This window comes from Phycobacter sedimenti (assembly GCF_038148855.1).
Classification (GTDB): domain Bacteria; phylum Pseudomonadota; class Alphaproteobacteria; order Rhodobacterales; family Rhodobacteraceae; genus Phycobacter; species Phycobacter sedimenti.
The window spans coordinates 1-115,343 of record NZ_JBBVGR010000007.1; the positions used below are offsets into that span (position 1 = coordinate 1).

A 115,343-nucleotide genomic window follows, 5' to 3' on the forward strand; every position below is an offset into this window, starting at 1 on the left:
GTAAGGCTAAGGCTTGGTTGCAACATCCGACTTGATCGCGATCAATTTGGTTGTTGGGCCCAGCTTCTCGCTTTGCCGTGCCATCGACTTGTGCGGCAAGGCTTTCAGGTAACTCAGCAGCTATCGCGGTTTTCGGTGTTTCAACCCCGGCACGGCGATGGAAAATACGGGCTCAGACCGGACTTGCGGCGGTGCGGCAGCAGGGACGCAGCGAATCCGCACTTGGTCACCGCCGCCAGATGACGCCAGGCAGCCCAAAGACGACCTTCCAACTAGGCGCAGCGCAGGCTCGCTGCAGGCGCGAGAGGTTTCCCAAGAGCGGACCTTCGGGTCCAATCAGCTGACCAGGGCCATTCTGCGATTAGTGCAGACGTCAGCGAAGCGCAGATAGCGACATTTGCAAAGTCGGCAGATCCGGCGGCATGGCGAACGATCCATGCCGCAGGCGCACAGGGAAGAGCTGACCTTCGCCGCAGATGCAGCCGCCGACCACCTTCGAACGGCGGGGATGCGGACGAAGCGGGCTTTGGATTCCATCGGAGCAAGGTCCGCTTTCCAGCCACAGGTAGTAGTTTGACCCGCAATAAGGCCTTGCTTCTGCGCCACCGGTTATTGAGGATCGTTACATCTGGTAGCCGAAGGAATAGACATTGTTACTCAGACTACTTTTCTGCTTGATTGCTTTAGTGTTAACGGCCGTCCATCCCGACCGTCTGGAGGCTCGAGAAATATCTGGTCAAGCGCAGCCTGCCTTTACTGAAGCGGCACAACTGTGGTTGGACGGCAGCGACTTGGAGGCGTTGGAGGCTTTGTCGAGTTTAGCTAGGTCCGGGAACACAGCTGCTCAAATCCTATTGGCCCAAATCGCTTCAAGAGGTCATATGCATGTTCACGTAACCTCCGACCTTCCTCGTAAAGACAGAATTTCTCTTTTGCGTATCCCCAAAGGTCTGTCAGGAAAGTCTTGGCTTACTGAAGCTCAGAACATTGAACCTCTCGCGGCGGCTTTGCTGCAATCTGGGAAGATTGGAGAAAAGGCACCGGCGATTGCCGCGCTTATTGAATACGGAGAGCCTACTACAGCACTGCTTGCTGCTAAATCCATGATTTATCAAGGAGAGTCTACTGAGCTTTTGGAAGTATTGGAGGGCTTGGACGGAAAATTACCTGAAGAGGCCAGCGTCATATTGTTGTGGGCATTGTACCACAGCGAAAATTCCGACAGTGGACGTTATGTCGGGCTTGCCCGTGTTGGCAGGCTGGTTCTCAGCGAAGAATCGTTCCTAAAGTATGAACTTTCTTGGACAACAGTGAGCCCTCTTGCACTGGTAGAACGCTCTGATTTGCGGGCGAACGTCATTCGCTTATCTGATGACGTGAGATCATGGACACCCCTTAGAAACTTCTGTGAGGCGAACTGTCAGGATAGTCGACAAAGTTGCACAGCAGTCGGGGCGAGCGCCTTATCAGCCGCAGGGCCATTTTCCCTAAGAAGCCCCGCAGAAAGCTTGATTCCGAACGATGTGTATTGGTCAAGCGCAAGGGCTGAGGCAGATATGGTGAGGCAAATCCGCGACGTAAAGTCTTGGTACAATTGGACCGATTTCACAGAGATCAACTCATGCTTTTTCGAAAATGTGCAAGCAGCGCAAGCAAAACACGGGCACGCAAAATAAACGTTTCGCGTTCTTCGAAATGGATCGCATGGCGGTAGCTATGCACGCAGATCGCGACCGTCAAAGAGCAGACATTCGTAAGTCGTGCAGCATCGGTCTATATGGGCTGAGACCGCCCATTTGGCATCAATGGCGGAACTCGGCCAGGTCGCATCCTGAGCTTGGACAAGGAGACCCCAACTTTGCCAAGCGCATTGACGGGGCAGATCCAGGTCCTGGCACATACCTTGGGCCTGGATGAGCGCAAGTTCCGGATCATTGCCATCCAGGAATACTATCCCGGGGTTCAGGAGGTACTTGTAGAAACGCTGGGCTTTCCGCTGCCAGATTCTGAGCTCGGGATTGCTCTCATGTTCCGCATGGCCTCATTGAGGGGAAAAATCGAAACCGAGGTGCCCTTCCGGACCGCACTGGAAGCCTTGCTGGAGCTGACCGCAGGAAAGTGAGAGCGAACCCAGGCGGAATAGCCAACAAGATTCCGATAGGAGTGGCAGCCAGACAGCTAAAGAAAAACGCAACAAGAATCACGTCCTGCTCTGGCCCCCATTGGTCCATCACTGTCAAGCCTTGCTCTTGAATCGTCCACCATACATACTGGACTTGAGAACCATCAAGACAACAAAGCCTTCAGGGAGAATGTTAATGAATTCAATGTTTAGAGCTTTACGAAGCGTCAGAATGGGGCTCGCATTAGTGTCGATGATCGCGGCGCCTGCCGTGGCGCTTGCTCAGGACAAGTCACCCAACTTTCTGATCATCTGGGGAGATGATGTGGGCTGGATGAACGCCTCCGCCTACAACCGCGGGATGATGGGCTATAGAACGCCCAATATCGACCGGATCGCAGAGGAAGGCGCGCTGTTCACCGACTGGTATGCCCAGCAAAGCTGCACCGCCGGCCGTGCCGCCTTCATCACCGGGCAAAGCCCGTTCCGCACCGGTCTTCTGAAAGTTGGTCTGCCGGGCGCTCCCGAGGGGCTTTCGGAACTGGACCCCACCATTGCAGGCCTTCTGAAGGAAGAAGGCTACATGACCGGCCAGTACGGCAAGAACCACCTGGGCGACCGGGATGAGCACCTGCCGACGAACCACGGGTTCGATGAGTTTTTCGGAAACCTCTACCACCTCAATGCCGAGGAAGAGCCAGAGCACCCTGACTACCCGCAGATTCCCGGCTTTCGTGAACAGTTCGGCCCTCGCGGCGTGATCAAAGCCTCGGCTGATGGTCAGATCGAAGACACCGGCCCGCTGACCCGCAAGCGGATGGAAACCGTCGATGAGGAATTCCTTGCAGGCGCGATCGACTTCATGGAGCGCGCGGTTGAGGCCGACAAGCCCTTCTTCCTGTGGTTCGCGGCAACACGCATGCATGTGAACACCCACCTCAAGCCGGAATCCGAAGGCGTGACAGGGCTGGGCGTCTATGCCGATGGCATGGTGGAGCACGACGGCCACGTTGGCCAGCTTCTGGACAAGGTCGACGAGTTGGGCATCGCTGACAACACTGTGATCATGTATTCCTCGGACAATGGCGCCGAGGTCTTCAGCTGGCCCGATGGCGGCACAACCCCCTTCCGCAACGAGAAAAACTCGAACTGGGAAGGTGGCTACCGCGTTCCGACCCTGATCAAATGGCCCGGCGTGATCGATCCCGGTACCATCTACAACGACGTCTTCTCGCATGAGGACATGCTGCCGACCATCATGGCAGGCGCCGGCAAGCCGGACATCAAGGAACAGCTGCTGGACGGCTATTCCGCGATTGGCCGTGACTATCGCGTGCATCTGGATGGCTATAACCTGCTCCCCTACTTCTCGGGTGAGGCCGAAGAAGGTCCGCGCAAGGAGTTCTTCTACTGGACCGACGATGGCGATCTGGCCAACCTGCGCTATGGCCGCTGGAAAATGGTCTTCCTGGAGCAGCGCGGCCATGGGTTCGATGTCTGGCAAGAGCCGTTCTTCGAACTGCGTCTGCCCAAGCTCTTTGATCTGCTGGGCGATCCCTTCGAACGGGCGGATCATGAGTCAGCCAACTATGACATGTGGCGGTTTGACCGGGCCTTCATGATCCTTCCGGCTGTTGCCTACGTGTCCCAACACCTTGCAACTTACGCGGACTTCCCGCCGCGTCAGGAACCCGGGGCTTTCAATCTTGGCGATGCGCTGGAGAAGATCCGCCGCAATACAAGCTCCAACTAAGCCTTGTACCACAGACCGGCGGGCGCCTTGCCCGCCGGTTTTCCTTTTACATGTAACGGGTCATCACAGCACCCGGATTGACGGTTTCGCCGGGGGAAGATCATGACCAGCAACGCGCGCGCGGAAATCGAAACGCTGATTGCCCGCATGGGCGAAGCGATCATCGGGCAGAAAGACGTGATCGAACGGCTGGTGATCGGCCTTCTTGCCAACGGGAACCTTCTGGTCGAGGGCCTGCCCGGCCTTGCCAAGACACGCGCGATCAAGGCGCTGGCCAAGAACCTCGACACCGATTTCAGCCGCATCCAGTTCACGCCCGACCTCTTGCCCTCTGATGTGACCGGCACCGAAGTCTACCACCAGACCGATCAAGGCGCCGAGTTTCGTTTTGAGCCGGGACCGATCTTTGCCAATATCGTTCTGGCGGACGAGATCAACCGCGCCCCCGCCAAGGTCCAGGCGGCGCTTTTGGAAGCAATGGAAGAACGGCAGGTCACGGTTGCCGGCACCACCCACAAGATGCCTCCGTTGTTCATGGTGATGGCCACCCAGAACCCGATCGAACAGGAGGGAACATATCCCCTGCCAGAAGCACAGATGGACCGCTTCCTGATGCATGTGCTGATCACCTACCCGCCAGTCGAGGACGAGGTGAAGGTCATCCAGCTGGTGCGCGCCGAAGAGGCCGCCGCCAATACCCCCAAGACAAAGACCAAAAAAGCTGCCCCCACCCTGTCACAGGATGTGATTTTCGAGGCTCGGCAGGAAATTGTGAACATCCATGTCTCGGATGCGATGGAACGATATATGGCCGACCTTGTGAACGCGACCCGTGTGCCGCAGGAATTCGGGCCAGACCTTGGACGTTGGATCGAGATTGGCGCCAGCCCGCGTGCCTCGCTCGCGCTCGACAAATGTGGCCGCACCCACGCCTGGCTGCGCGGCCGCGACTACGTGGATCCCACCGATGTGCGCGCCATCGCCCCGAACGTGTTTCGCCACAGGCTTGGACTCAGCTACGAAGCGCAGGGGGAAGGCGTATCCCCCGACAGGGTGGTCGAGGAACTGATCTCCCAGGTCGCACTGACATAAAGACCGCCATGTTTGACCGGGCCGCGCGCATTCGAACAGGTACTTTCCCAATCGCCGCACCTGAGAGGACGGCGGAAGATCCGCGCGTATCGGTAGATCTTCAGCATCTGCGCAAACTGGAAGGGCGCGCCCGCGCGCTTCGGTTTCTACCACAGCAACCCGCGCGCAGCGCCCTGAACGGGCGCCATGCGTCCCGTCTGCGCGGTCGGGGCCTCAATTTCGAAGAGCTGCGCGACTACCTGCCGTCCGACGATATTCGCTCGATGGACTGGAAGGTGACCGCACGGACCGGCAAACCGCATGTACGGGTTTTCACAGAGGAACGCGACCGCCCTGCCCTGATCGTTCTTGACCAGCGCATGTCGATGTTCTTTGGCTCCGTGCTCAACATGAAATCGGTAACGGCTGCGGAATGCGCCGCCCTCTCTGCGTTCCGGATCCTCGATCAGGGAGACCGCGTCGGCGGCATCGTCTTTGGCGATGAAACCATCGCCGAAATCCGTCCGCAGCGCAGCCGCAAGGCGCTTGACAGTTTTCTGAAAGCCATCGCCGAAGCCAATGCCCTGCTGCGCGCGGATGCACCGAATGTCCCCCCGGTTGGGCTCAATCAGGTTCTGGCAGCCGTCAACCGGATCGCACCGCGCAATCACCTGATCCTCGTCTACTCCGATTTCGATGTGATCGATGCGCAAACCCGTCGACTGATCAGTGGCATATCGAAACACAACGATCTGATCCTTGGCCTTGTCACAGATCCCAGCGCCGATGATGCCCTGCCGGGCATGAAACTGGTGATCTCCGACGGGGAACTCCAGGCAGAGATCGACACCGCGGACAGCACGACATACCAGAGCCTGCGAAAGGTGTCCGAGGGACGGCTGGCCGAGGTTCTTGACTGGAAAAGAGCCCTTGGCGTTCCGGTTCTGCCCTTAAGCTCGGCCGAAGATAGCCTGACACAGATGCGCCGCCTGATGGGGCTGGGACCAAGATGAGTGGTGGCGCCGAAACCCGGCCGGACAATCTGGTTGATCTGATCGCGCGCCTGACGCCGCCGCAAGAGCCGCAGCCGATCTCGATGATGCCGCAGACAGTCGGCTGGGCCGTGATCGCGGGCCTCTTCGTTGTTGGCGGGGCCTATGCACTCTGGCGGTGGCGCACAGCCTATCTGGAAAATGCTTATCGAAGGGCCGCTCTCAGCGCCCTCAAGGAGGCAGGGCAAGACCCGACCGCAATTGCCGAAGTCTTGCGTCGCGCGGCACTGGCGGCTTTTCCCCGTCGCGACATTGCCAGTCTCAGCGGCGAAGACTGGCTAGCTTTCCTAGACCAGACCGGTGGATGCACGGACTTTAGACACGGTCCGGGGCGTGCCCTTGCCTTCGCCCCCTATCAATCACCCGGCCAGCAGCCCGAGGCGCTGCCGCGCATCGCTGCCCAATGGGTACGCAACCACCGCATGGGAGACGGGCGATGATCTCTCTTGCTGCGCCTTACGCTCTTCTTGCGCTTACCTTGCCCTGGTTGGTTTGGCGTCTGGTACCGCCTCGGATGGAACGCGTTTCGGCCCTGCGATTTCCGTTCTTCCGGCAAATCGTCGCAGCAGCAGATGTGAAGCCTGGCCCCGGCGCTGTGGTGCTGCAGCGGTCGCGCTTGCAGCTGTTGATCGCATGCCTTGTGTGGATTCTTCTGGTTCTGGCGCTGGCCCGCCCCGAACGTCTGGGCGCACCAATCGAGATCACCAAATCTGCCCGCGATGTGGTTCTGGCAATCGATATCTCCGGCTCAATGGACATTGTGGATTTCGCTCGTGAGGATGGCACACGGCTGCAACGTCTTGCTGCGGTCAAGGAGGTCGTGGAACAGTTCGTAGCGGAGCGTGACGGAGATCGGATCGGCCTGATTGTCTTTGGCACGCGAGCCTTCGTCCAGGCGCCTCTGACCGAGGATTTGGCGACTATCCTTGAACTGGTCAAACAGACCGAAGTGGGAATGGCAGGGCCGCACACCGCGATTGGCGATGCAATCGGACTTGCGATCCGCACCTTCGAAGTCAGCGACATAGACCAGCGCCTGCTCATTCTGCTGTCGGATGGGGCTGATACCGGCAGCCGCATGAGCCCCGTGAACGCAGCCGAAATCGCGGCGGCTAGGGGCGTTGAAATCCACACGATTGCGGTAGGTGATCCGCGCGCTGATGGCGAGAACCGGGTCGATACGCGCGCCCTAGCCGATATTGCCCAGCGCTCGGGCGGCAGCGCCTTCTTTGCGTCCGATTACACGGCGCTGGCCGAGGTCTATCAACGGATTGACGAAATGACGCCGCGTCTGGTTGAAGAACTCTCCTACCGCCCCCGCACGCCGCTGGCCTCAATCTGCCTCGGCCTGGCAGCCTTGATTGGCCTGCTCGGCCTGCTGCTTCTGACCCTGCGCGGGTATCGAAGAGGCGCAACATGAGCGGGGATCACTTTTCAGAACTGCGACTTTTTCTGGACGCTTTTCACTTCCTGCGGCCCTACTTTCTTTTACTGCTGCTGCCTCTGATCGCTGTCTGGTGGATGAACCGTCGCGCCGCGACACGGCAAGCAAACATTGCCGTTCGGATCGCACCGCACCTGCGCAAGGCCCTGAGCGTCGGAGATAACGCAAGAAAACGATACCTGCCAATCGACCACGTCACCCTGCTGCTTGCCCTAGCCACTGTCGGTGCCGCAGGCCCCAGCTGGACCCGGCAAGTCGATCCGTTCCTTGCCCAGACCGGCCCGCTTGTCATCGTGCTGGAAGTCACGCCCTCCATGCAAGCAGCTGACCTGCCCCCGAACCGGCTCGAGCGGGCCAAGTTCAAGATCCGCGACCTACTGGAACTCCGAGTCGGCGTACGCACGGCGCTAGTGGCCTACGCGGGCACGGCGCACCGCGTGCTGCCATTTACCGATGACCCGCGCGTCATGTTACCCTACCTTGAGGGGCTGCACCCCATGGTCATGCCAGTCGAGGGCACCGATGCCAGCGCCCCGCTTTGGATGGCCGAAGAGCTGCTGACAGCCGAAGACGGTGGAGGCATACTGTATGTTGCAGATGGCTTCACCCCTTCGGATGCGAGCACCTTGAATAGTCACAGTTCCGGCGGCATCGCGGTGCTCAGCATGCTCCCCGAAGGTCTTGGGGATCGCGGACTGGATCAGCTGGAAAATGTGCCTGTCGTGCAAAACACGCCAGACAACAGAGATATACAGCGGCTCGACCGCATCTTGAATGTGGAATATCGGCGCGCCCTCCTGCAGAACGCCTCTCAGCCTTGGGAAGATCGCGGCTGGTGGCTGGCCTGGCCTGCAGCGCTTTTGGCGCTGGTCTGGTTCAGAAAGGGCTGGACGATGCGCTGGTCTGCCTGGGTGCTTGGGGCATGCCTTGCGCTGGGACCGGCAAGCCAAGGACAGGCCCAGGGCCTGACAGACTGGTTGCTGACCCCCGACCAACAGGGTTTTCGGGCCTATAACAACAAAGAATACCGCATGGCTGCCGATCTCTTCACAGATCCCATGTGGAAGGGACATGCGCTTTATCGCGCGGGGCGATACGATGATGCCGTGCAAGTGTTGCGCGGGATCGAGACGGCACAGGCCGCATTCACCCAAGGTCTGGCGCATATCAGGAACCGCCAGTATCGCGATGGGGTGCGCGCTTTCGAGACCGCCCTGAAGCGCGATCCGAATTATCCGGGTGCTGCCGAGAATCTGGAAACCGCCCGGGTGATCGTGGACTATGTAGAGGCTGCAAGGGAAGCATCTGACACGAACGAGGAAACCGGAATCGGGGCAGATGACGTAGTCTTCGACAACGAAAGCGGGCGTGGCACCGACACCCAGAGCGAGGCACAGCCACGCGGCGCTGAGCGTATTCTGACGACCGAGCAATGGATGAACACTGTCGATACAAGCACCGGTGATTTCCTGCGCTACCGTTTTCAATTCGAAGCCGTGCGGGGACAATGACAATGCGTCGGTTGCTCTCAGCATTCTTTACCATGCTTTTTCTGTCCGTCATGGCGCTTGCCCAGTCACCGCCGGGACCGCGGGTAACGGTCGAACTTGAGGCCGACGAAACCATACCGGGACAATCCGTCGATCTTCTGATCACGGTTCTCGTACCCACATGGATGACCCGGCCAGTGGATTTTCCCAGTATGGAAGCCCCAAACATGATGGTTCGGCTTCCAGAACGCGCCACTCATCCAATTAGTCAGCGGATCGACCGGCAGAACTGGTCTGGCGTCACCCGACGATACCGGATCACCCCCATGATCCCCGGCAGTTTCATCATTCCCGAGCAGGAGTTGAGAGTGACCTGGGCCGACCCGGACACGAATGCCCCACGGGAAGACTGGCTGACACTGGACCGCGTCATTCTGACAGGCGTCATCCCTGATGGCGCAAAAGGGTTGGAGCCGTTCATCGCCGCGAACAAAATCCAGCTAACCCAGGAGCTTGTCGGTCCCGAGGCGCCGTTGAAACCCGGTGACAGCCTTACAAGGACCCTGACTGTTGAGATCTCCGGCACCTCGCCGATGTTCCTGCCGAACCTCCTGGATCTATCGCCCGTTCAAGGTATTGCCACCTACCCGTCTGAAACGACCATCGATGAAGCGATTGACGGGGCAACTCTGTCCGGCACACGCCGTGAGCAGGTGACCTACCTGGCCCAGAGCGGCGGTGACGGTATGGCGGCGGCGGTGTCGCTCGACTGGTACAACCTGTCCACGGGGGAAATCGAAACCGCCATGGCGTCCGGTTTCTCACTCAGGGTGGATGCTACCATCGCAAAGACCTCCAGCGAAATCCGGCCTGAAACCCTGTTCCTGATCGTCGGCGCGCTCAGCGCAGGCCTGATCGGACTTGTTCTTCTTGCCCGCCCTATGCGCCGCCGCTGGCAGGCATATCGGCAGGCACGCAGGGCGCGCTACCTTTCCTCGCCAGATCACGCCTACCGTCAGCTGCTGAAAGCGTCGCGTGCCCGTGATCTTGATGGTTGCCTTCGGGCACTTGATCTATGGGCCGCGCGCCTAAAACAGGGCGATCCGCGCCGGGATCCGGCCATTGCAAAATCGTTGACCCTGATAGGTGCTGCAAGATATGGCCGAGCCGCCGGAGCAGAGGCCGATGGCTGGTCACAGCTGCACGCCGCACTCAGCCGGTTTCCCTCCCACACCGAAAGCTCAGCGCGCATTCCCCATCTGCCCCCGCTGAACCCACGTTGAACACAGACTGGAGTCCTTATGTTTCGCCGCTTCACACTCTTCACGCTGCTCGGGCTTTGCCTTGCGTCGCAAGCTGTTGCCGAGAGCAAAGAAGCCGAGAGTGCGGATCTTCGATACATCGGCTCGAACGCCTGTGTCTCCTGCCACGCGGATGCAGCTGACGCCTGGAAAGGCTCCCATCACGCTCTCGCCTGGACACCGCCCTCTCCCGACAGCATCGTCGCCGACTTTGACGGAACCTCGTTTGAACATCAGGGAGTGCTTCATCAGTTTTCCCGCCAGGATGACACCTACAGGGTGACCATCACCGAAACCGACGGCAGCATCACTGGACACGACGTCCACTCCGTTGTGGGTATAGAGCCGCTGCAACAGTATCTGCTCGAAACCGAACCGGGCCGTCTGCAGAGCTTCGATGTGGTCTGGGATGTGGAGGCCGCCCGCTGGTATCATCTCTACCCGGATCAGGTCCTGCCCAAAGGGGACGGGCTTCACTGGAGTGGGCCGTACAAGAACTGGAATGCCCGATGCGCCGAATGCCATGCCACCGGGTTTGAAAAGAACTATGACGCACGTCAGGACAGCTACGCCTCACAGTCCGCCGAAATCGGGGTTGGGTGCGAGGCCTGCCACGGCCCGGGGTCAAGCCATGTGGCATGGGCTGAAACCGTAGCCAAAAGCCCGTCACCAGATATCATCGCGCCCGCCGGTTACGGCTTTTCGATGGATTTCGCCACCGCCGGAACCGAGGCCACGATCCAGCAATGCGCATCCTGTCATTCCCGCCGCGAACCGCTCGGTGACAGCAGCCCCCTGCCCGGCACTCCGTTCCACGACGCCTACACCCTGGCGCTGTTGCGGCCCGGCCTCTATCACGCGGACGGCCAGATCCTCGACGAGGTCTATGTCTATGGCTCTTTCCTGCAATCGAAGATGTACGCAAAAGGCGTCGGCTGTCTCGATTGCCATGACGCGCACAGCGCACAGGTTAAGGCCGAAGACAATTCGCTGTGCACACAATGTCATTCACCGGCCGGAAATCCGGAGTTTCCATCCTTGCCGCTGAAGGTCTACGACGATCCGTCGCATCACTTTCACGACATCGGATCAGAAGGCGCCCAGTGCAAAAGCTGCCACATGATCGAACGCACCTATATGGGCACCGACGGGCGGCGGGATCATAGTTTCCGTATCCCTCGCCCCGACCTTTCGGCGATCACCGGCGCGCCGGATGCCTGCACCGATTGCCATAGCGACCAATCGCCTGACTGGGCCGCATCCGAAATCGCCAAGCGCTATCCCGAGGCATCAGGACGCCCCCATTACGGCACCGTACTGGCCGCCGGGCGTGCAGATCCGGCGGCCGCCCGTGGCAGCCTTTCGCTGCTTGCACAGGATCGGGATCAGGCTGGTCTTGTGCGGGCCACGGCGCTCTGGTTGCTCTCTCAGGCAGCCGACGACGAAGTGGCCGAGCAGATCGCCCCCCTACTGGAAGACGGCGATCCGCTGGTGCGCGCCGCAGCCATTCGGGTGCAAGGCGGTGCCTCTGCCCAAACGCAAGTCCAGCGCATCATAGGCCTTTTGGACGATCCGGTGCGCATGGTTCGTATCGAGACAGCAAAGGCCATGCTGAACGCGCCCATTGCGCGGCTGCCCAAACAGATTAACGCTCAGATGCAGCGCGCCATGGGCGAATGGCGTGCGTCTCTGCAGGCGCGCAGCGACTACCCCGAAACCCATATGGTCCTGGGGGGAATGGCGCTGACCATGCGGAACATTCCAGCCGCCAAGGGCGCCTTCCGCGAGGTCGTTCGGATGGATCCCCAGCGCGAGGAAGCCTGGGTCATGCTGACCCGGATCACCGCGACTGTTGACGGACGAGAGGCAACACTGGCCCTTCTCGACGAGGCGCTTGAAAAGCTGCCGGACAGTATCGCGCTTCGGAATCTCAAGAATTCGATTTCAAATCCCTAAGACATTGAACTCCAGCCCCGCTAAAAGGAGACAAACTCATGATCCGAATGACGCTTACCTGCCGAGGCAAAAGCCTTTTGTCTTCCGCAGCCTTCCTCTTGACGATGGCGCTGCCGGTGGCAGCACAGGAGCGACCGCAGCTTGTCCTGCAGATTACAGTTGATCAGCTGCGCGGTGATCTGATCGACCGGTTCGCAGAGGGTCTGGGACCGGACGGTTTCAATCGTCTGCTGGAGGGCGGGCTGCATTTCGCGCAGGCTCATCATGGTCATGCAAACACGGAAACCATCGTTGGCCATGCAACGCTGGCAACGGGCGCGGATCCCGCCATTCACGGCATGGTGGCAAATGTGTGGTTCGACCGTACTGCGGGAACACAGTTCTATAACGTGCAGGACCCGGACTATACCCTCGTGAATGCCTCCGGCGTCGACAGTTCAACCGAAATCGATCCTACACAGCGCGCGGCCACCACCGACGGACGTTCCCCGCGCAACATTCTGACCTCCACCATAGCCGATGAAATCGGAATGTTCTTCGGGCCAGAGGCAAAGATCTTTGGCGTCTCAATCAAGGACCGGGGCGCCATTTCCATGGCGGGACACGGCGGTCAGGCCTATTGGTTCTCGAAATCCGAAGGGCGTTTCGTCACCTCGACATTTTACCGTCAGGATTACCCGGGTTGGATGGCCGCTTGGGACGCGCAAGGCGTGGTCGCCTCCTATGCAGAGACAGAATGGACGCTTTCCGATCCGGTCGAGACCTACCAGTTCGGCAAGCGGGACGATCAGCCGTGGGAGACGGAGTTTCCCGGTTTCGGCCGCACCTTCCCACACGCCTGGGGCTCTGCGGATGACAAGCTTTACACGACACGCCTGACGCTCAGCCCGGCAGGCGATGAAATCACCGTGGACTTTGCCAAAGCCCTGATCGACGCCGAAGAAATCGGGCGTGACAACATCCCCGACTATCTGGCCGTTTCCCTGTCTTCGACCGATTACGTTGGTCACATATTTGGCCCCTCCAGCTTGGAAGCCGAGGACAACATGCGTCGTCTAGATCGCACGCTGGCAGATCTACTGTCCTTTGTGGATGATCGAGTCGGGCTGGACCAAACCCTTGTGGTTCTGTCAGCAGATCATGGCGCCCCAGAAAACCCGGGTTATCTGGCCACGATCGGGATCGAAGCGGGCACCTTTGATTTCGAACGCACCGACACCAAACCGGGCTTTGTACGCCTGGGCGAAGAGTTCGGCGAATCCCGGGCACTGATCCACAATTTTTCAAACCCCTATGTCTATCTGGACCGCGAAGTGATCGCCTCGCGCGGCCTTGACCCCGCCGAGGTGGAAGATGCTGTGGCGGCCGAGCTGGACCGCCTGCCGGGGATTGCCTATGCCGTCTCCAGCCGTAGGCTGCGAGAAGGACTGATCGGTGACGGCAAGATCATCAATGCGGTGCGCCGTAACTTTCACCGAGACCGGTCGGGCGATATCTATGTGGTGTTCGATCCGCATTGGTTCATCGCGGATTTCGATGGCCTTCATGTTGCCTCCGCACATGGGTCGCCCTGGACATACGACACGCATGTCCCGGTCATCTTCCATGGTCCCGGGATCGTGCCCGGCCGAGTGAACCGCTACGTTGAAACAGTTGATGTGGCACCCAGCATTTCGGCGTACCTTGGGACCAAGCCACCCTCCGGTGCCACCGGAACATCTCTCGACGAACTCTGGCGACGGTGAAGCGCTAAAGTGGCGCGGTTCCCTGACGATCTGGTTCGATCCTCAGATGATTTGGGCACCGCCTCCGACCGGCAAACGCGGGCGTCAGTCCCGTTTCAGCGACGCTGCGATCACGACATGCCTGACGATAAAGGTGCTGTTCGGCATGCCGCTTCGGCAGACGACAGGGTTCGTGGAGAGCCTGCTGCGGCTGGTCGGATTGGACTGGACGGTGCACGATTTTTGCACATTGTGCCGCGGTCAGAGAACACTGAACCTGAGCCTGCCATATCGCGGCAGTGCCGGTCCACTGAACCCGCTGATAGATAGCACCGGCATCAAGGCTAAGGGTGAAGGAGAGTGGAGTGAGGAGGAGCAGAGAACAGTCTGGGAGACTGTTTTCCCGACAAACGCGCAAGCACGGTGGCCCCAAGCGGCGCATCTGGCGCAAGATACATATAGGGATCGACGAAGAAACCCTGGAGGTGCGAGCCGTCGAAATTGCCACCAGCAATGTCGGTGATGCGCCGATGTTGCCGGAGTTGCTTGACCAAATCCCACCAGACCAGGCAGTCGGATCAGTGACCGCTGACGGGGCCTACGACACGCGCAAGTATCATGATGCGATTGCAAATCGAGGGGCATATCCGCCACTGGAGTGAGTACCACCCAGTGTTAACTGATGGCATCGAACAAGCAGAACGACGCACACCGCTCCCAAGCGGTTTTCCGTATAAGGCCAAGTTCACTCATGTAGGGAAATTTGGTAGCGGAGGAGGGACTTGAACCCCCGACACGCGGATTATGATTATCCCATATGGTCAAGCAGTTACGCGACACGCAGACGTAGTCAAAACGTAAATGAGAACTTCAAGCTCTGCTTGCCCTTCAGCTACGTCGATGATCCGGCAATCAGGACTGTACCTCAGATTGCAGACCGCTCACTTCGAGTGTCTTCCGGTCCAAGAGACCAGCCGCCATAAGGCCGTTTAGCTTTTGCGCCCCAACGGACGCATCGAGCCAGCCCAAGGCGTCTGCGACGTTCATCTTTAAACGTTTGTCGCCCTGGCCAGCCCGATCAATATGCTCTTCAAACAGGCTACTCAACTCCGACAATCTGAATAGCCCACCTGCGTAGGGCGCCGGGAGTGGTTTTAAACGAAGGTTTTGCCTGGTCGTTGAAAGGTGATTGGCGACTTCCTGAAGGCTCACCAGATCCGGATGGGCCTCGTGCAGATAGGACCCTTCCGGGAGAACAGCCAGAACTTGGCGCGCCGCATCCAGCATGACGTCTTCGGCGCAGCTACCGGATAGGTCAAGCATGACACCCACCTGCCCTTTTCGCCCAAGTCCAATGATTGGGTCATCTTCGGGAACGGCATTGCAGATGTCAGTGACAAGAGCATCCTGGCTGAGTTCATCACAACCGGAAAGCACGAAAGAAAGCTCGAAGCTGAACCGGCGCCCGATCACGGGCTTAGAACTCATAGGTACTTGCATGAACACACCTCAATACCAAAAGCTGATCAACCTTCACCACTTAAAGGGAAGTTTCATGAGGTCGATCAATGCCACTGGAGAAGTCCTAAGGGACAGTCAAATCCCTTGTCAATTGACAATTATTATTCGAGGCTCATTTTGGATCTCAACAATGATTGGCCTCTCCAAAAAGTGGACACACTATCGCTGCTAACGGCACAATTGAATTGAGCTTTTGTGCGGCAGGATCAAAGACTGGCTGCGTGTGGCAACCAGGCACGACAGGTTCCCGAAGGTTTTGCTATCCGCGATCACTCTCGCCGCTCTTGTCATTTACTGGCCATGAGTACTGAGCCTAGAGAGGAAGTATTTACGCTTGTTCATCAGTGGCTATCGGAAGTCCGAAAAAGAGGCGATGTCAATGAAGGCTTTGACCAACCGCAGGCGTGCCCGGTCTTTTGGAGCAACGACCGCTGTTTCATGCGCTTCAGATAATTCCAAAATCGGCACTTCGATCAGACCACGGGAAATCAATCCACTTTTTTCAAGGAAAATGGCAATTCCCGCACCTTGGAGTACAGCCTCGCACATGAGCGGGAAGGTTGTCATCTTGATGCTGCGTTGGAACTGCACCCCGTGTTTGATCTGAGCCTCACGAACCACACGCTCGGTCAGGGAGCCGCTTTCCGGCAGGATGATGGTTTCCTGAGCCAGATCGCGGAGAGACAGCAGGTCACGGTTGGCAAGAGGAGAGGACGGAAGCACATAGGCAACATAGTGGGCTTTCTGAACTGGCACCCGATCCCAATCGTCTGTCTTTGGCGGATCCGTAATGACTCCGACATCAGCCCTCCTTTCCCGCAACAAGCGTGTGGCCGTGGTCCAGGAATAGAGCGCAAATTCGATCTCTACATCGGGATAGGTTTGCCTGAATAAGCTGATCGCTCTCAGCGCGGGCATCGGCGCGTTGGCGATGACCTTGATATGCCCACGTGCCATCGCCTCAAACCCCTCAAGGCGCTCGTTGATTTCGGTGTCCAGCGCGACCAGACGATCCGCCAGGTCGTAAAAGTCCTGTCCGGTGCGTGTCAGGGCGATCCCTTCGCGGCTGCGCAGCAACAATTGCGATCCGACCTGTTTTTCCAGATTTGCCACATGCTGCGTCACGGCCGACTGCGTGACACCGAGCCGGGCGGCCGCTGCCGAAAAACTGCCCTCGCGGACCACATAGGCAAAGGCGACGAACTGGTGATGACTGGCTGGCATGGCGGCTCCTTCGATCTTAAAACGCCATAGCCCCCATTAGTCTCACTAATATGACGTCACATAAGTGAGAGGTGGTCTGTGTACACCGTCTACGTCAGGTGGAGGAAACAGATGGCCGGGTTGTGCATAAATCAAGTGACCAAACGCTTTGGCGAGACCGAGGTGCTCAAGGGGGTCTCTCTGTATGTTGCCGATGGCGAATTCGTCTCTCTCGTGGGGCCATCTGGCTGCGGCAAGTCCACCTTGTTGCGGATCATCGCTGGGCTGGAGCAGCAAAGCACAGGTGAGATCAGCATCGCGGGCCAGTCGGTGGCCGGTCAGCGGGCCGCGGATCGAAACCTGTCGATGGTGTTTCAATCCTACGCGCTGTATCCGCATTTGACTGTCGGCGAGAACATCGCCGTGCCGCTGAAAATGCGCCGCATGAATGGAGTGCAGAGACTTCCTGTGATCGGGCGCTTCATGCCAGGTGCCCGCGAGATGGCACAGGACATCGGGCTGGACGTCGATCACGCCGCCCGGATGCTGGAAATCAATCACCTGCTGGATCGCAAGCCGGGACAGCTGTCCGGCGGCCAGCGCCAGCGCGTCGCGTTGGGGCGGGCCCTGGTGCGGGAGCCTGCCGCCTTTCTGCTGGATGAGCCGCTTTCTAACCTCGATGCGAAGCTGCGCGTGCAGACCCGCGCCGAGATTGCCCAGCTGCATCGCAGGCTTGAGGCCACCTTCATCTACGTAACCCACGATCAGGTCGAAGCGATGACCATGTCCGACCGGATTGCCGTGATGATGGGCGGGCGAATCCTGCAATGTGCAGCACCCGAGGTTGTCTATGAGGATCCCGATCATATCGAGGTAGCCGAGTTCATCGGCTCCCCAAAGATCAATATTCTGCCGATCGAGATCTCTGAGGGCGGCCGCCTGAATCTGATGGATCGCCCCCTGGACATCGAAATCCCGAAGGCTATGCGCGGTGTTGCCTCCCTCGGCCTGCGCCCCGAAGCGCTGCTGCTGGCTGGCGACGGTGCCCCCATCCATGGCCAAGTGGTCCATACAGAAAACCTCGGCTCTGAAATGTTTGTTCAGGTGGAAGTGGCCGGAACTCAAGAACGCCTCACCCTGCGCGCCACACCGGATCAACGCGCCGCCCTTACAATCGGGACGCCGATCGCCTTGGACTTCGACGCGAAAAAGGCGCTGGTGTTTGATGCCGATGGCGCAAGGGTGCGCGGGCTGCGGCACTTGAAAACCGCCCCGTCCGAGGTGGTCTGATATGACAGTCACAGAACCGAACATAGCGCAGGCGCCGCAAAGACCGGTTACCGATCACGCCACCAAGGAACGCCGTGCCGCCTGGGCTTTGACCGCACCCGCCTTGATCCTGATGGTGGTGATCCTTCTGGCGCCAGCGCTCATTGCCGGGCTGCTGTCCCTGACCAATTACTCACTTGGTAACAGCGGCTTTGATTGGGTCGGCACCAAGAACTACGAAAAGCTGTTCACCCGCTCGACCTATGGAAAGATGTTCGTGGCAACGCTCACCTATGTTGTCACCGTAGTTCCGATCTCGGTCGGTCTGGGCCTTGGCGCGGCACTGCTGATCAACTCGCTTGGCCGCTTCCGCGAGATCTACAAGACGATCTATTTCCTGCCGGTCATGTCAACGCTGCTGGCAATGGCGATCGCCTGGGAGTTCATGCTGCATCCGTCGATCGGGATGATCAACCGCACCCTTGAAATGGGCTGCGGAACCTTCCTTGAAACCATCTGGCCCTTCATGGCCGAGGGCTGTGCGGATCGTTTCCCGGTCTGGCTGGGGGACAAGCGCTATGCGATCTGGGTGATCTGCTTTATCGGTATCTGGCAGGGATTTGGCTTTAACATGGTGCTCTATCTGGCTGGCCTGACAGGCGTTCATCGTGAGCTCTATCATGCCGCCGAAATGGATGGCGCCAAGTCCGCCTGGGAACGGTTCCGTTTGGTGACCTGGCCTGCGCTTGGGCCGACTACGGTCTTTGTCGTCACCATCAGCTGCATCCGCGCCTTTCAGGTCTTTGACACGATCGAAGCCTTCTGGCCGCAGGGGGGCGGGCCGAACAAATCCACTTATGTCATGATGTTCGCAATCTTCGAGAAGGGCGTGCAGCAGAACCTCATCGGGATCGGCTCGGCCATCACCATGCTGTTTCTCGTCTTCGTCATGTTCCTCACCCTGATCCAGCGCTGGCTGGTAGAGCGAAAGGTGCACTACTGATGACACGCGACTGGTGGAAACATCTGATCCTGATCCTAGGTGTGATCGTGGTCATTGCGCCCTTTTACATGATGGTCAGCTACTCCTTCAAATCCCCCGGAGAGATCGACCGCGGCGAAGGAGGCTTTTTCGGACGGCAAGAGCTGATGGTGGATGAGCGCTGCGTCAAGCTGCGCGATCCGAACCGCGATGACATTGTCGCCGCCGCTGACAGGTTTCCGGGGCAAAACGACAGCCAGATCCGCGATGCGCTGCTGGCCGAGGCCACGGCCGAGTGTTCCATGCGGCCCGTGGTGTTCAACTACACCAAGGCCTTCTCCGAGGCGCCGCTGCTGCGCTACCTTTTGAACGGGATCATCGTCACCGCCTCGATCTTTCTGATCCAGGTCGTGGTGGCCCTGCCTGCTGCCTATGCGCTGGCAAAGCTCAGGTTCTGGGGGCGCGAGGCGGTCTTTGGGCTGGTGCTCTTCTGCCTGTTGATCCCGGTCCATGCCATTGCGCTGCCGCTTTACATCATGCTGGCCAAGCTGGGGCTGACCAATACCTATGCCGCCCTCGTGGTGCCCTGGACCATCAGCGTTTTCGGTATCTTCCTGATGCGCCAGTTTTTCATGACGGTGCCAGATGATCTGATTGATGCGGCGCGCATGGACGGGATGGGAGAATTCGCCATCGTCTGGCGGGTGATGCTGCCCACCGCGATCCCTGCGCTGCTGGCCTTTGCGATCTTTTCCATCGTCGCCCATTGGAACGATTACTTCTGGCCGCGCATCGTTGTGACTGGAAATCGCGATCTGTTCACGCCGCCCTTGGGCCTGCGCGAATTCAAGGGCGACGGCGATGGATCCTACTTCGGGCCGATGATGGCCACCGCCACCGTGATCGTCACGCCGCTGATCGTCGCCTTCCTGATCGCACAGAAACGCTTCATCGAGGGGATCACCCTCAGCGGCATGAAATGAACCGGGACCGCCCGCCTTTAGGGCGGCCCCACTCCCGATGTCCCAAGAGGGACAAACCCCGGAGCATCAAGTCTGCAAACCAACTGCTCCAAGACCGGCAAGTAAAAGGATCTAAACCATGAAACTGACTGTCCCCGCAATGGCTCTGGCCCTGTCCGCCACAGCCGTGTTCGCCGAAGACACCGTCACCATCGAATTCGCCTACCCCTATAGCCACCTCTTTGACGTGACCTATGAGGCGATGATGCCCGCCTTCAAGGCAGCGCATCCGAACATCGACGTGAAGTTCCGCGCCACGTATGAATCCTATGAGGACGGCACCAACACCATCCTGCGCGAAGCCGTGTCCGGCAACCTGCCCGACGTCACCATGCAGGGCCTTAACCGCCAGCAGATCCTGGTGGAAAAAGGTATCGCCAAGTCGCTGGAGCCCTTCATCGCCAAGGAAGCCGATTTCGCCAAGGACGGCTATCACGACGCCATGCTGAGCCTGTCGACCTTTGGCAGCAATGTGCACGGTCTGCCCTTCTCGGTCTCGCTGCCGGTTGGGTATTACAACATGGACATTCTCAAGGCCGGTGGCATCGAAGAACTGCCCACCACCTGGGACGAGGTGATCGGCGCCTGTGAAGCCATGAAGGCCAACGGCATCGACAACCCGATCTTCTGGGGTTGGAACATCACCGGCAACTGGTTCATGCAGGCCCTGATGTGGAGTCAGGACAAGGCCATCGTCGAAAACGGTCATGTGACCCTGGACAGCCCCGAGGCCCTGGCCGCCATGGAGCAGATGCAGGAGATTTTCACCAAATGCGACATGCAGAACCTGGAGTGGAAATCGGCACTGTCCTCCTTCTCGGCCGGTGAGATCGGCATGATGTTCTGGTCCACCTCGGCACTGGGCGCGGTCGAGCGCAGCCAGGGAGATTTCGAACTGGTGACCGGCCCCTTCCCGGGCATGGGTGAAACCCCGAAAGGTCTGCCTGCGGGCGGCAACGCGGCGCTGCTGACCTCCACCTCGGACGATCCCAAGGTGCAGGAGGCCGCCTGGACCTGGCTCAAGTTCATCACCTCTGGCGAAGGTGCTGCCGAAGTCGCGAAAACCACCGGTTACATGCCGCCGAACAAGGCCGCAAACGAGGTGATCCTAGCCGATTTCTACCAGCAGAACCCCAACAAGCAGACCGCCGTGGACCAGCTGCCGCTGCTGCGCGACTGGCTGGCCTATCCGGGCGACAATGGTCTGGCGATCACCCAGGTGATCTATGACGGCATCGAGCGCATCGTAACCGGCGACGCCACCGACATGAAAGAACTGCAGCAGGAACTGGTCGAGGAAGTCGCCGACCTTCTGCCCAACGGCTAACCCAATCTGCGGCCGCGCGAGAGATCTTGCGCGGCCGTTCCTTTTTTCGGGCAGATAGATACATGAAAATCATCCATATTTCCGACATTCACCTAACCATCCCCGGAGAGGAGATGGGCGGGCTCAACCCCCATATGCGGTTCTCGCAAGCCTTGAGGAACGTGGTCACCAACCATCCCGATGCCGCCCGCATCGTGATCACCGGCGATCTGGCCCATTGGGGAGAGCCCGCCGCCTATGAGGCGCTGAAGACTGCCATCCACGATCTGCCCATTCCGGTGCGGCTCATGATCGGCAATCACGATGATCGCGCCGCTTTTAGAGACGTCTTCACCGATCACCCCGTTGACGGCAACGGCTTTGTCAATCATGCCGAAACCATCGACGGCGTGCGGTTCCTCTATCTCGACAGCGTCAAAGCGCGCACTCATGCGGGCCATTTCTGCGACCTGCGCCGGGGCTGGTTGCAGGCCGAGCTGGAAAGCTGCGAGCGGGCACGGATCTTCCTCCATCACAACCCGATGCCCGTGGGGCTGCCCGCCGAGGACAAAATCGCCCTCGTTCCCGAAGACCGCAGCCCCTTCAAGGACTTGATCAAGGCCCATGCCGCAAAGATCGACTATATCCATTTCGGCCATGTGCATGCCCCGATCCATGGCCGCTTCGCGGGGGTGCAGTTCGCAAGCGTGCCTTCTACGGGCAACCAATCGATCCCGGATCTCAATGAAACCGAATTGTTGCAAGGCGCACCGATGGCGCCTGCCTATTTCGTCTTGCTCGTCGAAGGGCGCGATACGACAATCCATCAGATACCCTTTGCTTGGAACGGGCCGGTGATGACCGCCGGTACGGGCTGGGAGGATTGGGCCAAACCGACCGAGGCGGCAGAATGAAGTTCATCCATCTGACTGACACGCACGTGATTGGTGGGGGGCAAAGACTTTATGGCGCTGACCCTGCCCGTCGGCTTGCATTGGCCGTCGACAGCATCAATGGCGAACATGGAGATGCGGCCTTCGTCGTCCTGACCGGCGACATGACCCATTGGGGCGACGCAGATGCTTATGCGGCCTTCCGGGGGGAGATCGAGCGACTAGCTATGCCCGCGCATCTTATGGTCGGCAATCACGATGATACAGAAGCGTTTTCAGATCATTTCCCCAACGCTCCAAGGGACGAAAACGGTTTTGTCCAATTTGCCTTTGACACCCCCTATGGCCGGGCCATCTGCCTAGACACCAAAAGTCCGGGCACTCACGCCGGTGCATATTGTGCCACGCGCATGGCGTGGCTGGAGGCGGAGCTTTCAGCCACTGAACAGCCAATCCTTCTCTTCATGCACCATCCGCCTTTTCCGGTTGGGATTTCATCGATGGACCGGATCATGATGCTGGATGCCGAAGCATTCCATGACGTGATCGCGCCGCATAAGGCCCGTATCCGCCATCTGTTTTTCGGCCACGTGCACCGGGCGATATTCGGCAATTGGCGGGGCGTCAGCTTTTCCTGTATGCGTGGTCTCAATCATCAAGTGGCATTGGACCTGCCCCCACAACAGGCCAGAATTCCCGGAAATCTGGAAGCCCCGGCTTATGGTGTTGTTCTGTTGGGGGACGACTGCGTTACGGTGCACATGCACGATTTCACAAACAGATCCCCAGCGTTTTCCCTACATGCACCAGAGGGAACGGACCCAGTTGGCTATCAGCTGGGCATGGTTCACGCAGCGTTTGAGGATGTTTGACAGATTTCCATAGTATCCGTTGCCCAACTTCACCCAACAGGAAGGCCAAGCTAGCCTAAGCAGCGAGCAAATCACCCTGCATCTTGGCGAATAGTTTAACATCCTCTTCCGGGCTTTCGAAGAGGTGCCCGTATCCGCGGCTTCATGTTCCCTGAGCCGTTCGCGGTAAGGCATATGGGCGCGCAGGGTAGCGATCTACTCCTCAGGCCGCCCCCTGCAACGCAGCAAGGCCAGCGGCAAAGGCCAACGTCTAAATCCGATGCCGCTTGCTTCCCATTAAGCCCACCAGTCGGCGCGATCCGCACGCATCAGCCCGGAACTCATTCGTTCATCTCGCCCCATAGCACGTCTCATGCGCCACGATAAATGTTATCAAAGCAGCGGCACCAAACCGCGATACGTCCACTCCGAACAGCCAATTCTTAGAAAATGAAATCATCCGCGTATACAGTGACGTCCAACTGTCCATCATCGTAGCGTACTGTCCGATCCACTCGGGCACCTAGTGCATCGTAGTTGGTTACAATTTCCGCCCAGGTTTCTACATCATTCACATCCGTCTGCGTCCGCTTTGCGCGAATACCGAGAACGTAGTCAATTTCGGTCAACACACCCTCGTCACTGGTCTGCGTATTAGAGGTACGACTGCCGTTTTCATCGAATGTGATGCGTTGCTCGGCCCAATCAAAAGCGTCTGCCAGATCCCGGGTCTCGACCTCGCTCCTGATGCCATTCACAAAGGTGGTTTCCTGAACCCGGCCATCATCGAAACGGACTGTCCGATCTACTGAGGTACCTTCTGCATTGTAATTGGTCACGCTTTCCAACCAGGTTTCCACATCATTCACATCCGTCCGCGTCACCTTTGAGCGAATGCCAAGGACGTAATCAATTTCGGTCAAGACACCCTCATCACTGGTCTGCAAATAGGAGGAGCGATTGCCGTTTTCATCGTAGGTCACACGTTGGTCTGCCCACTTGAACGTGTCTGCAAGATCTTGAATCTCAACCTCGCTCCTGACGCCGTTCACGAAGGCCGTTTCATGAACCCGGCCATCATCATAGCGGATGGTCCGATTGATTGGGGTGCCTTGTGCGTCAAACGTTTCCGTTCGGCTTTGCCAGACAAAGGCATCAGCGACGTCAGTTGTGGTTTTTGACAATCCTACACCATTGGCAAAGCTGACTTCTTCAACTCGACCGTCATCGTAGGTTGTCGTGCGCGCGGTCCGTACCCCTTCGCTATTGAAGGTTTCTACATAGCTGGCCCAAACGCGAAGGTCAGTGCTGTCGTAGACACGGCTGGCAACAAAACTGCTTTCGGAAAACGTCCCATCCACAAAATGCAGTTCTTCGATATTGCGAAGTTCGTCGACGCCGGCATCCGGCGCGCTGGCGGATGCGACCGCGACAGAACTGTCGTCCTTCGTTTCAATCAGATAGTCAAAAAACGAGCCGCTATACAACGCGACATCGGTCCCCTCCCCGCCATCCAGAACGTCGTCACCTGCGCCTCCTTCCAGGGTATCGTCCCCGGAGCCGCCAGACAGCAAATCCTCGCCACCTTCTCCACGAAGGGCATCATTGCCTGAGAAGCCAAGGATAAAGTCTTTCCCATCGTTGCCAACGAGAGCGCTTTGACCTTCATCATCATCCGGGTTGCCGTCGGCCGCATCATAGTGAACGTAGTCTTTAAAAACACCAAATGCCGCACCGGTCAGGTCTTCAATCTGGCTGTAGTCCGCCAGCCCTGCGGTGATACGGTGCCCCGCATGAAGCGCCTTCAGCGGGTCTGTCATGATCTGGCTGAGATTTGCCCAATAGAGTCCCACATTGTGCCCGGCACCAAAGTTGTAGCCCGGCAGATCATCGTTATCGATGTTCGGGGTGACAATGGCCGTCAGTTTGTCATCCATGTTCAGGTTTGTCAGAAGGGTCTGGTTTGGCACCTTCTCCAACGGGTTCAGCGGGTTAAGGGCAGGATAGGTCACCGGGTCGATGCGATGTGACACGCCGATGTAAAAGGGCTGGGCATTGATCGACCAGGCATCAAAAAGATCGGTCCTGTCGTATTGTCCCAGCATGCCTTTCCAGACGTGGGAGTCGTCAAGAAAGTTGAGGTCGACGCCGGGAGAGGCCAGCGACACAACAGTCAGATCAACGCTGGCTTTGAGGCGATGAGCATCAACCAATGCAAAGGCATCGGCGGTGGCTCCGCCAAGGCTGTGGCCCGTGACAAGGAGTTTTTCTATCCCGTTTGAACTGTCATTGGCATAGGCAAGTGCCGCTTCGATCAGAGGCCGCATGCTTTCGTAATAGTCATATAGACCGTCACCGGTCCACGCCTGGCCCAAGCTGGCCTCAAGCATATCTGACGCATCCGTTCCGCGGAACGTTAAGGTCAGCGTCTTGTTTCCCTCTTCGTCATAACCTTCCGCCACGAGGCCCTGGGCCTGCCACTTGTCAGGATCCGAGAATGACAGCCCCTGATCGCCGGCAAACAATCCGCCTTCATATTCGCCCGCGTCATTGTAACCACCATAGAACTTTGACTTTTCGTCTACTGGTCGGAACAGATCGCCAAAATCCTCATCCGTCAGGACCTTGAAACCAACGCTATTGAGATATCCAGAGTAGTCATCGTTCAGACCATTCACGACGTCATCGTCTCTCCATTCAGACGGTACGTTGTCAATGCCGTAAACCGTGCGCGCCAGAAACGCCGCGAGATTGACGTCGCTGGCAGAGTTTTCGAGGTTCTTTTGCGGTGTATCAGCTCGCGAATGGCCTGCGTGTTCTCTCCAGGTGTTGTTTTCGGTGTTTGGCTCGTAATCCCGGCCGCGCACGTCAACGCGCACTTGAAAGGGGCCGTCTTTGGCAAGCGTGAAGTCCGTGCTCACCCATTCACTAAAACCAGTGATGCTGCCGCCTGTCAGCGCATCTCCGCCAACAGTTTCCCACGCGCTTTCCCCTTCGTAGCGCACGAAGTATTCGACATAGGGCAAGCCAACCAGAACATTCCAGCTCTCATTGCCGATGTTTTCAATATGGGCGCGAAGGTTGACGGTCTCCCCTTCTTCCCAACCGCCGATGACACGCAAATCCGTGATCGCTAGATCAGGCGCTTCGTCGGGAGCCTCAAAGCTGAATGTCTTGGTAAGGCTGTCGTTTGAACTGCTGTAGTCATCGCTTCCCGGATTGGCGATGCGGACCTCGATATCCACCAGGCCCGTCTCTGACAGGAAATAGGCCTCGGTCTCGCTATTTTCGGTTCCCGGCAACATCACGTTGACGCCCAGACCACCAATCGTCTGGGTCCCGATAACGTCACCTGCCACAAGGTACTCCAGCAGGATGTCGCCTGTATGCGAAGAATTGCCCAGATTGGTTACATCTGCAGTGATGTAATGGGTACTGCCCGCCTCACCGCTGCCGGTCACTCGGATGTCTGAAACAGCAAGATCGGGGTCGTTATGGTCAAAGATAAACGTGCGCGTCAGGGAGTTATTGCTGGTGATCGTGTCAGGAGACCCAACAATCCGCGCCGTCACGGTATTGGCCCCAACGAGGTCGAAGCTATGCAATTCCGTTTCGACCTTGTCCGCGCCAGGTGAAAGCCCCGCGAGCAGGGCGCTGGTGCCAATGACCTCGCCGTTTACGAGATACTCGATATCGACACGCTCAAATTTGTAGAGTTCGCCGATATTCTCGACCGTGGCTCTGATCTGAACCGGTTGGTCCACCCGTTGCCCACCAACGATCTCGAGGTCGGTAATCGTGTAGTCCTCGGGCCGCTTGTAATCGACCCAGACCTCCAAACCGTCCAGATCCAGTGTCTTGCCGGTATCGTTTTCGATGATCAGCCTCCAGGTGCCGGTCACCTGCGCGCCGCTAAGATCTGTGGTCTTGGAGGTCTTGTGAACGCCGTCGAAATCAATGTCCCAATCGTTGGCGTCGTCGCTATCGTTGTGGTCATCATTGTCGTTTGCAAAGACATTCGCGTTCGGGAAATTGTAATAGATCCGATCGCGGTCACCATCGGGGGCCTGAAGCCAGATTTGAATTTTGTCCAGATCGACTGCACTGCCGTTGTTGTAGTCGAGCTTGAAATCGAAGCGAACCTCTTCCGCCTCGGCACCTGAAACGTCGCCGGAGGGGTTAAACGAGTAGGTGTAGGTCCCGTCGGAAATGCGTTTGTCGGCGGTGTTTCTAAATTGGGCAGTCGGCATGAAAATCTCCCAAACAGCAGTGTGTTTTTAGATACATCGCGTCCCGTACTGCGTGACATAGGGTAAATCCCCTATATTGTTGACCCAAGGTCATGCAGCGCTTGGCTGCGCCAAAGCGGCGGTCTAGCGATAGATCTGCCTGACCAGGGGAGGGACCGATCTGTTGCTTGTTGCTAGGATCTTGGCCGTGTGCCTGATCTGGCTTGCGGCTTCTGCAGGGTTTGCGCAGACGTCTTGCGGCACGGCTAAGTTGTTGCCCGAACGATCATTTTTCCTGGACCTGGGTCCATTCGCATGCGTTCTGGAAGACAGAGACCTCTCTTACGAGCTGGACAATATTCTGACCTCGGATTTGTCCAATATGTTCGAGCCTGTGCCAACAGGGCTTGTGGATTTCGGCTTTCGCAACTCCCGCTTTTGGGTGCGCACCACGCTGCAAAACGAGGGGCAAACGACGGGAACTTGGTGGATCACCCACGACATGCCGATTTTCGAAACGATGCGGGTGCGCCTTGTTTCTGCAGACGGGAGCGTTGAAAATCTGCTGTTATTGGAAGGGAACGCGCCTTTTGGGGCGCGCACAATACCCCACCGGCATCTTGTATCGTCGATCACGCTGCCCCCGGGACAACAGGCTGAACTGGTCATCGATTATGTCACCGGATTGGGCACGCAAATGCCGCTCTTCGCGGAATCCATCGATCAGTTCGTCGAACGCACCCAAACCGAGATGAGCAATCATCTGATGCTGATCGCCGCTTTGTTGGGAATGGGCCTCATCTCAACGCTGTATTTCTACAGCCTCGAAGGGCCAGCAGGTCTGATTTATGGGGCATATGTGCTCTCTGCCGCTGGGTTCTTGTTTAACGCGGAATCCTATGGCTTTCAGTTTCTATACCCCAATGCGGTCGAGTTTTACCGCAATGCCTATCCCGTTCTGGGGCTTTGCACCATGGCGTTTGGAACATGGTTCATTGGCAGGCTGACCCTGACTCGGAATGCCTCAAGGCTGCTCAATTGGACGGCTGTGGCAAGCGTGGCGATCCTGTTGTTTCTGATCGTCACAGCACCCCTTTTTCTGTCCTTTGCATGGTACAAGGTTGGTAGCCTCGCAGCTTCGGTTTTTGCAAACGTGGCGCAGGTCGCGATCATCTTTAGCGCACTCAGACGCAGGCAATCAGGAGCATGGCTCTTGCTGGTCGCCTTTGTCATTACGGGTATTGCAATCGCCTTTACCATGAGCGGCTACGTGACCAAGGGCCTGTTCCCGCAGGAAATGGCGGGCAGCGCTATGCGACTTGGCTTCTTTTTGGAAGGGGTAGCCTATTCAGGCGCGATCGCCCTGCGCATTCGCGATGCCCGGCGTGCCCGCGACAGGTCATTGCGTGATCAGCTGCGTCTCACGCAGGAATCGCTACGGCTGTCCAAAGCTGTGCAACAGGCAGAGGCGGAACGTCAGGAGGCGGAGCGAGAAGCCTACCGCAGCCGCATCGCGCTCTCCAGTGCGGCCCATGACATCCGCCAACCCCTCACCAGCCTGCAGATGCTCGTCGCCGAAGGCAAAAGCGACGTCTCACACATAACAGGTTCGCTCAATTATATTGAGGACATCATTGCGCAGGGGTTGTCGCCAGTTCCGCTAGGCGCGGAATCCCCTGATCCCGTAGGCTACGGTGCCAAGGAACTGTTCTCCTTGGCCCTAGTTATAAACAACATCGAAGCGATGTTCGCCTCCGAAGCCCAACAGCGCGGCGTTGATCTGCGCGTGGTGACGTCGACATTGCACGTCGTGATCGATCCATTGTCCCTGATGCGCATCACCAGCAATCTCGTATCTAATGCACTGAAACATGCACAGGCCAGACGCATCGTTGTAGGATGCCGACGCAGTTCCAAAGGCGTCAGGATCGAAGTTCACGACAATGGCCGGGGCATGACATCTGATGCGCTGAGCGCACTTGCTAAGCGCGGTGCAAAAGGCCCAGAATCCAGTGGCCATGGGCTCGGTCTCGCAATTGTTCAGGAATTGGCAGATCTGCAAGAAATCAAGTTTGAACTGGCTTCTACGCCGGGGCGCGGCACCGCGGCCCGCATATTCATCTCAAATGAGGCTGAGACGTCATGACCCAAACCGCCGTCATCGCAGACGATCACGCCCTAATCCGGCTCGGCATTGCGCAAATCCTGACATCTGCAGGGCTGACCGTCGTAGGCGAAGCGGAAAACGGCCTCGAAGCCGTGGCCCAGGTCCGATCCCATCAACCTGCCTTGCTGACGCTCGACATTGCCATGCCGTATGCCAGAGGGATCGAGGTTTTTGGCGAAGCCCGCCGCTGGTCGCCAGCCACGAAGATCATCGTTTTCTCTGGCCTGACCTCTTCTGGTTTGGTGCGGGAACTCAACGACGCCAACGCGGACGGAATTTTCCTAAAACGCGGGGATGTGGCGCAATTTGCCGAGGCCGTTCCGCGCGTTCTGGCAGGTGAACGGATCGTATGCGCAGAGGCCCAGGAAATGCTGCTCACAGAGAATGAAACGGCAGAGCTGACGATGCGAGAGCGCCAAATTCTGAGCCTGTTGGCACAGGGCTTTGCCAACAAGGCTATCTCGCTCCGCTTGGGAGTTAGCATTAAGACTGTGGACAACCATCGCACCAACCTAATGCGTAAACTGGGAGCACACTCTATGGCTGAGCTCCTAGCCTTTGCGTTGAGAGAAGGTCTTCTCGACAGCAGTCGTGAAATCTGAAACCACACACCGTTCCATGAAAGGTAAGCCGGAGACGTTTCCCAAAGGCGAACGCGTTCTGCGGGTCCCGCCGAAATCTCCTGCTTCATGCATCGAACAGATGCAACCGCGAACCATGCGTGGTCTGCGATGGCTACCAGTCCGTTCGCCGTTGCCATGGACCAATAGGACGGCTTTTTTAACGCCCGGTCTTCCCCCACTGAAGTGGTCCTCCGCTATGTTTAGTAAACCTAATGTCGTCTTCGGGCTGAGACCGCCCATTTGGCATCAAGGGCGGAACTCGGCCAGGTCGCATCCTGAGCCTGGAGGAGGAGACCCCAGCTTTGCCAAGCGCATTGACGGGGCATATCCGCCACTGGAGTGAGTACCACTCAGTGTTCACTGATGGCATCGAACAAGCAGAACGACGCACACCGCTCCCAAGCGGTTTCCCCATATAGGGACAAGTTCACTCATGTAAGGAAATTTGGTAGCGGAGGAGGGACTTGAACCCCCGACACGCGGATTATGATTATCCCATATGGTCAAGCACTTACACGACATATGAACGTAGTTAAAACGTAAACGAGAATACGAATTCTGCGTGCCCTTCAGCTACCTCGATGATCCGGCAATCACGACTGTAACTAAGCTTTAAGGCCGCTCACTTCGAGTGTCTTCCGGTCCAAGAGACCAGCCGCCATAAGGCCGTTTAGCTTTTGCGCCCCAACGGACGCATCGAGCCAGCCCAAGGCGTCTGCGACGTTCATCTTGTAACGTTTGTCGCCTTGGGCAGCCCGATCAATTTGCTCTTCAAACAAGCCGCTCAGTTCTGACAATCTGAATAGCCCACCTGCGTAGGGCGCCGGGAGTGGTTTCAAACGAAGGTTTTGCCTGGTCGTTGAAAGGTGATTGGCGACATCCTGAAGGCTCACCAGATCCGGATGCGCCTCGTGCAGGTAGGACCCTTCCGGTAGAACAGCCAGAACGCGGCGCGCTGCATCCAGCATGACCTCCTCGGCGCAGCTACCGGATAGCTCGAACATGACACCCACCTGCCCTTTTCGCCCAACTCCAATAATCGGATCGTCTTCTGGAATGGCATTGCAGATTTCAGTGACAAGGATGTCCTGGCTGAGCTCATCACAACCGGAAAGCACGAAAGAAAGTTCGAAACTGAACCGGCGCCCGATCACGGACTGAGAGCTGATTGGAAATTGCATGAACACACCTCAATCCAATGCACCGGTCACTCACGGAAGCACAATTTCTTGCTACAGAGGCGTGCTGCCACGACGCACGATACGGACAAAGCGCAAACTTGTCAACCGACAATTACCATACAAAGGCGCCATTTATCAACCAGAGGGACGACCAGCGCAAGAAGGAGCCGGTCGCCCCCAATAGTCTTAGTTCGGCATGATTGCGCCAATCGCGTACATGCCGTCATAGCCCTTCACAAGCATCAGGATGACCTCTTCGCCGATCGCGATATTTTCCATCAACTTGGCGCTTTCCAGCACAGCCAGGTCCATGGTCATCGCGGGCCAGCCGATTTCGGGGATCGCTTCATGGCTGACATTGGCAGTTCCATCGCCGATCGAATTCACGACGGCTTTTGTGTGGACAGCGCCCTCCATCTGCTTGGAGGTCATGTGCATGTTGGAGTGATCCATGGAGTGCGACATCTGTGCAAATCCCGCCGAAGCAAAAAGACCTAGGGCAGCAAAGGACGTCAGGAGGGTTTTCATGGTGCATTTCCTTTCAGTGTTGAGGTTGAGCAGAGGGTTATTCAGCAGGGACCGTTGCGGCTCCTGCCGGGGTGGAAGATGAGAGCTCTCGGTTGACGCGCGACAGGGCCAGCAGTTTCCAGATCACGAAGATCGACGGGATGACAAAGAGGGTCAGCAGGGTTGCTGTCACCATGCCGCCGATCATGGGGGCCGCGATCCGCTGCATGATCTCGGTGCCTGTACCGGTTCCGAACATGATCGGAATGAGACCAGCAAAGATCGTGGCCACGGTCATGACCTTGGGCCTGACCCGCAGCACGGCCCCTTCAAAGACCGCATCCTCGATATCGTCAAGGGTCAGCTTGCGTTTTTCTGTTTGTGCAAGCTTGCGTCGCTTTTCCCAACTGAGGTTGAGGTAGAGCAGCATCACAATCGCCGTTTCGACCGCGACCCCGGCGAGCGCGATAAAGCCCACGAGCACGGCCACGGAGATGTCAAAGGCCAGATACCACAGGAACCAAACGCCACCAGCCAATGCGACGGGCAGCGCCGCAAGGATGATCCCCACTTCGATGACCCTATTGAAGGCGAGGAACAGCATCAGCGTGATGATCAGCAGAGTGGCCGGCCCCACGATGGTCAGCCGTTCCTGCATGCGCTCGATATACTCGTACTGGCCGGACCAGCTTAACGAGTACCCCGGTGGCAATGTCACCTCTTCCGCCACACGCGCACGGGCCTCGGCGACGTAGCTGCCCAGATCGCGATTGGCGATATCGATGAAGACAAAACCGGTGCGCCGCGCGTTCTCCGAACGGATCATCCCCGGGCCGTCTACAATCCGGATCTCTGCCAGCGACGCCAGCGGAACATGGGCACCGGACGGTGTGACCACGGGCAAGGTCTGGAGCCGCTCCGGGCTGTCCCTCCAAGATTGCGGATAGCGCAGATTGATCGGGAACCGCTCAAGCCCTTCGACGGATTCCGAGACCTGCATGCCGCCAATGGCGGTCTGTACCACGTCCTGCACGTCGCGCACGCTCATCATGTAGCGCGCCGCGGCATCGCGTTTGACGTCGATTTCAATGAAACGCCCGCCAATCGGTCGCTCGGCATAAGCCGATGCGGTACCGTCGATATCGCGCACGGCCTCCTCGACCGCGATGCCGATCTGCTCTATCACGCTGAGATCCGCGCCAGAGATCTTCACGCCGACTGGAGTCTTGATACCGGTCGCAAGCATGTCGATACGGTTCTTGATCGGCTGGATCCAGACATTGGTGACACCCGGCACCTGCACCACACGGTCCAGTTCTTCCCGGATCTTCTCCATCGTCATGCCGGGCCGCCATTCGGATTTCGGTTTCAGCTGAATGGTGGTCTCGATCATCGTCAGAGGCGCCGGATCCGTTGCCGTATCCGCACGGCCAAGTTTGCCATGCACCGTCTCGACCTCGGGGATCGTGGCGATCAGACGATCCGTCTGCTGCAAGACCTCGCGCGCTTTGCCGATTGAGACCCCCGGGTAAAGACTCGGCATGTAGAGGAAATCCCCCTCGTTCAGCTCCGGCATGAACTCGGAGCCAAGGCGCTGAAGCGGATACCACATAGAAGCGACAAGCGCGCCCGCCAGCAAGGTGGTTGCCCAAGGCCAGGCGATCGCCGCGTCAAGGAACGGACGATACATCCAGACCACGATACGGTTCAGGGGGTTCTTTCGCTCGGGCAGGATGCGGCCGCGCACGAAATAGCCCATGAGAACGGGCACCAGCGTGATCGACAGGATCGCGGCGGCGGCCATCGCATATGTCTTTGTATAGGCCAAAGGCTGGAACAGGCGCCCTTCCTGGTTTTCGAGCACAAAGACAGGCAGGAAGCTGACGGTGATGATCGCCAACGAGTAGAACAGCGCCGGTCCAACCTCGCCCGCACATTCCTGCACGATGCGCCATCGGTTCTGCGAGGTCAGCTTTTCCGTCTCAAGCCGCCGGTGCATCGCTTCGATCATGACGATAGAGGCATCGACCATTGCGCCGATGGCAATCGCAATGCCCCCCAGAGACATGATGTTTGCGTTCACGCCTTGCGCCTTCATCAGAATGAAGGCGGCAAAGATGCCAAGCGGCAGGGACAAGAGGATCACCAGAGATGAGCGCAGATGCAGCAGAAAGGCAGCACAAACCAGCACCACCACGATGAATTCTTCGGTGAGCTTCTTCTGCAGGTTCTCGATCGCCCGCTCGATCACGCCCGAACGGTCATAGGTCGTGACGATCTCGACCCCCTCGGGCAGGTTCGGCCTCAGCTCCTCGATCCGCGCCTCGACGGCCTTGATTGTGGCAAGCGCGTTGCCGCCCCAGCGCAGGATCACGACACCGCCGACCGCATCGCCGATACCATCGAACTCGCCGACACCGCGGCGCATCTCCGGGCCAAGACGGATCTCGGCCACGTCGCCCAAAGTGAGGGCAGCGCCGCGTTCATTGACCATCAGCGGGGCGCTGGCAAGATCTGACAATTCATCGATATAGCCCGCCGAGCGGACCATGAACTCCGCCTCGCCCATTTCGATGACGCTGCCGCCGGTTTCGCGGTTCGCGGCCTGAATGGCATTGCGCAGCTGCGACAATGTGATGTCATAAGCGCGCAGTTTGTTCGGGTCGACGACGACCTGGTACTGCTTGACCATGCCACCGATGGTGGCAACCTCGGACACGCCTTCGACAGCCTGAAGCTCGTATTTCAGGAACCAGTCCTGGAGCGTGCGCAGTTGCGACAGGTCGTGGTTCCCGGTCCGGTCGATCATGGCGTACTGATAGATCCAGCCGACACCCGTCGCGTCCGGCCCAAGTTGTGGCGATACCCCTTCGGGAAGGCTGCCAGTTATCTGCCCAAGGTATTCCAACACGCGCGAACGGGCCCAATAAAGGTCGGTTCCATCTTCGAAGACCACGTAGACGAAACTATCGCCGAAAAAGGAGAAGCCGCGCACATCCTGCGCGCCCGGCACCGCGAGCATGGCCGTGGCCAGCGGGTAGGTGATCTGGTTCTCGACCACCTGCGGCGCCTGCCCCTGATAGGGGGTGCGCACGATGACCTGGACATCGGACAGGTCCGGGATGGCATCCACCGGCGTTTCCCGGATGGCCCAGACCCCCGCAGCCGCCATCATCAGCGCCAGCACCGCGATGATGAACCTGTTTGCAATCGATATCCGAATGATGGCGGTGATCATTGCGTCACACTCCGCACGGCTGCAGTACCGATCAGCGTCATACTGAAGTCGGGATTGCGGCGCAGAAGCAGCGTCCGTTCCTTCCCGACCGGCAAGGCCCCGATGTCGACCTCATCGGCGACCATGAAATCCATGGTCATGCCCGGCATTCCGATCTCGACCATTGGTCCGTGGGTGATATTGGCCATCCGCGCCTCTGCATCCACGGCATTGATCGTGCCCGAGACCTCCATCGGCGGCGTGATCAGGGCGGCTGCACTCAGCACCATCGTCATGCCGTCCGGCCGTGCGAAGGTCAGCGACATTTCCCGATCTGTCTCCAGCGCCGCCAGATCGAGCGCATCGTCCACGGCAAATTCCATGGTCATGCCCGGCATCCCGATTTCGGATATGGGGCCATGGGTGATCGTCGCGCGACCTGCGGCGACATCGATGGCATCGATAGTGCCCGAAACGACGATGGGAGCAACCGCGGCTTGCGGCGCTGCCTCCTCGCGGGGCGCCTCTTTCTCCGACATGGCTTCACCGCGCACGGCGATGATCGAGAACATGCCATCCTCATCCTTGGCCAGATCGAATTCGATGGGCGCGTTGAGTTCCACCGTCGCAGGATCGACACCGGAGAGCGCCAGATCCATCTGCATGGCCGGCCAGCCCAGCTCCGGGATCGGTCCGTGATCGAGTGTGAGCTTTCCATCCGGCGTCACGGCCAGCGCCATTCCCGTCCCGGTCGCGGCGACACCATCATCAGGAGTAAGCTCAATCAGGCTCAGCACTCCATCCGCACCCCGCGCAACCCGGAAGGCAACCTCCTCTCCCACGCTCAGACGGTCGAGGCCCACGTCGGCGCGCACGGGAAACTCGGATGTCATGGCGGGCCAATCGAGGCTTTCCAGCGCACCGTGCCGCAGGGTTGCAATCCTGCGGTCCGCATCGAGAGCGACAAGCGTGCCGGTGCCGCGTGCGGGTTCCTCGGCGGTCGGAGCCATGCGCATGAAACCTGCGCTCAGCGCACTTTCGCTGTCGATCAGGAACTGGGCAGAGGCGACGACCTCTTCCCCGGGCGCAAGGCCCTGCAGGATTTCCGTGCGTCCGCCTTCTGCGAAACTGTCACGCAGACCGGTTGTGACAAGACGTGGGCGGAACGTACCTTCGCCCGTCTTGAGAATGACCCGTTCCGCCGCCCCGGTGCGTATAACCGCTTCGGAAGGGATGGTCAGCACTTGGTGGCTTTCCTGCGGCACGAGGCTGACGCTTCCGAACATCCCGGGACGCAACAGACCTTCGGAATTGTCAAAGCGAAGGCGCACTGGAAGGGTCCGGGTGCGCTGGTCAAGCTCGGGATAAATGTAGTCGATCTTCCCCTCAAAGCTGCGCCCCGGCAGATGCTCGAACCGGGCAACGGCAGCCATGTCTTCTTTCAGACGCGCTATGTCACGTTCAAAGACGTCTACGATCAGCCACACTTCGCTCAGGTCCGTGATCGAGACGGCCTGCGTTCCGGGCTGCAGGAACATGCCATCGGCCGCTTCGAGCGCAACAACGATGCCATCTCTTGGGGCTTCGATTGCGATCCTGCGGGCAGGCTCCCCCGTTCTTTCAATCTCCGCGATCTGCCGGTCCGACGCCCCGTGGCTGCGCAGCTTATTACGTTCTGCTTCGAGGGACAGCGTGGTCCCATTTTTCAGCGCTCTCGTGAAATCGAAGCTTGCAACACCGAATTCCGGCGAGAAGAGCTCAAAGAGTATGTCCCCCTTGCGGACAACATCCCCAACCGCGCGCACGTTCAGGACCTCGATCCAGCCATCCACGCGCGTGTGCACATGACTGGTAAGATGCTCATCATATCCCACGAAGCCGACCGTTTCGATCCGCGGCGCCACGTCCGTGACGCGGGCCACCGCGGTGCGTACGCCGACTGCGTTGATCTCGGCGGCGTTCAGGGTGACTTCGGACGGGTCCCCCGTCGGCTCCTGCCCTGCATAGACCGGGATCAGATCCATACCCATCGGAGACTTCCCGGGACCTGGCTGGCGAAAGTTCGGGTCCATCGGGGCGACCCAGTAAAGAATCTCCGGTCCGCCTGCCCCCGACGAAAGCGCCGGGTTCAGGTAAAACCGTTCAAGAAAAATGCCGCCTGCCGTTCCCGCCGCAAGGGCTAGGATGGCAAGAGCCGTGTGGCGTCCACGCATCACAACCTCCTGTAAGCCGATCCGCGATGGGTCGGCCGATATTCTAAGAAAGACCCGGACCCTCAGGGTCCAACACGGGTCGGAAAGAACACGTCAGGAGAGACGGGGAGGACGTTCCGGAAGCGGAACAGCTAAAGAGCGAACAGCCGTTCGTTCCAAGCAGTGTCCAGAGCTGTGGCACCCGAGTTCAGGACGCATCAAGGCAGCCATGTTCTGTAATTCAGAGACACAACAAGGCGCTATGTGACAGCTTGAACCGGCATCAGCCTCGGGCTCGCAACAGTCGTGCTCAAGATCGCTGGACTGCTGCCCGCCAGTATGGTGGTGGGGGACAAGGTTCATGGTTTCACCAGCGAGGCCGACAGAAGCCCTGCCCACATTCTGAGGGATCGATGCCGCAGACAGTGTCGAAACCATCAGAGCGAGGCTGATGATTTGTGCCAACATGCACCTGAAAAACCGATGAGCAAACATGCTTCCCATATGGGCCATATAGTCTTCCAAGACCGAGGCGACAATAGGGTTCAAGCTCTTCCCGGTACCGAGCAATCCGGCCTGTCTTTGCGAGGACATCATGGAACACTCTTAGGACTTAACCCGAGAAGACAGAACCCAGCGCCAGAGGCAGACGTCAGACAGCTTAGGCGCCTCCTGGCTTCCCTGTTCAAATGAGACTTAATGAGGTCAATCGCCGCCAATAGGGCAGCTTAATAGGCATAGCCAATACTATTGTCAACCGACAATTATGTGTCACGAGTTATCTTTGCACACCACAGTGAAAGCTTGGACCCAATGGCGCCCCCGTTTTTCCCCAGCTCTTGCGACAGCTATCCGCGTCTCAAGTTCGCGCACCAGGATGACCCAGCTGACTTAAGCAGCGAGCAAATCCCCCTGCATCTTGGCGAAGAGCTCGACATCCTCTTCCGGGCTTTCGAACAGGTGCCCGTATACATCCATCGTCATGTTGATCGACGAATGGCCAAGCAGCGCCTGGATCTTCTTGGGTGGCCAGTTCTGCTCGATGAACAGTGAGGCTGCAGCGTGGCGCAAGGCATGGAAGCTGAACTTTGGCCGCCCTTCCTCGTCTACGATCCCATTCTCCACAAGAAGGGGCACCAGAACGCGATTGTGGATGTTGGAGTGGTTCTCGATCTTGCCCTTGCCATTCGGGAACACGAGATCGAGATCCCCCTTTGGGCAATCTGCACGCCATGTGGTCAGAGCATTGAAAACGATCGGGGCCATCGGGATGCTGCGCTTGCTGGTCCGGCTTTTCGGCTTTCCCATGTCGTTGAAACGGTCAGCCCGTTTCTGGACGTGAATAAGCTTGCGATCAAAGTCGACACACTCCCACGTCAGGCCACGCAGTTCACTGATCCGCATGCCGGTGAAGATCGCGGTGACAATCAAGGGGCGGTGACGGTCCGGCACATTGTCGAGCATCGTCCGGATCTCATCCTTGGTGGGAATGGTGCGCTCCTCTTCGTCGCGCCGGTTCCGCGGCAGCTTCACATCCCTTGCCACATTGTGACTCATCCACTCCCGATCCAGCGCCTCGCCCAGTGCAGATCGCAGACTGCCAAGCACCTTCTTGGTCATGGCCCGAGAAAGGCCTTCATCCTGTAGATCGTCCAGAAAGTCCTTCACATCCGCCCGGGTCAGATCTGCGACCAGCAGATCACCGATCTTCTTGTCGATATGATGGTCGACATGACCCCGATAGCTCCGGATCGTTGCCCGCTCCAGATTGTTGCGTTCACACTGCTTCAGCCAAGCATCGCAGGCATTGCGGACGGTCTTTGCAGGACGGCTCATATGCACCTCTACGTTTGAAACTCTCATGTGAGCATTATACTCTGCCCGGGAACGTCCGTCGGGCTATTTCCCTGTCCGGACATAAGAAATTCAAACGGATGAGGTATTGCGCAGTAAGAAACACCAGTGATATGTGAATATCACATTTACGTACTGACTACGCAAAAGATAAACCCAACAATGCCCACCTTCTATTTCTATGCGCTGATTTCACATGGACCAAACCCACGCTACCGACCCAAAGAGTATCGTAAAACGCTAGCATCATATAAGAACTTCGAAACCCTGCTGGCGAAACGAAATCTAGATACGGAGTTCGAGGTTCTTTTCGATTATTCCCGGCAGGTAAATGACCTCTCTTCACTACCGATCCTGACGGGGCTGCTCGAAATATCAACAAATCAGGGGCGTGGCTTCTACACAGATGACTTCCGCCGGATCTTTTCACGATGCTCCCTTGATAACCGCATAGCTCTCCTCAACGAGATCCGAGAGAATGGACAGCATTTCAAAGACCTCCGAACCGGCCGGTCCATTACCGAGTTCAGCGATAATCAAGCCAGATCAATCGTCTTCCACGAAGGCCCAGTCAGGTTTCAGATTGCAGGCGAACCTGAGAAAACAGAACCCACGGCCAAAGGGAGACGACAGACAGCCCTGGCAACAGCAGTCTCAAGACGTGCTCGGGCATACATGGCCGACAAGAAAGCAGAAGAGCTCGCAAAGCTAAGGGAAGAGCTTTCGTCAGCCGATCACATCCCCACCCTGAAGGAGATCACAGATGAAGCAAACGCCCGGGGCATCAAGACAACACGGGGAAAAGACTGGTCTGTTGCTTCAGTGCAGCGACAGTTGAAACGACTGCAAAACAAGCAGGCGCCGTGACTCTCAGATCCCGCAGAAGCAAGCAATACAGGGGAAAGAACAAAGCGGTAAGATCAACAGCCTTCCAAGGGGAGAGCACAGCAGAGAGAGGGATCTATAAGATCTGTGTTGGAGAGAACTGATGCTCACATTCTTTCAGCGCCCCAGAACACTCACCTCTTACAGAGACGTAGCAGTGGCTGAAATTCGTCAAAACGCCGTGCTCGTAATATTTAAAGAATTTAAGAAGTAATAAGTAAGAGAAGAATCTAGTCATTAGGTGGGCGGATCCGCCCTCAACTTCGAATTCAGCGGAAAATCGATGCTTCACTCAACCCTGGTTGCCCCGGACAGAGCTGATGCGATCTGAGCCCCAAAAGGCCCAAAACGCTCATTTTGGTGAAGAAAAGTTTCGGGCACGCGGATGATGGGCCGGTTTTGCCGCGGGTATTGCATACCAACGGGAGGCAGAACCGGAAACTAAACCTCTCAAATGTCGCCCCTGAAGGGCAACCCGCCCTTAGCATCGCCCTACCCTTCAAAACCCACGACCCTGCGCTCACGCGCAACATTTGAGCCCCTCAGAGCACATCCGGGCGCAAGGGGAAGGGCTCTGGCGGAAAGGTCAGCCTGCCCAGTCTTTTGACAGGCGATCCAGGGCACGGTTCACCTTCTTGTTCATCTCCTCCCAGGAGACCAACCGGCCCTTCCGGCGCAGCGTGACGGGCTTGTCGGCAAGTACCCCCTGCTTATGACGACAGAGGTTTATATCATGGATGGCCCGGTGCAGCCGATCCAGCCCGTAGACGCCGCTGCGCTTGAAAACCTCGATCTCGCTGGCCTTGACGGGAAAGCCGAGCAAGGCCGTCTCGCAGGGGACGCCAAAGGTTGGCAGGAAAAACTCGAAGACCAGCTTACGCAGTTCCTTCTGGAAGTCGAACCCGTAAAGGTCCGCAACCCGCTCTAGGCCAATCGCCCCGTGGCCACCGACCTCGCCCTCCTCCGCTTTCAGGGTCACTTCAAGGCGGGCGCGGCAGTCTTTCAATCGCAGGGGCACGGCCGTCCCGGCCTCTGGGTCGCGCCGGTCAGTGGACTTGTCCATGCTCCGTAGCGAGACGACCTCTTCCCGCGCCCCGATATAGGCAGTCCGATCAACGGCGGGCTGGGTGTGTTTCTTCAGGTCCAGCGGCACGAAGGCGGATGCAGGCAGGTCGTACTTTGCGGTCAGCGGAACGATTGACGCAGACAGATCGGCGGCGCTGGGGTTCAACAGGAAGGTTGCCCCGTCTCCCCCGTAAGCGCCCCCGTAGGTTCGCGGCCATCCTCGCTCGCTTTCCGTCAGGACTGGTTCCGGCCTCAGATGACGCCGCAATATATCCACCATCTGCCAGCGCAGAAGGTTGAGCTCGGTCTCGCTGCGGGTGGCGGGCTTTGTCGCGTAGAAGTCCACGGAGACTTCGATGCCCATCAGGAACAGTGCATCCGGCGTCTGTTCCGGTACGTATTTCTCAACGATCTTCTCAAGAACCCTGCGCAGCACTTGGGGATTGGGTTGCTGAAACCGCAGAAGGAAGCGCGTTCCCTTGTAGCCGCTCCTTCGATCTGGTCCTGAGACAAAGATTGTCGATTGAGAGCCCAACTCTTCCAGCATGCGCGTTATGGCCCGGTGGAGATTGACTGCCTGGCGTTTATCGGGGGTTTCAAGGAAGAGTTCCAGCCAGTCGATCTCTGCCTTGCATCTGTATTGGTTCAGATCAATCTGCGGATGGGCAATCAAACGGTCACGCAGTACCGGCTGAACGGAAGCACCGGCCTTAGTCGGCGTGTACGGCTGCACGTCATAGCGGAGCGAGGGAAGCGCCTTTGTGGAGGGCCAATCAGGCGCTTCGGTAAAGGCAAGAGGCACCTCAAAGAGGGACAAGGACAGAACAGTCATGTTTTCAGTGTGGTTTCAACAGCTAGGCGCAGGCCCCGCGCTTTCCGACAAGACCAAACTCCGTTTTATCCCCGCAGAAAACCCGCCCGGATTTGCGTTTTTCATCACGGGGAAAAGGGCCATGTCCGAAGTCCTAGACAGAGGTGGAAGTGCTTACAAGGCCATGCCTTGATCCAAGGGTGCCTTGGAGACTGGACCTTATAGAGGTGCGAGGGGCGATACGGGTTTCATGTGTGAAAGGGCTGTGCAACAATCCTAAAAAGGACCCCTCTTGCGCAACTATCATAGCTCATCGATCAACAGATGAACGGAGTTATGACATGCCCTACAGCACCACAGCGGCCAGGCTGGCAAAAGGTATCAAGGCAAGCGGGTTGACCCACCGGGAGATTGCAGACCGCTGCGGCTTCAAACAGGCCGAGATCATTTCCGAGATGGCAAGCGGAGAATTACGCGTGCCGCTGGAACAGATCCAGGCCCTGGCACATACCTTGGGCCTGGATGAGCGCAAGTTCCTGATCATCGCCATTCAGGAATACTATCCCGGGGTTCAGGAGGTACTTGTAGAAACGCTGGGCTTGCAGCTGCCAGATTCAGAGCTCGGGATTGCTCTCATGTTCCGCATGGCCTCCTTGAGAGGCAATATCGAAACCGAAGAAATCTTCCGGGCCTGCCAGAAACCCTATGCAGACAGAGAAAACCAAAGAGTTGGCCCTACGTGCTCGGACAAAACGCCACCATAGCCGGAGGATTCATCCTTTTGATGGCTTCAGCCCCCTGCCGTCATGACAAAGCCTGTCGGCAGGGGGGCGCGGCCTTTGCCGTGCAGGGAGTCCGCTTCCCAACATGTCGCTTACCCAAGCGTTACATCCAGAAAGAGCATAACGACCAATCCTATCGCGAGGCCTAGCGTCGCTTGCTTTTGGTGTCCACTTCTATGCGTTTCGGGGATGATCTCGTGGCTTATGACATAGAGCATGGCTCCGGCGGCAAATGCCAGCCCCCAAGGTAGAAACGGCTCTGAAACCGCAATCATCGCGGCTCCTATCGTCCCGCCCAGTGGTTCGGCCAGACCAGTCAGGGCCGCAATGCCCCAAGCCCGCCTTCGATCATATCCTTCCCCGAGTAGCGCGACCGCCACAGCCAACCCCTCGGGCAGGTTCTGTAGCCCGATGCCGATGGCAAGGGGCATCCCGCCTGATAGCCCGTGTGCGCCAAAACCGACTCCAACGGCCAGGCCTTCCGGAAAATTGTGGATCGTAATCGCAATAATGAACAACCAGATCTGCCGCAAAGAAGCGCTATCAGGCCCCTCGCGGCCCGAAGTAAAATGCTCGTGTGGCAGTGTTTCGTTCAGCCAAGCGATAGCAGCCATACCTGCCAGGATTCCGATGACTGCAATGGCTGCGGGGATCGCACCGGGTCCGTATCGCAGGCCAGCATCCTCGATTGCCGGAATAATCAGCGAGAAGAATGAGGCCGAGAGCATGACACCAGCGGCAAAGCCCAAGGACATGTCCCGAAAGCTACGGCTGATAGTCCGTCCAAACAGCACAGGGATTGCGCCCACCGCCGTCATCATCCCTGCGGCAAGGCTGCCCGAAAACCCCAGCAGAAGTTGAACTGAAAGATCCAATGTCAGCCTCTGTTTTCAGGGAAATCTACGCTCGGCCGGACGTCCAGCCGAGCGAAAGTCATGGCAATCACTCAGAGATCGAAGCAGACGGCGGCGTTCGTCATTCGCTCCACCCATGGACATGCACATCTCGACCGGAATGCCCTTTAAGGATTTTGACGGCAAGCTCCTCGCGCTCCTTGTCGCGACAGCGCACCCACATCAGAATGCCACCGTGTCGGATCTGTTCGGCATAGTATTCCTTGTGATTCTGCCCAACGCGACGCGCCAACAGGGTGCCCAGAACCGCCGATGGGCTGCCGCCAATGGCAATTGCAGCGATGGAGGCCGCCAGCGTGCTTGCAGGTGTGAGCATCGCAGCCATGGCGATATAGGATCCTACGAAGAAGAAACCACCGGCAATGGTCCCCTGCAACTCTCCGATCGCCTCTTCTGAAACGAAATGGGCCCTTGGCGCCCTCGGATCATCTTCCAAGTCTGCTGCGCGCCAATATCCTTTTCCTAGTTTTTCCTCAATGGCCTCCTGACTGCCCAGGAGACTGATATCGGAGTGGTGAAACCCAACCGAACGCAGGTCGTAGAATGCCGCCTGCTGCGCCTCGAAACTGTCGAAAACCCCAACAGCCTCTGGCACCTTGATAACGATGATCTTTTCTTCTTTTACTTCTGTGTCTGACATGAGATTTACCTCTCCGCTTTCAGAATAGCTTTCGGTCCGGAATTGGCATCCCGGCAGGCTTGACCCGGGCGGTCTGAATCGTATCCGCGAAACCTAAGTGTTGATAATTTCCTTCGATTGCATCTTTTCATGTTCAAAATCCCTCGCCTTGATCTCTCTCAACATGAGACGCGGACTTCCCGTCTAGTCTCACAACTGCTCATGTCCCGTCCATGAGCAGACACCACACCGCCGTGTGGGGAGAGCAGGAACAAGATGGATGCACAACGAAGGCAGTGAAAGGATGATATGAATCACGCCAGAGAACCTGAAAACGGTCCTCGGAAATATTGACCCTCAAAACATCTCGGCCATTCAGGCAACGGGCGCGACGCTGAAAGATGTCGAAGATGCAAAGGCCATCGTAGATGGCAAAAGCGATATCACCGGATCCGGCGAGCAGGCCCTTGCAGGTCCGATAAGCGAGGTTTTGACCATTCTGAGAAGTACAGCTGATGACCACTGAAAGCGATATGGAACAGTGCCTGCGTGATACGTCAGCTATGTACCGAACACCTGGTGAGATCCTGACGAATCGGCATCTGACAAAGGCGCAGAAAATCGAGATCCTGCGCCGCTGGGAATATGATGCCTGTGAAGTCAGTGTGGCCGAAGATGAAGGGATGGCTGGGCAGGATGGCGAACTCCTCCGCGAGATCCTTCTGGCCTTGGAGACGCTGGTCGGTTCCCTGGACAGTGACCGAACGCCCCCAACGAAACGGGCGGGCTGGACCGCGAGGCCGTGGCCGGGACGCAAAACGACACGTGAACGAAAGACCTGCCGGGCCAAACATCGGAGCGGGTTGATGGCAGGTCACTTCCGTGCGTCGCATATCGCCAGAATGCTCGGCGTTATGATTACGGCAGCCGGGCTTCTGATCGCAGCCCACAGCTAGCGGACATTGGCTCAGGCTTCGTGAGAGCGACATCAGACACGATAGGCCCCCTGTTTTGGCTCTAGAAGGTGCGTTCAGAATTCGTCGCCACTGCTGCCCAAACCCAAGGTAAAACGGTGCTGATAAAGCCGCTCGGCGTAGCTGTCTGTCATCCCGGCAATGTAATCATATCCCGCTGCGCTTATTGGCGTTTTCTGCGCCCCACCTTGTCACGTCAACCAAATGTCTCCCGCCTATCTTGGCCCCGTTGGAACGCGCGCACTCGACATATGCCAAACCTCCGATGTAATCTCATCATGAATGCGCTCACGCATTTTCATTGGGAGGTACTATGAGAAAACTTTTCTTTGTTTTTGGGACCATCGTCGGCATGTCCGTACCGCCAGTCCTGGCTGAAGATCTCGACGTCAAGATCAATGCCGATATTGCAAGTATTACCGTCGAAACCGTCAACGGCCCAGTCGAAATCATGCGCGACCAGGACCTGAATGCGACAGTCAACCCAACCTATGCAAAGACGTCCCGGAAGTGTCCGCCCTTTTGCATTCAGCCCATGCAAGTTGCGCCCGGAGTTACAACGGTTGGCGAAATCGAGGTGCTAAAGTTCGCCGAAAAGGGCGGAAAACTCATTGATGGCAGAACTCTCGAATGGCATCTCGACGGCACGGTCCCCAGTGCGATCAACATGCCATACACCCAAATGGCAAGTCGGCTTGACGAAGTCGGTTGCACAGGCAGCGAGGGCAATTGGGATTGTACGAACGCTGAGGAGGTCCTCTTGTTCTGCAATGGGCCCTGGTGCGGTCAATCACCGATGGCAATCAAGGCGATGTTGCGCGAAGGTTATCCACCAGAGAAAATCTTCTATTATCGCGGTGGCATGCAAGCATGGAGCAGCCTTGGCCTCACCGTGGTTGAGGGTGAGATGTAACCCTCGCAGGATGCTAAGTTCACCCTGGCAAATGGGGAGGATGGCTTTGGCGCACGTTTTTGATCAAAAGCTGCCCTCACCTCTCCGGTCTGATTTCATGGGGATAAAGACCATGTTGACATAATACTAATCCAGCCTGCACGATCTTTTCCCACTCGAGACCCTACGGATTTCCTCGAGCAAAGTGGCTTTTCGTACCGGTTTAGAGATGTAGCCGCTTGCTCCCAACTCCAGCATCTCCTTTCGGTCTTCCGGAGCCGCGTTCGCTGTCAGCATGATAACCGGAGTTTCGCCAATGCGACCTCCGCGCCGCACCATCTCCATCAGTGTTTCACGTCCGTTTAGGTTTGGCATTTGCATATCCAACAACACAACGTCAAAGTCCCGATCTTCCATCATTCTTAGTGCGACGTCTCCATCTTCAGCCTCGGAGATCTCCAGCTTGGCCTTCCCAAGCAGTGAACGCACAACGACGCGATTGGACGCTGTGTCATCAACGACAAGAAGTTTTTGTATCCCGATCTCTTCATTTGAGCCTAGCTTGTCTACGCCATCCCGCAAAGGTTTAGTTGGCGCCTCAATCGACCTGATCTGAACCGCCAAATTGAACTGGCTACCTTTTCCAAGCCTTGATGAAACGCTGATGTCTCCTCCCATCAAACGTGCCAATTGGCGCGCTATGGAAAGTCCCAATCCGGTACCGGGTGTACGAATCGTAGATGTACCTTCAATTCTGTAAAACTCTGAAAAAAGGTTTGGGAGCTCGTTTTCTGAGATACCTGGACCGGTATCAGCAACCTCTACCATCAACTCAGTCCGACCGAACTTGTCTTGACAGCATGCCCTGATGCGGACACCTCCACTTTCCGTATATTTGATTGCATTGGAAACCAAATTGCTGATCGCTTGGCGCAGTCTCAGTGGATCGCATTCGGCATAACCGGGCACCGTTTCATGGATCTTCAGATCAAGATTCAGCCCTTTTTCCTCAGCAGCTGGGCGGAACATTTCCACCGCGCAAGAAATTTCCTCACGAGGATCCGCTGGGACCTCATACAGCTCAAAACGTCCGGCTTGGATTTTTGCATTATCCAGGACGTCATCCAAAATTGCCCTAAGTCCTTGGGCTGATTTATTTAATAAGGCGGCACGTTCTTCTAGGACACTATCCTTTCCGGCATCGTCCTCTATCAACTCTGACATAGCACATATCGCATTGAGCGGCGTTCTCAGTTCATGACTAATTGACGCCATGAAACGGCTCTTTGCCTTGCTTGCCTCGTTTGCATCCTCGGCGGAAAGCCTCAGACGGCGCGTCAAATGATATTGCTCCCTCATAGCATTCAGCATGTACAAGGTGGCAATGACCACTAAGCAAGCAGCGATCATCTGTTCAATCGTTGAAGCACTTTCATATAGATGAAGGATCAGCATGAAGGAAAGCGCGCCGGCCAATGGCAGCACCGTGATTACACCGAAGAGCAGCCATGCTGATCGTGTAACCACACTATGCGTCATTGCGATGGTAATCAGCATGGCGCCCATCAACTTGGGGAAAGGCTCCGGGCGCACATACAGTGCTAGTGGCAGAGTAATAAAGACACCGATTCCCAGAAACGCTGAGAGAAGTAGAGCGGTGGAATTCCAAAATGTAGCCTGGCTGGCAATGCTCTGATAAACTAGCAAACCGACAATCTCGACGATCACATAGCAAAGGTAGACCGCAAGCAAAAAGTGAACAGGTAGATAATAGAAACAAAGGAGACTAACCAGAGTAATCGAGGCCCACCGCGAGGGTAGATCAGCCCGCACCATTTTGCTTTGGGCGCCAATCACTTGTTCGAGATCTGACCCCAGTGTGAACGTCATCGCTTCTAACGTGATCCAAACTTTACCAACATTACGGGCCACACCTCAGACTTCCTTCCACGAAATCCGAGCCCGGCTTTGATACACTCGATCAATTTCTAAGGGGCCTCTTCAGTCGCGTTACCAACACGACTACCCAATTAAACCTCAATGTAGCACTGAAGAGTTTCAAATCAGTTTCCCAAGACTGGCTTACTTTCAGTTTTGGTAGATCAACTTTAGCCAAGACAGGATCACAACGGCATCCATACAAATGCAGTATGATGGTCCTGAAGGTGGAGAACCAGCCGAAGACACTGGACGGGTCGCCAAGCACCTCACGTCCTTGAGCCTGCTGAACATGATCTCAATCACTGCCCGACTGTGAATTGCAGAGCAAGATCATGACAGGGGCCGCTACATCGCTTGTAACGTCGCTCGTCGTATCGGACGCTTGCCTTTCGTTGCTTCCTACCTTGGGTACAGGCGCATATCCCCTATCATTTCAACGCCTTTCTGAACCGCTTTGTGGTGGCCGGGCAGGTCGCCGATCACATCGGCGCGATGAATCTAGAGGCGCGGCCGAAACCAATGAGGCCTGCGCCTAAAGAAAATTGAGCCCGACACCAGAACGATATCTCGCCCGCAGTGTTATGACAAAATGTGGTAGTTTAGAACTCGTAGTTCAGACCAATCTGAAGGCTGTGGCTCTCATAGTTGCTGCCAATCGAACCGCTATAGCCACCATAAACCCTCGACGCGCCGGATCCAACGGACGCCAGCTGAGTTTCAAAGCCCAGTTTGACGTCAATCCAATCGTCATCCAGGCCCTGAACCGGCAGGGGCGTTCCCGGCAGACCGATGAATCCGCTGCGAACTGCGAAGTCGCTGCCAGATGCAAAGGTGTATTCCAGGCCACCAGTGATCGTGGTGAGGCCCTGGGCACCAGCAAGATCATATTCACCTCGCACACCCACCGAACCAAGCACCATGTCGCTAGACAGGCCATCGACGTTCAGGTTCCAAGCGCCTGCTCCTGTCTCGTTGAAGGCATCAACCGACATGTCATAGTATTCCAGCGACGCCAAGGGCCCCCAACGCAGCGCACCAGCACTCTGCATGTACTCGGCCTGTAATGCGCCATAGACTTGGGAGCCATCGGTGCTGCCCATTGCTGTCTGGCCGAAGACGTTGCGGGTGGAGTCGTAGGAGTTGTCCTGATAGCCGATCAGTGCCTTGACCGTGCCGCCATTACCGAAACCGAACCGACCATAGGCGGTCAACGAGACACTGCTCAAATCGACCCCACCAAGGCCGCTTTGCGCATCGGCGCTACCGTCTGCAACGCCCAGAACCGCGCCCCAAGTGGTGTTTGCGTTAAGATGCTTCTCCAGACCGATCATCAAAGAGGCGATGTCCACATCATAGCCAACAGAGGTGGCTGTAGGATCATAGCTGGACTGACGACCATTCAGCGAGAAGAGACCGGTCCAGCCCTCTCCCATCTGCATGGTATCAAAGCTGCTGTTTCGGGTTGCGACACCCTCGGCACCGGCACCGCTCTGGGACGGAATACCAAAGATCGCATCAACCTGGCCACGGGACATTTCAAAGCCGAGGTTGGCAAACGCCGGAGCGAAGCTGAAACCGGTGCTGGTCAATGCAAGGCTGCGTTCGGCCGCCGTCATCGCCATCATATCGGCAATCGCCGTCTGGTAGGTCGCCGCATTGCCCAGATCCAGATAGGGCACATTTGCTGCCCCATCCAAGTAACCGGCCAGTTTGAACTCATAGGTCGACGTCGCACTGGACACGATGGGCGCAAACTGCGGCACGATGCGCAATGTGAACTCACCGTCATCGATGCTGCCGACAGTCACTGTGAAATTCAGGTTCGCATTGCGAAGGTCTTCGATCTCATCCACCGCAAAAAGGCCGTTGGCCTGCGCCGCAGCGACAATGTCATCAGGCACGAGACCGCCTGCAACATAGCCAAGGTCAGCGACGCTGACACCCAGCGCCGTTGCCAGCTCGGTCAGACGTGCATCGATATTCGCTGCGATATCCAGCGTGCCGTAGGTCCAACCACCGTTGGACAGATCGTTCCAAGCGACCAGCGCCGACTCATCGGTCGGATCATTGTTGTCATCCCAGAACAGACCGTCCGGCGTCATCGTGTCATCAATGAACGAATCACCGAAACTGGCCAGATACTCTGCATTGTTCAAAGCACCGAACGTCAGTTCGTCAACAGCCGTCGTCCGGGCCAAGGCCGCCCGATCGCTGGAGAAGAAACCGATGTCGCCTTCCTGACCGCCGGCCCCGAACAGACCGTCAGGCAGCCGCGCACCGATACCGATATCCGTTGCGGCCAGGTTGAACAGAACCGCCTCCGACGGGGCCAAGGTGCCCATCGCGTTGCCATCCGCATCCAGCAACTGCAGAGAGAAACCCGTCATTCGGGCTCCGGTGAAGTTCGAAGTCTTGCCGAAAGTGAAGTAGTCAACTGACGGGTATGTCGCGCTGGCAACCGTTCTCAGTCGGATATCAAAGGCAGAACTGCCGGTCAGCTGCGTCTTGATCCGCTTGCCCGACCCGCCTGCAGAATCGCAATAGACATCTGCCTTGCTGGCCATCAGACAGTTGGTGACATCTCCGCGGGAGGTCAGACCGGAGAAGTCGGTAATGATCTCTTCGAACGGATCGACGTAGTCGAAACCGCCGGAACCATCCGGCACCCGTGTTCTGGTAAAGGTCACGGCCTTTGCGCCAGGCGGATCGATTCCTTCATCCGGATCGGCAAAAACCAGACCGTCACCGCTGGTTCCGATCAGAACATCGTCGGCCAGCAAATCGGCCGATGCCGTTCCGGCAGTCAGCACCAGCAGCGCTGCCGGGGCAACGGTACCCAGTTTCCAGAAATTGTTTATGGACTTCATTTCAGCATGCCCCGTAGTTTTTCTACTCTTGAATTTTCAAAGCTTAATCGCGACGCTTACACGGGATCTTGAATTCAACAATTGACATATGTCAACCACTCAGACCTACCGGCAACACCTGGACGTTGCTGGTTCACCACACTGTAGCCACAGAATAGAGCCCGGCCTGTAAGGCATCTCTGTTGTTGCCCTTCCCCTCTTACTGCCTCCTGCTTTTTTGGCCGCGCTCTCCGGCCCTACCCATCCAGACCTGATCACGCAGATTACCCCCTGTCAGACAATATAGGTTCGGTGAACGCCTATCTCAGTGCTATCGATCAAGAACAGCAAGTAGGTCGACACCTGGGATCAGAACCGATCGGACTGAAACCGGGAGAGAGAGGTCCAGTTGACATCCGTCAAGGTCCTCCGCCCCGCTCCTCGCTAGGCTACAGCCCAAAGCGGATTTTACGATAACGGACATTGGTAGGGCCGCCGGGGCTCTGCCATCAAGCCGATCATCACGGGGCCAATCAGAGATGACAAAAACAGCTGACACCGCAAAGTCTTCCCACAGGAAGAAAAGACGATACAAGCCGAACACATCGACCTATAACGCCCGGCTGATCGGTCGCTTCCGTCCAAAATCAACACCGAAGGCCACGCTGCCGCAACGTGAACATGCACATTATCAAGACTACCTGAAAGCCTTGAAAGCGGGAGATATCCCGAACGCGGATACCTTGCTGCGCGCCTTTAAACTTCTCGACAGGGCAGCTGCCGCACGCGCCAAGGCAAACAAACGATCAACAAAAGATCCCGGCTACAAGAGCATTGCAAAAAGCTTACTAGACCGGCACGTGATCATTCTGTTTCAGAACACGGTCGGCACCAAAGAAATCAATGCGCACGGTGAACTCTTTTCCCCGGGCACCCTGCGCAAGATCACCCACACCGATGCAAAAGGGAAAAAGCATCCCTACAAGGCCTATATGGGCGGCGTGATCAAGCTGAGCACCTGCGTTGCCGAGTCCCCGATCGCAACGGCGGCCCTGCTGGCTCACGAGTTCTGGCATATCAAGGAGCGGGAACTCCGCCCCAACAAGCTGAAGGAACCCGAAGCGGTTCAGCTAAAAGGCAATGATGTCTTTTCCGGCTCTGAAAACTTCGCAGACTACCTAGCGGGTCGCGTAATCGCGCATCTTGGCTTTACCGAACAGTCTATCTCCAAGCCTGACCGACACAAAAAGAGTTGGGGAACGAAATGGAACGACAGCGAAAGCTATGGCATCCTGATTCAGAAATTCAGGTTATACCAGCAGGCTCACCTTGCTATGCGGTCCGATGCCGCAAGCCGATCCGTACTGTGGAACAGCCTCAGGGCCTCAACGCAGGTTGATTTGACCTTAGGGCTTACCGTTGAAGGAACCGTCACCAAGAAAGGCAAGATCGAAAACCGTTGGACACAGGCATCTGGAATTAGAAAGGATGGCTATCGCGTGCGTCGCCCCATCCCCAATGTGCAGACGACCGCGCACGAGCAACAGCTTCGGTGGAAAGGTCGGCGTTTCGTGGGCAGGTTCGCCTCTTATGGCGACAAGATCAGCGTGGAAGGACAGATAGACAAACGGGGACGCATGGTGAGCCACATGACTGTCCATTATGTCAGCAGCGGTCCGGGCATCGGCCGACGGGAGCAGTCGGTTGAGCTAACCGATATACCGCTGGCGCGCTACGTCACCCAAGGCAATGTTCTCATGTGCTTTGAGTTGATCGGCCCGCAGGTCAAACAGCACCTGAAAAAGTTATCCTGGAGTTGGAAAATGTGGAATCGGCCCCGTGCGGGCGGCTCGGGCCGAAAAGCACAAACCACGACAACCTTGAAACGCGTTATCTGGAAAGATTTGGATCTAATTCCCTATGTTCAGATCGTCTTCTACATTCAGGGTGATGCGGCGCTCTGGGATATCAAGGGCAAGTTTGCACCACTATAAGTGGTAACCCGTTTCTCTGTGGACGAAACCTACCTTCAAATTGAGGAAGACAAGCATATCCGAAGTCCTAGACAGAGGGGCGAGGGGCGAGGGGCGATATAGGCAGCAGATTTGAAAAGGCCTGTGAGGCAATCCTGAAAAGGACCCCTGCTTCGCAACTATCATAGCTCATCGATCAACAGATGAACGGAGTTATGACATGCCCTTCAGCACCACAGCGACCAGCCTGGCAAAAGGTATCAAGGCAAGCGGGTTGACCCACCGGGAGATTGCAGACCAATGCGGCTTCAAACAGGCCGACATCATTTCCGAGATGGCCAGCGGAGAGTTGCGCGTGCCGCTGAAACAGATCCAGACCCTGGCACATACTTTGGGCCTGGATGAGCGCAAGTTCCTGATCATTGCCATTCAGGAATACTATCCCGGGGTTCAGGAAGTACTTGTAGAAACCTTGGGGCTTCCAATGTCAGATGCGGAGCTCGGGATCGCCCTCATGTTCCGGATGGCCTCCTTGAGAGGCAATATCGAAACCGAAGCCCCTTTCCGGATTGCATTGGAAGCCTTGCTGGAGCTGACCGCAGGCAGGTGAGGCTAATTCGTCGCCTGCACGAGACAGGTCAGAGATCCCCCTTCAACACTCGCGTCATGCTTCACAGCGCCCCGTACAAGGCTTCCGGCAGGCCAACAGCCCAGCCTGTTATTCATAACCCACACACACAGGCATCTACCTGAGTACCGGAAGCCTTGTGCGGGCTAGGCTCAGGACCCATTGATTTCCGCTGTGCGGCGTGATTCATCGCACCCAAAAGTGGTGAACATGTCTGATCTTTTCTGGCTGAGCGACGAGCAGATGGCCCGTCTGAAACCCTTCTTTCCAAAGTCCCACGGGAAGCCTCGCGTTGATGACCGGCGGGTCTTGAGTGGGATTATCTTTATCAATCGCAACGGCTTACGATGGCGCGATGCGCCCAGGGAATACGGTCCGCATAAGACGCTCTACAATCGCTGGAAGCGCTGGAGCGACAAGGGCATCTTCGCCGAGATGCTAATTGGTTTGGCCGCTGATCATGGTGAGGATAAGACAGTCATGATCGACGCAACATATCTCAAAGCCCATCGCACGGCGTCCAGCCTAGCGGTGAAAAAGGGGGACGTGGCCGTCTGATCGGACGCACCAAGGGTGGCATGAACACAAAGCTGCACGCCATCTGCGACAGCCAAGGGCGCCCTCTGAACCTCTTTGTCACTGCCGGTCAGGTCAGCGATTACATCGGCGCACGGGCTCTCGTTGGTAGCCTGCCAAAGGTAGATTGGCTGCTCGGGGATCGTGGCTATGATGCCGACTGGTTCCGAGATGCGTTGAAAGACAAAGGGATACGCGCCTGCATCACTGGCCGGAAACAGCGTAAGAAATCCATCAAGTACGACAAGCGCAGATACAAACGCCGCAATCGCATCGAGATCATGTTCGGCAGGCTCAAGGATTGGCGGCGGGTCGCGACCAGATACGACAGGTGCCCGAAGGTCTTCTTGTCAGCTATCGCACTCGCGGCACTCGTTATCTACTGGCTTTGAAACTCAATGAGTCCTGACCCTAAGATTTGCCCTGACCAACTCGGGCCACAACGGTGGCATCCTGAGCGAGCCTGGCCACCCCGGGCGCCACTACCGTGTCGGGCAAAGGCCCAAGGATGCGCGCTATGTGGACCCGGATACATGGTTCGCAACACATGATCCGATCGAAGGCTCATGGTGGAGTGACTGGTCCCGCTGGCTGGCCGATGCATCAAACAAGATGACAAACCCGCCTGAGATGGGTGCCCCGGCTGCGGGATACCCTCAAATCGCGGATGCGCCCGGCACCTACATCTATCAAAGCTAATGGAGCGATGCTCCGAGCGTTTGCACAGTGTCGCGCATTGCCTGCGCTACGTTGGTGTTCCTGTTGATCGAGTGGGTGGTCGGGAGATCCAAACCGTCAGGTGTGTCACACATTGGTGTTTTCAAGAGGCCACGTCAAACGCGTCACCAAAGGCGCCAAACTGCTCGTCTTCTCGGCTTAGATTGTGCCGCCACCATCGGGACGCGTGGCCTCAAGCAGGCAGGGCAAACACGATCCCCAAAAAGCAGACGATATTCGCAATGACCATCAGAGCAACCGCAAGAGACCCCAAATCCTTGGCGTGTTTCGCCGCCAGCGACCAGCCAGGAGAGATCTGATCGGTCAATATCTCGATCGCCGTATTGAAGGCTTCTACCGCGAGTAGCAGGGCGAAGAGAATGGAAAAGGCCAAAATCTGCATAAGCGATGCACCTAAAAACAATAGAAGGAAGAGCGCGACAAGGCCGACCGCCAACTCTTGCCGGGCAGCGGTTTCGCCAAGAAGGCGTCGGCCTCCTGCCAGGGAATAGCGGGTGGCAGCCAGGATATGCGCTGCGCCGGTGGCCGCTGCTGGGATCTCTTGCTGCTGGACGTCCGCCGAGGGGGTGCGTGTTTTCATGTACTGGGCCTTTCGGAGTGGCAATGAGAGGTCAGATCAAGGGAGGGCTGGCGAACTGCGGTCGAAACGTCCATCAAGCCCAGCACCGTGTGAAACAGGTTGTCCTGGCTGGCAGGTTGCGTGGTCATTTCAGTCAGGCAGGCGTCATTTAGCTGCATGGCCTGGCGAAAGCTTTTCGGCAGCCACATCAGAAAGGGCACTTTGGTCTGGACCTCGGGGGCCATGAACATCGGCGCGGCGTGCAGATACAGCCCGGCCTCTCCCAGGGACTCCCCATGATCGGACAGATAGATCATCGCGGGCAGAACCCGATCCTGTTCCTGAAGGCGCGAAATCGCGCTGGCGAGGATGTGATCGGTATAGGCGATGGAATTGTCATAGGCATTGGTGATTTCCGCCTGCGTGCAATAGTCAAATTCAGCGGTTCGGCAGTCGGAGGCAAAAGGCGCGAACTCTTGCGGATATCGCATGTAGTAGGCAGGCCCATGACTGCCGATCATGTGCAGGACCAGAACGGTGTCCTCCTCAATGATGCCTATTTCCTGTTCCAAGGCGTCCAGAAGAGCCTGGTCGGTGCATTCTCCGCTGGCGCAGGCCGCAGAGCCGATGGTGGCATCTATCCGGCGCGATCCGGTACGCAGGGCGACCCTCTGATCGCCGGTATTATTGTCGATCCAGACAGGCTTGATCCCCGCATGCTGCAGCACATCCAGCAGGTTCTCGCTGCCCATGAACCGCTGGTGGCTGTAGTCCGCGCGCGGGAACGGGGAATACATGCAGGGAACCGAAACCGCTGTCGATGTTCCGCAGGAAGACGTATCCCTGAAATTCAGGATATCGAGCTTTGCCAGTTCCGGCGTCGTGTCCCGTTCATAGCCGTTGAGTCCAAAGTTCTGCGCGCGCGCAGTTTCACCGACAAAGATGACCAGCAGAACGGGTTTGTCAGCAGCCAATAGATTGGGTCCCTTAACCGCATCCCGCCCCAATGGAGCAACCTCGGTGTTTCTGGCCCGGATCTCCATCTTCGTGTACCGCGCGATGGCGCCGAGTGTAGCACCGGGCTGATAGCTGCCCATCAGTTCATGATGTTCACGGATGATCGAGACGTTTGCCTTGAGGTTGATGAAGAGAAACCCGAAGGTCAGAAGGAAGCTCGCAACCACCGTCAGCGGCATTTTCCACAGCAAATGGCGCGTCGGTGGATAGGTGATACGCGGCCAAAGCAGCAGCATGGCAGGCAATAGGCCGGTGAGCGCCATATGGCGCAGATAGGGCAGCGTGATCAGTTGCCGGGACTCAGCCACGGTCGTGCTCATGACGTTCTGAATCATCAGCTTGTCGATCACGGCGCCAAGATGGTCCTGATACCATGCGGCGGCCGCAGCAAGCAGAATGAAAAAAGACAGCGCCGGACGCTGCACTCTTGGCAGGCTGAACAGGCTAAGGGTGAAAAACGTCAGCATCCAAACGGCGCAGGCAAAGAGCAGGACATTCATCGGAGCGCCGTCGAATAGCCTGCGCAGATGGCCCCAGAACACGGTGTTGAACGCCAGCATCATGTAGGAGGCGACAATGAGGTTCAGCACCGAAGGCGTGAACCGAGGGCGCTGCAGGGCCAGCGCCGCCAGAGCATTCCAGCGTCCCCTTGCGCCCGCACTTCCATCCGGATGGCGCGATGCGCTTGCCTTGGGCGTGCGCGCATCAGACGAAGCGAATGCAGGACCGTTTCTATGCACGCGCGCCTGCTGCCGCGCGCCGATGTTGCGGTCCTGTGGCATGGTCGGGAAAGAGGTGGCTGTCGTCATAGGGCTTGAAGTCCTGCTCCTGAGTGCAAGGACTGGGTAGGTCCCCGCATGTCTCCCGAACCTTGCCGAAACTATACAAATCGGTAATCTCCCGGTGGCTTGACGGGTGGTGAAAACAGCGTATGAAAAGTGACATCGCCCTTCTTTGGAAAGCTCTGGAATGCGTGTTCTCGTTGTCGAAGACGATCATGAGACGGCCGACTACATCACCACCAGCCTCAGGGCTGAGGGCCATGCGGTTGATCACTGCGACAATGGAAAGGACGGATTTCTCAACGCCTTGGACAATGATTACGACGTGATGGTCTTTGACCGGATGCTGCCGGGGCTTGATGGGCTTACGCTGATAAAATCGGTGCGCGGCGCCGGTGTGAATACCCCCATCATGTTCCTGAGTGCGATGGATGGCATTGATGACCGGGTGGACGGTTTAAAGGCCGGGTCAGATGATTACCTTATCAAACCGTTTTCATACTACGAGCTGTCCGCCCGCCTTGCCGCGCTCGTGCGTCGCCCGCCGCTGAAGGCAGAGCAGACCGTTCTGCGTGTGGCCGACCTTGAAATGAACCTGATCCGCCGCACGGTGACCCGTGGCGGCACGCCTGTCGATCTGCAACCACGTGAATTCAGCCTGCTGGAATACCTGATGCGCAACGCCGAGCGGGTCCTGACCCGCACCATGCTGCTTGAGGCCGTCTGGGACTTCCATTTCGACCCAAAGACAAACGTAGTGGAAACCCATATCAGCAGGCTGCGCAACAAGATTGACAAACCCTTCGAGGTGGAACTCATCCACACTGTCCGCGGCGCGGGTTACAGCCTTCATGGCTAACCGCCCGCTCCTGAGCCGATTGCGCGGCTCCACCTCAATCCGGTTATCGCTGCGGTTTGCACTACTTTATTCCCTGCTGACAGCACTGGTCTTTGCCGTTGCCTACAAATTGGCTGACTACGAGATCACCAAGTGGATCAAGGAACAGCTGGTCGAGGAAGAGGCTGTATTTCTCGAGGCCTTCGATGCAAAAGGGCTTGATGGCGTTATCGCGGAATTGGCAACCTACAGCGCCTTCAATTTCGAAGATCACCGTATCTCGCTGCTGCAGGATGCCGATGGGCGCCGCCTCGCCGGAAACGTGAGAGGGGTTTCTGAAGGGGTTGCAATCGGTTATGCGGATGCCTCTGCCATAGTGTTTGACGGCCCAAGCCAAAACGAGAGCTTCGGCTATATCCTGCGTGAAATTCCAATGGGCTCCAATAGGCTTGTTATTGGCACCAGCACCTATTTCCTGGCCGAGTTGCTCGAAGGGCTTGCTGCAGGTCTCCTTGTCGGCTTCATTTTCATGTTCATGGTCGGCGCGGGGGCCGGCGTGGCTGTCGGTCGCCGCACGGAACGCCGGTTGCGGCAGGTGTCCGGCACGCTCAGCAATGTGGCAAAGGGTAACCTTGAGGCCCGTGTGCCGCCGGGTAGAAATGACGCCGATGACCTTGCGCGTCTTTCGGATGAAATCAACAGAACAATTGTCCAGCTACAAAAACTGGTGGAAAGCCAGAAACAGATTTCCGCCGATATCGCCCACGACCTGCGCACGCCCATGCAGAGACTGCGGCGCAGGCTTGAAGCGATCGGCCAGTACCCGGACCTGCCTGCCGCACTGGCCGGGGATGTCGATGAAATGATCGAGGCCGCTGACGATCTGATAGAGACCTTCCACGCATTGCTGCGGATATCGCAGATTGAGGCCGGCGCAAGGCGCGAGAATTTCAGCCAGATCGACCTCATCACCGTGCTTGCGCGCATCGAGGACGCCTATGGCGTGGTTGCAGAGGAAAACAACCAAACTCTGATATTCACCGCCGGACCAGGGCCCTTGGGCGTTTTTGGCGACCAGCAATTGCTGACGCAAATGATGGCAAATGTCATTGAAAACGCGCTGCGCCACTGCCCGCCGACCGCCCGCATTGCGGTATCACTTGGTGCAACAGGGGACGGGGTTGCCTTTGTGGTGTCCGACAACGGCACCGGCATTCCCGAACCGGAGAGAGAGAAGGTGTTTCGCCGATTTTACCGGGTGGAGAAGAGCCGGACGACACCGGGCAACGGGCTGGGGCTGAGCCTTGTCAAAGCAGTCGCAGAACTGCATGGCGCCGTCATTTCCCTCGCAAACAATTCTCCAGGACTATGTTTTACGGTAATATTCCCCCCAATACCCGCGGGTGTCAGATGAACCGTTTGACCTCAAACGCTTTGCATGCACTGGACCCTGCTAGAAACTGCATCATTCTCCCGCAACCAGAATATGAGGTGACGGTTCTGGGGAGCTGTGTGGAGAATGCGAGGTCTGGTTTGTTGAACTTGTCCGCCACAGGAGTGCACGCTTTCGAGCAGAACGACTGACCACGAACCATATGCAACGTTTCGCAGCAATCCTGAGCGACTTATCAGGGCACAATCACAAATATTGACACGAAGGGAAACTTGGTAGCGGAGGAGGGACTTGAACCCCCGACACGCGGATTATGATTCCGCTGCTCTAACCAGCTGAGCTACTCCGCCACTCGCTGTGTGGAGGCGATTTACGGAATGGTGCCCCCGGGGTCAAGCGGGAATCTCGGCGAGAGATGCATTTCTTGCAAAAAATTCGCTCCCATCAGAATAAATGAAATTTTTTCAAACCGTTACGTCTCACAGCCTTTCTTGCCCGGAATTCCTGCACCGCAAGCGTCAATCGGTAAGAGCAGAGAGTACCCGGGCGTCGGGGAAACATGTGACCGGGGATCCTTGAGATTCTTGCCAGCGACCGATCGAGCGCCGCGTTTTGAACCCGGCGAGACCATCCGCGCCGCCCACATCATGCCCCAGCCCTTCCAGAGCCCTCTGCATCGCCGCCACATCGGAGCGCAGCATCGGATCCACCTTTGCCCAAGGCCCTTTGAAATCTCCTACCCCAAAGGCGATGCGGTCACCCACGTGCCCCACGAACAGAGCGTAAAGGTCACTCATGTTGTAGTCCTTCAGGACGTAGAAGTTGGGGGTCACCAAAAAGGACGGCCCGTGGCGTCCGGCGGGCATCATCAGGAAGCCCTGCCCGGGCATTTCGTGGTCCGGGAACGGACGGCCCGAAACTCTGGCAATGCCCATGCCGGCCCATTCGGCAATGCTGCGGCCCTGATCCGGCCCTTCCAGAGCGCAAGAGGCGGATGGAGGTACCGAAACCTCGAACCCCCAATCCCGGCCCGCCTGCCAGCCATGGTGCTGCAGGTAGGCCCCGATCGAGGCAATGGTGTCGGACTCGGAACCCCAGATATCCGACCGACCGTCACCATCGCCGTCTGCGGCATGTTTGAGAACATTGGACGGCATGAACTGCGGCTGGCCCAATGCGCCTGCCCAGCTGCTTTTCATGGCGCGCGCAGGGACATGACCCGCCTGCACCACCTGCAAGGCTGCAATCAGTTCCTGCGTAAAATACTCCGCCCGCGTGCTCATGAAGGCCTTTGTCCCCAGCACCTCGAAGGCATCGTGCGGGATTGCAGCCCGGCCATAGGCGCTTTCCCGGCCCCAGATCGCCAGGATGATGTGACCCGGCACGCCGGTCTGCCGTTCGACAGCTGCAAGCACGCCCTTGTGACGCTTGGCCATCTGTCGGCCCACAGAGGTCGCCCCGTCGACAGAACCGCGACCAAAGTACCGTCCCGGCGCGCCGAATTCCGCCTGACGCTGCCTGCGCGGCCCCTCCGTGGCGCTGCCGGGCGGAACAAGATCCGGAAGTTCCCAATTGAGACGGACCCCATCAAAAGCCGCGCGAAAGGTCTTTTTGGTGACGCCGACGTTGCGGGCCCTGGGCCAGATCTCTTGCGTCAGCCAGCTTTGGAATTGCCGCTCAATAGCTGCGCGATCCTGGGCATTGGCCAATCCGCCGCACAGGAGCAGGGACAAAACGAGAAGAAGGCGCAAAGGCATGGGAGTGTCTCCGAAAGGTGGCTGCACGTTCGATCCCACCCGATCGATCGGCTTTGCGCAAGAGCCTGCCGGAACTCTCCTCGCTGGCTCCCCTTGCGGCCCCGCTCAGGGCAGCGGGTCCGTGCGAAACAGTCTGATTTTCAGCCCGCCATGGGCAACAGGTGCGCCAAAGGGCAGAAAGGGCAGCTGTGTTGCCTTGGCCAAAGCGGTATCGCTGGTCACGATCCCCACCCGCCAACCGGAAAACCGTTCCATCAAGGTCTGCCCCAAGGCACCATAAAGCGCGAAGAGCAGCTTCTTGTTGCCGATCCGGGCACCGTAAGGCGGGTTCACGATGACCAGACCGGGCACGCCCTCGGGCGGCTGCAGATCACTGACGGCCGCTTGCGCAAAAGAGGTGCAACGCTCAACACCAGCGCGCGCGGCATTGGCCGCCGCCATCTCGACGGCGCCTGTGTTGCGGTCCGAGCCAAAGAAGGTCAGTGACGTCTCATTCTCTTTGCATGCGCTCCGCATTTCCTCCCAGGCTGTCGCGTCGAAGGTCGCCAGCCGCTCGAAGGCAAAGCTGCGGCTGCGTCCCGGAGCAAGACCGCATGCGATTTCAGCCGCCTCGATCACAAAGGTGCCCGAGCCGCACATCGGGTCGACCACCGTTTCGGTTCCATCAAACCCGCAGTCCCGCAGGAAAAGGGCGGCAAGGGTTTCGCGCATCGGGGCCTTGCCCACGGCGGCTTTGTGCCCGCGCTTATGGAGCCCCTCGCCCGAGGAATCGACACTGAAGACACAGAGGTTGTCCTCAATCCGGCATTTCACCGTGACGCTGCCCTGGCTTTGCGCCTCAGGGGCGTTTGGCGGCACGATGGAAACGCCCAGTTCTTCGGACAGGGCGCGCTCGATCCGCTGCGCAGCGGCGCCCGCATGGTAGATCTTGGATTTCTTGTTTGTCGCCACCTCGACCCGCACAGGAACATCCGCCCGCAGCACATCAGCCCAGGGAAACTTCCGGGCGCGTTTGTCCAGCTGCGCAAGATGAAACGCGCGGAATTCACCGATCCGGGCCAGAACCCGCGCCGCACCGCGCAAATGAAGATTGGCGCGCCAGACATCGCTCCAGCCCCCCTGAATGATCACGCCCCCGGGAACGACCTTTGGGCCCGAAAACCCATGTTCGCGCACTTCGGCCAAAAGCGCGTGTTCCAGTCCCGGCGCAACGGTGAGAAAGATCTCGAATGTACCTGCATGTGTCATGGCTCCGTCCATAGCCGCAAAGACAGGGCACCGCGACGAAAAAAGGACGGACAGGTGTCAAGATCACCGTCAGGCCTGAACCGGCGCGCGCAGCACGGCGGCGAAAACCGGAACAGGCTCTGCGTATCCCTTGAGAGAGACCGCCGGAAGTGCCTCGAAATGAAACCGCTCCGAGCCGGAGGCCGCGCTGCGCGAGGCCTCATCGATCAGGACCTGGTCCGGCGCAGCCTTGGAGCAGAGCCGTGCAGACAGGTTGACGGTCGAGCCCAGCACGGTGAAGTCCATCCGGTCGCGGGCTCCGGTGGCCCCCATGACCACTTCGCCAGAGGCAACGCCGATGCCCACGTGCAGATCATAGTCGGGGTAGATGCTGAGCAGATTTTGCAGGTCTGCGATGATCTCGACCGAGGCGGCAACGGCGCGTTCCTCCTTGCCCTGCCCTTCGAAGACAGCGACCAGTGCATCGCCAATGAACTTGTCCACGTCGCCGCCGTATTTGTCGACCAGCCCCGCCTGCACATCAAAGTAACGGTTGAGCACTTCGACCACGGTTTCGGGCGGAACAGTTTCGGAAAATGAGGTATAGCCGCGAATGTCAGTGAAGATGACCGAAACGCGCCGCCGTTCTCCGCCGCGCCGCATGCCGCTGTCCTCGGCCTTGCGAATGGCCGACATCGTGCTGTGCGAGACGAATTTCATCAGCTCGAGCCGCTCGGCCAGATGGGCAATCATCTGGTTCACCTCCCGCGCCAGCTGACCGATCTCATCGCGACTGCTCACCCCGCGGACGCGGATGGCAAAGTCGCCCTGCCCGACCTTCTGCGCCACATCACCGATTTTCAGGATCGGCCTCGTCAGCCCCTGCGCCATGAAAAACGCCCCCATGGCCGCCAGTACCAACCCGACCAGGCCCACCTTGGCAATCTGCAGGGTCATTGCGTTCACCACGGCATAGGCGCTGTCTTCGCTCAGCTCGGTGATCACGGCCCAGGGAAAGTGCGATGGAAAGGCATAGGCCCCAAGAACCGCCTCCCCATCCCGGCGCACATAGGGTTGCAGGGCGTCGGCCCGCGCGCCCGCCACGATCAATGGGATCGCGCTGGCCACGATCCGACGGTCCGAAACGACGCGTGGCCTGTCGGTCAGCACCAGCCGTCCGGCATGGTCCACGATCGCAATCTCGCCGCGCTGCGCAAAGGGATGTGAGGCCACCATCTGTGCCAGAAGATCGAGATCGATCTTGGCGGCCATGGTCACCTCCCGCCCCGCAATATGAGTATTGAGCGGCAGCGCCAGGGTGGCCATCCAGGTTTCGATTTCGGGCATGTAGCGGATCACCGGCCTGCCGAACTGGCCCGTTTCAGAGATAGAGGTGATGAGATCGGCGGGTGTTGAAAGAACCTCCACCGGATCCAGACCAGCTGCCTGCAGACGGTCGCTGTACTTGGCATTGGCCACCAGAATCGGCAGATCGGACCCCGCGACAGACAGCTGAAGCGCAGCCACCTGAGGAAGCTCCTGCAGACCCAGTGTCAGCAGGGAAACCTTCTGCGCAACATCGAGATCAGGGCTGTCGACCCCGTTTCGGATCACCATCAAAGGGGTGAGCCAACGACCCTGAAAGGTATTGTCGAACGACGTGCGCAGCTCGGCTGCAACCGAGGTCAGATCTTCGTTCGCCGCACTCTTGAGTTCATCCCGCGTCAGGCGGCTGATGTTCTGGGCAACAAGGATCAGCGGCCCCACGGACAACAGAACCGCGAACAGAAAGAACTTGGCACGCAGGGGAAAGCGAAGGCCTTTCATGGCCGTGCCACCGCAGTGATCACGGCCGTATCGCGGGCAATCCCGCAGGCAAGGCCGGTGGCATCACGCCCTTCAAGCGTGACGGTATATTCCCCGGGGCTTGCGTAACGATGGCGGTTCACCGCCCCACTGGCGCGCGCCCCGTCGCCAAAGTCCCAGGTAAGACGGACCCCCTGCCCGTCAGGGTCCTGAACCCCGGTGGCATCAAAAGACACTACATCATGGGCGGCCCCGACCAGCACCTTGCGATCCGGTCCGGCATCCACCTGCGGCGGAGCGTTGACAAGGATTTCGGCGGTGTCCAGACCCGTGTCACAGCCGGAAGCGCCACTATCGTCGCGCACGGCCAGGGTCACGGTTCGCGCGCCGGGGCTGTCAAAGATGCGTTCAACCTGCGCGCCTTTCAGCACAGTCCCGTCGCTGAAGGTCCAGATCCATTCCGTCGGCCTGCCGTCCAGATCGGCAGAGGCCCCCGCATCAAAGCGCAGCACGTCGCCGGCACAGGCGACCCGGTCTGGTCCCGCCATCGCCACAGGTGGGGCGTTGACCCGGACGTAGACCTCTTCGCGCCGGGTTGCTCCGATCAGATCCGAACCATCCGTCAGCGTCAGCGCCACGGGAAAGACGCCGGGGCTTTGGAATGTGTGGCTGGCCGAAGCACCGCTGGCCGAAGCCGTCCTGTCAAACAACCAGCTTGCGGTCTCTCCTTTCGCCAACGGGATGTCCCAGGTGACCGGCTCACCGGGGCAAACGGCATTCTCAGTTGCCAGTCCGGCGAAGGGAGCCGGGCTCACCGTGATCTGCCGCGTGACGACCGATGTGCTGTTCAAGACCCCCGCGTCATCCGTCACGGCAAGGCGCACCCCATAGGTTCCAGCCTTTTCATACCGATGAGAGACAAGCACACCACCGGCGCTGGCTCCATCGCCGAAATCCCAGTCGAAAGCCGTGATCGCCCCATCCGGGTCGCTGCTTGTGCCGGCATCAAGGCGCAGGTCCTCTCCTACGGAGGCTTGCAGCGGCGCGTCAAAGGCGGCCAAGGGGGGCGCGTTGATGGTGATCTCGCGGTTTGCCATCAGAACGTCACACCCCTTCGTGCCGCCCTCCAGCTCCAGCGTCAGGGTCACCGGGTAGCGCCCCGGCTCGGCAAAACGATGAGAGACCTCTGCGCCGGAGGCCGTGCTGCCATCTCCAAACTCCCAGGTCAGAGCCGCAACACGCTCGCTGCCGAGATTGCGGATCTCGGCCTCAAAGCTCAGATCCGCGTCAAGGGCACCCCGGTCAGGACCCAGGATCACCGGCTCCGGCGCTGCAACAACGGTGACCTCTGCAGTATCGGTATCCAGCGGGCTGCAACTGTTGCGCGCATCCCCCGAGATCGTCAGGGTCACGGTATAGGTTCCCGGTCGGGTATAGCGGTATTCCGGGGTTGCACCGCTGCCGTTGCCCCCGTCGCCAAAGGTCCAGGCAAAGGTGTTGACCGCTCCATCCGCATCCGTCGATTGCATGCCGTCAAAGCGTACTGGCTGATTGGTGCATACTGTTCTGTCAGGGCCCGCGGCAGCGATCGGCCCCTCCTGCACCACGGCCGCAATCCGGTCCACGGCGCTGCCATACCTGCTGCCCGTCTCGTTTTTTACGGTGAGGGTGACAGGATAGACTCCCGGGCGTTCATAGCTCTTGCTGGGATTGATAAGGTCCGAAGTCTCTCCATCGCCAAAATCCCAGGCATAAAGCAGCAGCCCGCCGTCCGGGTCGCGGCTACCCGAGGCGTCAAACAGGATCGGCTCACCCGAACAGACCTCGCGGTTGCCCCCCGCGTCGGCAAAGGGACGGGCCCGGATGGTCACCCGCGTTGCCGAAACCGCGCGGGCGTTGCTGAGGCCAGTGCCGTCATCCACCCAAAGAGTCACGGGATAGACACCCGGACCAGGAAACACATGCGTGACCTGCTCGCCTTTGCGGGGGGTGCTGTCGTCGCCGAAGTCCCACTCGTAGATCAGGGTGTCCCCATCCCCGTCGCTGGAGGCACTGCCGTCAAAACTAACATAGCGCTGTTCCGTCTCGATTTCAGGACCGGCATCGGCGATGGGCGGATGGTTGACCCGCACGGTCAGATCGTCCACCGCGGTGCTGTTGCTCACGCCAGCCGCGTCAGTCACCACCAGCTGAGCGGACCAGACCCCAGGCGACACATAGGCCCGCTCAAGATAGGCGGCGTCCAGTGGCGATCCGAGATCGTCGAATTCCCAGCGATAGGACGTCAGAACGCCATCGGCATCGAAACTCTGGCGACCGTCAAACGTGACGGTGGTGCCCGGGGCCACCAACCGGTCGGGCCCGGCAATGGCCACTGGCGGCGCATTTACGGTTATCAGGACTTCCCCATCATCTCGCGCAGGCGCAAGGGCAAAGTCATCCTCCACGCTGAGCCGCACCGCGTATAGTCCCGGCGCGTCGAACACATGCGCCACCCGTTCCCCTTGCTTCACCGTGCCATCGGGGAAGTACCAGCGATAGCGGGCGATCTTGCCGTCCGGGTCGACAGAGGCCCGCCCCGACAGCACCACCTCATCGCCGGGGGCAACGGTTTGCGGCGGGCCTGCATCCGCAATCGGCGCGGCATTCACCACGACTTGCAAGGTGTCGCGGTCCCTGTTGCGCGGCGCCGTGCTGTCATCGCGCACCACGAGCGCCACGTCATAGGTGCCGACACGCGCATAGGCATGCGTCGGGTTCGGCCCCTGCCCTGTGCTGCCGTCGCCAAAATCCCAGAGCCATTCGATCACCTTGCCATCGGGATCACGCGAGCCTGTGCCGTCAAACTGAACCTCGCTCGCCGTGACAAACTGATCCGGGCCGGCCTCTGCCACTGGCGCGGCATCCACGCGCACGGACTGGCTCAGAGATTGCAGAGCCGAAGCCGTGCCGCTGTTGTCCTCGACCAGCAAGGTCACCTCATAGGTTCCGGGCGCACTCCAGGCATAGCTGGCGGTTTGCCCCTCTCCCATTGCCCCGTCTCCGAAATCCCAGATGAAAGACACGATCTGGCCATCCTCGTCGCTGCTTTCCCCGGCATCAAACCGCGCGACTTCCGAAACGGAGATCGGCCGCTCCGGCACTGTGAACCGGGGCACCGGCGGCATGTTCACGTCAACCTGCAAGGCATCTGTGGCCATATCGTTGGAGACACCGCTGTCATCTGTTACCCGCAGCGAGACGCGAAATGTCCCTGATCTCTGGTAGGCGTGGCTGACCTCGGCCCCTTCAAGTGTCGTGCCGTCGCCCATGTCCCAGAGATACCCGGATATGCCCCCGTCCACATCGTAGCTGGCCCGCGCAGAGAAGCGCAGCGTCTGACCGACAGTTCCGATCTGATCGCTGCCTGCCTCGGCAACCGGGGATGCGTTGACAAAGACCTGCCGCGTTGCAACGCCAAAGTTGCAGGGATGGTCGGTCTCATCCCGCACCCGCAGCACGGCACGATAGGTTCCGGGTCGGTCATAGACATGACGCACCTTGTCGCCCTCGGCCGCTGCGCCATCGCCAAATGTCCAGCCATAGCGTGTGATCGGACTGTCCGAGGGCCGTGAAGCACTGCCGTCAAAGGCCACCACCTGACCCGGTGCCACGAGGACATCCTCCCCCGGCACCGCGACCGGTGCGTTACGCACATGCACCGGCAACTCAAGGCTTGCCCCGCGCCCGGGTCGCGCGCCGGGCTCCAGCACATTCAGGCGCGCGGTGTAGCGCCCCGGCGCGGTGTAACGGTGAACGACGGCAGCGTTTTGGGACCCGGAGCCATCGCTAAACTCCCAGGAATAGGACAGCGGAGAGCGCCCCTCGGAAAGGCTCGCCTCAAATCCAACCGCCCGGCAATCCGCGAGCGGGCTGGCCAACCCGGCGGCCACCGGCCTGCGCGGCTGGAGGGCGATGCGCGGCGGCATGCTGAGGGGCAACGGCGCGCCCTTATCATCGAAAACCGCCAGCGTGACATCGTTTGGCACCTCAAAGCCCCCCGAAAGGGAGAGCGCCATGTCATGCGCTGCCTCGCCCCTGTTCGCGTCACTTGGGATGACCGTGTCCGATGCCCAGACATCCTGACCAGAGATCTGGACCTCGTGGTCACTGTATTGCGTCAGCAGGTTCAGATCGCCATTGGCCCCGTCAAAGCTCTGTATCCGCAGCGGAACGGAACCGGGTGGAGCCGTGAACCAAAGCTCGGTCGGCGGGCTGTTTCCCGGCCAGCGCACCGTTGGCCTGTAGGAAAACATCTGAAGTCCCTGCGGCGCCACATTGCGATCCCGCGCAAGGCTCAGCGCAAGCGAAAATCCATTGCCGTCATTGCCCCTGGCGCCCTCCACATCGAGGCGGAAATAGGCACGCCCTTCGATGATCTCCCCCTGACGCGCCTGCAGCGCCGCGAATGTGATCCAGCGCCCGTCTGTGGCATCATCATTGCCAAATTCCCGCTCCCGCAGAAGCTTTCCCGGAGCCGGAACCGCCTCAGGCCTGCGGGCCGCCCGTGCGCCATCCTTTACCGGGGCGGGCCGCTCGATGTCCGAATAGCTGCCCTGACCACCAAACAGGCGAAAACGCGTCAGGGCATCCGCAGTTCCGCCGTATGAAAAATCGCCCTCAGCGTGGGTTTCGGGATCAAAAAGGCGCAGGTAAAGCCGCTCTGTCTGATCGCTGGGCAGGCTGAAGAAGATCTGCTCGCGGCTGTCGACATCGCCTTCACGGCTGGGAGCCGCCTGACCGTAGACCACGATCAGGGCCTCCTGAACGCTGGTCCCCTGCGCCCAAAGCGCGTCCGTGGTGGCAAAGGCGCACAGGCCAAGCCCCGTGACAGCAGACCAAAGGGTTCTGCAGGTCTTTACGGTCATATTTCCGCCCCTTGTCTTTCAGCCTTCCTCACCGGAAAGCCGCATTTCCCACGTAGTCCTCGATCATGACTTCCACCAAAAACAGATCGCCCGGCTCGGGCGGCAGCACGGCCCGGCATGTCTCGGCCGCCGTGTCGCACCGCAAATACCCGGAGACCTCACGCCCGCCGATCTCGATCACAAAGGATGCGGCCTGACGCAAACCCGATCCATCGCGGGCGCGCACTTCGATCTGGATCCCGCCTGCGTCGCCGTCCGGACGGGACAGCGTCACCCCCAGAACCTCGGGCGGTTCGGTATCGAAGACCGTGCTGACCTGTTTGACGGCCACATTGCCCACGGCATCCTCTGCAACCAGCTCGATCACGTTGCGTCCCGGCGCAAGCAGCACCTCATGGGCAAAACGCCCCTCTGACATCGTCACCGCATCGCCATTCACAAACAGAGAGACCGCATCGCCGACCTCACCCTCAAGAGCGAGGCTGTCTTTGCCCACCACTGCTGGCGGGGGGACATCCAGCACAATTTCAGGCGCATGCTGATCGCGCAAAGCCGCAAAGGCTAGTTCCCCCTCCACCGCGCCCAAAGGCGAGAGTACTTCGATCCGGTAATCCAGCGCCGGATCCGAGGCAGGAACCGAGAAGGACAACCGCCCATCTTCCGCCACCCGGGTGCGCAGCACATCCCCACCGGGCCCCAAAACGCGCGCTTCTGCCCCCGGCGCGGCATCCGCGCTTGCGCTCACCGACAACTCATCTGATCGCGTGGCCAGAGCCGACCCCGCACGCGGCATGCCCGCATCCAGAACGATGCTGACCTCGACCCCGGGCCTGTAGACAACGGTGGTCTCGCGGGTCGTACGGTTGCCGGCCGGATCGATGGCAACAACCGAGAGCAAGGTCTCTCCCGGCTCAAGTGTCAGGTACTTTTCGAAACTCCCATCCGCCGAGGTGTTGAGCGTCTCTCCATTCAAATCAACCCGCGCATTGGCCTCTGCCGCGCCCAGAACCATCACACCTGGCTCGGACAGGACAGCCCCCTGCGATGGTGCAAGGAGCGTGAGATACGGAGGGACCTTGTCTTCGCGCATGGCAAATCCGCGCGGAACGCTCCAGGCGCCGGGCAAGCCCAGCTGGTCCAGCGCAGCCACGCGCCAGAAATACTGGTCCGGGGGCAGTTCAGCCGAAAAACCTGTCTCTTTCACGCCCCATTCGGACAGCTTCATGGCATTGAATGCAGGGTCTCTGGCCACCTCTAGCCAATAAGCTTTGGCATCCGGGAAGGCCTCCCAGCCAAGCTCGGCAACACCCGAGTAGATCGTCTCGCCCTGGGTCGGCATCTGCAAGGTTGGGCCCGACAGAACCGCCGCACGCGCCGCCTTGCCGTCCGCGATCACAACACCTTCATTCTTGCCAACCACAATACGATCCGGGCCACGCGCGATCTCCAGATCGGTGCTGTCGTAATTCACGAACCGGGCACCACTGTCATCGTTCTTGATCCAGAAATCGGCAGAGTTGGTCCGGGTCTGCAGCCCTGGGACATCGATCTCGAACGTGGTCTTTTCGGTCAACTGGTTCAGCAGCGCGTAAAAATCCCCATTGGCGAGGGTCACCTTGGTCACCTCGTCGCCCGTCAAGGGATCCGATCGCATCCGCTGAATGGTGGCATTTGAGTTGGGATTGAGACGCAAGCGGCTGAGGTCACGGAAGGTGATTTGAGTTGTACTGGCCGAAAGGGTGCGCACACGCTCAAATTCGACAAGGATATCGTCCAGCTTCCGCCCGGACCACGCTGGTTCGGTGGGCGCACGCCCTTCCACCTTGCCCTGTACATCAGACATCACGGCCTCGGCAGCCCTGTCGCGTTGCGCGATGGACAGATCCAGAGCGACCCCGGCAAATTCGGTCGCCAGATCGGCGAGGCTCACGACCTGGCGCCAGGCGCCTGCGGTGCGTTGGCCGACCGCCAGATCCCGGTTTTCAATGGCTTGCCCGATTTCAACCGGCGCGAAGATACCGGCGCCTTCTGCATTGGCGGATTGTATCGCACTCAAAGAGGTACGCAGCGCCGCATCCGCAGCGCTCACTTGCCGCACGGGCATCATGAGCCGCATGCCGGGCCGCAGATCCACGGGCGATGCAATGTCGTTCAGCGCCAGCACGGTCGGCCAGAGATCCGGGTCTTTCAGATGCCTGCCGACCACGGCTCGGATCGTATCACCTTTCTGAAACTCGAAAGGCACGAGGGGCGCATCCAAAGGATCGTCTTCAGCCAGGGCAGCTTCGGGAGCAAACGACAACAGGAAAAACGCGCTGCCCATGGCCCGCAGCATTGAAACAAACAGCTGCTTTACCGTTTTTGCAGTAATTCGCCTCGGCATAAACAATTCCGTTCAACCAAGCGAGGCTGGCACACTCAGGACCTGACGTGACCAACGTCGCAGTCGTACTCTTATTGGAACGATTACGCCCCAAATTAGCCAATTTTCAAAGGAAATAATGAAATCGGCCCGTGATCAGTCTGGCTCGGTGCTGTGGATGAAGCGGGGCTTGTCGGGACTATCTCCATTGATTCGACTGCCGAATTCCGGAACCTGACCAGAAAGTCGGCAGAGGCACGCAAAGATCGCCAGACCGCCCTTCAGGCAGCCCGGCGACCCCGTCATCCAGCCAATCTGCATCCGGCCAACCGAACCTGGCCGTTTTCAAACCCCCAGATACTGATCCGTCAGATCCGGTGTCAGCGCATCCATTCTGCCGGTCCAGACACTTTGCCCCCGGTTCAGGATCACCGCGTGGTCGGCGATCTGGGCGAGTTCCTTCAGCGTCTTGTCCACCACCAGGATCGACAGGCCAGCCTCCCGCTTCAGCTGCGCAATCGCCGCCCAGATTTCCTGCCGCACCACGGGGGCCAGGCCTTCGGTCGCCTCATCCAGGATCAGCAGGCGCGGGTTGGTCATCAGGGCGCGGCCAATGGCCAGCATCTGCTGCTCTCCGCCCGAGAGGGAACTGGCGGTCTGATCGCGCCGTTCCTTCAGGCGTGGAAACAGCCCGGCGACACGGTCGAAATCCCACGGGCCCGGCCGCGCGGCGGCGGTGAGGTTTTCCTCCACCGTCAAAGGGCCGAAACAGCGCCGACCCTCGGGCACCAGCCCGATGCCCAGCCGCGCAATCTTGTGCGAGGGCAGCTGCCGCAGGTCGTGGCCGTCAAAGCGCAGCTCTCCGGCAAAGGGCTGCACCATGCCGCAGATCGATTTGATCGTGGTGGTCTTGCCCATGCCGTTGCGGCCCATCAGGGCGACGACCTCGCCCTCTGCCAGATCCAGCGAGACGCCGAACAGCGCCTGCGAGGGGCCATAGGAGGCTTCGATATTCTTCAGAGACAGCAGGCTCATGCGGCGGCGTCCTCTCCCAAGTAAGCGCGGCGCACCTCTGCGTTTGCGCGGATCTCATCCGCCGTGCCGGTGGCGATCACCGCGCCGTAGACCAGGACGCTGATCCGGTCGGCAAGGGCAAAAACCGCGTCCATGTCGTGTTCCACCAAGAGGATCGGCGCCTCGTGGCGCAGTTCATCAAGGAAACCCGTCAAGGCCTTGGACCCGCTTGCCCCCAGCCCCGCCATCGGTTCATCCATCAGGAAAAGTTTCGGCTGCAGCGTCAGCGCCACGGCGACCTCCAACTGGCGGCGCTGCCCGTGTGACAGATCCGCGGTGCGCCGCTGCGCCTCGTCCTGTAGGCCAACGCGTTCCAGCGCGCGGCGGGCAGGATCAAGCAGGCGCTGATCCTTCATCACATTGCGGAAGAAGGAAAACGCCCTCCCCCGCGCGCCCAGCACGCCAAGGACCACATTCTGCAGCACCGTGAACTCCATCGCCAGCGACGAGATCTGGAAGGTCCGCCCCAGCCCCAGCCGCGCGCGGGCCACCGTATCCAGATCGGTCACATCGCGGCCCAGAACCTCGATCCGGCCAGTGTCGGGCCTCAGGCTGCCCGAGATCTGTTTGATCAGGGTGGATTTGCCCGCGCCATTGGGACCGATCAGGGCGTGGATTTCACCGGGCCGCAGATCAAGGCTCACGTTGTCGCTGGCCTTGAGGGCGCCGAAGCTTTTGCTGATGCCCTCGACTTTCAGAACGGGGGTCGCGTCAGTCATGGGCCACCTCCCGTCCGGCAACGGCTCCGATCAACCCGCCGCGTGCGAAAAGCACCATCAATAGCAACAAGAGACCAAGGAAGATCTGCCAGTATTCACTGAAACCGCCCAGGATATGTTCGAGCAGGATAAAGACAGCCGCGCCCACGACAGGGCCAAACAGCCGCCCTACCCCGCCGATGATGACAAAGACCATGATCTCCCCGCTGGTGTGCCAGCTGAGCATGGTCGGGCTTACGAACCGGTTGAGATCGGCATAAAGCGCGCCCGCAAGACCGGTGATCGCGCCCGAGATGACAAAGGCCACCAGCCGCAGATGAAAGGGCGTGAGGCCCACGGTCATCACGCGTTCCTCGGTCTGCCGGGCGGCCGCCAAGGCAAGGCCAAAAGGTGAGCGTGCAAGACGCGCAGAGAAGACCAACACCACGCACAAGATCACATAGGCAATCAGGAAGAACTGGATCGGGTCCAGCGTATTGAGGCCGGGGAATTCGTTTCGCACCCAGATCGACTGACCGTCCTCACCTCCATAGGCGGACCAGCTGATTGCGAAGTAGTAAAGCATCTGCCCGAAGGCGAGCGTAATCATGATGAAATAGACACCCGAAGTGCGTAAGGACAGCGCCCCGATCAACAGCGCCGCGAGGGCACTTGTGACGATGGCGACCAGCCAGATGATGGGCATCTGATTGGTGCCTTCGATCAGGAAAGGCACCTCCATGATCGGGTCATAGTTCTGCGCATGCGCGGCAAGGATCCCCATGGCATAGCCGCCGATCCCAAAAAAGGCCGCGTGCCCAAGGCTCACCAGCCCGCCGATGCCCAGCGCGATGTTCAGGCCGACGCCTGCCAGCGCCAGGATCGCGACCTTTGTGGCAAGCGTAATGATAAAGATCTCGTCCATCGCCAGCGCCAGCAGGGGCACCGCCAAAAGGGTCGCGGCCAGCGCAATGTTCAGTGTTGTTTCGCGGGTCGGCATCAGGCGCTCCCCCCATATAGGCCCGACGGGCGCACGAGCAGAACAAGCGCCATCAGGATGTAGATCAGCATAGAGGCGAGCGAGGCGCCCACGGAGGTTGCGCTGGCAGGCTCAAGGAACAGACCAAAGAACTGCGGCAGAAACACCTTGCCCAGCGTGTCGGTCAGCCCCACCAGCACCGCACCCACCAGCGCGCCCTTGATAGATCCGATGCCGCCGATCACGATCACCACGAAGGCAAGGATCAGCACCGGCTCGCCCATGCCGACCTGCACGGACTGGATCGCGCCGACCAAGGCTCCAGCAAGGCCCGCCAGCGCCGCGCCCAGGGCAAAGACCAGCGTATAAAGCCTGGAAATGTCCACCCCCAGTGCCGCGATCATCTCGCGGTCAGCTTCCCCTGCGCGGATCTGGATCCCGATGCGGGTGCGCGCGATCAGCCAGAACAGCGCCGCCGCCACCACAAGGCCAATGGCGATGATCGTCAGCCGATAAAGCGGATATTCTATCCCGCCGGGCAGTGTCACCGGGCCAGAGAGGTAATCGGGCACATCCAGAAACAGCGGAAAGGAGCCAAAGATCCAGCGCGTCCCTTCGGAAAAGATCAGGATCAGCGCAAATGTCGCCAGCACCTGATCGAGGTGATCGCGGTCATAGAGCCGCCGGATCACGGCAACCTCGACAATAGCGCCCGCCGCTGCGGCCGCCGCAAGGCTCGCCACCAGCGCCAGCAAGAAAGACCCGGTCAGCCCCGCCACGGCGGCGGCGGCAAAGGCACCGACCATATAAAGCGCGCCATGGGCGAGGTTGATCAGCCCCATCACGCCGAAGACCAGCGTCAGGCCCGCAGCCATGAGGAACAGCATGACCCCGAACTGCAACCCGTTCAGGACCTGCTCAAGAATGAGAAGTATGGACATGGGAATGTTCCGCCACTGCAGGGGCGCCTTTCGTCAGCGCCCCCGCGAGATTGGAGGTCTCTTACATCTTGCACTCGGCCGCGTAGGCGTCGCCGCGCATCTCAAGGCCGGTGGCGATGATCTTGTTGGTGAAGACCTCGCCTTCCTTGATCACTTCGCGCACATAGATGTTCTGGATCGGGTGATGGTTGGGGCCGAACTTGAACTCACCCCGCACCGAGGCAAAGTCCGCCGCTTCCAGTGCCGCGCGGAAGGCGTCCTTGTCGGACACATCGGCCTTGTCGAGCGCGCTCAGGATCAAGTTGGCGGTGTCATAGCCCTGGCTTGCATAAAGCGAGGGCAGACGACCATAGGCCTCCTGGAAGCCTGCCACGAACTCGGCGTTGGCCGCGTTGTCCAGATCCTTGTTCCACTGCGAGGTGTTCTTTACGCCCAGCGCCGCTTCCCCCACGGCCTGCAGGATGCCCTGATCAAAGCTGAAGGCCGGCCCCACGACGGGCAGGTCCACGCCGCTGTCGGCATATTGCTTGAGGAAAGAAATCCCCATGCCGCCCGGCAGGAAGAAGAACACTGAATCCGCACCCGAGGCCCGGATCTGGGCGATCTCGGCGGCATAGTCGGTCTGACCCAGCTTGGTGTAGATCTCACCGGCCAGATCGCCCTCATACATACGCTTGTAGCCGGTCAGCGCGTCCTTGCCCGCCGGATAGTTGGGCGCGAGGATGAAGGTATTCTTGAAGCCTTCGGCGCTGGCATAGGCGCCAGCCGCCTCGTGCAGGTTGTCATTCTGCCAGGCCACGTTGAAGTAATTCTCGTGGCAGCGCTTGCCCGCAAGGGCCGAGGGGCCGGCGTTGGGCGACAGGTAGAACACACCCTGCGCGGTGGCTGCAGGCACCACGGCCATGGCCAGGTTCGACCAGATGATGCCGGTCATGATATCGACCTTTTCGGACTGGATCATCTGATCGGCCAGCTGCACCGCGGTCTCCGGTTTGCGCTGATCGTCCTCGATCACCACTTCGATGTCGTCGCGACCCGCCTTCTCGATGGCGAGCATGAACCCGTCGCGCACATCGACGCCAAGGCCCGCGCCGCCGCCCGACAGGGTGGTGATCATGCCGATCTTGGTGCCCGCCTGCGCCGCCATGGCGAGGGCTGATACGGCTGTTGCCAGCGCCAGAGTTTTGATTGCTTTCATTTCCCAAAGTCTCCCTATTGCAGTTATTGGACCGGATCCGCGTTTGCCGCGGTTATCTTCGCATCACCACTATTTCCGCTATGAGCGGGTGGCGCCAGTCCTTCGTGGCCTCTTCCCTTCTGATGGGGGCACCTTTTTCCTCTTGTCGGGTTTTGGCGCATGTAAGGCTCTGGTTCGCCAGCGCTCCCTCAAACTGTCGCTGCCTTATGCGGGCAGATCCGGCCTTTGCGAGGGCTGACAGGAAAACTCTAGGCAGCTTCGCCCAGTTATTTCAAGATTAAAATATTAAACCCTAAAATATAATTCACAGTGCCAAAGTGAAACGCTGCTCACGCAGGCAATCGCTCAAACAGACGCCCTGGTCCGCTACAAACCTCAGAAATCCCTGCGAGATGTGCCATGTGCCAGGCCAGAACCTGATTGCTGCTCAGGACCGGCTTGCCAAGCTCGGCTTCCAGATCCGCGATAATATCCAGCGTGCGCAGGTTGGTGCAGGACAGGAAAACGGCCTCCGCCTGCTGCCCCACCGCCAGGGCCGCTGCACGAATCGAGGCGGGGTCAATTCGCGCCACCCGCGCCTCCACCTCTTCGCCAAAGGAGACCGTCGCGCGCACCTCATGCCCGCGCGCCTCAAACGCCTGCCTGACCGGAGCACTAACGCTCTCAACATAGGGCGACACGATCGCCAGCGACCGGGCACCCAAGCTCTCCAGCGCCGCCAGAGCCGCACTCAGAGGATCGGTGACACGGGCAGAGGCGGCGCCCTGGCGCACCAGCTCCGCCACGCGGTCCGCACCGATCAGGGTGGTGCCCGAGGTGCAGCCATAGCCGATCACATCAAAGCGCGCCGCCGGGGGCAGCAGCGCGGCGGCGGCGGGCAGTGTGCGCTCCATCGTGGCGATGGTATCGGGCGTCAGCTCGTCCCCGCTGGGGATGCGGGTCACGTATTGCGCCACATCGCCGCCCGGCAACAGGCGGCGCATGTCCTGTTCCAGCGTTTCATCCACCTGCAGGACGATCATCCCCAGCGTGGCGCGGCTGCCGATCGGACCTGTCAGATCGTATGGAAAATGCTGCATAGGATCACTCCAGAACCGGCAGGTTGGCCGGAGCGCGGGTTGACAGCAGTTCCGGGCCGCCCTCGCGCAATACGATGTTTTCCTCATGGACCAGGATGCGCCCCGGTGCGATCTGCGCCCCCGGCTCCAGCGTCAGGACCATGCCCGCCCGCAGGACCGTCTGATCCTTTGGCGTGAAGGAGGGCCATTCGGTCAGGGTCACCCCCAGCCCATGCCCCAGCCGCCCGCCACCTGGCGTGGCGCCTTGGGCGCGCAGGCCGTCGCTCAGGATCCGGTGTACATCCGCTGCCGCCATACCGGGGCGCAGGGTCTTTAATGCCAAATCCGTCGCCGCATAGAGGGCGTCATGGGCACGCGCGGTCTCTGGTGCGACCTCACCAATGGCGAAATTCCGGTCAAAATCGCAGAAATACCCGTCCAGCACCGCACCGGTGTCCAACATCAGCACATCGCCCCGTGCCAGCGGTTGCGCCGTCGCCGGTGAGATCACATCCCCATATCCGCCCTGCCCGGCGCCGCCCGCCGTATAGCTGACCCAATCAGCGCCTTCCTCCAGCAGAACACGCTGGAAATCGCGAAACACCGTATCAAGCGGCCGCCCCGCACCTGCAAATTCCGGCACGCGGGCAAAGGTGCGATCCGCCACCGCGCAGGCCGCGCGGATCTTTGCGACCTCGGCCTCGGATTTCACCTCCCTTACCCGCTGCACGACTTCTGTGGCATCCGCCATCCGGCGCGGCGCCAGACGTGCCGTCAGCGCCATGTAGTCTCCCAGAGCCATGCGCAGCTGCGTTTCCAGCCCCATCGGCGTGCCGACCACCCCCTGCTCTGGCACCAGGTCACAAAGGGTTGCTGCAAGCAGGTTGACCCCATCGTCCTCGGGATCGGGCGCATCCCAGGTCCGGATCTCCGTAACCCAGGTTTGTCCCATCAACTCGGCCCCGATCGACGGGATGACCGCAACCGGATCGCCTTTGTTTGGCACCACAACAAACCAGGGGCGAGCGGGGCTTTCCCAGAACCGCGTGAGAAACCCCGTCACATAAAAGATGTCCGCCGCCGTGGTCAGCAACAGCGCGTCCATACCCGACGCGGCCATACCTGCCTGCAGCGCATCCCGGCGGCGCAGGAATTCCGGGCGCGCAAAGCCACGCGCCGGATCCGGGCCACGGTCAGCCATCTTCGGGCCCTTCGCTGAGAATCGTCAAGACACGAGCATCGGTGCCCAAACCCGGGATCCGCCCCGCCATGAGCGCGGTCAGCCCCGCCCCGCCTGACGGGGTTGTGGCATAGCCCATTTTCGTGAGGTTTCTCGCCCCATCGACGCCCTCCTGCTCCGAAATGGTCACGAAAAGATCCGCATCACGGGCAAGCCCGTTCAGCGCCACCAAAGACGGCGTCTTGCAATCGAGCCGCCCCATACAGGAGGCCGCCCCGCGCGTGTCGACCAATTGCCCGGCGCGGATACTTTCGATGAGCGCGGGCGCCATATCGGGCTCCACCACGACGATCTGCGGCGCATCCCCCCAGACGTGGCGTGCATAGGCCGCAACCGCCGCCGCCATGCCGCCAACCCCGGCCTGCAGCACGATATGCGTCGGTGCCTCATCCATCTGCACGGCAGCCTCGGCCGCCAGTTGCAGGTACCCTTCCATCACCATGCGGGCAGGTTCAGTGTATCCGGGCCAGGAGCTGTCGGACAGAAGAGTCCAGCCGTTCTCCCGGGCCTGGGCCTGGGCTGCAGCCATGCTGGCCTCATAGTCGTCACCTGCACGCACCACCTCTGCGCCCTTCTCGCGCAGGCGTTCAGCAAAGGCCTCTGGCACGGTTTTGGAGAGGAAGATCACCGCCCGCGCCCCGAAATGCCGCGCCCCGGCAGCCACTGACAGACCATGGTTGCCCGCACTCGCGGTGGCAAAGGTTCGCCCCGCAAGTGCGCTCTCCCAAACAGGCCCTTCCGACCCCAATTCACGAAGGACGGAAGCGGCTTCACGGGCAATGGCATAGGCCGCACCCAGCGCTTTGAAACTGCCCAGCCCCATTCTGGCGCGCTCGTCCTTGATCCAGAGCTGGCCGACCCCGATCTCCTGCGCCAGATCATCGGCATCGATCAGGGGGGTTACCGCGTGACGCGGGCATAGGGTCAGAAGCTTGGCCACGGCAGCAGCGTCGACACTTGGCTGGATCGGCGCAACCACACCCCCAACCGGCAACGTCTTGCCCCGCCACATGTTTTCAAGAGTGTTGCTCAGTTCCGCGCCCATGCGATTTCCATCTCCCGGTCTGTCCGTCCGATCCTGACCAAACGTAGCCCGGCAAGCCATCGGTTTGTCGGAAATATCACGCAGGTTGAGGCCGAATTTCCGACAGTTTTCACGAAATACACTTGAAATCGGACCAGCTTCCTGCTCAACTCGGTCGGATATCAGAAATCCGGCCCCAAGAGCCGCACATCCGCCATGTGCGGAGGAGTTGCGCAACCGCAGCAGAGCAGAACGCATCACGTGGATGTATTTGACAAACAGATCCTGAACGCCATTCAAACGAACAACCGCCTGACCGCCGAAGCCCTCTCGAACCAGGTAGGCCTGTCTGCGGATGCCTGCCGCAAGCGGCTGGCGCGACTGCGGAGCCAGGGTTACGTGGATGCGGACATTGCAGTGCTCAACCCTGAAAAGCTGGGCCGGGGCCTGACCCTGATCGTCGAGGTCACCCTGCAAAGCGAGCGTCCCAGCGACATCGATCGTTTTCAAAGCCGCATGCGCAACGCCCCCGAGGTCATGCAATGCTACTACGTGACCGGAAACGCTGATTTCATCGTGATCCTGACTGCCCGCGACATGGCCGATTTCGAGGCTTTCACGCGCGTGCATTTCTTTGACGAAGACACCATATCCCGGTTCCGGACCTCAGTGGTGATGAACCGGGTCAAAACCGGTTTCTCACTACCGGTCCTTGAGTCCTAAACAGACCAGGGCCCACCCACGGGGTCAGTCTTCGTGTCCGGCGATTTTTTGCTCCATCAGGCGCTGATAGAGGCGCGGCGCAAGACTGTTCACCCACCAGGCCAAGCGCGCCACCCGCCCCACCGGGATCATCGGCCTGCGCTGCTCGTAGCCGCGCAGGATCTCTTCAGCCGCGGCTTCGGGTGTCATGTAGTCGACCCCGTCACTGGCCGAACCGGGCCGCGCGATGCCATCGCTTTGGCGCTGATCGTTGCCGATATTCGTGGCCACGAAAGACGGCGCTGCGATCAGCACGTCAACGCCATGGGGACGCTCTTCGGAGCGCAGGGATTTGAAGAACCCCTCCATCGCGTGTTTGGAAGCCGCATAGGACGTGCGGTGATAGAGCGGTGTAAAGCCTGCCACGGAAGAGATCGCGATGTGAGTTCCGCTGGCGCACCGTACCGCCTGCAGAAATTGCCTCGCCATGGCGACGGCGGCAAAGTAGTTGATCTCGAATACACGCCGGTGGCTGGCCTCGTCGATGGTTTCAAAGGCACCAATCTGGGTGATGCCGGCGTTGTAGATCACCAGATCAATACCCGGATACTGCAGCAGGATATGCCGGGCCACATGGTCCAGCTGCACGGCATCCGTCAGATCGCAGCGGATCGGGATCTGGGTCTCGGTTGCCTCAACATCCGAGACCTCAAGGTCAAGCAGGATCACCCGCCAGTGCCGCTCTTGCAGGGCAGCGGACAAGGCACGGCCCAGCCCACCTGCGCCGCCGGAAATGATGGCTGTCTTCATAGGCCTGCCTGCCGCCTCCAGAGATCAAAGACTTCGGCGCTGGTAAGCTCGGGCGTGTAGCCGAAGTCTTGTTTGAGGGCACCATTGTCCAGCACCGGTCTATACTGCAGGAACCGCACCTGCTCGGGGCCGTATCGGGTCAGGCCAAGAGGTTTACCCAAGGCCAGTGCCGCCTTCAGAACCCAGGCCGGCAGGCGCAGCACGGGTTTCTTCAGCACCCGCGCCAGATCGCTCACCCCCATGGCGCCGTCGCCTGCCACGTTGAATACCCCCGCAGGGCCATCCGTGGCCGCCCGCGCCAGGATCCGCGCCAGATCCCGCGTCCAGATGAAGACGAAAGGGCTTTCGCTTCCCGCAACCGCAAGCAGACGCGGACGATGAAACAGAGCGGTGATCTGGTTCTCGGTGCCCTCCCCCAGAACGGTGCCCACCCGCAGGACCACCTGTTCAAGCTGCGGCGCTGCACGGCGGTAGTCGGCCAGCATTTCCTCGACCTGACGCTTGTGGTCGGAATAGGCGAACTCCGGATTGCCGCGCAGACTGTCGCTTTCCCGCAGCGGCACCGGGTTATCCGCATGATACCCATAGGCCGCTCCGGAGGAGGTGACGACAATACGTCCCACACCATGTGCAACCGCTGCCTCCAGTACCTTGCGCGTGCCTTCGACATCCACTGCATGGGCCAAATCCCGTCCACTGCCCTTGGGCGGGGTCACGATGGAGGCCAGATGCACGATGACATCGGGCTTTTCCTCGCCAATCACGCAGGCGGGATCCTCCGTGGTGACATCCATGCGCCTGAACTCTGCCCCTTCGGACAGGTCTGCGGGGGCGGCAAGGTCCGAGGCGATGATGCGGCAACCCTGCAATTCTTGCAGCAGGGCGCGGCCCACCATGCCGGCCGCGCCTGTGATCAAGATCGTCTTTCTCATCGTGCAGCCTCCGTCCGGGACATCAGCGCCGCCAGGGCAAGGCCAGATATGGCATGCCAGATTCCCCAGAATGCCGCCGCCACTGCCATGCCGCCTAGCCCGCCGAAGAAGGCAAAGATCAACACCAGGCCAAGGCCCGAGTTCTGAATGCCTGTTTCAATCGTCACCGCGCGCCGGTCATAGGGCGAAAGGCCTGCCAGCGTCGCAGAGCCCCAGCCGCCACCCAACGCAAGCGCGTTGTGCAAGACCACAAGCCCCGCGACTGCGCCCGCAAATTGCAGGAAGAACGCCCAGTTTGCCGCCAGCGCAAGCACGATAAAGGCGATAAAAATGCCCATCGACAGCCATTGCAGCGGGCGGCGAATGCGCGCGGTCAGATGGGGTTTACGCATGTTAAGCTGCACCCCCAGCACCAGCGGCAGGACCAGCATCAGCCCCACGGTGATGGCGATCTGCACCGGGTCGATTTCGGTTTGTTGAAGGATCGCGCGCGTCGGCGGATAAAGCCCGCCCCAAAGCCCGATATTGACCGGCGTCAGAAGGATCGCCCCAACCGTGGCAAATCCGGTCATCGACACAGACAGGGCAGAATTCCCCCCGGCGCGGTGGGTGATGAAGTTGGAGATATTGCCCCCCGGACAGGCCGCCACCAGGATCAGCCCCAGCGCAATCGAAGGGCGCGGGTCCGTCAGCCAGACCATCGCGAAAGTCAGCACCGGCAGCACCAGGAATTGCGAGACGAGGCCCACGATCAGGGGCTTTGGCGCGCGGCGCAGCCGGTGAAAATCGGCTGGCTTCAGGTCGATGGCAATGGAGAACATCACCACCGCAAGGATAGCGTTCAACAGCGTCAGCGAGGCGGGGCTGAAATTCAGCGTGATCTCGTCAATCCCGCTCATGCGCCCGCCCCGGATAGGCGCTTGATCCAAGCAGTGACTGCTTTGCGATAGGTCGCCTTGTCCACGTAGTAGGCCATCCGCGCGAGTTTCAGATAGGCCATACCGCCGGTGGAGCGCTCAAACCCTGCGGCTTTTTCCTCCCGAAGAGCCTTCGCCTCGGCGCTGCCTGTCTCCAGCCCCTTGATATAGCGGGCGACCATCTCGGCCTGCTCGTGCCGTCCCTGCCACCCCAGACCGCTGGCCTCGACCATGCCGAGGACAAACAGATCGTCGCGGGCGGGATGCATTGCATTGAGGTAGAGATGCGGCGCATCGCCCTGCCAGTTCAGCAGGTCCTTGTCGATAAAGGGATAATGCAGCTTGTAGCCGGTCGCAGCGAGGATCATGTCATAGTCGGCATGGCTGCCATCGGTGAACTGCACCGTCTTGCCCTCGATCATCTTGATATCTGGGCGGATCTTCAGATCGCCATGCCCGGCGTGGTAGAGCACCAGCGAATTCACCACCGGGTGGCTTTCGTATAGCTGGTAGTCGGGCTTTGGAAAGCCGTACTTCTGCGGATCGCCCACGAACCATTTCAGGATCAGGCTGTCGATGCGCCGCTTCAGCCACATGGGCAACTGGATCAGCCCGCCCATGGTGTCCGCCGGTTTGCCAAAGACGTATTTCGGCACGAAATAATAGCCGCGCCGCATCGACAGATCGCAGGAGGCGCCATGGTGGATTGCATCCACCGCAATGTCACAGCCGGAATTGCCCGCCCCCACCACCAGCACGCGCTTGCCCGCAAACTGCTCGGCCTTGCGGTACTGACTGGAGTGGATCAGCTCGCCGGTGAACGCGCCCGGAAATGTCGGCATGTTCGGTTCAGACAGGGTGCCATTGGCGATCAGCACGCCCGCGAAATCCTCGCTGTGCTCGCCCTCGGGGTCGCGCCAGGTCACGCGCCATCCCTCGCCGGGCTCGCCCAGGGGGGTGGCCTGAAGCACCTCGGCATTGAAACGGTAGTGGTGACGCAGCCCGAAATGATCGGCAAAGTCGCGGAAATAGCACTTCAACTCCCGGTGCGAAGGGTATTCGGCCACCTCGTCTTTCATCGGGAAATCGGCAAATTCCGTCATCCGCTTGGATGAGATCAGATGCGCGCTTTCGTACATCGTGGACTTCGGCCCGTCGATGTCCCACAAACCGCCCACATCCGAATGCAGTTCAAACCCCTGAAAGGGAATGCCTTGTTCGACCAATACCTTGGCCATGGCCAGCCCCATCGGCCCAGCGCCGATGAGGGCATAGCGCCCGCGCGTTTCCGTCATAAGTCCTCCCTGTCCTCCGCCTTTAGATTGAACAACTGTTCAAAATAAGGCAAGCTGTTTTCGTCAAAGGGGGTTTTTCGTGGAAAAACAACGCAAACGCGCGCCATCGGCCCGGTCGCTGCAAACCAAGGCCCGCATCCTGGATGCCGCCGAACAGCTTTTTGCGGAGCGCGGATTCGAAGGGGCATCCCTGCGCGACATCGCATCGCTCGCGGGGGTTCAGGTGGGGCTGGTGCACCATCATGGCGCAGGCAAGGAAGAGCTGTTTCACCAGACCGTGACCCGCCGCGCCGATGAGCTGGCCGCGCTGCGTATGGATGGGCTTGAGGCGCTGAAACAGTCGGGCCAGGTATCCCTGCGCGGTCTTCTGGATGTCTTCATGCGGGCTTATGTGACGCTGGCCCAGACCGGCGGGGCGCAATGGCAGCATTACGGTCGCCTTGTGGCGCATGTGTCGGCCGATCCGCGCTGGCGGTCGTTGGCGGCCCAGTGTTTCGACCCAACCGCCAACCGCTTTATCGAGGAGATCCTGACGCTCCACCCCGGCGCAGAGCGGCAGGCCGCTGCAACGGGTCAGGTCTATTCGGTGGCCGCGATGCTCGCCTTTCTCAATACCAGTTGGCGGATCGAGGCGCTCAGCCCTGGAGCGGCAGAGGCACAGGTGGATCAGCTCATCGCCTTCTGCACCGCCGGAATGGAGGCCATTCTGACCCCGAAAGCAGAGTAATCCGCATCAAAGCGACTGACCGAGGCTGATCGGCGGGCTGAGCCTTGTGCAGACCGGAGCAAGCGGCTTGTCGACCTCGCGTGCCCGCAGGACAATTTCCGCGGCCCGCTCTCCGATTTCGCGGCGGCAGGCATCGGTGGTGGCCAGTTCCAGCGGCAGGCCCTGCAGGATTTGAAGATTGTTGAACCCCGCCAAAGCCACATCATCCGGCACCGACAGCCCGGCGCCAAGGCAATGCATCAAGCCGCCTACGCTCATCACGTCAGAGGAATAGTAGATGCAATCAAGGTCAGTGCTGCGCCCCAGCATCTGCGCGGTCAGCTGGCGCCCGGTCTGGATCGAACTTTCCCCGGCATAGTGTTCCCGGTCCACAAGGGACAGCCCCGCAGCCTCTAACCCTTCGACAAAGCCGTCAAAGCGCTTTCGGGCGCGAAAATCCTGCGGCATCTTGGTGCCGATGAAGCCGATCCGCCGGTAGCCACGCGCCACGATCTGCGCCGCCATGTCGCGGCCCGCCTGCAGGTGCGAAATGCCCACGCAATGCCCCACCGGGGTGCCGTCCACATCCATCACTTCCACAACCGGGCAATCAGCCTGCGCCATCATCCGGCGCGTCGCCTCGCTGTGCTCCAGCCCCGCCACGATCAGCCCCGAGGGGCGCCAGCTGAGCATCTCGCGAATAACGGCCTCTTCCTCTTCCAGCTCATAGCCCGAGACCCCAACTACGGGCTTCAAAGGCGTCTCTTTCAGGACCGCCGAAATGCCCGAAAGCACTTCGGGGAAAACAAAACTGTTGAGCGACGGAACCACGACGGCCACCAGGTTGACCGACTGGGACGACAGCGATCCGGCGATGCGATTGGGCACATAGCCATGGGTGCGGGCGATCTCTTCCACCCGTGCGCGGGTTGCCTTTGAGACATCCGCCGTGCCCCGCAGCGCCCTTGAGGCGGTCATCTCGCTGACCCCGGCAAGGCGCGCAACATCCTTCAAGAGCAGCTTCTTGGTCTCGGGTTTTGCCACGGGGGATGCCTCGGTCTGGTTGGTCTGTCTTTTGCGGTCGGGTTCCGTGGCACATCGTCCAGTACTTTGCCCCCCACCGCAAGAGGCAGGGCCTCCCGTCCCCCTTGTCGATGCAGGAGGGTTGATTTTCGCGTTCGTTATCGATAACGATGCCCGCAACACCAAATGTTAGCGATACCGCTATCGATATCAATGCGGGTATTCACGCGACGCCCGCCAGACGGAGGCAGAAGCCATGACCCTGAAAATCGCAATCAACGGATTTGGCCGGATCGGCCGCGGCGTGCTGCGCGCGCTTCTGGAGCGCGGCGACGCAGACATTGACGTTGTCGCCATCAACGATCTGGCCCCGGCGGAAACTCTGATGCACCTTCTGAAATACGATTCCGTCCATGGCCGCCTGCGCGCTCCTGTTACCCTGTCCGAAGGCGTTCTGCGGGTTGGGCGCCACACCATTCGCCTAACAAGCGAACGCACCCCCGCCGACCTGCCCTGGGGGGACGTGGATATCGCCTATGAATGCACCGGCCTGTTCACAAAACGCGACGCAGCAGCGGCGCATCTGGAGAATGGCTCGAAGCGGGTTCTGATCTCGGCGCCGGGCACGGATGTGGACCGCACCGTCGTCTATGGAGTCAACCATTTGGATCTGACAGCCGAAGATCTGATCGTCTCCAATGCCTCCTGCACGACCAACTGCCTGGCCCCCGTGGCACAGGTTCTGGATCGCGCATTCGGAATCAAGACCGGCTACATGACCACGATCCACGCCTATACCGGCGATCAGCCGACCCATGACAGCCCCCACAAGGACCCCTATCGCGCCCGCGCGGCGGCCTTGTCGATGATCCCCACCTCCACCGGAGCCGCCCGCGCCATTGCCGAGGTGCTGCCGCACCTCAAAGGGCGGCTGGAAGGTTCTGCCATTCGGGTGCCCACCCCGAATGTATCGGTGGTGGATCTGAGCTTCGTCCCCGAACGCCCGGCAACGATCGAGACGGTGAATGCCGCCCTCCGCGCGGCTTCAGAAGCGGATTTGGCCGGCATCTTGGCCTATGAAGAAGACCCGATGGTCTCGGTGGATTTCAACCACGATCCGCATTCGTCCTGCTTTGCAGCCGCCCAGACAGCGGTCACCGCCGACGGGCTGATCCGGGTAGTCAGCTGGTACGACAACGAGTGGGGGTTCTCGAACCGGATGCTCGACACGGGCCGCCACATGGGCACCCTGATACGCCAGCAAGACATACCGCTGGCCAGCTAAGGCGGCTCCCCGGGATCATCAGGAGGCGCGGGAGACACCATCCGCCGCGCCTTGCACATGCGTCGCATCCAGCGGGGCCGGACGACCATAAAGATATCCCTGCAGAATGTCGCAGCCGAGGTCCGACAGGATCTTTGACTGGGTCTGCGTCTCGATCCCCTCTGCTGTCACCTGCATGTTCAGACGGTTACCCAGCATCAGGATCGTCTCGATGACCTGTCGTGAGCGTTCTGGATCTCTCTCCAGCCCGGCCACGAAAGAACGGTCGACCTTGAGCCGGTCAAAGCCGAAGCGCCACAGATACCCCAGACTGGAAAAGCCTGTGCCGAAATCGTCCATGGCAAGCGATACGCCCATCTCTTTCAGCGTATCGATCTGATAGGCCACTGCCGGATCATCATCGAGCAGGAGGGATTCCGTGATCTCCAGCTCCAGCCGGTGCGGGGCCAACCCGGACTCCTCAAGCGCGGAACGGACGATTTCGGGCAATTCCCCGTCCCACAGCTGCGCCGCCGACAGGTTGACCGAAATCGTGCTGTGATCGTCCAGCTCGGCGATCTCGCGCGTGGCGGCGCGGATCACCCAGGCGCCGATCTCTCCGATCAGGCCCAGTTCCTCAGCAATCGGGATAAAGACGGAAGGCGAAATCTCCGATCCGTCCTCGCCCTGCATCCGCAAAAGCGCCTCATAGCCCACTACCTGCTCCGTTTGCGCGTCCACCAGACGCTGATAGAGAATCGTGAAATTCTTCTCCTTCGTCGACTTGCGCAGGCAGGCTTGCAGCGCCATGCGCTTGCGATAGTCCTCGCCCATCTGCTCGCCGTAGACCGAAAACGTATTCCGACCATTGGATTTTGAATGATACAAGGCGGCATCGGCATGGGAGAGGGTCAGATTGAGATCCCGTTTCTGGCCCGCCAGGGCAATGCCAGCACTCATTGTTCCCTCGATCACCGCGTCTTCGTGGTGAAAGGTTTCGGCGGCATTGACAATGATGCTTTGGACCCGTGCGACGACACCCTCGTGATCCACGTGACCTTCACCCAGGCGCTTGAAGCCGATCACGAACTCGTCCCCTCCAAAGCGCGCCAGAAGATCGCTGTGATGCGTGCAGCTGCGCAGGATGCCAGCGATGTGGACAAGGAAGGCATCGCCCACCGCATGTCCGTGGATATCGTTGATGGCCTTGAACTTGTCCGCGTCCAGATAGCAGATCGCCGATAGTTTTCCTTCCTCCAGCAGGGCATTCGCCCGACCGATGAATTCACGCCGGTTCATCAGCCCCGTGAGGGCATCATATCGGGCCAGATACTCCACCTCATCCTGCGAGCTTTCGGTACGTTTCTTTTGTAGCAGGTAGGCGACATAGGGGACCGAGAACAGCAAGGCGCAAACAATCGTCAAGAGAAGGGCAAAGCGGCTGAAACTGTCGTGAAAATACCCGCGCGTATCAGTCTGATCGACATAGACCTCCGAGGCGCCGATGATCTCACCATCTGCATTCAGCAGTGGCACATAGGCCTCGGCGTAGAGATCGGGCCGGTCCGGTTTCTGGGTTCCGTCCTTTACTGCGGCGAAAGGCACGTGGGAGGTGATCACCTGCAGGGCTTCGACATCAGGCTCGGCGGCGGGCAGCGGCTGCGCACCCTGCAGCGCTTCATCGTCCGATAACAAGACAAGCCGCCCGGCGGAGTCGTACAGCTTGAAGCGGAAGACATCGCCAAGCTGGCGAAGATCCCGCATCGTGCGGATCTGATCGGGGGCGGGCCATCCACTTTCCAGCAGGCCTTCAATATCGCGGATCTGGGAGGCCATGTACTGCGCGTGGTGCAAGGCCTTGTCCACCGACTCCCGGCGGATCGCCTCGTGCACGCTGGTGCGCGTGGCAAAGGTAATGCCACCCGCAAGCACAAGCAGCGCCAAGGCCAGAAACCCAAAAAGTCGAAAAACCATGAACCCACTCCCCAAATGGACGTGTCATAGTTGCGCCTTTGGTCTTAAAATCTGTTGAACAAATCCGCCTCGGCGGTTGCGGGGGCTTTGGGCGGGGCTCGGCGCGGGTCCAGTTGTTCAAGAGACTACGTATTCGACCGAAGGACCTATCGCGTTTTCTACTGCCTGCTTTGCCGCTGACCCGGCCACCTTTGGGGGGGCTCCTTCAATTGAGCCGACGGATACAATGCACCGATCCCCCTCGAAACCAATTACCCAAAAATCAGCCCCTTGAAAAAGCAGTGAAACGATTTGCGTTTCTAGCAAACACCTCAGCTTCCGCGTCTCTTACGCACATGCCCTGCAAACAACCGTCGACACATCAAAGGACACGGTGGTATAGTTAACATAGGTTAACGCGCATGTGATCCAAAATTATTATAAAACAAAGGAGAAACGTTATGAGAGCTTTGCACATTGCAACAGCGCTCTGCCTGTCCCTGCTTCCCGCCACGCACATCAATGCTGCGACCCTGGTCAGCCAGTTCACCTTTGACTCCGGTTTCACGGATTCGCAGGGCGGTGCGACCGCATCCGGATCCGGGTCCGTGTCGGGCGGGCGATACAACTTTGCCGCCAACCAGGGGCTTGGTGTATCGATGGGGTCCAGCCTGCTGACCTACTCGATCCTCTTCGGGGTAGAGCTCGACGTCATTTCAGGCTACCGCAAGCTTCTTGATGTCTCCGGCCTGTCTTCGGACTCTGGCCTCTATAACCTTAACGGGGCTCTGAGATACTATAGTCCAACCTCCGCCACTGGCGGGACGATATTGGCAAACGTGGACACAGTCATCGGCGTGACATACGACGGCGCGACCACGACGGGTTACGTAAACGGCAGCCAGGCCTTCTCGGTCAGCGGTGGGCTGGGCACGCTCAGCGCCTTTACAATGGTCGAGGACGACACCGCTACTGGAAAAGGGGAAGCCACGTCGGGCACGCTGGACTTCCTCGAGGTCTACAGCGGCGTCATGAGTTCATCCGAGATCGCGGCCTACACGGGGCCAAGCCCGGTGCCGCTGCCCGCCGGTGGCGTCCTGTTGCTGACCGGTCTGCTTGGCGCAGCCAGCCTGAAGCGCCGCAACAGCCGCGCGGCCAAGGCCGTTTGATCAGATCAAACGGGACACATGCTTTCAGCTAAGTGAAACAACGAAGCCGTGCGGTTTGAAGACCCTTCAAATCGCACGGCTTCCTTTTTTGGCTTTGTGCCTGTACCGCATCCGGCCCCACGCCGTTGCAGAGGCAGCCCCTTCGGTCAGATACGGAACACCGGCTGCAACAGGCGCGGTATGAAGGAGCGGAACCGCAAGGCAGCATCCGTCGCCGCAAGGCAGATACAGGCCGGACCTTCATCGGCAATCGGAGTATGCTCCAGATCGCTGTTTGCGATCTCCATATCCCCGACGCCGAACTGGCCGGTCTCATCGCTGAATGCCCCTTGCAATACGAGAGTCAGTTCCAGCCCGTTGTGGCCGTGATCAGGCACCGCCTGCCCGCCAGGAATGTACAGAAGCCGCACGCTGCCGTTCTTGCCATGAGACAGGATCGACTGGCGCACCCCCATGCCGAGCGGTTTCCACTTGGGAGGCAGACCACCCAGCGCCTCCATCACCGGAGCCGGGAAAACGCCCGAACGTTCGTAAACAGGCGGCGCCTCATAGGGATCATCCAGCGCATCCATCAGACGCGCCTTCATGTCGGACGATACCGAGATCGACTGGTCAGAGGCCGCAAATTCTTCCAGCATTGCACCGCCAACGGCCTCGTGCGCGCCAAGGCGGGCGCGGCACTCGTCACACATTGAGATATGCGTCGCCAGCACAAGCGAAAACGCCTGGTCCAGGTTGCCTGCCGCATAGGCAATCAGCAACTCGTCTGGGATATGATGGGTAATCCCGCTCATGTCGTCTCAGTTCCCTTCAATTCGTGCCGCAACCGTTCCAGCCCCAGCCGGATGCGGGATTTTATCGTGCCAAGCGGCAAACCCGTCTCGGCGCGGATGTCAGAGTGGCTCAGCTCACCGAGGTAGGCTTTCTCAACCATTTCGCGCTGTGCGGGTTTGAGCCGTGCCAGTGCCTCTCTCAGGCGTGTGGTCTCCTGCTCAAGAGCAACGATCTGGCTTGCGTCTTCCTGCACCTCTTCGGGTTGCTTCAGTTCTTCGGGTACGGGCCGCCGCTCCTTTCGGATCACATCGATCTGCCGATTTCGCGCGATCTGGTAGATCCAGGAAGACACCTGAGCGCGCTGAGGGTCGAACAGATGCGCCTTGCGCCAGACGGTCAGCATCACGTCCTGCACGATGTCCTCGGCCTGACCCTGCGATATGCCTGAGCGGCAGATCACGCCCTTCAGGCGTGGTGCGAAATGATCGAACAGCTGGCCAAAGGCCACGCGGTCCCGTTTGTCTCGAACGGCCAGCATCCAAAGTGTCTGCTCGGACGGTGTCGTCTGTTCCACATCTTTCCTTTCCCGCAAGGTCGCGGAGTACTTGTCCACCGTAACCGGTGGAGCAGGCACTTCAAGTGCGGGATCGACGTCCAATTCCAACATATTGCTGATACGCGGCGTATTCAGACACGGATCATTTTTTCGGATTTTTTTTCTTAGGCCTGTGCAGCCGACCCACCCGGCAGAGACCAAGGGCCTGTGCAAGCAGCAAAGAATGCACAAAGTTTTGATCCGCTCCCGTGCAGCCTGCGTAACCGTTGAAAAGAAACGGAGATCATATGTCCTTTGATGCCCCACCTCTTCCCCGCCAGCGCATCGCCGTCGTCGGCGGCGGCATTTCTGGTCTGGCTGCGGCTTACAGCCTTTCGCCCGGCCACGACGTGACCCTGTTCGAGGCCGCGCCGCGCCTTGGTGGCCATGCGCGCACCGTGACGGCGGGGCTTCGCGGGGATCAGCCCGTGGACACCGGGTTCATCGTCTTCAACTTCGTGAACTACCCGCACCTGACGGCGATGTTCCGCGATCTGGATGTGCCCATCGTCAAAAGCGACATGACCTTTGGCGCCAGCATCGATGACGGGGCGGTGGAATATGGCCTCAAGACGCTTTCCACGTTGTTTGGTCAGCCATCCAACGCTATGCGCCCCGCGTTCTACGGGATGGTGCGGGACATCCTGCGCTTCAACGCCCGTGCGGTGGACGCCGCCCATAGTGACGATGTGACCATCGGCCAGTTGATGGAAGACCTGCGTCTCGGAGACTGGTTCCAGCGTTACTACCTGATGCCGATCTGCGGCGCGATCTGGTCGACCCCGATGGAAGAAATCCGCGGCTTCCCGGCCAAGGCGCTGGTCCAGTTCTTCCGCAATCATGCTCTTCTCAGCGCCACCGGCCAGCATCAGTGGTGGACGGTAAAGGGCGGCAGCATCGAATATGTCCGCAGGCTCGAGGCGCATCTGCGCGCCACGGGCTGCACCCTGCGCCCCGGCACTCCGGTCCAGTCGGTCGAGCGGCACCCCGGTGGTGTGACCATCCGCCTGCCGGGCGGCGAAGCGCAGGAGTTTGATCAGGTGATCATGGCCTGCCACTCCGATGACTCCCTGCGTCTGCTGGCGAACCCGACAGCCAAAGAAGAAGTGCTGCTCGGGGATATGCGCTATCAGGACAACGAGGTGATCCTGCACCGCGATCCCGGCCAGATGCCGAAACGCCGCGCCTGCTGGTCCTCCTGGGTCTACAAGGCCGAAGCGCGCGACACCCGCCCCGCAATCGGCGTCACCTACTGGATGAACCGCCTGCAGAACATCCCCGAAAATGATCCGCTGTTCATCTCGCTCAACCCGGTCAGCCCGGTGCGCGAAGAGATGATCTATGATGTCAACACCTTCCGCCACCCGGTCTTTGACCGTGCCGCGATGCGCGCACAGAAGGAAATTCAGCAAATTCAGGGCGACAACAACACCTGGTTTGCCGGGGCTTACCTGCGTCACGGCTTCCACGAGGACGGCTTTGCCAGCGCCGTACGCGTTGCCCGCGCGATCGAGTCAAAGACCACCGCACGGATGGCCGCATGACCCTGGCCCCTGCCAAACTCTGGCCCGATCACATCGCGGGCCACACCACCCACGCAAGGCGCGGAAGCATCCGCAATGCCTTTCGCTATGGGGTGGACTATGTGCTCATAGATCCAATGTCCGAGGCCACGCCGGGGCTGTTCTCCCGCAACGGTCTGAACCTTGCATCGGTCAATGACCGCAACCATGGCGGCCCCATCGGCGCGGGACGTGGACTGCCGTGGGCTCGCGAGGTTTTTGAGGGCGCAGGCCTGGACCTTGAAGGGCTGCGGATCCTCCTGCTGACGCAACCCAGCTTTCTATGGTACAATTTCAACCCTGTCAGCTTTTGGCTTGCGATGGAGGGGGAGGAGCTGCGCGCGGTGATTGCCGAGGTCTCCAACACCTTTGGGGACCGCCACAGCTACCTGTGCCACCGGGACGGGTTTGCATTGATCCGCCCACAGGACGAGATCACCGCGCAAAAGATCTTCCACGTCTCCCCCTTCCAGAAAATCGCCGGAGGGTACCGGTTCCATTTCGATATCCGCCCGGACCGGATCGCCATTCGCATCGCGCTGAAAGACGGCGAGGACGGCGTGATTGCCACCCTGTTCGGACGGCGCCAGCCGCTGAGCAATGCCTCGCTCCTGCGCGCCAGTCTGCGTCGACCCTTTGGCGCCTTTCGCACCATCGCCCTAATCTACTGGCAGGCACTGAAACTCAAACTCAAGGGGGCGCCGTATCGTCAGCGCCCCCTGCCCCCGAAACAGGAGGTCAGCTGATGCTTTTCATTACCAACCGCGTAAAACGCGACTTTCTCGACAGCTGCGCCCGGATCCGAAAAGGCAGTCTGCGCCTTACCACCCCCGAGGGCGAGGTGCATGATTTCGGACAGGGCGCGCCCGAAGCCGAAATGGTGATCTTTGACTGGGCCGCCGTGACAGCAATGGCCGCACGGGGCGATATCGGTCTGGGTGAAACCTACATCGAAGGTCTGTGGGAAACCTCCAGCATCGAGACGCTGATCCACGTCGCCCTGCTGAACCTCGACTACTTTGGCGATTTTGCCTACCCGAGCTTCTGGAGCGGGCTCAAGTTCCGCGCCGTCGACCGCATTCTGCGCGCAAATTCGATCCGCGGCTCGGCCCGCAACATCAAGGCGCATTACGATGTCGGCAACGAGTTCTACCAGCTGTGGCTCGACAGCAGCATGACCTATTCCTCGGCGCTGTTTGCCCCAGGCGACAATGACCTTGAACGCGCCCAGAACCGTAAATACGACCGCGCGCTCAGCCGCCTTTCGGATGGCGATCGCATTCTGGAGATCGGCTGCGGCTGGGGCGGCTTTGCCGAACGCGCCGCAGACAGTGGCCGCCATGTAACCGGCCTGACCATCTCGCCCAGCCAGCACGGATACGCGGATGCCCGCCTTGACGGGCGCGCCGCGATCGAGCTGTGTGACTACCGCAAATCACAAGGCACCTTCGACAATATCGTCTCGATCGAGATGATCGAAGCCGTGGGCGAACGCTATTGGCCGAGCTACTTCTCGACCGTGAAATCGCGTCTGGCGGAGGGCGGCAAGGCCGTCGTTCAGGCGATCACCGTTCAGGACAGCTATTTCGACATCTATCGCAATTCATCCGATTACATCCGCCAGTACACCTTCCCGGGCGGTATGCTCTTGTCCGATGCGGTGATCTCTCATCAGGCGCGGCAGGCCGGGCTGAAGGTCACCAACTCCTTTGCCTTTGGGCAGGATTACGCCCGCACCTGCCGGATGTGGGCCGAGCGCCTGTCGGAACGCGCGCCCAAGATCCTCGAACTTGGCTACGATCAGGCCTTCCTACGCAACTGGCGCTATTATCTTGAGATCTGCGCCGGCTCTTTTGCCGCGGGGCAGACCGATGTGGTGCAGGTGGAGCTGAGCCATGCATAGAAACATCTGCAGATCCCTGATCGCACTGGCCACCGCAGCGACACTCCTTGCGCCCGCTGCAGCCTCGGCCAACCTCAGGACCTATGGCCTGATGCAACCGGTGGAGCTGGGCACGGCGACCCTGCGCTGGCTTGGCATCGCGGTCTACCGCGCGCGCCTGCACACCGATGGTGCCAACCGGTTCGACTGGAGCCGTCCGCTTGCGCTGGAGATCGAGTATTTCCGCAGCATCGACCGCGAAGACCTGACGGAATCGACCCGATCCGAGATTGAGCGCATCGAAGGCACACAGCCAGATCTTGACGCCCTGGTCGGCAAGCTGGGCAACTGTTTTCGCAATGTTGGAAATGGCGATGTCTTTACCGCAGTCTCTGTGCGCCCCGATAGCATGGCGCTTTACCTGAACGGTGAGCGCACCTGCGACATTCGCCATTCGGACGTGCGCAAACGTTTCCTTGGCATCTGGCTTTCGGAAAACAGCCGCTCGGCGCGTCTGTCGGCAGAGCTGAGGGGTGAGTGATGCAAGGCGCCCGGATCAGTCTTTTTGCGCTGATGCTGGCTGCGGCCGGGCTGCCGCTTTATATTCACCTGCCGCGCTATGCCACGGCGGAACTGGGCCTCAGTCTTGCGACGCTCGGCGCGGTGCTGGCGGGGATCCGCATCCTTGATTTCGTTCAGGATCCGGCCCTTGGCTGGCTGATCGACCGCCACCCAAGGGCGCGCAGCGCCTTTGCTGCCGTGGCCTGCCTTGGCATGGCGGCGGGGTTTCTGCTGCTCTACACGCTTTTGCCGGGCTCGGGCACTCTGGTCTGGCTGGTTGCCGCTTTGGTTCTGTTGTTCAGCGCCTACAGCCTTGGAACCATCCTCTTTTACGGGCAAAGCCTGTCGCTGGCCGGATCGCAAGAGGCGCTGATCCGCATGGCAGGCTGGCGCGAGGGAGGCACATTGGCCGGGATCATCGTGGCGGCGCTCGCCCCAACTGTTCTGGTGGCGCTTGGCGCCCCCGGCCAGGGCTACGGCGCCTTTGGCGTCTTGCTGGCACTGGTCTGTCTTGCAATCTGGATGCTGACGCGCCCCTTGTGGCGCCTGCCGACCCGCCCCGAGGCGCCCTTGTCCCTGTCCGCCTTTCACGGCGCCGGGGGCACCCGGCTGCTGGTGCTGGCGCTGATCAACAGTCTGCCCGTCGCCATGACCTCGACCCTGTTCCTGTTCTTCGTCGAGGAAAAACTGGGCCTGCCGGATCTGGCCGGTCCCTTCCTGATCCTGTTCTTTCTCGCCGCCGGCGTTTCGGTGCCCTTCTGGACCCGCGCCAGCGCCAAATATGGCGCGCGGCAGGTGCTGGTCCCTGCCATGGCGCTGGCGATCCTGTCCTTCGTGTCAGCCGCCATCCTGCCCGAGGGCGCTGCCATCGCCTTTGCCCTGATCTGCATCGGATCCGGCGCGGCCCTTGGCGCGGACATGGTGATCCTGCCGGTCCTGTTCTCGTCTGCACTGGCGCGGGCCGGGGTGCAGGCCGGTCAGGCCTTCGGCCTGTGGAGTTTTGCCGCCAAGCTGGCCCTGGCGGCCGCCGCGCTGATGCTGCTGCCAGCGCTTCAGTTCAGCGGGTTCACTCCGGGCGGGCCCAACAGCGTCGCCGCACTTGAGGCGCTCACGCTCGCCTATGCCGTTCTTCCCTGTCTCATCAAGCTACTGGCAATCGCACTGGTGGTGCGCCTGCCCCGCGAGGTCTCTGTCTCATGAAACTTGTGCTTCTCCTCCTTGTTGCCGTACTGATCCTCGCCCTGTGGCGACCCGGTTTCGGCTTTCGCTCCCAGAGACTTGAGCATTACGCGGGCACTGGTCCTGCCTTTGACATCCAGGAGCGCCTGTCGGGCAATCTGATCTCCGAAGGCATGATCTACGGTCCGCGCGGGCGCGTGGTGTCCCGCTTTGTGGCACAGATGCGCGGCACCTGGGACGGCGCCACCGGCACCCTGACCGAGGATTTCTCATACGCAAACGGCAGCACCCAGGCGCGCAAATGGTATCTCACAATGGGCGAGAACGGCCATTTCACCGCCACCGCCGACGACATCATCGGCACCGGAACGGGCCGCCAGATGGGCGCCATGGTCGAGCTCAACTATCGCATTCGCCTGCCCGAAGACGCAGGCGGCCATGTGCTGGACGTGACCGACTGGATGTACCTGATGGAGAATGGCACCATTCTCAACCGTTCCGAAATGCGCAAGTTCGGCATAAAGGTTGTCGAGTTGATCGCGACCATGCGCCCGGTGGAGGGATAATATGTCCTCGTTCAAGGGTCAGACATGGTGGATTGTCGGCGCCAGCGAGGGGCTGGGCCGCGCCATGGCCGAAGCCCTGGATGAGGTCGGCGCGCGCCTTATCCTGTCGGCGCGCAACGCAACGCGGCTCGATGTGCTGGCCGCCCGACTAAGCGACGCCAAGTCCCTGCCCCTGGATGTCACCGATGCTGCCAGTGTGGCGGATGCAACCAAGGCGCTTGGCTCCATCGATGGCATCATTTACTGCGCCGGTGCCTATGACCCGCTCACCGCGCAGGAGTGGCGGCCGGACGCGGTTGAAACCATGTGCGAAGTGAACTTCATGGGCGCCATGCGGGTGCTTGGGCAGATCGTGCCGGAGTTCTGCCGACGTGATCGCGGCCATATCGTTCTGATCGGGTCGCTGGCCGGGTTCACCGGCTTGCCCGGCGCCATCGGCTATGGCGCGTCCAAGGCGGCATTGATGCATCTGGGCGAAAACCTGCAGGCAGATCTGCGCGGCACCGGCGTGCAGGTGCAGGTCATCAACCCTGGCTTCATCCGCACCCGTCTGACCGACAAGAACCAGTTCAAGATGCCGCAAATCCTGGAGCCACAGGACGCCGCCCAACGCTGTTTGCGCGCAATGCGCGGTGGTCGGTTTTCAACCTCCTTCCCGGCGCCCTTTACCTGGGTCTTCACCATCGGCCGCCTTTTGCCCCGGCGTCTGTTTCTCAAGTTGATGTAAAGGCTGCCCATGTCCGCAGAGCATTCCCCAAAAGAGGTGGTTATCTTTGGCGCCAGCGGCGGAATCGGCTCGGCCCTGGTGCGCCATTATGCGGCCCTGCCGGGGGTTCAGACGATCCATGCCGTCAGCCGCAGCGGCGCTCATGACGCAACCGGCCGCGTTGTCGCCCATGCCGCCGATATCACCGACGAGGACAGCCTATCGGCCTTTGCGAAATCCGTTGAGGCTCCGGATCTGGTGATTGTCGCGACCGGCATCCTGTCGGACGATACTGGGCTGAAACCCGAAAAATCCCTCAAGCAGCAAAGCCTGCCGGCCTTTGAGCGTGTATTTGCGATCAACACCTTTGGGCCCGCCCTTGTCGCGAAACACCTGCTGCCGCGCATGCCGCGGGACCAGCGCGCCATCTTTGCCGCGCTTTCCGCCCGGGTGGGATCGATCTCGGACAATGGCCTTGGCGGCTGGCACGCCTACCGGGCCTCAAAGGCCGCGCTCAATATGCTGCTGCGCAACTATGCCATCGAGGTGGCCCGCACCCACCCGCAGCTGATCTGCGCCGGATTGCATCCGGGCACGGTGGACACGCATCTGTCCCGCCCGTTCAGTCGCGCCGTGCCGGAAGACAAGCTGTTCACGCCGGACTACTCGGCCTCCCGTCTTGTCGGCGTCATAGCGGGCCTCGCACCACCCGACAGCGGCAAGGTGTTCGATTGGGCCGGAAAAGTCATTCCCGCCTGAAACCGCTTGCCCTTCGCCCCTTGCTCTGCCCCCAAGACCGGTGCCACACTGGCACCGCCTTGGGAGGAGCAACACCTTGAAATCCGTTCGCCTACGCCTGTTGCTTCTGGCGCTTGTACCGCTCAGCGTCTTGATGCCGCTGGTGCTGATCCTCGCGATGACCCGCTGGAATGCGGATTACGATGCGGTGCTGATCGCCAAGGTGGACAGCGATCTGCGCATTGCCGAACAGTACCTTGGCCATTTGCAGACCGGCAGTGCCAATGACATGCTCAGCCTCGCCCAATCCACCGCGTTTGAGGCCGCGCTTAAGGAAGGCCCCGAAGCCGTAAGCCGTTTTCTCGATAGCCGACGACAGCGGCTCCAGCTGGATTTCCTTGAATACCTGCCTCTTTCGGCCGTGAACGGGGCGCAGGGGAAATGGCCCGTTGTGCAGACCGCTGCCCGCGGACAGCTTGCCTCAGAGATTGATATTTTCTCGGCTGCGGATCTGGCGCTTCTCTCCCCTGCCCTGCAGGAAGGCGCCGTCATCCCCCTGATCGAGACCGAAGCCGCCGCCCCGACCCTGCGCAAGATCGAGGATCGCGGCATGGTCGTCCATACCGCAGCCCCCGTGATCATGGCCGGTCACAACGGCGTTCTGCGCGGGGGGCTGTTGCTGAACCGCAATCTTGATTTCATCGATACGCTCAATGCGCTGGTGTACCTCGGCGACGAAGACAACGGCAACCGGCAGGGCACTGCCACACTGTTCCTTGAGGACACGCGGGTGTCCACCAATGTGCGCCTCTTCGAGGACGTGCGCGCTCTTGGCACACGGGTGTCTGCGGCGGTGCGCCATGTGGTGCTGGAGGAAGGGCGCACCTGGCTCGACCGCGCTTTTGTGGTGAATGACTGGTACATTTCGGGCTATCTGCCGCTGACCGACAGTTTCGGCGCGCGGGTCGGCATGCTTTATGTCGGCTTCCTTGAGGCGCCCTATGATACGGCCAAAACCGAAGCCTATTGGACCATCGTTGGTGTGTTCCTTCTGGTTCTGGCGATCTCGGCGCCTCTGTTCCTGTGGCTGGCCAAGGGCATTTTTGCTCCGCTCGAACGGATGAGCCAGACCATGCAACGGGTCGAGCACGGGGATCTAACGGCCCGCAACGGCAATGTCGGCAGCCGCGATGAGATTGGGCAGGTGGCCGCTCATCTTGATACGCTGCTGGATCAGATCCAGGACCGCGATCAGAAACTGCGCGACTGGGCCGAAGAGCTGAACACCCGCGTCGATCAGCGCACCGCCGAACTGAGGGATGCCAACCAGAAACTGGAAGAAACCTACAAGCAGCTGGTGATGAGCGAGAAACTCGCCTCGATCGGCGAGATCACCGCCGGGGTCGCCCATGAGATCAACAACCCCGTGGCGGTGATCCAGGGCAATGTGGACGTGATGCGAATGACCCTCGGCCCCGCTGCGGGCGAGGTGAAAACCGAGCTCGACCTTATCGACAATCAGGTCATGCGGATCGGCGCCATCGTGGGCAAGCTCTTGCAGTTCGCGCGCCCCTCCGAATTCGGCACCTTCGAGGAAAGCGTCGACATATCGAACGTTGTGACTGACTGCCTGGTACTGGTCGATCATGTGATCGCCAAACATGGCATTACTGTCGAAGGCAATCTTGGGTCTGCTCCGCAAGTCCGGATCGATCCGGGCGAGCTGCAGCAGGTGATCATCAATTTGATCATCAACGCCGCGCAAGCCATGAAGGACCAGGGCACCCTGACCCTGACCCTTGCTCCGGAAGAGCGGGGAGGCGCACCTGGCGCCTGTCTCACGGTGGCCGACACAGGCCCCGGCATTCGCGAGGTTCACCTGTCAGAGGTCTTCAATCCGTTCTTCACGACCAAGCCCGGTGAGGGTACCGGGCTGGGCCTTTCGATCAGTCAGACCCTGATCCAGAACGTGGGAGGTATCATCACGGCCCAGAACCGCCCCGGTGGCGGCGCTGCATTCTCCGTCTGGCTGCCGGAACGAAGCGACTAGGCCGGGGCACGCTGCGCGCATGCGCAGCGCCGGGCCCAAGGCTGTTGTGCGCGATTTGCATCGCAAATCATGCAATAGACGCGGGAGCCTCCCGTGATCGTCCGGGCGAGCGCCTTCAGCCTGTCAAACGCCCCAAGAGGCGCATTTGCGGTCGATGGTCTTGCGCGACACACCCAGACGACGGGCCGCTTCGGCGCGGTTGCCGTCGCAGGCGTCCAGCATGTGCATGATGTGCCGCTGTGTGACCAGCTCCAAGCTCTCGATCGCCGCTGGCCCGGTGACCGAACCCTTGCCGGAAAACTCTTCGGGGAAAGCCCCAAGAATCACCGAACGTTCGATGAGATTGCGCAACTCACGCACGTTGCCCGGCCAGTCGTAGCGCGAGAATTTCAGGAGGGTTTCCTCGTCCAGCTCCAGCGCGGGCATGGCCAGGGTCGCCGAAAACTGCTCCATGAACAGCGCCGCCAGTTCCACGATATCCTCGATCCGCTCGCGCAAGGGGGGCATCTCGATCTTCACCACATTGATGCGGTGATAAAGATCCGAGCGGAACCGCCCCTCGGCCACGGCCTGTTCCAGATCCGCGTTGGTGGCAAAGAGGAACCGCAGATTGAGGGGGATGTCCCGCTCGGCGCCCACCGGGCGCACGCGCTGGTCCTCCAGAACCCGCAGCAGAGCCGCCTGAACCTGATCGGGCATCTGGGCAACCTCATCAAGAAACAGCGTGCCGCCGTCCGCGTGCAGGAACAACCCGTCCCGGCGGCGATCCTGATCGTCCAGAACACCGAACAGCTCGTGCGCGATGCGATCCGGCGCGATGGCCGCGCAGTTGACCGCCACGAACGGCTTTTCTGACCGGTCCGACAGGGAATGCAGCGTCCGGGCCGCGATCTCCTTGCCGGTGCCGCTGGCGCCCGTGAACAGGACCGGTGTCGGCAGCGGAGCAAGGCGTTTCAGCATCTCGCGCGCCTTGGTGATGGCCGCCGATTTCCCCAGAAGCCGCCCACGCGCAGCGGAACCTTCGACCGAGAGTTCATGCTTCAGAAGGTAGTTTTCCCGCCGAAGGTACTTCCGGTCCAGCGCCCGCGCCACCGAGTTCAGGATCTGGTTGGCCCTGAAGGGCTTCAGCACGAAATCGGCCACCCCGGCTCTCAGCGCCAGGATCGCGGTTTCCAGATCCGCATAGGCCGTTACCAGAATGGTATCGGCAAACAGCCCCACGCGGCGCTGCTCCTGCACCCATTCAAGTCCGGTCTTGCCCGGCATGATGTTGTCGAGAATCACCAGATCGAAATGCGCCTTGTCCAGAATCTCCGAGGCTTCGGCGGCCGAGCTGGCCTGCTCCACCCGCTTGCAGCGGGGGTTCAGGATCTTGGTCATGAAATTGCGCATGCCAGGTTCGTCATCGATCACCAGGATCGAAGCACCGGCCAGGTTTTCACCGTATTCATCACGCGGGGCGGCAGAGATCACAGGCTGGTTCAATCCAGACGCACCGCTTGGCCCGCAAATTTTTCATCGGCGGCAAACCCCGCGCGATCGAGGGCCAGATCCGCCCCAACGGCGATCACGGCAATGGCCACAAAGCCCGCTAACATCGCTTTCATCCTGTTTTACTCCGGTTGCGTTGCGTGTTTCAGAAAAGCCACCAGATCCTTGCGATCCTCGGCGGCGGTTATGCGCTGCATTGGCATCTTTGAGCCCGGAATATAGTGATCCGGCCCCAGATCGAACAGCGCGTCGATCGTGTCTTCGTTCCAGATGATATCAGATCCATCCAGAACCGGCGAATAGCGGTATCCCGGAAGGCTGCCTGCCGGGCGTCCGAAGACGCCAAAAAGGGTCGGACCTGCCTTGCGACTTTCGCCCGGGGTCAGCGCGTGACAGATCGAGCATTTGCGCATGAACTGCCGCTCTCCGTTTGGCATGCTGTCCGGGGCGCGCAGGAAGGTGCGCTCCTGCCCCATGGCCGGGTCGAACTCCTCCATCAGTGCCACCGGCCAGCCATAGATCACATCATCGAGGCCACCGGCCCAGATGGTGTCGCCACCCGGCGAAAAAGCAAGCGCCCAGATCGGGCCCTTGCGGGCCGCGCGGAAATCCCGGGCGATGCGCCATTTGCCCCCAACCTCGCCGGTTGAGATCATCATGATGTAGCCATGCCCGTCCCCCACGGCGAGTTGCCTCGTGGCCGCATGATAGGCCATCGCAAGGATCGGGCGACGGTCCAGGGTGAAATCGGCAATCTGCGCGCCGCTGGCAAGGTCGATCACCCGCGTCGCACCATCCACCGCGCCATAGGCCAGCCAACCTGACTGCCCGTCCACGATCAGCCTGTTGACGCCAAAGCCCTGCTCGGCCAGCGGACGCGGCGCGCCCTGCCCGGCCGGATCGACGCGCAGGATGCGGCCGTCCATCGTGGCCGCAAAGAGCATGCCTTCCGGCCCATAGGCCACGTCATTGACGCCGCTGCCAATGTCGATCATCCGCGCAGGCGCCCCGCCGGCCAAAGACCAGATCCCGACGCTACCGTCCCAGCTGGCCGAGGCAAGAGACTGACCATCGGGCGAGACCGCAAGCCCGCGCACCTTGCCCTTGTGCACCCCCAACAGCTGCGAGGAACCATCGGGGGCCCAAAGGCGGATGGCAAAATCATCGCCTCCGGTCACAAGGCGACCCCGACCTGCGAATGTCACCGCCGTCACCGCCGCATCATGCCCTTCGAGCCACTGCGGCGCGCGGTCAGCCCAGAACGCCGCCGAATTGTCGAAACTGGCGCTGGCCACCTGACCCGAGGACGCCACCGCCAGCCCCATGATCGGTCCCCCGTGCCCTTTGAGCGTGGTGAACTCCTGCGCCGGAAGTGACCCGGCGCAGAAGGCTGCCACGAAACTCAAGGACGCAAGGAAGCGCATCTTCACGGTCCCTCGTACCTGCCTATTCCGCCGGGGTCGCGCCCTTGGCGCTTGCGGCGGTCTTGGCCTTTTCTTCCTCCAGCACTTCTTCCAGCCAGATCGAGTGGTGCTGATGGGCCCAGGCCTCATCGACTTCACCCGATCCCATGGCGTCATAAGCGCCCTCCATGCCGACAGAGCCAATGTAGATATGAGCGATGATGATCGCCATCAGCACGAAGGCCACGATCGCGTGCCAGGCCTGGGCAAACTGCATCTCCTCCTGCGGAGACAGCTGTTCGGGCAGGCTGCCGAACCCGATCCACTGCGGGATGCCGATGTCGTTCAGGATCGCAAAGGTCTTTGCGAACAGTGGCATCTCATAGGGGAACAGCAGCGACAGGCCCGAAATCGATATCGAGGCGCCAAAGAGGATCACAGACCAGAAGATCACCTTCTGGCCGGCGTTGAACTTCTTCGCCGGCGGGTGCTTGTTGCCGATGATGCCACCGAACTGGCGGATCCAGACAAGGTCAGTCCGGTTGGGGATGTTGTGCACCACCCACATCACGAACACCAAGACCAGCGCCACCATAAAGGCCCAGGCAACCGAGTTGTGCAGCCATTTACCATAAATCAGCAAATAGGAATTGAGTTCCTTGCCAAGGTAGGGCGCGACAAAGGCGCGGCCAAACAGGGTCAGCAGGCCGGTGATGCCGAGGATGATGAAGGAGCCGGCGAGTGTCCAGTGCGCCATACGCTCAATGAACTTGAAGCGGGTCACGGTGCGGCCCGTCATCTCGCCGTCTACCGGGATACGGCCCCGCAGGACGTAGAACACCACCAATGCGCCAAGCGTACCCAGCAACAGCCAGCCGCCGTATTGGCGCAACGGGCCATCGCGGAAGGTCAGCCACGGCATGCCGCCGTCCTGCATCAGCACGCTCGCCACCTCTCCTCCCGCAGAGACCGTCACGTCGGCCGACCCGTAGCGCAGTTGCCGCCAGACCTCAGCATCAGACGCCCCGCCCAGCGTACCAAGCTGCTGTGTTATGCCGGCCGCGATATCGGGATCACCGGTGGCATTGCGGCGGAAGGAGTCGTCCAGTTTCTCGCCCCTTTGTCGGGCGAGGATATCCTCAAGCGTCTGCGCGCCGCCAGTGGCACTGCGGTCCACCTCAACCGGCGCGGTCGTGTCCTGTGCCTGCACCGCGCCGACAAGCAGCCCCAGTTGCAGAACAAATGCGAAAACCATGCGCAGCATGAGCCACACTCCTTCGAGTCTGTCTGACGTACGGACGGATGTCCTGTACGGATGTGTCTTTTATGAATTCAAATAGGGCAGGATGGCCTGCTGTCCGCAGGCCATCCGATATTTACCCTGAAAAGGCCGGTTTAACCGCCCTTTTGCTCGTAGGCGGTGCCCCAGCCCCAAGCGCCGGTGCCGAAACCGCGCGCCACGACGCGTTCGCGATAGACCGCCGACACCACGTCGCCGTCACCGGCCAGCAGCGCCTTGGTCGAGCACATTTCGGCGCAGATGGGCAGCTTGCCCTCGGCGATCCGGTTGCGACCGTACTTGGAGAACTCCGCGTTGGAGTGGGTCTCCTCGGGGCCACCAGCGCAGAAGGTGCATTTGTCCATCTTGCCACGGCTGCCAAAATTGCCCGCCTGCGGATACTGCGGCGCGCCAAAGGGGCACGCGTAGAAGCAGTAGCCGCAGCCAATGCAGAGGTCCTTGGAGTGCAGAACCACCCCTTCCTCGTTCTGGTAGAAGCAGTCCACCGGGCAGACGGCCATACAGGGCGCATCCGAACAATGCATGCAGGCGACCGAGATCGAGCGTTCACCGGGCTTGCCATCATTGATGGTCACGACGCGGCGACGGTTGATCCCCCAAGGCACCTCATGCTCGTTCTTACAGGCGGTGACACAGGCGTTACATTCGATGCAGCGTTCGGCATCGCAGAGAAACTTCGCTCTTGCCATTACTCTATCTCCTTACGCTGGCATGATTTTGCAGAGAGTACATTTCGTCTCCTGCATCTGGGTCACACTGTCATACCCATAGGTCTGCGCCGTGTTGGTGCTTTCGCCCAGCACATATGGATCAGCCCCATCCGGGTACTTGTGCCGCTGGTCCTCGCCCTGGAAATGACCGCCAAAGTGGAACGGCATGAAGGCAACGCCCTCGCCGACCCGTTCGGTGACCATGGCCATGACCTTGACCTTGCCGCCTTCCGGACCTTCGACCCAGCACTGTTCGCCATCCCGCACGCCAAGGTTATTGGCATCGCGCGGGTTGATCTCGACGAACATGTCCTGCTGGAGTTCGGCCAGCCAGGGGTTCGAGCGGGTCTCGTCGCCGCCACCCTCGTATTCGACCAGTCGGCCGGAAGTGAGGATGATCGGGAACTCCTGCGAGACATCCTTCTTCTGGATCGAGGCGTACATCGTCGGCAGACGATAGAATTTGCGATCCTCGTAGGTCGGATAATCCGCAACCAGATCCCGGCGGTTGGTGTACAGCGGCTCGCGGTGCACCGGCACCGGGTCCGGGAAGGTCCACACGACCGCACGCGCCTTGGCATTGCCGAAGGGCGCACATTCGTGCTTGATCGCAACCCGCTGGATGCCGCCCGAAAGGTCGGTTTTCCAGTTGGTCTTGGGACCCGCCACCGCATCGATTGCGGCACGCTCGTCATCGGTCAGGTCGCCATCCCAGCCCAGGTCCATCAGCATCTGCATGGTGAACTCAGGATAACCGTCCTGAATCTCGGACCCTGCAGAATAGACGCCCTCGGCCAGAAGGTTGTCACCGTCCCGCTCCACGCCGAAACGGGCACGGAAGGTGAGACCACCCTCGGAGACCGGCTTGGACATGTCGTAAAGGTTCGGCGTACCCGGATGGTTCATCTCGGGCGTGCCCCAGCACGGCCAGGGCATCCCGTAGTAGTCCCCATCGGCCGGACCACCGATCGCCTTGAGCGTGGTGCGGTCAAAGGTGTGCTGGTTGGCCATGTGCTTCTTGATGCGCTCCGGGCTTTGACCGGTGTAGCCGACCGTCCACATGCCGCGGTTGAACTCGCGGGTGATGCTTTCGATGTTGGGCGTTTCGGCATCTTCCATCTCGATGTTGCGGAAGAGACGATCGGCCCAGCCGAACTTGTTCGCGAACTTTGCGATGATCACGTGATCAGGCAGGCTTTCGAACAGCGGATCGACCACCTTGTCGCGCCACTGGATCGAGCGGTTCGACGCAGTGACAGAACCACGGGTTTCGAACTGGGTACAGGCCGGCAGCAGGTAGACACCATCGGTGCGGTCATGCAGCACGGCGGAAACGGTGGGATACGGGTCGACCACGACCAGCATGTCCAGCTTTTCCATCGCCGTCTTCATTTCCGTCATCCGGGTCTGCGAGTTGGGCGCATGGCCCCACAGAACCATGGCGCGAACATTGTTCGGCTGGTCCATGTTCTCCTTGTCTTCAAGGATACCGTCGATCCAGCGGCTGACCGGAATACCCGTCAGGTTCTGCAGGCTCTTGTCCTTGCCGTCCGCGCCTTTCAGCGTGTCGAACTGGCCCGCGAGCCATTCCGGATCTTCACCCCAGACGCGCGCCCAGTGACCCCATGCGCCTTTGGACAGGCCATAGTAGCCGGGCAGCGTGTGCGACAGAACGCCAAGGTCGGTTGCACCCTGCACGTTGTCGTGGCCGCGGAAGATGTTGGTGCCGCCGCCCTCGGTGCCCATGTTGCCCAGCGCCAGCTGCAGCACACAGTATGCACGGGTGTTGTTGTTACCATTGGTGTGCTGGGTGCCACCCATGCACCAGATCACGGTGCCGGGACGGTTGTTGGCCATGGTGCGGGCCACGCGGCGCAGCTGCTCGCCGGGGGTGCCGGTGACGCGCTCAACCTCTTCGGGGGTCCACTTGGCCACTTCCTCGCGGATCTGGTCCATGCCCCAGACACGGGTGCGGATGAACTCTTTGTCTTCCCAACCGTTTTCAAAGATGTGCCACAGGATGCCCCAGACCAGTGCAACGTCGGTGCCCGGACGGAAGCGCACATATTCGTCGGCATGGGCCGCGGTGCGGGTGAAACGCGGATCGCAGACAATCAGCGGCGCGTTGTTCTGCTCCTTGGCTTTCAGGACGTGCAGAAGCGAGACGGGGTGCGCCTCGGCCGGGTTGCCGCCGATGATGAAGATCGCCTTGGAGTTATGGATGTCGTTGTAGCTGTTGGTCATGGCGCCGTAGCCCCATGTGTTCGCAACACCCGCAACGGTGGTGGAGTGACAGATCCGCGCCTGGTGATCCACGTTGTTCGTGCCCCAGTAGGCGGCGAACTTGCGGAACAGGTAGGCCTGTTCGTTGTTGTGCTTGGCCGAGCCGAGCCAGTAGACGCTGTCAGGTCCGCTTTCTTCGCGGATCTGCATCATCCCGTCGCCGATCTCGTTGATCGCCTGATCCCAGGAGATGCGCTTCCACTCACCACCCTCTTTTTTCATCGGGTACTTGAGGCGGCGCTCACCATGGGCGTGCTCACGCACGGATGCACCCTTGGCGCAATGGGCGCCGAGGTTGAACGGGCTGTCCCAGCCGGGTTCCTGCCCGACCCAGACACCGTTCTGGACCTCTGCCACGACGGTACAGCCGACCGAGCAGTGGGTGCAGACCGATTTCACGGTTTCAACAGCGCCCGCTGCCGCGGTGGCCGCATTGGCCTGGGTCACCGACCCGCCGGTGGCGCTGATGGCAGCCAGGCCGCCGATGGCCAGGCCGGAGCCACGCAGAAACGCGCGGCGGTCGACGGATGTTTCGCCGACTTTGGACAGGATACTGGTCCGCTGGGGGCGTCTCGCAACCCCGTTGGTCTTTTTCCTAAGCATTTAGAACCTCCCTTGCTTGCCCCCTCCCCGGGAGCGCGCTGGGTTGACGAAAAAACTTCAGGCGGTCGGGCGTCACGCAACCAGTTGCCTTCGGTCATTTGGGTAGCATGCGGTGCGTTAGAACCGGACACTTTCGTAATAGGCGCGGGTATGCGCGGTATCCTGCATCGTCTCCTTTGCAAGATCGGGTTCTGCGGCCTCCACCGCGCCCCCGGTCGTCGCAACAGCCACTGCCGCGAGCGGCGCCGTGGTTGCGGCGATCTTCAGAAAGTCACGGCGGCTGGATGCTGCCTCTGCTTTCTTGGTCATGTGAGTCTCTCCTCCTTGGTGGTCGCTCACGTTTTCGGGGCAGGCAGTGCCGCCCCGGTTCATGCGGATTTCTCCGCGCTCATCCGGAAGGCTTCGGCCTCGATCTCCATGAACACCCGGCCGACAGCGCCGACCGAGGCATAAAGAACCGAGTTCTTGGCCTTCTCGAGATCCGAAAAGAAGTGACCGGCCCAGGGGCCGATGTGGGTGTTGAAGAATGTCTTCTGGTCCGCAAGGGAGGCCGGCGCGCCAAAGCGGCCCGCGATCAGTGCCCCCATCATCTCCATCAGAGAGGCGATGTTGTCCTCGGGCTCATAGACATTGGCCGCACGGGTCATGCCGCGTGCTGCCATGTCCCGGCGCAGCTGTGCCAGCGGCTTTTCGTTCAGGAACCCGGTCAGATAATAACTGGCATAGGGTAGCAGCTCACCGCGCCCCAGGCCGATGAACAGCTTGTTGAACTCACGCTCTACTGCGGCAGGTTTGGAGAGTTTGGCAATCTTGGCCAGCGCGTTGATCGCCACGCCAAGATCGGTGTCATCCCCCTCAAGGCCCGCAGTCTGCCCCAGCAGAAACCCATCCGGCGGCGCGGCCAGGATCAGCCCCAGAAAATTGTAGAGATCCGCGCGCAGGCGGTCCTCTTCGCTTACCAGCGGCGCTGAAGTGTCAGCGGTGGCTGTCATGATGTGCTCCTTGTTCATGCGCTCTCCCGCGCCTCTGGCCGATCCTGATCAAAGGAAAACCGCATCCGGCGCGGCAGGATGTCCGCAGGGTCAGTATCACCGGCTTCGGCCAACCTGTCACCCCCTCCGGTTGTAACAGTTTCAACGGCGGCAGAGTGATCCGGTGCCGCGTCCAGAGTGGCCTCGGCCTGCGCCTCCGCTTCATCTGAAACAGGTTCAGCCTCCTGCGCATCATCGGGCGCAAGCGCGACATCCGGCTCCGCGTCATGGGGTGCAGCCCCCCCCTGCGCGGCCTTTTCCTTCTCAGCCGCCTGACGGGCGAGCTCCTCGACATGTTTGGTCATGCCCTTGCCCACCTGATAGGCGGTCTGCATGCCTTCGACGACCATGGCGCTGTCGGTGAAATCCTCGCCGTAATCCACCAGACCGTCCACATTCGCCAGAACCGGGTTGAGCCGCCACAGGCGACGCAGCGCACGCGTGCGGATGCGGGCAGGCACTACGTCGCGCAGGAAGACCTTGAAATCGTCGCCTGCTTCCAGCGTGTCGGGATCCGGCAACTCCAGCTCGGCCAGGATCTCTTCGTCGCTTTTTTCTTCCAGAGCCTGTTCGCGCAGCGCCGCTTCTGCGGCCGCTTCGGCGCGTTTTTCCGCCTCGGCCTCGGCCTCCACGGCGGCCTTGCGGCGGGCCCAGAAATCGCGGGTCATTGCAGGCGCCCCTTCTTGACCAGGGCGGGCGAGCGGTAGACGTCGGTCATCTGCGAAATGCGCGGATCACCGATTCCGTCCTCAGTCTCACCCACCGTGCGCTTGTCGCGGCGGCGTTTCTTGAATTCCTCTTCCTTGAAATGCGCGAGCGTGAACTCCCGCACCCAGGCCACCAGCCCCGAAGGCATCGGCACCCGCTCCACAAGGTCCTCGCCGTTGTCGGCATAGTCCTGCGCTTCGAAGGGGGAGGCCGTCACCAGTGTCACCTCAAGCGGGCGCACCGCATCGTCGCTGTCGCGCATGATCACGTAGACGCAGGGCGGCTCTGCGGTCAGGCCCTGCATATAGGCCTCTGCCTCGGCGCGGTGCAGTTCAAGCGGAAGGGTCGCGGCGTGAAATTCGCTGGCCCCCTCTTCCTCCCGCAGCAACTGCCAGTCAGCGGGGGCAGCGGCGGGCAACACGGCAGAGACCTTCCACGACCATTTCGCCCACCGGGTCACCCCTGGGGTACGGCGAATGACGATGCCCAGCGGCATGACGTCGGTTTTGTCCAAAGTCTGGCTCACGGTCGGCTTGATCCTGGCTCTCGCTGCGTCACCCAAACCTGCAGCAGATACACGTCCTCGTGAAAGCCCGCTGTTGCATGCCACGGCATATTTCGACAAAGCCGGACAAATTGGACCATCACACAGGCCCCGCAATGCCGCCTTGGTCGATTTGTCTATGTCGACAAAAATAATCAGAATACCGATGTACACCAAAAGTCGCGAATCACCCTTCTGGTTTCGCGCCGCTCATGGGCCCGCTGCGCGGTGTTAACCGGTTTACGCCGCTTTCGAATCATGCCTAATCTGTGGTCCGAGCGGCGGAAATCTGCTCATCACGCCAGCCCTGATGCAAGCGAGGAAACGATGGCCAAGCAGTTGATTTTATGCGATTGTTCCGGATCACAAGAGATCGATTCAGAGGGGCTTTCGCGCACCACCGGCCTGCCCTGCTCGAAGGTGCATTCGACACTATGCACCCGGCAGACCGACAGCGCTGCCGCCGCGATCGCGGCCGGGGACGCTGTGATTTGTTGTACCCAGGAACAGCGCCTGTTCGAGGAGATTGCAGAGGAGATCGGCGCCCCGGCTCCGGCCTTCCTCGACCTGCGGGACCGGGCCGGCTGGACCGCAGATGCGGGTGATCTGCTACCCAAAATGTCCGCGCTGGTGGCCGAGGCTGCAGTGGACCGAGCTGCGGCAAAGACGGTCGATGTGGTCTCAGAAGGTCTGTGCCTCATCGTGGGTGCGAGCGAAGCGGCCCTGCCCGCGGCCGAACGGCTCAAATCCACGCTTGGGGTCACGGTGCTGCTGACCGATGCGGCCGAGACGCCAATGACCCGAGATTTTGACGTGGTTCGGGGGCGGCTTCGGCAGGCCTCAGGCGCCTTGGGGCAGTTCCACGTCACCATCGATGCCCTTCAGCAGCTCGACATTACGGGTCGCGCGTGGAGTTGGAGCGAACCGCGCGACGGCGGGCGCTCCGAATGCGATATCATCCTTGATCTGACCGGCGGCACTCCGCTGTTCCCTGCCCATGAAAAACGCGAGGGCTACCTGCGCGCCGACCCGAAAGGCGTGCAGGCCGTGGCGGATGCGGTGCTGGAAGCCAGCCAGCTTGTCGGCACCTTCGAAAAGCCTCTTTACGTGCGCACGGAACCCCTCCTTTGCGCCCATTCCCGCGCCAGCAAGACCGGTTGCACCAACTGCCTCGATGTCTGCCCCACCGGCGCCATCACATCGAACGGTGATCACGTCAGCATCGATCCGATGGTCTGCGCCGGATGCGGGGCCTGCGCCTCGCTGTGTCCGTCAGGGTCGATCACCTATGACGCACCGCCCACCGACAGCCTGATGCGGCGCATCCAGACCCTCGCCAAGGCCTATCTGGACGCGGGCGGCCACGCACCGCGCCTCCTGGTGGTGAACGCCCACGGCGCCGAGATGATCCGCCTTGCCGCCCGTTTTGGCCGCGGCTTGCCTGCGGACGTTCTGCCGCTCGAGGTGGAGGCACTGAACACCTTCGGCCACGCCGAGATCCTGGCGGCTCTGGCTGCCGGCTTTGCCCATGTTTCCATCGTGCTGTCGCCCAAGGTGGACCGCGACGTGCAGGAGAGGGAATTGGAACTGGCCTGTGCCATCGCGGGCGACAAGGCAGCAATCCTCGACCTCGCCAACCCGGATGCGCTGAGCGATGCTCTGTTTGACGCGGCGGCCCCCGCCCCGATTGCCGAACCGATGCGCCCCATGGGCACCCGCCGCCAGATCACCCGGCAGGCCGCCCGCGCACTGGCGCCCGAGGCCGAGATGCTGCCGCTTCCGGAAAACGCCCCCTACGGCGCGGTGCTGGTGGATACGGACAGCTGCACCCTGTGCCTGTCCTGCGTCTCGCTCTGCCCCTCGGGGGCGCTGGGGGACAACCCGGATCTGCCGCAGCTGCGTTTTCAGGAGGACGCCTGCCTGCAATGCGGCCTGTGTGCCAACGTCTGCCCCGAGCAGGCGATCTCTTACGAGCCGCGCCTGAACCTGCAGCCCGAAGCCCTGTCACAGGTGGTGATCCACGAGGAAGAACCCTTTGCCTGCGTCGAATGCGGCAGCCTGTTCGGGGTGAAGTCCACCATCGAGAAGATCACCGAAAAGCTGGCCGGAAAGCACTCGATGTTCGGCACGTCCGATGCCGCACGGATGATCCAGATGTGCGACGATTGCCGGGTGAACGCGCAGTTCCATCAGGAAAACAACCCGTTTGCGGGCAAGGACCGCCCCGCCGTGCGCACCACTGCCGACTACCTCAGCAAGCGCCGCGATCACTGATGCTGCAAGGGCGCACCCAGATCCGCCGGCTCAAGGCTGGACACATAGGCGAGGATCGCCTCCAGATCATCGAGCGTCATGGCGACGGGCACGATGGGCGATGGGCGATCCTCGGGGAAGGGTTCGGTCACATCGGCAACCTGGGTAAAGGCGGGATGCGGGTTCAGCGCGTAAAAAGCCTGGAACCGGTAGTCCCAGTCCGGCAGCGTGCGCAGCACGAAGAACGACGGAGTCGAGCCGATGTCATTCAGGTGCATGTCATCGGCGACCGCATGACAGCGACCGCACATGCTGCGCGACAGGCTTTGGCCCAGTTCGGCATCGCCTTCAAAAGAGACCTCCTCGACGACCGCAGCCCGGACTTCCGGCAGGGTGAACATCTGCACGCCTCCCGGCGCATAAGCGGTGATGGTGCGCGCCCCGATCTCGGAGCTCAGCCAGTCGACAAAGCGTCGGGTGCCGGGGTGCTCACCGTCCAATACGGTGATGTGCCAAAGGCTCTCTGCCTCTTGAAACACCGGCTTGGCGCCTGCCCCCCCATCCGTGCCGAGCGCGGCCTCGGCCGCTTCGCCAGGCGCGACCAGCTGAACCCGCACCTGCGACTTCAGCGAAAACCGCGGCAGCAGGTGTTTCAGGAACCCTGTTTCGACCAGACTCTCTGGCACGGCCATACGGATCAGCCGATCCTCGGCGCGCAACGGCGAAGCAGCCAGCAGCGCAGCGAGCATGAAAGCCCCAGCCAGGGCAACACAGCGGCCTGGCACGGGGCTGATCCGATTGACCGCTGCACACAGCCAGCGGATCGGATAGAGAAAAATCAAACGGGCCATTCGAAATGCTAGGAAGCAACCTACATCTCAGTCAAGTGTTCCGTCCGAATACGACAAATGACCATACCAAAGGAGAAGACCGGCGTGTCCCTCACCCGTGAAACTGTCCTCGAGGCACTGAAAACCATCACCGACCCCGCAAGCGGCAGCGATATTGTCGCGGCCGGCATCGTGCGCGCATTAAACATCGACGGGGGAGAGGTTCGCTTTGTGCTGGAAATCGACCCGTCCCGCGCCAAGACCTATGAGCCCGTCCGGGATGAGGCCGAGGCCAAGGTGACGGCTTTGGCCGGTGTCGAGAAGGTCTCGGCCCTCCTGACCGCCCATTCCGACAAGGCGCCGCCGCCCGATCTGAAGCCGAAGAAAGCCGCACAGCCGCAAGGCCCGCAGAAGATCCCCGGTGTGGACCGCATCCTGGCTGTTGCCTCGGGCAAGGGCGGCGTCGGCAAATCCACCGTTTCGGCCAACCTCGCCTGCGCGCTGGCCGCCGAAGGGCGCCGGGTGGGCCTTCTGGACGCCGATGTCTATGGCCCCTCGCAGCCCCGCATGCTTGGCGTGTCGGGCCGCCCCGCCAGCCCGGACGGCAAGACCATCCTGCCCATGCGCAACCACGGCGTCACCATGATGTCCATTGGTCTCATGACCAACGAGGATCAGGCCGTGGTCTGGCGCGGCCCGATGCTGATGGGGGCATTGCAGCAGATGATGATGCAGGTGCAGTGGGGCGCGCTGGACGTGCTGATCGTGGACCTGCCGCCGGGCACCGGGGATGTGCAGATGACACTGGCGCAAAAGGCCCATGTGGACGGCGCCATCGTGGTGTCGACCCCGCAGGACGTCGCCCTGATCGACGCGCGCAAGGGCATCGACATGTTCAAGCAGCTGCACGTGCCGATCGTGGGCCTTATCGAGAACATGTCGACCCATATCTGTTCCAACTGCGGCCACGAGGAACATATCTTCGGCCATGGCGGTGTGGCGGCCGAAGCCAAGAAGCTGAACGTGCCGCTTCTGGCGGAAATCCCGCTGCATCTGGACGTGCGCCTTGCTGCTGATGGCGGCGCGCCTGTGGTGGTCAGCAAACCCGACAGCCCGCAGGCCAAGGCCTTCCAGGATGTCGCCAAGGGCCTGATCGCGCGGGGCGCCGCATGAGCGAGGCTGCCACAGCGCTCTCCTTTCCGCCGCTGATGGCGGGCGAGGCCGTGACCGGCCTCGAGGATCCGTTCGAGACCGCCTGCAAACGGGCGGTCCTCGGCTGTGATGCGGGGCTCGTGGTCTATAATCTTGCGCCACACACCCTGCGCGCAGCCCTCGTCTTTGCGCCCGAGGTGCCGCTGGCGCAGGCCAT

General features: G+C 60.0%; 93 protein-coding genes, 1 tRNA gene and 2 pseudogenes (1 of these 96 running past the window's edge). 47 read left to right on the plus strand and 49 right to left on the minus strand.

Annotated elements, in window-relative coordinates; genetic code table 11:
* Nucleotides 1-650 precede the first annotated feature (650 nt).
* From AADA15_RS13040 to AADA15_RS13095, 12 genes and pseudogenes are all read left to right on the plus strand, one after another.
* The gene (locus tag AADA15_RS13040) at nt 651-1,676 is read left to right on the plus strand and encodes a hypothetical protein (RefSeq protein WP_341641995.1); all 1,026 of its coding nucleotides are present in this window, start codon (nt 651-653) and stop codon (nt 1,674-1,676) included.
* Between the two features lie 182 nt (nt 1,677-1,858).
* A complete protein-coding gene (locus AADA15_RS13045; RefSeq protein ID WP_341641996.1) occupies nt 1,859-2,122 on the plus strand; it encodes a hypothetical protein in 264 nt (87 codons plus the stop codon).
* Nucleotides 2,123-2,354: 232 nt separating this feature from the next.
* Nucleotides 2,355-3,875 carry an arylsulfatase gene (locus AADA15_RS13050; protein ID WP_341641997.1) on the plus strand — a complete coding sequence of 507 codons (1,521 nt, stop codon included), beginning with the start codon at nt 2,355-2,357 and terminating at the stop codon, nt 3,873-3,875.
* A gap of 102 nt (nt 3,876-3,977) precedes the next feature.
* Nucleotides 3,978-4,967, plus strand: coding sequence for an AAA family ATPase (locus AADA15_RS13055; protein WP_341641998.1), 990 nt, complete (start codon nt 3,978-3,980; stop codon nt 4,965-4,967).
* A gap of 8 nt (nt 4,968-4,975) precedes the next feature.
* The gene (locus AADA15_RS13060; RefSeq protein ID WP_341641999.1) at nt 4,976-5,959 is read left to right on the plus strand and encodes a DUF58 domain-containing protein; all 984 of its coding nucleotides are present in this window, start codon (nt 4,976-4,978) and stop codon (nt 5,957-5,959) included.
* Entirely contained in the window at nt 5,956-6,438 is a 483-nt protein-coding gene (locus AADA15_RS13065; RefSeq protein WP_341642000.1) for a DUF4381 domain-containing protein, read from the plus strand. Before AADA15_RS13060 ends, AADA15_RS13065 begins: the two co-directional genes overlap by 4 nt.
* Nucleotides 6,435-7,418: a VWA domain-containing protein gene (locus AADA15_RS13070; protein WP_341642001.1), complete on the plus strand. Its 984-nt coding sequence runs from the start codon at nt 6,435-6,437 to the stop codon at nt 7,416-7,418. The genes AADA15_RS13065 and AADA15_RS13070 overlap by 4 nt, the downstream gene beginning before the upstream one ends.
* Nucleotides 7,415-8,953: a VWA domain-containing protein gene (locus AADA15_RS13075; RefSeq protein WP_341642002.1), complete on the plus strand. Its 1,539-nt coding sequence runs from the start codon at nt 7,415-7,417 to the stop codon at nt 8,951-8,953. The genes AADA15_RS13070 and AADA15_RS13075 overlap by 4 nt, the downstream gene beginning before the upstream one ends.
* A 32-nt stretch (nt 8,954-8,985) precedes the next feature.
* Nucleotides 8,986-10,215, plus strand: coding sequence for a hypothetical protein (locus AADA15_RS13080; RefSeq protein ID WP_341642003.1), 1,230 nt, complete (start codon nt 8,986-8,988; stop codon nt 10,213-10,215).
* 18 nt (nt 10,216-10,233) lie between these two features.
* Nucleotides 10,234-12,189 (plus strand): multiheme c-type cytochrome, encoded by a 1,956-nt coding sequence (locus tag AADA15_RS13085; RefSeq protein WP_341642004.1) that lies wholly within the window; start codon nt 10,234-10,236, stop codon nt 12,187-12,189.
* A 38-nt stretch (nt 12,190-12,227) separates the two neighbouring features.
* Complete coding sequence (locus tag AADA15_RS13090) at nt 12,228-13,934, plus strand: alkaline phosphatase family protein (protein WP_341642005.1); 1,707 nt, start codon at nt 12,228-12,230, stop codon at nt 13,932-13,934.
* Nucleotides 13,846-14,557: pseudogene (locus AADA15_RS13095) on the plus strand (transposase); the annotation flags it as partial. The gene AADA15_RS13090 and the pseudogene AADA15_RS13095, both read left to right, overlap by 89 nt.
* A gap of 268 nt (nt 14,558-14,825) precedes the next feature.
* Here AADA15_RS13095 and AADA15_RS13100 read toward each other — a convergent pair.
* Complete coding sequence (locus AADA15_RS13100) at nt 14,826-15,413, minus strand: hypothetical protein (RefSeq protein ID WP_341642006.1); 588 nt, start codon at nt 15,411-15,413, stop codon at nt 14,826-14,828.
* A 205-nt stretch (nt 15,414-15,618) separates the two neighbouring features.
* On the opposite strand from AADA15_RS13100, the pseudogene AADA15_RS13105 reads away from it, so the two are divergent.
* Nucleotides 15,619-15,738, plus strand: a pseudogene (locus AADA15_RS13105) (IS5/IS1182 family transposase); the annotation flags it as partial.
* Between the two features lie 44 nt (nt 15,739-15,782).
* Here the strand turns inward: AADA15_RS13105 and AADA15_RS13110 are convergent.
* Nucleotides 15,783-16,658, minus strand: coding sequence for a LysR family transcriptional regulator (locus AADA15_RS13110; RefSeq protein WP_341642007.1), 876 nt, complete (start codon nt 16,656-16,658; stop codon nt 15,783-15,785).
* A 111-nt stretch (nt 16,659-16,769) separates the two neighbouring features.
* Here AADA15_RS13110 and AADA15_RS13115 point away from each other — a divergent pair, with 111 nt between their 5' ends.
* The 6 genes from AADA15_RS13115 to AADA15_RS13140 all read left to right on the plus strand — a co-directional run bounded on the left by AADA15_RS13115 (nt 16,770) and on the right by AADA15_RS13140 (nt 22,981).
* Nucleotides 16,770-17,927 carry an ABC transporter ATP-binding protein gene (locus AADA15_RS13115; protein ID WP_341642008.1) on the plus strand — a complete coding sequence of 386 codons (1,158 nt, stop codon included), beginning with the start codon at nt 16,770-16,772 and terminating at the stop codon, nt 17,925-17,927.
* 112 nt (nt 17,928-18,039) lie between these two features.
* Nucleotides 18,040-18,909, plus strand: coding sequence for a carbohydrate ABC transporter permease (locus AADA15_RS13120; protein ID WP_341642279.1), 870 nt, complete (start codon nt 18,040-18,042; stop codon nt 18,907-18,909).
* Nucleotides 18,909-19,871, plus strand: coding sequence for a carbohydrate ABC transporter permease (locus AADA15_RS13125; RefSeq protein ID WP_341642009.1), 963 nt, complete (start codon nt 18,909-18,911; stop codon nt 19,869-19,871). Before AADA15_RS13120 ends, AADA15_RS13125 begins: the two co-directional genes overlap by 1 nt.
* A gap of 118 nt (nt 19,872-19,989) precedes the next feature.
* On the plus strand, nt 19,990-21,237 hold the full coding sequence (locus AADA15_RS13130) for an ABC transporter substrate-binding protein (RefSeq protein ID WP_341642010.1): 1,248 nt from the start codon (nt 19,990-19,992) through the stop codon (nt 21,235-21,237).
* Between the two features lie 62 nt (nt 21,238-21,299).
* Nucleotides 21,300-22,130: a phosphodiesterase gene (locus AADA15_RS13135; protein ID WP_341642011.1), complete on the plus strand. Its 831-nt coding sequence runs from the start codon at nt 21,300-21,302 to the stop codon at nt 22,128-22,130.
* Nucleotides 22,127-22,981, plus strand: a complete 855-nt coding sequence (locus tag AADA15_RS13140; RefSeq protein WP_341642012.1) for a phosphodiesterase — start codon at nt 22,127-22,129, stop codon at nt 22,979-22,981. Before AADA15_RS13135 ends, AADA15_RS13140 begins: the two co-directional genes overlap by 4 nt.
* Nucleotides 22,982-23,403: 422 nt before the next feature.
* Here AADA15_RS13140 and AADA15_RS13145 read toward each other — a convergent pair whose 3' ends face one another.
* Nucleotides 23,404-27,210, minus strand: a complete 3,807-nt coding sequence (locus AADA15_RS13145; RefSeq protein ID WP_341642013.1) for a lipase family protein — start codon at nt 27,208-27,210, stop codon at nt 23,404-23,406.
* A 187-nt stretch (nt 27,211-27,397) separates the two neighbouring features.
* On the opposite strand from AADA15_RS13145, the gene AADA15_RS13150 reads away from it, so the two are divergent.
* Together AADA15_RS13150 and AADA15_RS13155 are read left to right on the plus strand one after the other, a co-directional pair.
* Nucleotides 27,398-29,335 (plus strand): sensor histidine kinase, encoded by a 1,938-nt coding sequence (locus AADA15_RS13150; RefSeq protein ID WP_341642014.1) that lies wholly within the window; start codon nt 27,398-27,400, stop codon nt 29,333-29,335.
* Nucleotides 29,332-29,958 (plus strand): response regulator, encoded by a 627-nt coding sequence (locus AADA15_RS13155; RefSeq protein ID WP_341642015.1) that lies wholly within the window; start codon nt 29,332-29,334, stop codon nt 29,956-29,958. The genes AADA15_RS13150 and AADA15_RS13155 overlap by 4 nt, the downstream gene beginning before the upstream one ends.
* 626 nt (nt 29,959-30,584) lie before the next feature.
* On the opposite strand, the gene AADA15_RS13160 is transcribed toward AADA15_RS13155, so the two are convergent.
* The 5 genes from AADA15_RS13160 to AADA15_RS13180 all read right to left on the minus strand — a co-directional run bounded on the left by AADA15_RS13160 (nt 30,585) and on the right by AADA15_RS13180 (nt 38,912).
* Nucleotides 30,585-31,160, minus strand: a complete 576-nt coding sequence (locus AADA15_RS13160) for a hypothetical protein (RefSeq protein WP_341642016.1) — start codon at nt 31,158-31,160, stop codon at nt 30,585-30,587.
* Between the two features lie 186 nt (nt 31,161-31,346).
* Complete coding sequence (locus AADA15_RS13165) at nt 31,347-31,688, minus strand: copper-binding protein (protein WP_341642017.1); 342 nt, start codon at nt 31,686-31,688, stop codon at nt 31,347-31,349.
* 37 nt (nt 31,689-31,725) lie between these two features.
* Nucleotides 31,726-34,905 (minus strand): efflux RND transporter permease subunit, encoded by a 3,180-nt coding sequence (locus tag AADA15_RS13170; RefSeq protein ID WP_341642018.1) that lies wholly within the window; start codon nt 34,903-34,905, stop codon nt 31,726-31,728.
* Nucleotides 34,902-37,097, minus strand: coding sequence for an efflux RND transporter periplasmic adaptor subunit (locus AADA15_RS13175; protein WP_341642019.1), 2,196 nt, complete (start codon nt 37,095-37,097; stop codon nt 34,902-34,904). Before AADA15_RS13175 ends, AADA15_RS13170 begins: the two co-directional genes overlap by 4 nt.
* 870 nt (nt 37,098-37,967) lie before the next feature.
* Complete coding sequence (locus AADA15_RS13180) at nt 37,968-38,912, minus strand: tyrosine-type recombinase/integrase (RefSeq protein ID WP_341642020.1); 945 nt, start codon at nt 38,910-38,912, stop codon at nt 37,968-37,970.
* A 180-nt stretch (nt 38,913-39,092) separates the two neighbouring features.
* Between AADA15_RS13180 and AADA15_RS13185 the strand changes: the two genes are divergently transcribed.
* A complete protein-coding gene (locus AADA15_RS13185; RefSeq protein WP_341642021.1) occupies nt 39,093-39,797 on the plus strand; it encodes a hypothetical protein in 705 nt (234 codons plus the stop codon).
* Nucleotides 39,798-40,401: 604 nt separating this feature from the next.
* Here the strand turns inward: AADA15_RS13185 and AADA15_RS13190 are convergent.
* Nucleotides 40,402-41,712, minus strand: a complete 1,311-nt coding sequence (locus tag AADA15_RS13190) for a hypothetical protein (protein ID WP_341642022.1) — start codon at nt 41,710-41,712, stop codon at nt 40,402-40,404.
* 320 nt (nt 41,713-42,032) lie between these two features.
* Here AADA15_RS13190 and AADA15_RS13195 point away from each other — a divergent pair, with 320 nt between their 5' ends.
* The gene (locus tag AADA15_RS13195) at nt 42,033-42,455 is read left to right on the plus strand and encodes a helix-turn-helix domain-containing protein (RefSeq protein WP_341642023.1); all 423 of its coding nucleotides are present in this window, start codon (nt 42,033-42,035) and stop codon (nt 42,453-42,455) included.
* Between the two features lie 110 nt (nt 42,456-42,565).
* Here the strand turns inward: AADA15_RS13195 and AADA15_RS13200 are convergent, their stop codons facing one another.
* On the minus strand, nt 42,566-43,294 hold the full coding sequence (locus AADA15_RS13200; RefSeq protein WP_341642280.1) for a ZIP family metal transporter: 729 nt from the start codon (nt 43,292-43,294) through the stop codon (nt 42,566-42,568).
* A gap of 154 nt (nt 43,295-43,448) precedes the next feature.
* Nucleotides 43,449-44,027 (minus strand): hypothetical protein, encoded by a 579-nt coding sequence (locus AADA15_RS13205; RefSeq protein ID WP_341642024.1) that lies wholly within the window; start codon nt 44,025-44,027, stop codon nt 43,449-43,451.
* 494 nt (nt 44,028-44,521) lie between these two features.
* Between AADA15_RS13205 and AADA15_RS13210 the strand changes: the two genes are divergently transcribed.
* The gene (locus AADA15_RS13210) at nt 44,522-44,962 is read left to right on the plus strand and encodes a hypothetical protein (protein ID WP_341642025.1); all 441 of its coding nucleotides are present in this window, start codon (nt 44,522-44,524) and stop codon (nt 44,960-44,962) included.
* A gap of 74 nt (nt 44,963-45,036) precedes the next feature.
* Here the strand turns inward: AADA15_RS13210 and AADA15_RS19295 are convergent, their stop codons facing one another.
* Nucleotides 45,037-45,147: a hypothetical protein gene (locus tag AADA15_RS19295; RefSeq protein ID WP_437343200.1), complete on the minus strand. Its 111-nt coding sequence runs from the start codon at nt 45,145-45,147 to the stop codon at nt 45,037-45,039.
* A gap of 146 nt (nt 45,148-45,293) precedes the next feature.
* On the opposite strand from AADA15_RS19295, the gene AADA15_RS13215 reads away from it, so the two are divergent.
* Nucleotides 45,294-45,893: a rhodanese-like domain-containing protein gene (locus tag AADA15_RS13215; RefSeq protein ID WP_341642026.1), complete on the plus strand. Its 600-nt coding sequence runs from the start codon at nt 45,294-45,296 to the stop codon at nt 45,891-45,893.
* Between the two features lie 126 nt (nt 45,894-46,019).
* Here the strand turns inward: AADA15_RS13215 and AADA15_RS13220 are convergent, their stop codons facing one another.
* Together AADA15_RS13220 and AADA15_RS13230 are read right to left on the minus strand one after the other, a co-directional pair.
* Nucleotides 46,020-47,804 carry an ATP-binding protein gene (locus AADA15_RS13220; protein WP_341642027.1) on the minus strand — a complete coding sequence of 595 codons (1,785 nt, stop codon included), beginning with the start codon at nt 47,802-47,804 and terminating at the stop codon, nt 46,020-46,022.
* A 608-nt stretch (nt 47,805-48,412) separates the two neighbouring features.
* Nucleotides 48,413-50,680: a choice-of-anchor F family protein gene (locus AADA15_RS13230; protein WP_341642028.1), complete on the minus strand. Its 2,268-nt coding sequence runs from the start codon at nt 50,678-50,680 to the stop codon at nt 48,413-48,415.
* A gap of 518 nt (nt 50,681-51,198) precedes the next feature.
* Here AADA15_RS13230 and AADA15_RS13235 point away from each other — a divergent pair.
* The 4 genes from AADA15_RS13235 (at nt 51,199) to AADA15_RS13250 (ending at nt 54,535) form a co-directional block, all read left to right on the plus strand.
* On the plus strand, nt 51,199-52,653 hold the full coding sequence (locus tag AADA15_RS13235) for a hypothetical protein (RefSeq protein ID WP_341642029.1): 1,455 nt from the start codon (nt 51,199-51,201) through the stop codon (nt 52,651-52,653).
* 199 nt (nt 52,654-52,852) lie between these two features.
* Complete coding sequence (locus tag AADA15_RS13240; RefSeq protein ID WP_341642030.1) at nt 52,853-53,242, plus strand: hypothetical protein; 390 nt, start codon at nt 52,853-52,855, stop codon at nt 53,240-53,242.
* A 228-nt stretch (nt 53,243-53,470) separates the two neighbouring features.
* Nucleotides 53,471-54,228 (plus strand): IS5 family transposase gene (locus AADA15_RS13245; protein ID WP_341642031.1). Its coding sequence is split into 2 segments (ribosomal slippage): nt 53,471-53,792 and nt 53,792-54,228, totalling 759 coding nucleotides; the frame shifts between segments, so codons are not numbered across the junction.
* Between the two features lie 127 nt (nt 54,229-54,355).
* Complete coding sequence (locus AADA15_RS13250; RefSeq protein ID WP_341642032.1) at nt 54,356-54,535, plus strand: hypothetical protein; 180 nt, start codon at nt 54,356-54,358, stop codon at nt 54,533-54,535.
* Between the two features lie 211 nt (nt 54,536-54,746).
* Here AADA15_RS13250 and AADA15_RS13255 read toward each other — a convergent pair whose 3' ends face one another.
* Nucleotides 54,747-55,154 carry a diacylglycerol kinase gene (locus AADA15_RS13255; RefSeq protein ID WP_341642033.1) on the minus strand — a complete coding sequence of 136 codons (408 nt, stop codon included), beginning with the start codon at nt 55,152-55,154 and terminating at the stop codon, nt 54,747-54,749.
* Complete coding sequence (locus tag AADA15_RS13260) at nt 55,151-56,959, minus strand: phosphoethanolamine transferase (protein ID WP_341642034.1); 1,809 nt, start codon at nt 56,957-56,959, stop codon at nt 55,151-55,153. Before AADA15_RS13260 ends, AADA15_RS13255 begins: the two co-directional genes overlap by 4 nt.
* A gap of 160 nt (nt 56,960-57,119) precedes the next feature.
* On the opposite strand from AADA15_RS13260, the gene AADA15_RS13265 reads away from it, so the two are divergent.
* A complete protein-coding gene (locus tag AADA15_RS13265) occupies nt 57,120-57,791 on the plus strand; it encodes a winged helix-turn-helix domain-containing protein (RefSeq protein ID WP_341642035.1) in 672 nt (223 codons plus the stop codon).
* Nucleotides 57,784-59,184 carry a HAMP domain-containing sensor histidine kinase gene (locus AADA15_RS13270; protein ID WP_341642036.1) on the plus strand — a complete coding sequence of 467 codons (1,401 nt, stop codon included), beginning with the start codon at nt 57,784-57,786 and terminating at the stop codon, nt 59,182-59,184. The genes AADA15_RS13265 and AADA15_RS13270 overlap by 8 nt, the downstream gene beginning before the upstream one ends.
* A 252-nt stretch (nt 59,185-59,436) precedes the next feature.
* Here AADA15_RS13270 and AADA15_RS13275 read toward each other — a convergent pair.
* The 14 genes from AADA15_RS13275 to AADA15_RS13340 form a co-directional block, all read right to left on the minus strand.
* Nucleotides 59,437-59,513: transfer RNA gene (locus AADA15_RS13275), tRNA-Met, on the minus strand.
* A 168-nt stretch (nt 59,514-59,681) separates the two neighbouring features.
* A complete protein-coding gene (locus AADA15_RS13280) occupies nt 59,682-60,920 on the minus strand; it encodes a lytic murein transglycosylase (RefSeq protein WP_341642037.1) in 1,239 nt (412 codons plus the stop codon).
* A gap of 105 nt (nt 60,921-61,025) precedes the next feature.
* Nucleotides 61,026-62,168 carry a THUMP domain-containing class I SAM-dependent RNA methyltransferase gene (locus AADA15_RS13285; protein ID WP_341642038.1) on the minus strand — a complete coding sequence of 381 codons (1,143 nt, stop codon included), beginning with the start codon at nt 62,166-62,168 and terminating at the stop codon, nt 61,026-61,028.
* Nucleotides 62,169-62,237: 69 nt separating this feature from the next.
* Entirely contained in the window at nt 62,238-63,974 is a 1,737-nt protein-coding gene (locus tag AADA15_RS13290; RefSeq protein ID WP_341642039.1) for an adenylate/guanylate cyclase domain-containing protein, read from the minus strand.
* Nucleotides 63,971-68,860: a PKD domain-containing protein gene (locus AADA15_RS13295; RefSeq protein WP_341642040.1), complete on the minus strand. Its 4,890-nt coding sequence runs from the start codon at nt 68,858-68,860 to the stop codon at nt 63,971-63,973. Before AADA15_RS13295 ends, AADA15_RS13290 begins: the two co-directional genes overlap by 4 nt.
* A gap of 28 nt (nt 68,861-68,888) precedes the next feature.
* Nucleotides 68,889-71,183, minus strand: a complete 2,295-nt coding sequence (locus AADA15_RS13300) for a FecR domain-containing protein (protein ID WP_341642041.1) — start codon at nt 71,181-71,183, stop codon at nt 68,889-68,891.
* Between the two features lie 384 nt (nt 71,184-71,567).
* Nucleotides 71,568-72,257 (minus strand): ABC transporter ATP-binding protein, encoded by a 690-nt coding sequence (locus tag AADA15_RS13305; RefSeq protein ID WP_341642042.1) that lies wholly within the window; start codon nt 72,255-72,257, stop codon nt 71,568-71,570.
* The gene (locus AADA15_RS13310; protein ID WP_341642043.1) at nt 72,254-73,015 is read right to left on the minus strand and encodes an ABC transporter ATP-binding protein; all 762 of its coding nucleotides are present in this window, start codon (nt 73,013-73,015) and stop codon (nt 72,254-72,256) included. Before AADA15_RS13310 ends, AADA15_RS13305 begins: the two co-directional genes overlap by 4 nt.
* Nucleotides 73,008-73,994 carry a branched-chain amino acid ABC transporter permease gene (locus AADA15_RS13315; RefSeq protein ID WP_341642044.1) on the minus strand — a complete coding sequence of 329 codons (987 nt, stop codon included), beginning with the start codon at nt 73,992-73,994 and terminating at the stop codon, nt 73,008-73,010. The genes AADA15_RS13310 and AADA15_RS13315 overlap by 8 nt, the downstream gene beginning before the upstream one ends.
* Complete coding sequence (locus AADA15_RS13320) at nt 73,994-74,914, minus strand: branched-chain amino acid ABC transporter permease (RefSeq protein WP_341642045.1); 921 nt, start codon at nt 74,912-74,914, stop codon at nt 73,994-73,996. The genes AADA15_RS13315 and AADA15_RS13320 overlap by 1 nt, the downstream gene beginning before the upstream one ends.
* Nucleotides 74,915-74,975: 61 nt before the next feature.
* A complete protein-coding gene (locus tag AADA15_RS13325; protein WP_341642046.1) occupies nt 74,976-76,112 on the minus strand; it encodes an ABC transporter substrate-binding protein in 1,137 nt (378 codons plus the stop codon).
* A gap of 329 nt (nt 76,113-76,441) precedes the next feature.
* Nucleotides 76,442-77,191, minus strand: coding sequence for a maleate cis-trans isomerase family protein (locus tag AADA15_RS13330; protein WP_341642047.1), 750 nt, complete (start codon nt 77,189-77,191; stop codon nt 76,442-76,444).
* 4 nt (nt 77,192-77,195) lie between these two features.
* A complete protein-coding gene (locus AADA15_RS13335) occupies nt 77,196-78,371 on the minus strand; it encodes a M24 family metallopeptidase (protein WP_341642048.1) in 1,176 nt (391 codons plus the stop codon).
* A complete protein-coding gene (locus AADA15_RS13340) occupies nt 78,364-79,455 on the minus strand; it encodes a pyridoxal-phosphate dependent enzyme (protein WP_437343195.1) in 1,092 nt (363 codons plus the stop codon). Before AADA15_RS13340 ends, AADA15_RS13335 begins: the two co-directional genes overlap by 8 nt.
* Nucleotides 79,456-79,695: 240 nt before the next feature.
* Here AADA15_RS13340 and AADA15_RS13345 point away from each other — a divergent pair, with 240 nt between their 5' ends.
* Nucleotides 79,696-80,157, plus strand: coding sequence for an Lrp/AsnC family transcriptional regulator (locus AADA15_RS13345; RefSeq protein ID WP_341642049.1), 462 nt, complete (start codon nt 79,696-79,698; stop codon nt 80,155-80,157).
* A 24-nt stretch (nt 80,158-80,181) separates the two neighbouring features.
* On the opposite strand, the gene AADA15_RS13350 is transcribed toward AADA15_RS13345, so the two are convergent.
* The 4 genes from AADA15_RS13350 to AADA15_RS13365 are packed head-to-tail and all read right to left on the minus strand — an operon-like array spanning nt 80,182 to nt 84,090.
* Nucleotides 80,182-80,946, minus strand: a complete 765-nt coding sequence (locus tag AADA15_RS13350; protein ID WP_341642050.1) for an SDR family NAD(P)-dependent oxidoreductase — start codon at nt 80,944-80,946, stop codon at nt 80,182-80,184.
* Entirely contained in the window at nt 80,943-81,878 is a 936-nt protein-coding gene (locus tag AADA15_RS13355; protein WP_341642051.1) for an SDR family oxidoreductase, read from the minus strand. Before AADA15_RS13355 ends, AADA15_RS13350 begins: the two co-directional genes overlap by 4 nt.
* A complete protein-coding gene (locus tag AADA15_RS13360; protein ID WP_341642052.1) occupies nt 81,875-82,777 on the minus strand; it encodes a bile acid:sodium symporter family protein in 903 nt (300 codons plus the stop codon). Before AADA15_RS13360 ends, AADA15_RS13355 begins: the two co-directional genes overlap by 4 nt.
* Complete coding sequence (locus tag AADA15_RS13365; RefSeq protein WP_341642053.1) at nt 82,774-84,090, minus strand: flavin-containing monooxygenase; 1,317 nt, start codon at nt 84,088-84,090, stop codon at nt 82,774-82,776. Before AADA15_RS13365 ends, AADA15_RS13360 begins: the two co-directional genes overlap by 4 nt.
* 79 nt (nt 84,091-84,169) lie before the next feature.
* Between AADA15_RS13365 and AADA15_RS13370 the strand changes: the two genes are divergently transcribed.
* Nucleotides 84,170-84,817 carry a TetR/AcrR family transcriptional regulator gene (locus AADA15_RS13370; RefSeq protein ID WP_341642054.1) on the plus strand — a complete coding sequence of 216 codons (648 nt, stop codon included), beginning with the start codon at nt 84,170-84,172 and terminating at the stop codon, nt 84,815-84,817.
* Between the two features lie 6 nt (nt 84,818-84,823).
* On the opposite strand, the gene AADA15_RS13375 is transcribed toward AADA15_RS13370, so the two are convergent.
* Entirely contained in the window at nt 84,824-85,840 is a 1,017-nt protein-coding gene (locus AADA15_RS13375; protein WP_341642055.1) for a LacI family DNA-binding transcriptional regulator, read from the minus strand.
* A gap of 235 nt (nt 85,841-86,075) precedes the next feature.
* Between AADA15_RS13375 and gap the strand changes: the two genes are divergently transcribed.
* A complete protein-coding gene (gap, locus tag AADA15_RS13380) occupies nt 86,076-87,104 on the plus strand; it encodes a type I glyceraldehyde-3-phosphate dehydrogenase (protein ID WP_341642056.1) in 1,029 nt (342 codons plus the stop codon).
* Nucleotides 87,105-87,122: 18 nt separating this feature from the next.
* Here gap and AADA15_RS13385 read toward each other — a convergent pair whose 3' ends face one another.
* A complete protein-coding gene (locus AADA15_RS13385) occupies nt 87,123-89,057 on the minus strand; it encodes a putative bifunctional diguanylate cyclase/phosphodiesterase (RefSeq protein ID WP_341642057.1) in 1,935 nt (644 codons plus the stop codon).
* 440 nt (nt 89,058-89,497) lie between these two features.
* Between AADA15_RS13385 and AADA15_RS13390 the strand changes: the two genes are divergently transcribed.
* Nucleotides 89,498-90,205, plus strand: coding sequence for a VPLPA-CTERM sorting domain-containing protein (locus tag AADA15_RS13390; protein WP_341642058.1), 708 nt, complete (start codon nt 89,498-89,500; stop codon nt 90,203-90,205).
* A gap of 146 nt (nt 90,206-90,351) precedes the next feature.
* On the opposite strand, the gene AADA15_RS13395 is transcribed toward AADA15_RS13390, so the two are convergent.
* Both AADA15_RS13395 and AADA15_RS13400 read right to left on the minus strand, forming a co-directional pair.
* Complete coding sequence (locus AADA15_RS13395; RefSeq protein WP_341642059.1) at nt 90,352-90,999, minus strand: ChrR family anti-sigma-E factor; 648 nt, start codon at nt 90,997-90,999, stop codon at nt 90,352-90,354.
* Nucleotides 90,996-91,646 (minus strand): sigma-70 family RNA polymerase sigma factor, encoded by a 651-nt coding sequence (locus tag AADA15_RS13400; RefSeq protein ID WP_437343196.1) that lies wholly within the window; start codon nt 91,644-91,646, stop codon nt 90,996-90,998. The genes AADA15_RS13395 and AADA15_RS13400 overlap by 4 nt, the downstream gene beginning before the upstream one ends.
* A gap of 176 nt (nt 91,647-91,822) precedes the next feature.
* On the opposite strand from AADA15_RS13400, the gene AADA15_RS13405 reads away from it, so the two are divergent.
* From AADA15_RS13405 to AADA15_RS13445, 9 genes are all read left to right on the plus strand, one after another.
* A complete protein-coding gene (locus AADA15_RS13405) occupies nt 91,823-93,118 on the plus strand; it encodes an NAD(P)/FAD-dependent oxidoreductase (RefSeq protein ID WP_341642060.1) in 1,296 nt (431 codons plus the stop codon).
* The gene (locus AADA15_RS13410; protein WP_341642061.1) at nt 93,115-93,882 is read left to right on the plus strand and encodes a DUF1365 domain-containing protein; all 768 of its coding nucleotides are present in this window, start codon (nt 93,115-93,117) and stop codon (nt 93,880-93,882) included. Before AADA15_RS13405 ends, AADA15_RS13410 begins: the two co-directional genes overlap by 4 nt.
* Nucleotides 93,882-95,039, plus strand: a complete 1,158-nt coding sequence (locus AADA15_RS13415) for a class I SAM-dependent methyltransferase (protein WP_341642062.1) — start codon at nt 93,882-93,884, stop codon at nt 95,037-95,039. Before AADA15_RS13410 ends, AADA15_RS13415 begins: the two co-directional genes overlap by 1 nt.
* Nucleotides 95,032-95,559, plus strand: a complete 528-nt coding sequence (locus AADA15_RS13420; protein ID WP_341642063.1) for a chalcone isomerase family protein — start codon at nt 95,032-95,034, stop codon at nt 95,557-95,559. The genes AADA15_RS13415 and AADA15_RS13420 overlap by 8 nt, the downstream gene beginning before the upstream one ends.
* Complete coding sequence (locus AADA15_RS13425) at nt 95,559-96,779, plus strand: MFS transporter (RefSeq protein WP_341642064.1); 1,221 nt, start codon at nt 95,559-95,561, stop codon at nt 96,777-96,779. The genes AADA15_RS13420 and AADA15_RS13425 overlap by 1 nt, the downstream gene beginning before the upstream one ends.
* Nucleotides 96,776-97,324: a DUF3833 domain-containing protein gene (locus AADA15_RS13430; RefSeq protein WP_341642065.1), complete on the plus strand. Its 549-nt coding sequence runs from the start codon at nt 96,776-96,778 to the stop codon at nt 97,322-97,324. The genes AADA15_RS13425 and AADA15_RS13430 overlap by 4 nt, the downstream gene beginning before the upstream one ends.
* Before the next feature lies 1 nt (nt 97,325).
* Nucleotides 97,326-98,051 (plus strand): SDR family NAD(P)-dependent oxidoreductase, encoded by a 726-nt coding sequence (locus tag AADA15_RS13435; RefSeq protein WP_341642066.1) that lies wholly within the window; start codon nt 97,326-97,328, stop codon nt 98,049-98,051.
* A 9-nt stretch (nt 98,052-98,060) separates the two neighbouring features.
* The gene (locus AADA15_RS13440) at nt 98,061-98,789 is read left to right on the plus strand and encodes an SDR family NAD(P)-dependent oxidoreductase (protein WP_341642067.1); all 729 of its coding nucleotides are present in this window, start codon (nt 98,061-98,063) and stop codon (nt 98,787-98,789) included.
* Between the two features lie 76 nt (nt 98,790-98,865).
* Nucleotides 98,866-100,818, plus strand: coding sequence for a sensor histidine kinase (locus AADA15_RS13445; protein ID WP_341642068.1), 1,953 nt, complete (start codon nt 98,866-98,868; stop codon nt 100,816-100,818).
* A 123-nt stretch (nt 100,819-100,941) separates the two neighbouring features.
* Here the strand turns inward: AADA15_RS13445 and AADA15_RS13450 are convergent, their stop codons facing one another.
* The 10 genes from AADA15_RS13450 to AADA15_RS13495 form a co-directional block, all read right to left on the minus strand.
* A complete protein-coding gene (locus tag AADA15_RS13450) occupies nt 100,942-102,303 on the minus strand; it encodes a sigma-54-dependent transcriptional regulator (RefSeq protein ID WP_341642069.1) in 1,362 nt (453 codons plus the stop codon).
* On the minus strand, nt 102,300-102,425 hold the full coding sequence (locus AADA15_RS13455) for a hypothetical protein (protein ID WP_341642070.1): 126 nt from the start codon (nt 102,423-102,425) through the stop codon (nt 102,300-102,302). Before AADA15_RS13455 ends, AADA15_RS13450 begins: the two co-directional genes overlap by 4 nt.
* Nucleotides 102,426-102,431: 6 nt before the next feature.
* Nucleotides 102,432-103,733 carry a c-type cytochrome gene (locus AADA15_RS13460; RefSeq protein WP_341642071.1) on the minus strand — a complete coding sequence of 434 codons (1,302 nt, stop codon included), beginning with the start codon at nt 103,731-103,733 and terminating at the stop codon, nt 102,432-102,434.
* A gap of 22 nt (nt 103,734-103,755) precedes the next feature.
* Nucleotides 103,756-104,976, minus strand: a complete 1,221-nt coding sequence (locus tag AADA15_RS13465) for a formate dehydrogenase subunit gamma (RefSeq protein WP_341642072.1) — start codon at nt 104,974-104,976, stop codon at nt 103,756-103,758.
* 131 nt (nt 104,977-105,107) lie between these two features.
* Nucleotides 105,108-105,701 carry a formate dehydrogenase FDH3 subunit beta gene (gene fdh3B, locus AADA15_RS13470; RefSeq protein ID WP_341642073.1) on the minus strand — a complete coding sequence of 198 codons (594 nt, stop codon included), beginning with the start codon at nt 105,699-105,701 and terminating at the stop codon, nt 105,108-105,110.
* A gap of 12 nt (nt 105,702-105,713) precedes the next feature.
* Nucleotides 105,714-108,608 (minus strand): formate dehydrogenase subunit alpha, encoded by a 2,895-nt coding sequence (locus AADA15_RS13475; protein WP_341642074.1) that lies wholly within the window; start codon nt 108,606-108,608, stop codon nt 105,714-105,716.
* 117 nt (nt 108,609-108,725) lie between these two features.
* On the minus strand, nt 108,726-108,917 hold the full coding sequence (locus tag AADA15_RS13480; RefSeq protein WP_341642075.1) for a twin-arginine translocation pathway signal protein: 192 nt from the start codon (nt 108,915-108,917) through the stop codon (nt 108,726-108,728).
* A 59-nt stretch (nt 108,918-108,976) separates the two neighbouring features.
* Nucleotides 108,977-109,618 carry a TorD/DmsD family molecular chaperone gene (locus tag AADA15_RS13485; protein WP_341642076.1) on the minus strand — a complete coding sequence of 214 codons (642 nt, stop codon included), beginning with the start codon at nt 109,616-109,618 and terminating at the stop codon, nt 108,977-108,979.
* Complete coding sequence (locus AADA15_RS13490) at nt 109,615-110,307, minus strand: DUF3306 domain-containing protein (RefSeq protein WP_341642077.1); 693 nt, start codon at nt 110,305-110,307, stop codon at nt 109,615-109,617. The genes AADA15_RS13485 and AADA15_RS13490 overlap by 4 nt, the downstream gene beginning before the upstream one ends.
* Entirely contained in the window at nt 110,304-110,843 is a 540-nt protein-coding gene (locus AADA15_RS13495; RefSeq protein WP_341642283.1) for a DUF3305 domain-containing protein, read from the minus strand. The genes AADA15_RS13490 and AADA15_RS13495 overlap by 4 nt, the downstream gene beginning before the upstream one ends.
* A gap of 375 nt (nt 110,844-111,218) precedes the next feature.
* Between AADA15_RS13495 and AADA15_RS13500 the strand changes: the two genes are divergently transcribed.
* Complete coding sequence (locus tag AADA15_RS13500; protein WP_341642078.1) at nt 111,219-113,165, plus strand: 4Fe-4S binding protein; 1,947 nt, start codon at nt 111,219-111,221, stop codon at nt 113,163-113,165.
* Here AADA15_RS13500 and AADA15_RS13505 read toward each other — a convergent pair.
* Nucleotides 113,159-113,995 carry a hypothetical protein gene (locus AADA15_RS13505; RefSeq protein ID WP_341642079.1) on the minus strand — a complete coding sequence of 279 codons (837 nt, stop codon included), beginning with the start codon at nt 113,993-113,995 and terminating at the stop codon, nt 113,159-113,161. The two genes, AADA15_RS13500 and AADA15_RS13505, sit on opposite strands and share 7 nt — an antisense overlap.
* A gap of 84 nt (nt 113,996-114,079) precedes the next feature.
* Between AADA15_RS13505 and apbC the strand changes: the two genes are divergently transcribed.
* Both apbC and AADA15_RS13515 read left to right on the plus strand, forming a co-directional pair.
* Nucleotides 114,080-115,147, plus strand: a complete 1,068-nt coding sequence (gene apbC, locus AADA15_RS13510) for an iron-sulfur cluster carrier protein ApbC (RefSeq protein ID WP_341642080.1) — start codon at nt 114,080-114,082, stop codon at nt 115,145-115,147.
* On the plus strand, nt 115,144-115,343 hold the 5' end (the start) of the coding sequence (locus tag AADA15_RS13515; RefSeq protein ID WP_341642081.1) for a biotin/lipoate--protein ligase family protein. 517 nt of this gene lie beyond the right edge of the window; the window shows 200 of its 717 coding nt (coding positions 1-200); its start codon is at nt 115,144-115,146; the stop codon falls past the right edge of the window. Before apbC ends, AADA15_RS13515 begins: the two co-directional genes overlap by 4 nt.

Bases quoted from the DNA above. Each gene is read 5' to 3' on its own strand.
- AADA15_RS13135 (WP_341642011.1), top strand. From the start codon at position 21,300: ATGAAAATCATCCATATTTCCGACATTCACCTAACCATCCCCGGAGAG.
- AADA15_RS13120 (WP_341642279.1), top strand. From the start codon at position 18,040: ATGGTGGTGATCCTTCTGGCGCCAGCGCTCATTGCCGGGCTGCTGTCC.
- AADA15_RS13330 (WP_341642047.1), bottom strand. From the start codon at position 77,191: ATGCAGCATTTTCCATACGATCTGACAGGTCCGATCGGCAGCCGCGCC.
- AADA15_RS13420 (WP_341642063.1), top strand. From the start codon at position 95,032: ATGCATAGAAACATCTGCAGATCCCTGATCGCACTGGCCACCGCAGCG.
- AADA15_RS13260 (WP_341642034.1), bottom strand. From the start codon at position 56,959: ATGACGACAGCCACCTCTTTCCCGACCATGCCACAGGACCGCAACATC.
- AADA15_RS13310 (WP_341642043.1), bottom strand. From the start codon at position 73,015: ATGACTGACGCGACCCCCGTTCTGAAAGTCGAGGGCATCAGCAAAAGC.
- AADA15_RS13435 (WP_341642066.1), top strand. From the start codon at position 97,326: ATGTCCTCGTTCAAGGGTCAGACATGGTGGATTGTCGGCGCCAGCGAG.
- AADA15_RS13165 (WP_341642017.1), bottom strand. From the start codon at position 31,688: ATGAAAACCCTCCTGACGTCCTTTGCTGCCCTAGGTCTTTTTGCTTCG.
- AADA15_RS13235 (WP_341642029.1), top strand. From the start codon at position 51,199: ATGACAAAAACAGCTGACACCGCAAAGTCTTCCCACAGGAAGAAAAGA.
- AADA15_RS13265 (WP_341642035.1), top strand. From the start codon at position 57,120: ATGCGTGTTCTCGTTGTCGAAGACGATCATGAGACGGCCGACTACATC.
- AADA15_RS13140 (WP_341642012.1), top strand. From the start codon at position 22,127: ATGAAGTTCATCCATCTGACTGACACGCACGTGATTGGTGGGGGGCAA.
- AADA15_RS13130 (WP_341642010.1), top strand. From the start codon at position 19,990: ATGAAACTGACTGTCCCCGCAATGGCTCTGGCCCTGTCCGCCACAGCC.
- AADA15_RS13395 (WP_341642059.1), bottom strand. From the start codon at position 90,999: ATGAGCGGGATTACCCATCATATCCCAGACGAGTTGCTGATTGCCTAT.
- AADA15_RS13060 (WP_341641999.1), top strand. From the start codon at position 4,976: ATGTTTGACCGGGCCGCGCGCATTCGAACAGGTACTTTCCCAATCGCC.
- AADA15_RS13185 (WP_341642021.1), top strand. From the start codon at position 39,093: ATGCCCACCTTCTATTTCTATGCGCTGATTTCACATGGACCAAACCCA.
- AADA15_RS13280 (WP_341642037.1), bottom strand. From the start codon at position 60,920: ATGCCTTTGCGCCTTCTTCTCGTTTTGTCCCTGCTCCTGTGCGGCGGA.
- AADA15_RS13100 (WP_341642006.1), bottom strand. From the start codon at position 15,413: ATGCAAGTACCTATGAGTTCTAAGCCCGTGATCGGGCGCCGGTTCAGC.
- AADA15_RS13500 (WP_341642078.1), top strand. From the start codon at position 111,219: ATGGCCAAGCAGTTGATTTTATGCGATTGTTCCGGATCACAAGAGATC.
- AADA15_RS13405 (WP_341642060.1), top strand. From the start codon at position 91,823: ATGTCCTTTGATGCCCCACCTCTTCCCCGCCAGCGCATCGCCGTCGTC.
- AADA15_RS13335 (WP_341642048.1), bottom strand. From the start codon at position 78,371: ATGGCTGACCGTGGCCCGGATCCGGCGCGTGGCTTTGCGCGCCCGGAA.
- AADA15_RS13465 (WP_341642072.1), bottom strand. From the start codon at position 104,976: ATGCTGCGCATGGTTTTCGCATTTGTTCTGCAACTGGGGCTGCTTGTC.
- AADA15_RS13075 (WP_341642002.1), top strand. From the start codon at position 7,415: ATGAGCGGGGATCACTTTTCAGAACTGCGACTTTTTCTGGACGCTTTT.
- AADA15_RS13160 (WP_341642016.1), bottom strand. From the start codon at position 31,160: ATGCAATTTCCAATCAGCTCTCAGTCCGTGATCGGGCGCCGGTTCAGT.
- AADA15_RS13300 (WP_341642041.1), bottom strand. From the start codon at position 71,183: ATGGGCAGCGCGTTTTTCCTGTTGTCGTTTGCTCCCGAAGCTGCCCTG.
- AADA15_RS13355 (WP_341642051.1), bottom strand. From the start codon at position 81,878: ATGAGAAAGACGATCTTGATCACAGGCGCGGCCGGCATGGTGGGCCGC.
- AADA15_RS13180 (WP_341642020.1), bottom strand. From the start codon at position 38,912: ATGAGCCGTCCTGCAAAGACCGTCCGCAATGCCTGCGATGCTTGGCTG.
- AADA15_RS13270 (WP_341642036.1), top strand. From the start codon at position 57,784: ATGGCTAACCGCCCGCTCCTGAGCCGATTGCGCGGCTCCACCTCAATC.
- AADA15_RS13070 (WP_341642001.1), top strand. From the start codon at position 6,435: ATGATCTCTCTTGCTGCGCCTTACGCTCTTCTTGCGCTTACCTTGCCC.
- AADA15_RS13200 (WP_341642280.1), bottom strand. From the start codon at position 43,294: ATGATGACGGCGGTGGGCGCAATCCCTGTGCTGTTTGGACGGACTATC.
- AADA15_RS13415 (WP_341642062.1), top strand. From the start codon at position 93,882: ATGCTTTTCATTACCAACCGCGTAAAACGCGACTTTCTCGACAGCTGC.
- AADA15_RS13315 (WP_341642044.1), bottom strand. From the start codon at position 73,994: ATGCCGACCCGCGAAACAACACTGAACATTGCGCTGGCCGCGACCCTT.
- AADA15_RS13475 (WP_341642074.1), bottom strand. From the start codon at position 108,608: ATGCTTAGGAAAAAGACCAACGGGGTTGCGAGACGCCCCCAGCGGACC.
- AADA15_RS13195 (WP_341642023.1), top strand. From the start codon at position 42,033: ATGCCCTACAGCACCACAGCGGCCAGGCTGGCAAAAGGTATCAAGGCA.
- AADA15_RS13285 (WP_341642038.1), bottom strand. From the start codon at position 62,168: ATGACACATGCAGGTACATTCGAGATCTTTCTCACCGTTGCGCCGGGA.
- AADA15_RS13480 (WP_341642075.1), bottom strand. From the start codon at position 108,917: ATGACCAAGAAAGCAGAGGCAGCATCCAGCCGCCGTGACTTTCTGAAG.
- AADA15_RS13055 (WP_341641998.1), top strand. From the start codon at position 3,978: ATGACCAGCAACGCGCGCGCGGAAATCGAAACGCTGATTGCCCGCATG.
- AADA15_RS13305 (WP_341642042.1), bottom strand. From the start codon at position 72,257: ATGAGCCTGCTGTCTCTGAAGAATATCGAAGCCTCCTATGGCCCCTCG.
- AADA15_RS13190 (WP_341642022.1), bottom strand. From the start codon at position 41,712: ATGACTGTTCTGTCCTTGTCCCTCTTTGAGGTGCCTCTTGCCTTTACC.
- AADA15_RS13490 (WP_341642077.1), bottom strand. From the start codon at position 110,307: ATGACCCGCGATTTCTGGGCCCGCCGCAAGGCCGCCGTGGAGGCCGAG.
- AADA15_RS13340 (WP_437343195.1), bottom strand. From the start codon at position 79,455: ATGGGCGCGGAACTGAGCAACACTCTTGAAAACATGTGGCGGGGCAAG.
- AADA15_RS13090 (WP_341642005.1), top strand. From the start codon at position 12,228: ATGATCCGAATGACGCTTACCTGCCGAGGCAAAAGCCTTTTGTCTTCC.
- AADA15_RS13170 (WP_341642018.1), bottom strand. From the start codon at position 34,905: ATGATCACCGCCATCATTCGGATATCGATTGCAAACAGGTTCATCATC.
- gap (WP_341642056.1), top strand. From the start codon at position 86,076: ATGACCCTGAAAATCGCAATCAACGGATTTGGCCGGATCGGCCGCGGC.
- AADA15_RS13425 (WP_341642064.1), top strand. From the start codon at position 95,559: ATGCAAGGCGCCCGGATCAGTCTTTTTGCGCTGATGCTGGCTGCGGCC.
- AADA15_RS13430 (WP_341642065.1), top strand. From the start codon at position 96,776: ATGAAACTTGTGCTTCTCCTCCTTGTTGCCGTACTGATCCTCGCCCTG.
- AADA15_RS13325 (WP_341642046.1), bottom strand. From the start codon at position 76,112: ATGAAAGCAATCAAAACTCTGGCGCTGGCAACAGCCGTATCAGCCCTC.
- AADA15_RS13455 (WP_341642070.1), bottom strand. From the start codon at position 102,425: ATGAAAGCGATGTTAGCGGGCTTTGTGGCCATTGCCGTGATCGCCGTT.
- AADA15_RS13495 (WP_341642283.1), bottom strand. From the start codon at position 110,843: ATGCCGCTGGGCATCGTCATTCGCCGTACCCCAGGGGTGACCCGGTGG.
- AADA15_RS13240 (WP_341642030.1), top strand. From the start codon at position 52,853: ATGCCCTTCAGCACCACAGCGACCAGCCTGGCAAAAGGTATCAAGGCA.
- AADA15_RS13155 (WP_341642015.1), top strand. From the start codon at position 29,332: ATGACCCAAACCGCCGTCATCGCAGACGATCACGCCCTAATCCGGCTC.
- AADA15_RS13410 (WP_341642061.1), top strand. From the start codon at position 93,115: ATGACCCTGGCCCCTGCCAAACTCTGGCCCGATCACATCGCGGGCCAC.
- AADA15_RS13255 (WP_341642033.1), bottom strand. From the start codon at position 55,154: ATGAAAACACGCACCCCCTCGGCGGACGTCCAGCAGCAAGAGATCCCA.
- AADA15_RS13065 (WP_341642000.1), top strand. From the start codon at position 5,956: ATGAGTGGTGGCGCCGAAACCCGGCCGGACAATCTGGTTGATCTGATC.
- AADA15_RS13460 (WP_341642071.1), bottom strand. From the start codon at position 103,733: ATGCGCTTCCTTGCGTCCTTGAGTTTCGTGGCAGCCTTCTGCGCCGGG.
- AADA15_RS13115 (WP_341642008.1), top strand. From the start codon at position 16,770: ATGGCCGGGTTGTGCATAAATCAAGTGACCAAACGCTTTGGCGAGACC.
- AADA15_RS13390 (WP_341642058.1), top strand. From the start codon at position 89,498: ATGAGAGCTTTGCACATTGCAACAGCGCTCTGCCTGTCCCTGCTTCCC.
- AADA15_RS13175 (WP_341642019.1), bottom strand. From the start codon at position 37,097: ATGCGTGGACGCCACACGGCTCTTGCCATCCTAGCCCTTGCGGCGGGA.
- AADA15_RS13485 (WP_341642076.1), bottom strand. From the start codon at position 109,618: ATGAACAAGGAGCACATCATGACAGCCACCGCTGACACTTCAGCGCCG.
- AADA15_RS13110 (WP_341642007.1), bottom strand. From the start codon at position 16,658: ATGCCAGCCAGTCATCACCAGTTCGTCGCCTTTGCCTATGTGGTCCGC.
- AADA15_RS13400 (WP_437343196.1), bottom strand. From the start codon at position 91,646: ATGTTGGAATTGGACGTCGATCCCGCACTTGAAGTGCCTGCTCCACCG.
- AADA15_RS13085 (WP_341642004.1), top strand. From the start codon at position 10,234: ATGTTTCGCCGCTTCACACTCTTCACGCTGCTCGGGCTTTGCCTTGCG.
- AADA15_RS13360 (WP_341642052.1), bottom strand. From the start codon at position 82,777: ATGAGCGGGATTGACGAGATCACGCTGAATTTCAGCCCCGCCTCGCTG.
- AADA15_RS13080 (WP_341642003.1), top strand. From the start codon at position 8,986: ATGCTTTTTCTGTCCGTCATGGCGCTTGCCCAGTCACCGCCGGGACCG.
- AADA15_RS13050 (WP_341641997.1), top strand. From the start codon at position 2,355: ATGGGGCTCGCATTAGTGTCGATGATCGCGGCGCCTGCCGTGGCGCTT.
- AADA15_RS13145 (WP_341642013.1), bottom strand. From the start codon at position 27,210: ATGCCGACTGCCCAATTTAGAAACACCGCCGACAAACGCATTTCCGAC.
- AADA15_RS13210 (WP_341642025.1), top strand. From the start codon at position 44,522: ATGACCACTGAAAGCGATATGGAACAGTGCCTGCGTGATACGTCAGCT.
- AADA15_RS13385 (WP_341642057.1), bottom strand. From the start codon at position 89,057: ATGGTTTTTCGACTTTTTGGGTTTCTGGCCTTGGCGCTGCTTGTGCTT.
- AADA15_RS13290 (WP_341642039.1), bottom strand. From the start codon at position 63,974: ATGAAAGGCCTTCGCTTTCCCCTGCGTGCCAAGTTCTTTCTGTTCGCG.
- fdh3B (WP_341642073.1), bottom strand. From the start codon at position 105,701: ATGGCAAGAGCGAAGTTTCTCTGCGATGCCGAACGCTGCATCGAATGT.
- AADA15_RS13320 (WP_341642045.1), bottom strand. From the start codon at position 74,914: ATGTCCATACTTCTCATTCTTGAGCAGGTCCTGAACGGGTTGCAGTTC.
- AADA15_RS13295 (WP_341642040.1), bottom strand. From the start codon at position 68,860: ATGACCGTAAAGACCTGCAGAACCCTTTGGTCTGCTGTCACGGGGCTT.
- AADA15_RS13350 (WP_341642050.1), bottom strand. From the start codon at position 80,946: ATGAAGACAGCCATCATTTCCGGCGGCGCAGGTGGGCTGGGCCGTGCC.
- AADA15_RS13125 (WP_341642009.1), top strand. From the start codon at position 18,909: ATGACACGCGACTGGTGGAAACATCTGATCCTGATCCTAGGTGTGATC.
- AADA15_RS13365 (WP_341642053.1), bottom strand. From the start codon at position 84,090: ATGACGGAAACGCGCGGGCGCTATGCCCTCATCGGCGCTGGGCCGATG.
- AADA15_RS13205 (WP_341642024.1), bottom strand. From the start codon at position 44,027: ATGTCAGACACAGAAGTAAAAGAAGAAAAGATCATCGTTATCAAGGTG.
- AADA15_RS13505 (WP_341642079.1), bottom strand. From the start codon at position 113,995: ATGGCCCGTTTGATTTTTCTCTATCCGATCCGCTGGCTGTGTGCAGCG.
- AADA15_RS13215 (WP_341642026.1), top strand. From the start codon at position 45,294: ATGAGAAAACTTTTCTTTGTTTTTGGGACCATCGTCGGCATGTCCGTA.
- AADA15_RS13230 (WP_341642028.1), bottom strand. From the start codon at position 50,680: ATGAAGTCCATAAACAATTTCTGGAAACTGGGTACCGTTGCCCCGGCA.
- AADA15_RS13440 (WP_341642067.1), top strand. From the start codon at position 98,061: ATGTCCGCAGAGCATTCCCCAAAAGAGGTGGTTATCTTTGGCGCCAGC.